Origin of the sequence: Streptomyces sp. NPDC012769 (assembly GCF_042901205.1) — a bacterium.
GTDB lineage: Bacteria > Actinomycetota > Actinomycetes > Streptomycetales > Streptomycetaceae > Streptomyces.
This window is the reverse complement of the sequence record NZ_JBIBCP010000006.1, coordinates 387,593-500,176: the sequence shown is the minus strand read 5'-3', so window position 1 is coordinate 500,176 and position 112,584 is coordinate 387,593. Positions and strand designations below refer to the sequence as shown.

Sequence of the window (112,584 nt, the reverse complement as noted above, 5' to 3'; positions counted from 1 at the left end):
CCGGCGCCTCCTGGACCGACATCGGCAAGAGCATGGGCGTCACCCGGCAGGCCGCCCAGAAGCGCTTCGTCCCCAAGGACGACAAGGAGGGCGACGCGGCGAAGACGGACCCGAACGCCGGCTTCAGCCGGTTCACCCCCCGGGCCCGGAACGTCGTGATGGCCGCGCAGAACGAGGCCTCCGCCGCCCGCAACGACAAGACGGTCCCCGCCCACCTGGCGCTCGGCCTGCTCGCCGAGCCCGAGGGGATCGCGGCCCGGTGGATCGGCAACCAGGGCGTCACCCCGGACCGGATCCGCGAGACGATCACCCCGACGCTGCCGCCGGCCGCCGACGAGGTGCCCGCGCTCATCCCGTACGACGCGGACGCCAAGAAGGTCCTGGAGCTCACCTTCCGCGAGGCGCTGCGCCTCGGCCACACCTGGGTGGGCACCGAGCACATCCTGCTCGCCCTGCTCGAGTTCGAGGACGGCCAGGGCCCGCTCACGGCCCTCGGCCTCGACAAGGCGCGGGCCGAGCGGGAGATCGCCGAGGCGATCGCCTCGCTGCGCATCGAGGAACCGGAGGCCGAGGCCGATCCGGAAGCCTGACGGAACGAGTGCGAGGGGGAGGGGCGCCTCGGCGCCCCTCCCCCTCAACCGTCCGTCACGACGGCCGTCCGCACGGCCCCGGCCATGGGCCTCAGGCGGTCCGGGCCCGGCGGGAGACGACCGCGCGCAGGACGCGGCCGCCCTCGGTGGACAGCTCGCGAGCCCTGCGCAGACCGGTCGGGCCGTGGGCGGCGGCCTCCAGGACCGCCTGCTGGCGGCGGAGCTCGCCCGCGTGGAGGGGTCCCGCCTCGGTCGCGTCGTACAGGCGGTGCACGGCGAGCGCGACCGCGGAGCAGCGCCCCGCCCAGTCCCGCAGCGGCTCTTCGGCCCACTCCGCGGGGACGCCGACGAGCATCGCGCGCACCATGGTGACGACGCCGCCGGCGTCCGCGTCCTCGCCGCCCGCGCCCGCCAGCTCGGTCTTCGCCTTGGCGACCGCGTCGGCCCAGGCCGCGCCCTCGCCGCGCGCGATCGCGGCCCACACCGGTCGCAGCGCCTCGGCGCGCTCAGGGGCGAGCAGCGGCAGACACCGGTCGAGGCAGGCGAGTCCGGCGGCCGCGAGGCCCCGCGCACCGGCACGGTCGATCAGTTCCTGCAGGCTCGTGCTCGTCACGGACGTCACGGACGCCTCCTCGCCAACGATGCGGACGCAGTACTTCCACTACTGCGCCACCCGGCGCTTTTTCGTCACTGCGCGGCCGGAATCATGCCAGTGGCCTTCGTGTGCTGCATAGAGGTCAGACGCCGCACGACGAGGATCGCGAGAACGGCGGCGGTGAGGTTCAGCAGGTCGCCCACGACGATCCAGTTCGCTCCGGCGACGAACGTGTCGACGTTCCGGGCGTCGTCGAAGATGCGGTAGCCGACCTCTCCGACGAAGGTCGCGGCGACGAAGCTCAGCCACCAGCCGTTGAGCAGGACGAACTCGCCCCGCCGGTCCGCCGCGTACGGCTCGGGGCGGCTCGCCCGCCAGATGTCCGCGGCCACGCCGCGCGGCACCCACAGCGAGACGATCGGGACGAACCAGCCGGCGATGGCCCAGGCCTTCGCCCGGCGCTGGAGGTCCGGCGCCCACACGTCGGCGTTCCGCCGCAGCCGGAAGAACCAGGTGACGAAGACGACGGCGGTGGCGAGAAGCAGAAGGCTCTGCGCGGTCCAGGCCATGGCCGTGTCCAGTTCGCCCTCGTACTCGTCCGGGTCCGGGTGGTCGGCCAGCGGTCCGGTCAGCAGCGCGCGCATCCGCAAGGTCGCGACGATGCTGAAGACGTCGGCGGCGACGGTGACGCCGAGCAGGACCACCACGGCCTGCGACAGGCCCTTGGGATTGCGGAGCATGGTGAGCGGATCCCCCCGGGGACGAAACGGCGTCGCCCCTCGCGGGGCGGGCCGGCGCGACCGCACGGCCGCAGCGGAGGGAACGTACGGCCCGCGGAGGGGCCGCGTCCACGGGGAAATCGCTCAGAGGACCTGAGTACGCCGACGGATTCCGGGTGCCCGCCGGGTCCCGGGGCTCAGCGCACCCGGCCCGCAAGCGCCCGGAACTCCGCCCAGCTCAGCGCCGGCTTCCGCGCGTCCCACAGCTTCTGGGCCGTCGCGGTGAGCGGCATGCGGATGCCGTCCGCGACCTGCGCCTGGGTCTGCGAGCCCGCCAGGTCGCACCAGACGGCGAACACGCCGCCCAGGATCTGCGGGTCGTAGCGGGCGGGCACGGCCGTGGTGCCGCGCACGACGAGCGGGGTCCACTCCTGGTAGATGCGGCGGCCGGTCGGATAGGTGAACTGGTTGGGCTGGCCGAGTACGTAGTAGAGGTACTCGTCGTTGTAGTTGATCATCTTCCGGCCGGCGCTCAGATACGAGACCGGCGTCCGGGCGCCGATCTCCTTGCCCGTCCAGTAGGCGACCTGGATGTCCCGGTCGGCGCTCACCACCCCGCCGGTGAAGAAGCCGTCGTTCCAGGCCCGCAGCTCCTTTCCGGTCAGCCGGACCACGGCCGCGCGGTCGTTGAGCCAGCCGGTCGCCAGGTCCTGGACCCGGCCGGAGGCGCCGTACTTCGCGGTGGCGGCGCGGGCGAGCTGCGGATAGGTCGCCTCGGGGTTCTGCGACATCAGCGCCACGTACTCGTCGGCGCCCAGGTGCCAGTAACCGCCGGGGAAGAGACCCGCGTACTCCCGCAACAGCTCGTCGACGATCTTCCCGGCGGCCGGCTTCGAGATGTCGACCGCCCCGCGCGGGGTCCTGCCGGTGGCGCTGACGAGCTGGAGGTCCGGGTGGGCGGCGATGACCGCGCCCAGGTGTCCGGGCGAGTCGATCTCGGGGACGACCGTGATGTGGAGGCTCGCGGCCAGGGCGACGATCCGGCGCACCTCGGCCTTGCTGAGGTGCTGCGCCGAGACGACCTCGGGGTGGCTGTCGGAGGCGATGCGGAAGCCCTGGTCGTCGGAGAAGTGCAGACCGAGCTGGTTGAGCTTCAGGTCGGCCATCTCGCGCACCCGGGCCTCGATCCAGCCGGCGGTGAAGTGCTTGCGGGCGATGTCGACCATCAGTCCGCGCTGCGGCTTCGCGGGGGCGTCGGTGACGACGCCCTCGGGCATCGTGCCGGTCGACCTGACGGACTGCTTGAGCGTCCGGGTGCCGTAGAAGACGCCGGCCTGGTCGGGTCCGGTGATGCGGACCCCGCCCCCTTGGACGGTGAGGGTGTACGACTCGGCCGCGCCCCGCCCGCCGAGGGCGAGGCTGACGTCACCCGGCCGGGCGGCCGCGGTGCCGCGGTACGGGACGCCCAGCTCCCCCGCGACCAGCCGGGCCTCGTCGGCGAGGGCCCGCTCGTCCTTCGCGGCGACGACGACACCGGTGTCCGGTCCGGGCTTCCAGCCGGGGCCGCGGGCCGCCGTGTGGTTCCGGACGGCCGGGATCACCTGGGGCGCGGTGGACAGCGGATAGGTCTTCGTCGGGGTCGGCGTCGGCGTGGGGCTCGGGGGCGGCGCCGCCGTGGTGGTGGTGACCGCGCCGGACGGGGAGCTCCCGGTGGGGGTGGGGACGTCCGGCGGAGCGGACGGAGAACCGTTGGAGCAGGCCGTCACGGTGACCAGCGCCACCGCGGCCGCCATCAGTGCGGGGCCCCGACGGGGCCCTCGTATGGAGTACCGCATCACTCGGAATCCTCCCTCATGGGATGAACAACGGCATCCCGGGGTTTTCCGTCACTTCCGTCCACCCCCTCGACGAAACCCACTCGTCCAGGTGAAATTCGCGCATCCGTCGGACACTTCCCCCGTCCCGCCGATAGCGTGGCGTCACATCCACCCCATGGGTTTTCGCCACCCCCTCACCGCCTTCTCACCGTCCTTCATTACTCTTCACCGCTCTTCACCGCTCCTCACCACCCGCTCGCTTCCGCCTGGCTCGCGCCCTTCGCCTCCGGAGTCCCCGCTGACCAGCGACACCCACGCCGCCCCCTGCCGGACCGCGCTCTCCCCCGCCATACCTGCCCAGCAGGGCACCGCCCGGCACCTCGGCGACCACTCCGGCCTCGTGCGCTTCAACGCGGCCCCGGCCTCCGTGGCCGAGAACCTGCTGCTCGACTGCTGCGGCAGCCGACGCTGGGCCGAACGGGTGGCGGCGCACCGGCCGTACCCGACCCTGGACGCGCTGCTGGCCGCCGCCGACGAGGCCGGTTACGACCTCTCGGGCGGCGATCTCGCCGAGGCCCTGTCCCGCGAGACGGCCGCGCTGCCGCACCCGGACGCGCCGCCGGCCGCCCGCACCGCGCTGCGGGCCGCCCTCGCCGCGTACGAGAGCCGCTTCGGTCACGCGTTCGTGATCAGCCTGGACGGCGTGCCGGCCGGTGAGCGGCTCGACCAGGTCCTCGCGGGCATCCGGTCACGTCTCGGCAACGAAAGGGAGGAGGAACGGGTGATCGCCGCCGAGGAGCTCCGCCGACTCGCCCGGACCCGGCTCACCCGTTCGATCACCGCCTGGTGAGTTCGCCCGTAATGCGGCGATTCGGGGGCGAAAGATAGCCCGTCCGTGCCTGTTTGATCACACCTATGGACCCCGCGCGAGCGAACCGACAAGTCGTCGCTACGATGACCGGGGCCGGTGGACCGTACCCGGCCGGGCCTGACCGACAGAGAAGCCGGCCGGCCCCGATCCCCGCTCCCGGAGGGTTTTTCCGTGCCGGCTGGAACGCTGTACCGCGGCCGGGAAGGAATGTGGTCCTGGGTGGCTCATCGAGTCACCGGCGTCCTCATCTTCTTCTTCCTGTTCGTACACGTGCTGGACACCGCTCTCGTCCGCGTCTCCCCCGAGGCGTACGACGAGGTCGTCGCGACCTACAAGACGCCGATCGTCGCTCTGCTGGAGTACGGCCTCGTCGCCGCCATCCTCTTCCACGCGCTGAACGGTCTCCGTGTCATCGCCGTGGACTTCTGGTCCAAGGGCCCGCGCTACCAGAAGCAGATGCTCTGGACCGTCGTGGGCATCTGGGTCGTGCTGATGGCGGGCTCCGTCTACCCCGTCCTCGGCCACGCCGCACGTGAACTGTTCGGGAGCTGACGCCAGACCATGTCTGCAAACAACTCAGTCGCTGACACCACTTCCGCGATCGGTCCCGTCGAGGGCGCTGCCTACGACGTGGACAACCCGGCCCCGTACATCGAGGCCCCCCGCAAGCGCACCGGCAAGACCCCGCGCGCGACCCGAGGCAACTTCGAGATGGCCGCGTGGCTCTTCATGCGCCTCTCGGGCATCGTCCTGGTCGTCCTGGTCCTCGGTCACCTGCTGATCCAGCTCTTCCTGGACGGCGGCGTCTCCAAGATCGGCTTCGCCTTCGTGGCCGGCCGCTGGGCGTCCCCGTTCTGGCAGGTCTGGGACCTGCTGATGCTGTGGCTCGCGATGCTGCACGGCGCCAACGGCCTCCGCACGGTCATCAACGACTACGCGGAGCGCGCCAACACGCGCCTGTGGCTCAAGGGCCTGCTGTACACCGCCACGGTGTTCACCATCCTTCTGGGCACGCTGGTGATCTTCACCTTCGACCCGAACATCCGCTAGGCACGGGGCTGAGGTAATCCACGTCATGAAGATCCACAAGTACGACACCGTCATCGTCGGCGCCGGCGGCGCCGGCATGCGCGCCGCCATCGAGGCGACGAAGCGCAGCCGCACCGCCGTCCTGACGAAGCTCTACCCCACCCGCTCCCACACGGGCGCCGCGCAGGGCGGCATGGCCGCCGCGCTGGCGAACGTGGAGGAGGACAACTGGGAGTGGCACACCTTCGACACGGTCAAGGGCGGTGACTACCTGGTCGACCAGGACGCCGCCGAGATCCTGGCGAAGGAGGCCATCGACGCCGTCCTCGACCTGGAGAAGATGGGTCTGCCGTTCAACCGGACCCCGAACGGCACCATCGACCAGCGCCGCTTCGGCGGTCACTCCCGCAACCACGGCGAGGCGCCGGTCCGCCGGTCCTGCTACGCCGCGGACCGCACCGGCCACATGATCCTCCAGACGCTGTACCAGAACTGCGTCAAGGAGGGCGTGGAGTTCTTCAACGAGTTCTACGTCCTGGACCAGCTGATCACCGAGGTCGACGGCATCAAGAAGTCCGCCGGTGTGGTCGCCTACGAGCTGGCCACCGGCGAGATCCACGTCTTCCAGGCGAAGGCCGTGATCTACGCGTCCGGCGGCACCGGCAAGTTCTTCAAGGTGACCTCCAACGCCCACACCCTGACCGGTGACGGCCAGGCCGCCTGCTACCGGCGCGGTCTGCCGCTGGAGGACATGGAGTTCTTCCAGTTCCACCCGACGGGCATCTGGCGCATGGGCATCCTGCTGACGGAGGGCGCCCGCGGCGAGGGCGGCATCCTCCGCAACAAGGACGGCGAGCGCTTCATGGAGAAGTACGCGCCGGTCATGAAGGACCTCGCGTCCCGTGACGTCGTCTCCCGCTCCATCTACACGGAGATCCGCGAGGGCCGCGGCTGCGGTCCCGAGGGCGACCACGTCTACCTGGACCTGACGCACCTCCCGCCGGAGCAGCTGGACGCCAAGCTCCCGGACATCACCGAGTTCGCCCGTACGTACCTCGGCATCGAGCCGTACACGGACCCGATCCCGATCCAGCCCACCGCGCACTACGCCATGGGCGGCATCCCGACCAACGTCGAGGGTGAGGTCCTGGCGGACAACACCACCGTCGTCCCGGGCCTGTACGCGGCCGGCGAGGTCGCCTGTGTCTCGGTGCACGGCGCCAACCGTCTCGGCACCAACTCGCTGCTCGACATCAACGTCTTCGGCAAGCGCTCCGGCATCGCCGCCGCCGAGTACTCCGCCAAGGCCGACTACGTCGAGCTGCCGGAGAACCCCGCCTCCTTCGTCGAGGAGCAGATCGAGCGTCTGCGCAACTCCACGGGCAACGAGCGGGTCGCCGACCTGCGCCGCGAGCTCCAGGAGACGATGGACGCCAACGTGATGGTGTTCCGTACGGAGCAGACCATCAAGACGGCCGTCGAGAAGATCGCCGAGCTGCGCGAGCGCTACAAGAACGTGTCCATCCAGGACAAGGGCAAGCGCTTCAACACCGACCTCCTGGAGGCCATCGAGCTGGGCAACCTGCTCGACCTGGCCGAGGTCATGGCCGTCTCGGCCCTGGCGCGCAAGGAGTCCCGCGGCGGTCACTACCGCGAGGACTACCCGAACCGCGACGACGTCAACTTCATGCGCCACACCATGGCGTACCGCGAGGTCGGCGAGGACGGCTCCGAGACCGTCCGTCTCGACTACAAGCCGGTCGTCCAGACCCGCTACCAGCCGATGGAGCGTAAGTACTGATGGCTACCCCCGTACTGGACAAGGTGGAGAAGGACTCCGCCGCGTCCCCCTACATCACGGTCACCTTCCGCATCCGCCGCTTCAACCCGGAGATCTCGGACGCGGCGGTCTGGGAGGACTTCCAGATCGAGATCGACCCGAAGGAGCGCGTGCTCGACGGTCTCCACAAGATCAAGTGGGACCTGGACGGCACGCTGACCTTCCGCCGCTCGTGCGCGCACGGCATCTGCGGCTCGGACGCGATGCGGATCAACGGCAAGAACAGGCTCGCCTGCAAGACGCTGATCAAGGACATCAACCCCGAGAAGCCGATCACCATCGAGGCCATCAAGGGCCTGACGGTGATGAAGGACCTCGTGGTCGACATGGAGCCGTTCTTCCAGGCCTACCGGGACGTCATGCCGTTCCTGGTGACCAAGGGCAACGAGCCGACCCGCGAGCGCCTGCAGTCCGCCGAGGACCGCGAGCGCTTCGACGACACCACCAAGTGCATCCTGTGCGCCGCGTGCACGTCGTCCTGCCCGGTCTTCTGGAACGACGGCCAGTACTTCGGCCCGGCCGCGATCGTGAACGCGCACCGCTTCATCTTCGACAGCCGTGACGAGGCGGGCGAGCAGCGCCTGGAGATCCTGAACGACAAGGACGGCGTGTGGCGTTGCCGCACGACGTTCAACTGCACGGACGCCTGCCCGCGTGGCATCGAGGTCACCAAGGCGATCCAGGAAGTCAAGCGCGCGCTGATCACCCGCCGCTTCTGACACCTGGTCACTGCGGGGAAGCCCGCTTCTGTACGCTGCGACGTGCAGAAGCGGGCTTTTTCGTGTGCGCACGCGCGTGTGTGGAGGACGGGGACTGATGAGCGAGCCGAACCCTTACAAGTCGGAGGACTCGGGAAGCTACGAGTGGGGCCCGGGCCATCAGGCCGGGACGCCCGGTTACGGCTATCCGCAGACGCCGCCCCCGCCGGCCTACCAGCCGACCCTGCCGGGCGGTGTCCCGGTCCCGCCGCAGCACGCTCCGGTCCCGCTCGGCGCGGCGGCGGGCGCGCCGCTGCTGGCCCTCGGTGACATCACCGTGGTCGGCGACCAGATCATCACGCCGGCCGGGCCGATGCCGCTCAAGGGCGCGGTGTGGAACGCGATGGACATGTCGCGGACGGAGGAGAAGATGCCCACGGTGGCGATCGTGCTGGCGATCGTCTTCTTCATCTTCTGCCTGCTCGGACTGCTGTTCCTGCTGATGAAGGAGAAGCAGACGACCGGATTCATCCAGATCACGGTGACCAGCGGCGGCCGGCACCACGCCACGATGATCCCGGCGACCGGCCCGGACACGATCCACTGGGTGATGGGCCAGCTCAACTACGCGCGCTCGCTCAGCATGTGAGGAGCGGCGGGCCCCGTGGCGCCCGCCGCTCCGGGGCTCCTTCCGGCGGCGGGGCTAGCCGTGCCAGGGCCCGGAGCCGGTGTCCCGTTCCGCGGCGAGCATGATCCGGCGGAGCATGTCGTTGAGGCTGTCGCGTTCCTCGGGGTCGAGGACGCCGAGGAGGCGTTCCTCCTCGTGGCCGAGGACGTCCATGGCGCCGAGCCAGGTCGCGCGTCCGGAGTCGGTGAGTTCGACGACGACCCGGCGCCGGTCGGTGGTGGAGGGGGTGCGGCGGACGAAGCCGCGCTTCTCCAGGGCGTCGAGGCGGCCGGTGACGGAGGCGGGCGCGAGGTCGAGGTCCTGGGCGAGTTCGGAGGGGGCGGCGCTGCCGCCGCGGCCGGCGAGCTTGTGGAGGGTGTCGAACTCGTGCCGTTCGAGGTCGAAGTCGACGAGCGACTGCTCGCGCACCCGGCGGAGGTGGACGGACAGCTTCTTCATGCGCGTGACCGCGCCCTCGACGACCGGGTCCAGGCCGGGCAGGACGGGCTGCCAGCGGGCCACGTGCTCGTCGGTCCAGTCGTGCGGGGACTCGCGAGGTTCCTCGGTGGGGGCCATGGGGCGATCGTACGTCGCCGGGGCGCCCTCACGGGGGAGGAGCGACCCCAAGTATTTCGTTGACGAATTATTCGGTATCGAAATAACCTGCGGCGCATGCCTGCCCTCACCACGCCCACCCCGCCCGTCCCCCATCCCCTGCGCACCCGCTCCTTCCGGCTGCTCTTCTTCGGGCGGTCGCTCTCCCTCCTGGGCGACTCCGTCATCCCGGCCGCCCTCGCCCTCGCGGTCCTGAAGGCGACCGGATCCACCTCGGCCCTGGCGCTGGTCCTGGCCTGCGCGATGGTGCCCAAGCTGCTTCTGCTGCCGCTGGGCGGCGTGGTCGGCGACCGGTTCGACGCCCGTACGGTCGCGCTGGCGGCGGACCTGGTCCGGTGCGTCACCCAACTCGTCGTGGGCGTCCAGCTCCTGGGCGGCGCCCCTTCGCTCGCGGTCATCGCCGCCGTCGAGGTGGCCGGCGGAGCGGCCGGCGCGTTCGCGGCGCCCACCGCCGCCCCGCTGGTCAAGGGCACCGTCCCGGCACAGGCGCTGCAGCGGGCCAACGCGGCGATGGCCGTCGCCCACAGCGCGACGCGGATCGGCGGGCCGGCCCTCGCCGGGACGCTGATCCTGACCGTGGGGCCGGGCTGGGCGTTCGTCCTGGACGCGGCGAGCTTCGCGGTCAGCGCCGCGCTGCTGTGCGCCGTACGGGTCGAGCGGGTGAGGATCCCGCACCGCTCGGTCCTCGCCGACCTCAAGGAGGGCTGGCTCGAGGTCCGCTCCCGTGACTGGTACTGGACCAGCCTGATCGGGCACAGCGCCTGGAACGGGGCCGCCGCCGTGCTGATGACGCTCGGTCCGGCGATCGCCCTGGACCGGCTGGGCGGCGACCTCGCCTGGGCGGTGTTCCTCCAGGTGGGCGCGGTCGGGCTGCTGCTCGGCTCCCTGGCCGCCGACCGGATCCACCCCGGCCGCCCGATCCTCGCGGCGAACCTCGGGCTCGCCACCTACGCGCTGCCGCTGCTGCTCCTGGCGGTCGGCGCGCCCGCGCCGGTGGTCATCGGCGCGTACGGGCTCGCCCAGGCCGGGCTCGGGTTCCTCACCCCGGTGTGGGAGACGGCGGTGCAGCGGGCCGTCCCGGCGCACGCGCTCGCCCGCGTCACCTCGTACGACTGGCTGCTCTCCTTCGCGGCGATGCCGCTGGGTTACGCCCTGGCCCCGCTCGCCGCCTCGGCGTGGGGGCCCGGGGTGCCGCTGGTCGTCGCGGCGGTGGCGGTCGCGGGCTGCTGCCTGGGGACGGCCCTCTTCCCGGGGGTGCGCGACTTCAGGGCCGGCTGAGCGGACCGAGGGGGCCGCGCGGGCCGAGGAAGTCGGCGAGCAGACGGGCGGTCTCCTCGGGGCGCTCCAGGGCGGGCAGATGGCCGGCCCAGTCGAGGGCGACCTCCCGGACGTCGGGGAGCAGGGCGGCGAGCCGGGTCGCGATGAACCGGAAGTCCGGCACGTCGTGGGCGCCGGAGACGACGAGGGCGGGGACGTCGATCGCGGCGAGACCGGCCTCGGTGAGGCCCGCGGGGGCGGCCTCGAACTCCTCGGGGGCGGCGAGCTGGAGCTCGAAGGCCCGGCGCTGCATCCGCCGGACGAGCTCGCGGGCGGGAGCGCCGGCGTCGGGCCCGAGCCAGAGGTCGACGTTGAGGTCGACGGCCGCGTCCAGGTCGTCGGCCTCGATCAGCTCCTCCTCACGCGTGAAGAAGGCCCGCAGTCCGTCGCTCGGCTCCAGCTCCACCGGCGCGGCGGCGCAGAGCAGCGCGAGGGCGGTGGCCCGTCCGGGGTGACGGGCGGCGAACTCCAGGGCGACCTCGCCACCGAAGGAGGAGCCGACGAGCGCGGCCCGTTCGACGCCGAGACCGTCGAGCAGGGCGGCCACGTCGTCGGCGTGGACGTGCGGGCCGTCGACGGGGGTGTCGCCGAAGCCGCGGAGGTCGCAGCGCACCACGCGGTGTCCGGCCTCGGCGAGAGCGTGGAACTGCCCCTCCCACATGCGCCGGTCGCAGACGCCGGAGTGGAGCAGCAGGACGGTCGATGCGCCGTCGCCGGCCACGTCGTGAGCAAGTGTCATGCCCCCGACCCTATGGGCCGCCCGCTGGCTCCCGCCAGGGCTTTCCGGCACCCGCTTGAACATGTTCAAAGGGAGGTCTACAGTCATCGACGTCAGCTTTGAACGCGTTCAAGGGAGCGTGAGGGCATGGACCTCACTGTCGTCGCCTACGTCGTCTACCTGCTCATCAGCGCCGGGCTCACCGTCTGGGTCGCCCGCACCCTCAGCCGCAACGGCAAGGTCTTCCTCGCCGACGTGCTGCACGGCAACGAGAAGCTCGCGGACGCCGTCAACCATCTGCTCGTCGTCGGCTTCTACCTCGTCAACTTCGGCTTCGTCGCGCTCTATCTGAGCCAGGACGACGCCGTCCTCGACGCCCGCCGGCTCTTCGAGGCCCTCTCGGTCAAGCTCGGGGTCGTGCTCCTCGTCCTCGGCGTGATGCACCTCGCCAACGTGTACGTCCTCAACCGGATCCGGCGCCGGGGCGTCATGGAGCGCGGACAGGTCCCGCCGGCGCCCCCGCAGGGCTGGGCCCCCGGCCGGGGCGGCCCCCAGGGCCCGAACCCCTGGGCCACCCCGGCCACCGGCGGCTGACGCCCCGGGCCGACGGGGACGGGACGGGCGGTGCGAGGCACCTGACCGGTCCGACTAGGCTCAGGGCCTGTGGAGGACGCGATGGAAGAGAAGCAGGACAGGCCCGCCAAGGCGCCGAAGAGCGAACAGACCCGTGCCCTCATCCTGGAGACCGCGCTCCGGCTGTTCAAGGAGCGCGGCTACGACAAGACGACGATGCGGGCCATCGCGCAGGAGGCCGGGGTCTCCGTCGGCAACGCCTACTACTACTTCTCCTCCAAGGAGCACCTCGTCCAGGGCTTCTACGACCGGATCGCCGAGGAGCACCAGGCGGCCGTCGCGCCCATCCTGGACAGCGGCGAGAAGGACCTGACGGCCCGGATCCGCGGGGTGCTCCTCGCCTGGCTCGACATCGCCGAGCCGTACCACGAGTTCGCCGCCCAGTTCTTCAAGAACGCCGCCGACCCGGACAGCCCGCTCAGCCCCTTCTCCCCCGAGTCGGAGGGCCCGCGGGAGGCGGCGATCGAGGTCCACCGGCGGGTGATCCGCGGGGCCTCGGTGAAGGTCGACCGCGAACTGGCCGAGCCGCTGCCGCGGTTGCTGTGGCTCCAGCAGATGGGTCTGGTGCTGTTCTGGGTGTACGACCGCTCCGAGGGCGCCGCCAACAGCCGGCGCCTGGTCGAGCGGCTGGCGCCGGTCACCGCCCGGGCCATCTCGCTCTCCCGCTTCCGGATCCTGCGCCCGCTGGTCACCGACGTCCACGACGTCCTGTCGGACTTCATGCCGACGGCGGCCGGGATGGCGGCCTCGGGCAAGCCCAAGCGGAGCACGCGCAAGTCCTGAGGGCCGGGTCGATCGACCCTAGATCCAGCTGAGCTCCCACAGGCGCCAGATGCCCGTGCCGTCCGAGAGGTACTGGGAGCCGGCCACGGCCTCCGTCGACAGCACGTAGTCCTTCTTCTGCCACAGCGGCACCAGCGGCACCTCCTTGGCGACCTCCGCCTGGATGGACTTGAAGTCGGCGGTCGCCCGCGCGCGGTCGCTGTACTGCTGCGTCGAGGCGATCAGCGAGTCGATCAGGGGGCTGGAGAACCCGTTGTGCAGGGTGTTGTCCTTGCCGACGAGCGGCGCGGTGAAGCTGTCGGAGTCCGGGAAGTCGGGCAGCCAGCCGACCGTGTAGGCGTCGAACCTGCCCGCCGCGTACATCTTCTGGAAGGCCTGCCATTCCACGGACCGGACCTCCACCTCGAACAGCCCGGTCTCCTCCAGCTGCCTCTTCAGCTCGGCGGCCTCGGCCGCGTAGGTGGCGTCCTCGCGGTGCCCCAGGGTGAACTTCACCGGGGTGTCGACGTCCGCGTCCTTCAGCAGCTTCTCGGCCCTGGCGGTGCTCGGCTCCGGATAGGTGTCGTAGAAGGCGGTGCTGTGGCCGAGGAAGCCCTGCGGGATCAGGGAGTACAACGGCTCGACGGTGCTCTTGTACGGGCCGGTGGTGATGGCGGGGCGGTCGATCACGGCGGCCACGGCCTGCCGGACCGCCTTCTTCGCCATCGCCGAGCCGGGCCGCACGTTGAAGTTGAGGTTGCGGGTCTCGGCACTGGCCGCCTCGGTGATCCGGGTGCCGTCCTGCGAGCCCTCCTCCATCGCGTTGATGAAGGCGGGCGGCATCTGCCGGTGCGTCACCTCGACCTGCTTCTTCTTCCAGGCCTCGGCGAGCTCCTCGGACTCCTTGAAGTACTTCACGACGACCGTGCGGCCGGCCTTGCCGATGGCGCCCCGGTAGCGGGGGTTGGGCTCCAGGCGGGCGCTGACGCCCGGCCGGTAGTCCTTGAGGACGTACGGCCCGGAGCCGTCGACCGCGTTGCCGGCGCGCAGCGCCCCGGCCGGGTACGTGGTGCGGTCCACGATCGAGCCGGCGCCGGTGGCGAGCTTCAGCGGGAAGGTGGCGTCCCGGCCGCTGAGCTGGAAGGTGACCTTCTGCCCGTCGGCCACGATCTTCTTCAGGGTCGGGAACAGCGGCTGCGGGCCGACGTCCGTCCTGATCGCCAGCATCCGCTCGAAGGAGTAACGGACGTCCTCGCCGGTGATCTTGCGGCCGCCGGCGAAGGTGAGGTCGTCGCGGAGCGTGCACTGGTACGTGGTCAGCCTCGTGCCGAGGAACCTGCAGCTCTCGGCGGCGTCCGGGACCGGAGTGGTGAAGCCGGGCTTGAAGGTCAGCAGCGACTGGTAGACGTTGCTGTACATCGCCCAGGAGCCGGCGTCGTAGGCACCGGCCGGGTCGAGCGAGGTCACCTCGTCCGTGGTGCCGACGGTGATGGCGTCGGTCCGCACGTCGTCGGAGGGCAGCAGCTGCCAGCCCCCGATTCCGGCGGCCAGTACGACCCCACAAGTGACCAGAACGCGCAGACGGACCGTCGACCGCATGAGACGTGCTTCCTTATGTCGCGTACCACCCCTGGCGCGCCGGGCTCCGCCCGGCCGCGATGGCGCCACCCAATCACACGACCTTCACTGGTGGAAGAGTAAACCTTCACACCGCACGCATATGTCCAGGGATAAGGGATTTCGGGTGACCGAACCGTACGTATCAGTCACCAAGCGCTCCGTCACGCCTGCTTCGACGCCAGCTCCACGACGGTGATGTCGGAGGGCGCGCCGACCCGGACCGGCGGTCCCCAGGCGCCCGCGCCGCGCGACACGTACAGCTGGGTGTCGCCGTAGCGTTCAAGCCCGGCGACGGTCGGATTGGCGAGCTCGGCGAGGTAGTTCCCGGGCCAGAGCTGACCGCCGTGGGTGTGTCCGGAGAGCTGGAGGTCGACGCCGTGCCGGACGGCGTCGTCGATGACGATCGGCTGGTGCGCGAGCAGCACGGCGGTGCGGGCCCGGTCCCGGTCGCCGAGCGCCTTCACGAAGTCGGGGCCCTGCCCCTCGCTCTCGCCCGCCACGTCGTCCACCCCGGCGAGGTCGAAACCGGCGCCGATCTCCACGCGGGCGTTGCGCAGCGGCCGCAGGCCGAGGTCGCGGACGTGGTCGACCCAGGCGTCGGCGCCCGAGAAGTACTCGTGGTTGCCCGTCACGAAGAAGGCGCCGTCCCGCGCCCGCAGCCGCGCGAGCGGCTCGGCGGCGGACCCGAGGTTCTCCACGGTGCCGTCGACCAGGTCGCCGACGACGGCGACGAGGTCGGGCTGGGTGGCGTTGATCGTGTCGACGATCCGCTGGGTGTGGGCGCGCCCGAGGATGGGCCCGATGTGGATGTCCGACACGACCGCGATGCGGTAGCGGTGCGCGCCGCGCGGCAGCTTGGCCAACGGAACGGTCACGCGCTTCACCCGCGGCCCGCGCAGCACGCCGTACGCCCCGTGACCGACGGTCCCGGCGGCAACGGCGGCGGCCGTGCCGGAGACGAGACGGTTGACGAAGAGCCGTCGGGAGAGGTCGGGCACCGCGGGCTCGTCGGCCGTCGCCACCGGGGCGTCCGTCGGTACGGGCGCGGGCACGGGCTCGTCCGTCACCACGGGCACCAGGGCGGGCGCGGCGGCCGGCGCGGCGGCGGGGACGGGTTCGGGCCGCCCGGCGGGGGCGACGGTGGGGGCGGCCAGGGCCGGGGCGGACTCGGCGGTCCTGGCGGCCTCGGCGCCGGCCGCGCGACGGGCCGCCCATCGCCGCAGCAGCGGCCGCAGCGGCTCCGTCACGACCAGGGCGAGCGTCACGTACAGCAGCAGCGCGAGCCAGAGGAAGCCCGGCCAGGCGACGATCTGCTGGAGGACGAAGGGGGCGCCGGCACGGCCGGAGACGAGCGCCGCCAGCGACAGCAGCGGCAGCACGATCGCCGCGGCCGTGCCGAGGCGGCGGGCCACGCCGCCGGGCGCCGTCACGTCACGCACCAGACGACGCCACACGTACCAGTGGACCGCGCCCAGAAGGGCGAGGACCACGACCAGCACCAGCAGGAAGACGACCACGCCCCACATACCCCTATCCGCGCTCGCGCCGAAGTGCGCGCACGCCACGCAACCCGATCACCCCGATGACCGTCCCCAGGACAAAGGACGTGATGGCCAGCAGCAGGTGAACCCAGAAGTAGGCCGTCGGATCGCCCGCGTCGTCGAAGGCGAGACCGCTCGCGTCGTTCCACAGGTTCTTGACGAAAGTGATCCAGATGAACCAGCTCCACGCCCCGAACGCGAGCAGGAACCAGGAGACCGGCCGACTGAGCTTCATGGTCCCAGTATCACCATCCGCCCCTCGGCCCCTGCCGACGGCCCCGCGGACGGCCCTGCCGACGGCCCTGCGGACGGGTGGACGAGCGGGGGCGAACCGCCCCGCGGGGTTCGGCGGCAGGTCGCGGCGAGGTACGTTCTCGACCGTGTCCGCTTCGAAGAAGACCGCGAAGACCGCCTTGACGGTCGCCGCCGCCGCGCTGCTGCCCCTCCTCGCCGTATCCCCCGCCCAGGCGGACGGCACGGACAAGCAGCCCAAGCCCCCCTCCGGGATGTCCTCCGTCGGCGGCAGGCTGCTCAGCCTCCCCGGCACCCAGGTGAGGCTCGGCGCCGGCGCCCCGGTGCTGCCGAAGGAGCTCAGCGCCCGCTCATGGATCGTCGCGGACGCGGAGAGCGGCCAGGTCCTCGCCGCGCACAACGCGCACTGGAAGCTCGCCCCGGCCTCCACGCTCAAGATGCTCTTCGCGGACACCCTGCTGCCGAAGTTCCCGAAGACGCAGAACTACACCGTGAAGCCCCAGGACCTGGCCGGCGTCGGCGCAGGCTCCAGCCTGGTCGGCATCAAGGAGAAGCAGACCTACAGCGTCCACGACCTGTGGCTGGGCGTCTTCCTGCGCTCGGGCAACGACGCCGTCCACGTCCTCACGGCGATGAACAACGGCAGGGCCAGGACCGTCGCGGACATGCAGGCGCGCGCCGAGGAGCTCCAGGCCCTGGACACCGTGGTGAAGTCCCCGGACGGCTACGACGAGCCGCACCAGGTCTCCTCCGCGTACGACCTCACGCTCATCGCCCGCAGCGGCATGCAGAATCCCGACTTCCGCGAGTACGCCGCCACTCCCCGCGCCAAGTTCCCCGGCGAGCTGAAGCCCGGCAAGGCGCGCGAGACCTTCGAGATCCAGAACACCAACCGGCTGCTCACCGGCGACCTCGGCGTCCCCGCCTACCAGGGCATCGCGGGCGTCAAGAACGGCAACACCACGCACGCCGGCGCGACCTTCACGGGCGTCGCCGAGCGCAACGGCCGGGTGCTGCTCGTCACGGTCATGAACCCCTCGTCGAAGGAGCAGCACGCCGTCTACAAGGAGACCGCGCGCCTGCTCGACTGGGGCTTCGCGGCGGCGGGCAAGGTGACGCCGGTCGGCGAGCTGGTGGCGCCGAAGTCGGCGCGCACGACGCCGGGAGCCGACTCGGGGACGGCGGGCGACGGCTCGACGCCCGCGCCCGGCAAGAACGCCCCGATCGGCACCGACCAGGCGGCCGTGGCGCAGGAGAAGTCGGGCGGCGCGGGCATCGCGCTGGCCGTGGCGGGCGGCATGCTCGTGCTGATCGCGGGCGCCGTGTTCCTGGTCAACCGGCGTTGGCCGCGGGCGGCTTCGGCCCGGACGGCCCCTCCGGTCGACGAGAGCGTGAATCCCTGACGTCCCGCTCCGTGTCGGGTGACTCGTCGTCGGCGTCCGCGGCGCGCGAGTCCTCGACACGGGAGTCCTCGACACGGGAGTCCTCGACACGGGAGTGCTTGGCGTCGGCGGCCGTCCAGGCCGCGCAGAACAGCAGCAGCTTCGCCATGAAGTTGATCCACAGGAGCAGGGCGACCGGCACGCCGAACGCCCCGTACATCGACTTCGCCGCGACGCCCTTCATATAGCCGCCGAGCAGCAGCTTGAGCAGTTCAAAGCCGACCGCGCCGAGCAGTGCCGCGACCACCAGGGCGCGGCGCCGCGGCTCGACACCGGGCAGCAGGGTCAGGACGTACGACAGGATCAGGAAGTCGGCGACGACCCCCACCAGGACGGCGGCGAGCTCCAGCAGGATCCCACCGGCGCCCTGATGGGAGACGCCGAGGCGTTCGGCGGACCAGCCGACGGCGGTGGAGCCGAGCCAGGACGCGGCCAGCGAGCCGAGCATGACCCCGCCGAGGCCGAGCAGCACGACCGCGTCCTTGCCCTTGCGCAGGATCGGGTTGCCCTCGTCGGCGTCGTCCAGGCCCCAGACCGCGCGCAGACACTCGCGCATCGAGCCGATCCAGCCGATGCCCGTGAACAGCAGCACGGCGCCGGCGACCAGACCGATGGTGCCGGCGTTGTCGACGAGGCCGCCGATGTCGAGCTGCTCGGAGATGCCGGGGACCTGGTCGGCGATCTTCTCCTCGATCCGGTGGAGCTGTTCGGGCGACAGCAGCGCGGCGCCGATCGCGGCGGCGACGGTGATCAGCGGGAAGAGCGACAGGAAGCTGATGAAGGTGAGCGCGGCGGCGAGCCGGGTCCAGTGGACCTCGTCGAGGGTCTCGTACGACCGCCAGGCATGGGTCCTCATGAGCCGGGAGACCCAGGGGCCGACGACGGGGAGCTTGGTCAGCCAGTCCATGTCGTACGCGTCTCTCCCTCGGGGGCGGTGGCGTCAGGCGGCATTCCGGAAGACAAGGGTCCGCGTACCCCAGAATCGCAGACAGGTCGCCAGGAACATGCCCACTCCGAGCCCTGACACCGTGTCGGCGCGGGCCGAGGTGAGCCCGAGGGCGTGGTGGGACACGGCGAGGCAGAGCAGCTGGACGGCGGCGCCCGCGAGGTTCACGGCGAAGAAGGCGACGTACTCGCGCAGGGCGACGGCGCGGCGCCGGTAGGTGCCGAGGGCGTTGCCGAGGTAGGCGACGGTGCAGCCGGCCAGGAAGGAGGCGACCTTGGCCGCGAGGGGATCCTGCCCGAGGGCGCCGCGCAGCCACAGGAAGACGCCGAGGTCGACGGCGTAGGCCACGGCCCCGACGGCGAGGAACCCGAGTACTTCGCGTCGCCGATCCGAGCCGCCGCGCCGCGTGTGCCACGCGCGCCGCGTGTGCCACGTGCGCCGCGTGGGCCGTGTGCGCCACGTGCGCCGTGTGCGCCACGTGCGCCGTGTGCGCCACGTGCGCCGGGCGTGCCCCGTGTGCCCCATGTCCCGGGGACGCCCGCTCACAGGTCCGCGACCGCCATGCCGTACATCGCCGCCCACACCAGGCCGATGACGGCGAGCGGGCGGTCGCGCAGGACGACGTCCTCGGGTTCGCCCGCCGTGCCCCGGTCGGCGAAGACGGCGTAGCGCAGCACGGCCAGGACGAAGGCGACGACGGAGAGCTGACGCCACGGCAGCAGCGAACCGGCGGCGACGCCGCCGCTCTCCAGGGCCCACAGGCAGTAGCCGAGGACGGCGACCCCGGCCGCCAGCTGCCAGACGAAGCGGAGGTACCCGGTCGTGTACTGGGTGAGCAGCGCCCGGGTCGCGCCCTGGGCGTCCTCCATCTGCACGGCCTCCGAATAGCGCTTGGCCGCGACCATGAAGAGCGCGCCGAAGCCGGTGGTGATGAGGAACCAGCGCGAGAGCGGGATGCCGAGCGCGATCCCGCCGATCATGGCCCGCATGAGGAAGCCGGTGGTGACGACGGCGAGGTCGACGACGAGGACGTGCTTGAGGCGGACGCAGTAGGCGAGCTGCATCACGAGGTACGCGGTCAGGAGCAGCGCCGTCATCGCGTTGCAGAGCAGGGCGCTCGCGACCGCCGCCCCGAGGCCGAGCACGGTGCCGGTGGCGTACGCGAGGGGTACGGGGACGAGGCCTGCGGCGACCGGGCGGTGCCGTTTCACGGGGTGGGCGCGGTCGGCCTCGGCGTCGCGGGCGTCGTTGACCAGGTAGACGGCGGAGGCGGCGGCCGTGAACAGGACGAAGACCAGGGCGAGTCGGGCCGCGCCCGGCCAGGAGGCGAGCCGGCCCGCGGCGACGGGCGCGGCGACGACGAGGACGTTCTTCACCCACTGGCGCGGCCGTGCGGTCCGCACGAGCCCGCGGGCGACGGCGAGGGCGGCGGGGCGCCCCGGCGCCCGGCGCGCGGTGGCGGGCGGGTCGAGGACGGCGACCCCGGTGGTGCGCTCAGCCACGGCGGCCTCCCGCCGGGGCCGGGGTCGGGACCGGGGCCCGCGTCCCGACCGCGAGGGGGGCGGCCGTACGGAGCCAGGCGCGGCCCGCCGTGGCGACGGCGGCGCCCAGCAGCGCGCCCGCGGCGACGTCGGTCGGGTAGTGGACGCCGACGACGAGGCGCGAGAGGCACATCGCGGCGGCGGCCGGGACGGCGACGCTCCGGGCCGGCGGGTGCAGGGCGGTGAAGGCGACGGCCGCCGCGGCGGCGGAGCCGGCGTGGGAGCTGGGGAAGGAGTAGCGGCCGGCGGTGCGGACCAGCGGCGCGTACTCCTCGGGGCACGGCCGGGGCCGTCGTACGACCCGCTTGACGGCCGAGCTCGCCAGGTGCGCGGCGCCGATCAGGGCGGTGCCGCGCAGCCAGCCGCCGCGGCGCGGCGGGTCCAGGGCGGCGGCGGTGAGTCCGGCCGCGAGCCAGAGCGCCGCGTGTTCGCCGCCGTGCGACAGCGCGCGGGCGGCGGCGGCCACGGCGGGGCGCCGGCCGCGGGCTCGCAGCGCGGCCAGGAGCCGGTGGTCGGCCACGGTCCAGTCCCGGTGTCGCATGAGTCTCGCCCGCCTCCCCGTGCTGCCGTCAACCACGGGCGACTCTGACGCCCTCAGGTGCCGTAGGGCTCGGGACGCTTTCCTGACACTCGTTTAATCACCCATTTCGACGAACCGCCCACCAATCCCGGCATAAGCGACAGTCACGGCGATACGGTCACCTCATGGCAGCCGACACACACGTCGACGGGGACTCCGGTACGGACTTCCACGGGGACTTCGACACCCTGACCGGCTGGGGCCGGACCGCTCCCACCCTCGCCCGCGTGATCCGCCCCCGCACGTACGAGGAGGCCGCCGCCGCTGTCCGCGCGTGCGGCGCCCGCGGGTCGATCGCCCGCGGCCTCGGCCGGGCCTACGGTGACGCCGCCCAGAACGCCGGCGGCGCCGTGCTCGACATGACCGCGCTCGCCCGGATCCGGGCCGTCGACGCCGAGGCCGGGCTCGTCGTCTGCGACGCGGGCGTCAGCCTGCACCACCTGATGGAGGTGCTGCTGCCGCTCGGCTGGTTCGTGCCCGTCACCCCCGGCACCCGGTACGTCACCGTCGGCGGGGCGCTCGGCGCCGACATCCACGGCAAGAACCACCACGTCTCCGGCTCCTTCTCGCGTCACGTCGTCTCCCTGGACCTGCTCACCGCCGACGGGCAGCTGCGCACGGTCGTCCCCGGCACGCCCCTCTTCGAGGCCACCGCCGGCGGCATGGGCCTGACCGGGGTGATCCTTTCGGTCACCCTCCGGCTGCTGCCCGTCGAGACCTCCCTGATGACCGTCGACACCGAACGCGCCACGGACCTCGACGACCTGATGGCCCGTCTCACCGCCACCGACCACCGCCACCGCTACTCCGTCGCCTGGATCGACCTGCTCGCGCGCGGCGCCGCGACCGGCCGCGCCGTCCTCACCCGCGGCGACCACACGCCGTACGACGCGCTGCCCGTGCGCGCCCGCCGGGCCCGCCGCGCGCCGCTCGCCTTCCGGCCTGGACAGCTGCCGGCCGCGCCCGCGTACGTCCCCGAGGGGATCGTCGGCCGCGCCGGCGTGAGCCTCTTCAACGAGCTCTGGTACCGCAAGGCGCCCCGCCGCTCCACCGGCCGGCTCCAGCGGCTCTCCTCGTTCTTCCACCCCCTCGACGGGGTCCCGCACTGGAACCGGGTCTACGGGCGCGGCGGCTTCGTGCAGTACCAGTTCGTCGTCGGGTACGGACAGGAGGAGACCCTGCGCCGGGTCGTACGGCGGATCGCGAGCCGCGGCTGCCCGTCCTTCCTCGCCGTGCTGAAGCGCTTCGGCGAGGCCGACCCCGGCTGGCTGTCCTTCCCGCTGCCCGGCTGGACCCTCGCCCTCGACATCCCGGCCTCCCTCAGCGGCCTCGGCGCCTTCCTGGACGAGCTGGACGAGGAGGTCGTCGCGGCCGGCGGCCGGGTGTACCTCGCCAAGGACTCACGGCTGCGGCCGGAGCTGCTCGCCGCGATGTACCCGCGGCTCGCCGACTTCCGCGAGCTGCGCGCCACCCTCGACCCGCGGTCCGTCTTCGTCTCGGACCTGGCCCGTCGACTCGCCCTCTGACCCACTCCCTGAAGGAGGCTGAACGCCATGAAGGACGCCTTCGGCGCCCCCCAGTCCCTGCTCGTTCTCGGCGGCACCTCCGAGATCGGCCTCGCCACGGCGCGCCGGCTGATCGCCCGCCGCACCCGCACGGTGTGGCTGGCCGGCCGCCCCTCCCCCGCCCTGACGGCCGCCGCGGACTCGCTGCGGGCGCTCGGCGCGGAGGTGCACACCGTGCCGTTCGACGCCCTGGACACCGGGTCCCACGAGGAACGGCTCGGCAAGCTCTTCACGGAGGGCGACATCGACATGGTGCTGCTCGCCTTCGGCGTCCTCGGCGACCAGGAGCGCGACGAGGCGGACCCGCTCGCCGCCGTCCGGGTCGCCCAGACCAACTACACGGGCGCCGTCTCGGCCAGCCTGGTGTGCGCCCAGGCCCTCCAGGCGCAGGGGCACGGCTCCCTCGTGGTGCTCTCGTCGGTGGCCGGCGAGCGGGCCCGGCGGGCCAACTTCATCTACGGCTCCTCGAAGGCGGGCCTGGACGCCTTCGCGCAGGGCCTCGGGGACGCCCTGCACGGCACCGGGGTGCACGTGATGGTGGTGCGGCCCGGCTTCGTCCGCTCGAAGATGACCGAGGGCCGCGCGGAGGCACCGCTCGCGACCACCCCGGAGGCGGTCGCGACGGCGATCGAGCTGGGGCTGCGGCGCCGCTCGGAGACGGTGTGGGTGCCGGGCGCGCTGCGGATGGTGATGTCGGCGCTGCGCCACGTGCCGCGGCCGCTCTTCCGGCGGCTGCCGGTGTGAACGGGCGGCGCCCGGGTTCAGACCGCCGGGTTCAGACCGCCGGGTACGTGGTCGGGGCGTCGACCGGGCTGCCGCCCTGCGCCGGGACGGCGGTGACGCCGCGCCCGCTGCCGAACTCGTAGTCGTAGAGCTTGCGCCACACCTGGTCCGCACCCTGCTCGTACAGCGCGAAGGAGCGGCAGATCCAGCCGGCCGCGTAGCCGGACAGCTCCTCGAAGGCGCGGTCCATCGCCTCGTCGGGGATGCCGTGCGCGACGGTGACGTGCGGGTGGTACGGGAACTGCAGCTCGCGCGGGACCGGGCCGGCCTCGTCGCGGATGCGCTGCTGGAGCCGGTCGCAGCCGGAGGCGCCGTCGACGAGCTTCACGAAGACCACAGGGGACAGCGGCCGGAACGTTCCGGTGCCTTCCAGGCGCATCGCGAAGGGGTCGCTGACCGCGGCGATCGCGGCGAGGTGCGCCTCGATCTCGGGCAGCCGCTCCTGGGCCACCTCGGTCGGCGGGAGCAGCGTGACGTGCGTGGGAATGCCGTGCGCGGCGGGATCCCCGAAGCCCGCGCGCCGCTCCTGGAGCAGGCTGCCGTGAGGCTCCGGGACCGCGATCGAGACGCCGATCGTTACGGTCCCCACTCGTTCTCCTCCGTCGTCCGTCGAAACGTGGGTGTGGTGCAGCCGCCAGTGTGCGGCCTGCACCACCTTTTCGGCCAGGGTCCTTGGACTCAGTGCTTGGCGGGCAGGAAGCCCACCCTCTCGTACGTCTGTGCCAGCGTCTCCGCGGCGACCGCCCGGGCCTTCTCCGCGCCCTTGGCCAGGACCGAGTCCAGCGTCTCCGGGTCGTCCAGGTATTCCTGGGTGCGGGTCCGGAACGGCGTGACGAAGTCCACCATGACCTCGGCCAGGTCGGTCTTGAGGGCGCCGTACATCTTGCCCTCGTAGCTCTTCTCCAGGTCGGCGACCGACGTCTCGGTGAGCACGGACATGATCGTCAGCAGGTTGGAGACGCCGGCCTTGTTCTCCGGGTCGAAGCGGATGACCGTGTCGGTGTCGGTGACGGCGCTCTTGACCTTCTTCGCGGTCGCCTTCGGCTCGTCGAGCAGGTTGATCAGACCCTTGGGGGTGGACGCCGACTTGCTCATCTTGATCGTCGGGTCCTGGAGGTCGTAGATCTTCCCGGTCTCCTTGACGATGTACGGCGCGGGGATCGTGAAGGTCTCGCCGAAGCGGCCGTTGAACCGCTCCGCGAGGTCGCGGGTCAGCTCGATGTGCTGCCGCTGGTCCTCGCCGACCGGCACCTGGTCGGCCTGGTAGAGCAGGATGTCCGCGACCTGGAGGATCGGGTACGTGAACAGGCCGACGGTGGCGCGGTCGGCGCCCTGCTTGGCGGACTTGTCCTTGAACTGGGTCATGCGGGAGGCCTCGCCGAAGCCGGTGAGGCAGTTCATGACCCACCCGAGCTGCGCGTGCTCGGGGACGTGGCTCTGGACGAACAGCGTGCAGCGGTCCGGGTCGAGACCGGAGGCGAGCAGCTGGGCGGCGGCGAGCCGGGTGTTGGCACGGAGCTCGGCCGGGTCCTGCGGGACCGTGATGGCGTGCAGGTCGACGACCATGTAGAAGGCGTCGTGGGTCTCCTGCAGCGCGACGTACTGACGGATCGCACCGAGGTAGTTGCCGAGGTGGAACGAGCCAGCCGTGGGCTGGATTCCGGAGAGCGCGCGAGGACGATCAGAGGCCATGCTCATCATTCTCTCAGGTGTGGGAACCGATCCCGGACTGCCGGTGTATCAGAGGTGTGAGGACGCGGGAGGGGACCCGGGACGGCACCCGGGACGAGACGCGGGACGGGACCCTGGAGGGGGGCGTCGTCGAGGACGAGGCCGTGGTGATCGCGCGTGTGCGCGCCGGGGAGGCGGAGGCGTACGCGGAGCTGGTCCGCGCGCACACGGGTGTGGCGCTGCGGGCGGCGGTGGCCTGCGGGGCGGGTGCGGAGGCGGAGGACGTGGTGCAGCAGGCCTTCTTCAAGGCGTACCGCTCGCTGGGGCGCTTCAAGGAGGGGGCCTCGTTCCGGCCCTGGCTGCTGAGCATCGTGGCCAATGAGACGAGGAACACACTGCGCTCGGCGGGCCGGCAGCGGGCGGTGGCGGGCCGGGAGGCGGAGCTGCTCGCGGGCGAGCCGCTGATACCGGAGGGCGCGGACCCGGCGGTGGCGGCCGAGGAGCGGGAGCGGCGGCGGCAGCTGCTGTCGGCGCTGGACGGCCTTGCCGAGGAGCACCGCCTGGTGGTGGTCCACCGCTATCTGCTGGAGATGGACGAGGGCGAGACGGCCCAGGCGCTGGGCTGGCCACGGGGCACGGTGAAGTCCCGGCTGAGCCGGGCGCTGAAGAAGCTGGGAGCGAGGCTTCCGCGGGGAGGGGGTGACGGGCATGGGTGACGAGGGGCTGCCGGAGGAGCTGCGGGAGCTGGGGCGTCGGCTGCGGGTGCCGGACGTGGACGGCGAGACGATGGCCGAGCGGGTGCTGGCCCAGCTGCTCGCCGAGCGCGTGCCGCCGCCCGCCCCGCCCCCGCGCCGCTTCGCCCGGCTGCGGGACCGCTGGAAGCGGCTGCTCGCCGTGCTGTCCGGGGTGCTGGTGGTGCTGGTGCTGACGCCGCCGGTGCGGGCCGGGGTGGTCGACTGGCTGGGCTTCGGCGGGGTCGACGTGCGGTACGAGCCGGGTGCTTCGCCCGCGCCGGGCGCGCCGGTGCCGGGCTGTCCGGAGGGGGCCGCCGGGGTGGGCCTCGCGGAGGCCGGGCGCAGGGCCGGGTTCGTGCCGGGGGTGCCGGCGGCGCTCGGCGCGCCGGACGCGGCGGCCGTGACGGGTGCGCCGCCGCGCGCGGTGGTCGGCCTGTGCTGGCGGACCGGGCAGGGGCGCACGGTGCGGCTCGACGTGTTCCCGGGGCGGCTGGACCTGGGGTTCGCGAAGACGGTGCGGACTCCTCCGGAGTGGGTGGCGCTGCCGGGCGGGACGGAGGCGTACTGGTTCGCCCGGCCGCATCTGCTGACCTTCCCGATGACGGACGCGGCCGGCGGGAGCTGGACCCCTTCGACCCGCACGGCGGGTCCCACGCTGCTGTGGACCGGGAGCGGAGGAGCCCTGACCTTCCGGCTGGAGGGGATCACGGACCGCGCGGAGGCGATACGGATCGCGGGCTCGGTGCCGTAGGGGGTGCTCGCCCCGGGGTCGCCTGCCCGGCCCGGTACGCCGGTCGCCGCGAGTTTCCGGACGAGGGGGCGCGCCGTAGGGCAGGTTTCCCCGTCCGTCATCCGAGCGACGATAAGAAAAGGGAGCCACACCCGCCCCTGCCGCAGGACGAACGGAGATCCCGTGTCGAGGACGCAAGACGAGCTCGCTGCCGCGGACGCGCACAGCGCCCACAACTACCACCCGCTGCCCGTGGTGGTCGCCACCGCCGAGGGGGCGTGGATGACCGATGTCGAGGGGCGCCGCTTCCTCGACATGCTCGCCGGGTATTCGGCGCTGAACTTCGGCCATGGCAACCGGCGTCTCATCGACGCCGCCCGGGAGCAGCTGGAGCGGGTGACGCTCACCTCGCGCGCCTTCCAGCACGACCGGTTCGCCGAGTTCTGCGCCCGCCTGGCCGAGTTGTGCGGCAAGGAGATGGTGCTGCCGATGAACACGGGCGCGGAGGCCGTGGAGACGGCGGTCAAGACCGCCCGCAAGTGGGGGTACGAGGTGAAGGGCGTGCCGGACGGGCACGCGAAGATCGTGGTGGCGGCGAACAACTTCCACGGCCGGACCACGACGATCGTGAGCTTCTCCACGGACCACGAGGCGAGGGACCGCTTCGGCCCGTACACGCCGGGGTTCGAGATCGTGCCGTACGGGGATCTGACCGCGCTGGAGACGGCGGTCACGGAGAACACGGTGGCGGTGCTCCTCGAACCGATCCAGGGCGAGGCGGGGGTGCTGGTCCCGCCGGCCGGTTATCTGCGCGGGGTGCGGGAGCTGACGACCCGGCGGAACGTGCTGTTCATGGCGGACGAGATCCAGTCGGGCCTGGGCCGCACGGGGAAGACCTTCGCGTGCGAGCACGAGGGTGTGGTGCCGGACGTCTACATCCTGGGCAAGGCGCTCGGCGGCGGTGTGGTGCCGGTGTCGGCGGTGGTCGCGGACGCGGACGTCCTCGGGGTGTTCCGGCCGGGCGAGCACGGGTCGACGTTCGGCGGCAATCCGCTGGCCTGCGCGGTGGGCCTAGAGGTGATCGCGATGCTGCGCACCGGCGAGTACCAGCAGCGGGCGACCGAGCTGGGCGAGCACCTGCACGCGGAGCTGGGGCTGCTGGTGGGCGGCGGCGCGGTGGAGGCGGTGCGCGGGCGGGGCCTGTGGGCGGGTGTGGACATCGTCCCCGCGAAGGGCACGGGCCGGGAGATCTCGGAGAAGCTGATGGCCCGGGGGGTGCTGGTGAAGGACACCCACGGCTCGACGATCCGTATCGCTCCGCCGCTGGTGATCGGCAAGGAGGACCTGGACTGGGGCCTGGAGCAACTGCGCGCGGTGCTCTCGGCCTGAGCCGTCGGCCGACTCCGACCGGACGCCGGGCATGGATGCCGGGCGTCCGGTTCGGGCCCAACTCCCGCCATTGACACCACAGTTGGTCTAGGCCAATGTTGCGGCCATGTCGAGACCCCGTCTGCGTCGCGCCCTGCGCGGCGCGCTCGCCGCCCTCGTCCCCGTCGCGCTGCTCGGCGCGCTCTCCGGCTCCGCGCAGGCAGCGCCGAGCGGGCCCCTCACCGACACGGCCGGCACCACCGGCACCACCGCCGCCACGGCGTGGCCGGAGCCCCTCCCGGTCGTCTCCCGCGTCGAGACGACCGACCCCGTCTTCTTCCTCACCATCGACGACGGCTGGCACCACGATCCCGCCGCCGCCAGGCTGCTGATCGACCGCCGGGTCCCCGCCTCGCTGTTCCTGCTGCCGGGCGCCTACGCGTACGACTCCGGCTACTTCCACACCCTGCTCGATCAGGGCCCCTCCCGCGTCGAGAACCACACGGTCGACCACCCCGACCTCACGACCCTCGACGCCGCCGGGCAGAAGGCGCAGGTGTGCGGGGCGCGCGAGGCGCATCTGGCCGAGTTCGGCGACGGCCCGCGGCTGCTGCGCCCGCCCTACGGCGCGTACGACGGGGCGACCCGCACGACCGCCCGCGCCTGCGGGGCCAAGGCGCTGGTGACCTGGACGTACGACCTCACGACCTGGGGTACGGACCCGGTGCCGATGCCCCGGCTCAAGGCGGGCGACATCGTCCTGCTGCACTTCAACGGCACCGTCGAGCAGGACCTCCGGCGCGTCCTGGACGCGGCCGCCGCGGCGGGACTGAAGCCGGCCCCGCTGCGGGACTACGTCCCGGAGTAGCCGCCGAAGGCGTCGGAGCAGCCGGGGGCGTCAGAGGGGTCAGAGGATGACGTGCGGGAGGAAGCGGGCGTACTCGTCCGTGACCGGGCCCGCCGACTCCCGGATGCCGAGCCCCGCGGCCTCGTCCCCGACGGTCCACGCGCCGAGCACGACCCGGTTGCCGTCGAAGTCGGGCAGCGGGGCCAGCTCCTGGTAGCAGCAGGGCTCCTCGCGCCGTAGCGGCTCGGCGCCCGGCTCATGGAGGGTGACGCCGGCGCCCTCGCGGCCCAGCAGCGGTTTGGTCACATAGCCGGGGCCGTCGGCGGCGGCGAGCTCGCGCGGCCCGTCGAGGTAGGCGGGCAGCAGGTTGGGGTGGCCCGGGTGGAGCTCCCACAGGATCGCGAGGAGCGCCTTGTTGGACAGCAGCATCTTCCAGGCGGGCTCGATCCAGCAGGTGGTGCCGGTGCCGCCGCCGTTGTCGAGCGTGTCGAGGACGTACGGGCCGAAGCGGTCCGTGGTGAGCCACTCCCACGGATAGAGCTTGAAACAGGCCCGGATGAATTTCAGCCGGTCGTCCACGAAACGGCCGGAGATCCGGTCCCAGCCGATCCGCTCGACGGAGAGCGCCTCGGTGTCGAGACCCGCCTGCTGGGCGGTCTCGCGCAGATAGGCGACGGTCATCAGGTCCTCGCCGAGCTCGTCACCCTCGGAGTGGACGAAGTGGACCGGGCTGCCGGGCGGCAGCAGGTGCGCCTGGCGCTTCCAGGCGTCGACGAGCCGTTCGTGGAGGGAGTTCCACTGGTCGGCGCCCGGGAAGCGTTCCTCCATCCAGAACCACTGGGGGCTCGCCGCCTCCACCAGGGAGGTGGGGGTGTCGGCGTTGTACTCCAGCATCTTGGCCGGGCCCGTACCGTCGTAACGGAGGTCGAAGCGTCCGTAGAGGGTGGGGAGTTCGGCACGCCGCCGCCAGGCCTCGGCGACCCGGGCGACGATCCGCGGATCGGTGATGCCGAGCTCGGCGAAACGATCCTTCTCGACGATGTGGGCCGCCGCCGCCAGACACATGGCGTGCAGCTCCTCGACGACCTCCTCCAGCGCCTCGACCTCGGGCAGGCTGAAGGAGTAGTAGGCGCTCTCGTCCCAGTAGGGGCGCAGCGAGCCGTCGGGGTAGCGGGTCAGCGGATAGATCAGCCCCTGCTCCTCGACCGTCTGCTGCCAGCCGGGGCGGGGCTCGATGGTGTGGCGCTCCATGGAGGGGATCAGCCGCCGGAGGAGGAGGATCCGCCGCCGAAGCCGCCGCTGTCGACGGCGGACTTGTCGAAGCTGCCGCCGCCGGCCCGGCCGCCGCTGACCGAGCCGCCGTAGTAGTAGCGGCCGCTGGAGGACGAGCCGTCGCTGCTGCCGCCGGACTCGCACTTGTAGTCCGGCAGCTCCTTGTAGGTCACGGGGTCGACGCAGCGCCGGTCCGGTTCCGAGCCACACGCGGTCAGCGTGGCCGCGAGCACGCCCACTCCTCCGAGCACCACCGTGCCGGACCTCAGTCTGCGCATGTCCCGTTCTCCCCTGTCCGTCCGGCGACGCCGCCGCGCCTGGTTGCGATCGCACAGTGTAGGCCCGGCGTGAGCGCCCGCCCGCTCCCCGTCGCACTAGAGTCCCTTTCGTGCTTCTTGGGATGGTGTGCGCACTGGCGTCGGCCCTCTGCTTCGGCGCCGCGTCGGTGCTCCAGGCACTCGGCGCCCGCGCCGCCGAGCCCGGCACGGGCGGCGGGGTCGACGTCGCCCTGATGTGGCGGGCGCTGCGGCAGTGGCGGTACGTCGCCGGGCTCGGCATGGACGGACTCGGCTTCCTGTTCCAGATCGTCGCGCTGCGGACGCTGCCGATCTACGCGGTGGGGGCGGCGCTCGCGGCCAGTCTCGCCGTCACGGCGGTCATCGCCTCGCGGGTGATGGGGATGCGGCTCAGCCGGATCGAGTGGGCGGCGGTCGCGGTGGTGTGCCTCGGGCTCGCGATGCTGGCGCTCGCCTCCGGCAAGGAGGGCCACGAGGAGGTCGGCCCCGCGCTGGAGTGGGGGCTGCTGGCGGCGGCCTTCGGCGTGCTGCTCGCCGGCGCGGCGGCCGGGCGCCTCCCGGCACGGCCCCGCGCGCTGACCCTCGGGCTCGCGGCCGGCTTCGGCTTCGGCGTGGTCGAGGTCGCGGTCCGCCTGATCGACTCGACCGACCTGGCCGACCCGGCCCTCTACGCCGTCCTCCTCGGGAGCGTCGCGGCCTACCTGCTCTACACCTCCGCCCTCCACGGCGGCTCGGTGACCACGGCGACGGCGGGCCTCGTCCTCGGCGAGACGATCGGCCCCGCGCTGGCCGGCATCGCCTGGCTGGGCGACCGCACCCGCCCCGGCCTCGGCTGGCTCGCCCTCCTCGGCTTCGCCATCGCCGTCACCGCCTCCCTCACCCTGGCCCGCTTCGGCGAGGCCCCGACCCCGGACCGCGCCGGGGCGGACCTGGGCCGCTAGCCGGGCGCCGCGCGGGCCCCGCCCGGTCCGTCAGGGCAGGACGCGGCAGAGGGACTCCAGTGCCCCCGACCACGCGCTGTCCGGTGGGGTCGCGTAGCCGACGACGAGGGCGTCCCGGGAGGGCGGTGCGCTGGGGTGGCGGAAGCGGTTGACGCCCTGGAGGGCGAGGCCCTGGAAGGCGGCGGCGCGGGTGACGGACGCCTCGGTGCCGGCGGGGAGTTCGAGGACCGCGTGGAGCCCGGCCGCGATGCCGCTGATCCGCGTCTCGGGCGAGCGGGCGGCGACCGCCGCGACCAGCTGGTCACGGCGGCGCCGGTAGCGCAGCCGCATCGCCCGGACGTGCCGGTCGTACGCCCCCGAGGCGAGGAACTCCGCGAAGGTCAGCTGGTCCGTGGCGCTCGACATCCAGTCGATCGCCCCCTTCGCCGCCGCGACCTCGTCGGCCAGGTGCTCCGGCAGCACCATCCACGCCAGCCGCAGCCCCGGCGCGAGGGACTTGCTGGCGGTGCCCAGGTAGACCACCCGCTCGGGGTCGAGGCCCTGGAGCGCGCCGACCGGCTGGCGGTCGTAGCGGAACTCCCCGTCGTAGTCGTCCTCCAGGATCACTCCGTCCGCCGCCCGCGCCCAGTCGACGGCCGCCGCCCGCCGGTCGGGCAGGAGCGCGCCGCCCAGCGGGAACTGGTGCGCCGGGGTCATCAGGACCGCTCCCACCGCGCTCAGCTCGCCCGTGCCCAACTCCTCGGTGCGGGTGCCGTGTTCGTCGAGCGGGAGGGCCGGCGTCCGGATGCCCGCGCGGCTCAGCAGGTCCCAGTGGATGGAGAGGCCGTACGACTCGACGGCCACCTCCCGCACCCCGCGCGCCCACAGCACCTGCCCCATGAGCATCAGCCCGTGCACGAAGCCCGAGCAGACCACGATCCGTTCCGGCGTCGCGTGGACGCCCCGCGCCCTGGCCAGGTACTCGGCGAGCACGGTGCGCAGTTCGATCCGGCCGCGCGGGTCGCCGTAGCCGAAGGCCTCGTGCGGCGCGGCCATGAGCGCCTTGCGGGAGGCCTTGAGCCATTCGGCGCGCGGGAAGGAGGCGAGGTCCGGGGTGCCGGGCCGCAGGTTGTACGCGGGCTTCCCGGCCGTGGGCGGCGCGGCGGGGGCCCGGCCCGGCACCGTGGGCCGACGCGGGGCGGACCGGGGCGCCACCCGTGTCCCCGAGCCCTGACGGGCCGTGAGCCACCCCTCGGCGACCAGCTCCGCGTACGCGTCGGCGACGGTGTTGCGGGCCATGCCCAGGTCGGCGGCGAGGGAACGGGAGGACGGCAGCCGGACGCCCGCCGCGAGCCGCCCGCTGCGCACGGCCTCCCGCAGCGCGTCCATGAGCCCGTTGCGCAGGCCCTTCCCGGACAGCTCCAGATGCAGGTCGGCGCCGAAAGTGGCCCAGTCATCCGCCATGGAAGTGGACCATACCCGGGCACCACCCCGCTCGTACGGTGAGGGACATGACGATCACCACGCAGGAGCACCAGCAGACCGCCTACGCCCATGAGCACCCGCCCCGGCTCGCCTTCGCCGAGAAGCACCCGGAGTTCTACAAGGCCATGGTCGGCCTGGAGATCGCCGCGTCGAGGCACGTCGACCCGACCCTCTACGAGCTGATCAAGCTCCGCGCCTCGCAGATCAACAACTGCGCCTTCTGCCTGGACATGCACACCAAGGACGCGCTCGCGGGCGGCGAGACCGTGCAGCGGATCGTCCAGCTGTCCGCCTGGCGTGAGTCGCGGCACTTCTACACCGAGCGCGAGCTGGCCGCGCTCGCCCTGACGGAGGCGGTCACCGTCCTCACCGACGGCTTCGTGCCCGACGAGGTCTACGAGGAGGCCGCGCGGCACTTCGACGAGACGGAGCTCGCGCACGTCATCGGCGCCATCACGGTCATCAACTCCTGGAACCGGATCGCCGTGACCAGCCGGTTCGTCCCGGGCCACTACACGCCGGGGACGTACAAGCGATGAGCGCCGTGCCGACGGGCGGCGCCGGGGCCCTGCGCGCCCTGCACCTCGCCCGGCCCGCGGACCGGCCGCTGGTGCTGCCCGGCCCGTGGGACGCGGCCTCCGCGCGGGCCTTCGAACAGGCCGGGTTCCCGGCCCTGGCCACCCCGAGCGCGGGCATCGCCGCCGCGCTGGGCCACGAGGACGGGGCGACCCCGGCCGCCGAGATGTTCGCCGCCGTCGCGCGGATCGCCCGGGCCGTCTCCGTACCGGTGACCGCCGATGTCGAGGACGGCTACGGCCTCTCCCCGAAGGAGCTGGTGCACCGGGTCCTGGAGACCGGCGCGGTCGGGGTGAACCTGGAGGACTCCGACCGTACGAAGGGACTCAAGGAGCCCGCCGAGCAGGCCGACTTCCTCGCGGCGGTACGGGCGGAGGCCGGCCCGGAGCTCTTCGTCAACGCCCGCGTCGACACCTATCTGCACGAGGACACCACGGCCGCGGCGGTCGAGCGGGCCCTGCTGTACGAGGCGGCCGGGGCCGACTGCGTCTATCCGATCAAGGCCCCGGTCGAGGACCTGCCCGAGCTCCGGGCCGGGATCGCCGGGCCGCTCAACTTCCTCGTCCGGCCCGGGGACCCGTCGTTCGCGGAGCTCGGCCGGCTCGGCGCGACCCGGATCACCTTCGGGCCGGGCCTGCTGCTCCGTACCCTCGCGGGCGTCACCGCGCTCGCGGAGGAGCTCCTCCGCGAGGCGTGAGGCATCGTTCCTTCGAAGTGACGCCTCGGGAACGGTTTTTCGAAGCGGTAGGCGCGCGCTTGTCGGGCACCACGTGCGCTTCCGGGCAACGCGCGGCGCCCCCGGCCGAGGGCCGGGGGCGCCGTACGTCACGGGACGGGGAGTCGGACTCAGATGAGGCCGAGCTCGCGCACCGCGTCGCGCTCCTCGGAGAGCTCCTTGACCGAGGCGTCGATGCGGGCGCGGGAGAACTCGTTGATGTCCAGGCCCTGGACGATCTCGTACTTGCCGTCCTTGCAGACGACCGGGAAGGAGGAGATCAGGCCCTCCGGGACGCCGTAGGAGCCGTCCGACGGGATGCCCATGGAGGTCCAGTCGCCCTCACGGGTGCCGTTGACCCAGGTGTGGACGTGGTCGATGGCGGCGTTGGCGGCCGAGGCGGCGGAGGACGCGCCACGGGCCTCGATGATCGCGGCGCCGCGCTTGGCGACGGTCGGGATGAAGGTGTCGGCCAGCCACGCCTCGTCGTTCACGACCTCGGCGGCGTTCTTGCCGGCGATCTCCGCGTGGAAGATGTCCGGGTACTGGGTGGCGGAGTGGTTGCCCCAGATGGTGAGGCGCTTGATGTCCTCGACGGAGGCGCCGGTCTTCCGGGCCAGCTGCGACAGGGCGCGGTTGTGGTCCAGGCGGGTCATCGCGGTGAAGCGCTCGGCCGGGACGTCCGGGGCGTGCTGCTGGGCGATGAGGGCGTTGGTGTTGGCCGGGTTGCCGACGACGAGGACCTTGATGTCGTCCGCGGCGTGGGCGTTGATGGCCTGGCCCTGCGGCTTGAAGATGCCGCCGTTGGCCTGGAGCAGGTCGCCGCGCTCCATGCCCGCGGTGCGCGGACGGGCGCCGACGAGCAGCGCGACATTGGCGCCCTCGAAGCCCTTGTTCGGGTCGTCGAAGATGTCGATGCCCTTGAGCAGCGGGAAGGCGCAGTCGTCGAGCTCCATGGCGGTGCCCTCGGCGGCCTTGACGCCCTGCGGGATCTCGAGGAGGCGCAGCTTGACCGGCACGTCCGCGCCGAGCAGGTGGCCGGAGGCGATGCGGAAGAGCAGCGCGTAGCCGATCTGGCCGGCCGCGCCGGTCACGGTGACATTCACGGGAGTGCGGGTCATGGCGATCTCCGTAAGACAGCTGGCGGGTGGGGGTCCCTGCCCCGGGTGCGGGATGCCTCTTCTGATCGATCGGTGTCTCGACGTGAAGAGATATCCAGCGGTCAGGCTATCCGACCCGGGACCCGCCCAATCCCCGCCCCCTTGTGGGACGGCTCACTGCCACCCGGCTACCGGACAGGGAGGTACCGGAATGGTCACCTCCGTGCCACAGCGCTCCGGCAGCCCTTGAACCACCCTTGGCACGTACATGACCCTTGATCGCAGGGCGCCCGTCCTCCCTCGGGGGAGAGGACGGGCGCCCCGTTCACGTCCGTACGGCCTACGTCACCGTGAGGTGGAGGACGTCCTCCAGGAACGGGATCCGCAGCCAGGGCGCGGGCTGCACCATGAGCGCGAGCAGCACGATCAGGGCGCCCATCACCCCGTACGTGATCATGTCGGTGAACCGCGAGCGCACCGCCAGCATGCCGACCGAGGGCAGGGCCCGGCGCAGCACCGCGCCCGTCAGGAGCGCGACCCCGACCAGCAGGGTGCCGACCCGGAACGACTGCGGGAACAGGTCGGTGCCGACGACGAGCAGGCCCAGCGCGGCCATCCCGAGCACGGTGAGCAGCGGCCACTGGCGGGCGGGCGCCGGGGCGTCACCGGGCGCCGCCCGCCCGCCGCCCTCGGGCCGGGCGGTCGTGGTGGTCAGCGTCGCCCGGGGGTGCCGACGCGGCACGGCCGCGTCGACGGGCCCGGCGGCGGCCCCGGTGGCGGGGCCGGACCCGGCGCCGGGGCGGGGAGCCTCGGAGCCGTCCGTACCGCCCGTACCGCTCCGCTCCGGCGGCACCTCGGAGGGGGACACGGTCAGCGGATCCCGGCCGCGCGCTCCGCGGCCTCGACGACGTTCACCAGGAGCTGGGCGCGGGTCATCGGGCCGACGCCGCCGGGGTTCGGCGAGATCCAGCCGGCGACCTCGGCGACACCCGGGTGCACATCGCCGACGATCTTGCCCTCGTCGTTGCGGGAGACGCCGACGTCGAGCACGGCCGCGCCCGGCTTCACGTCCTCCGGCTTGATCAGGTGCGGCACGCCGGCCGCCGCGACGATGATGTCCGCGCGCCGCAGGTGCGCCGCGAGGTCCTTGGTGCCGGTGTGGCACTGGGTCACCGTGGCGTTCTCGGAGCGGCGGGTCAGCAGCAGCGGCATCGGGCGCCCGATGGTGACACCGCGGCCGACGACCACGACCTCCGCGCCCTTGATCTCCACGCCGTGCCGGCGCAGGAGCGTGATGACGCCGTTCGGGGTGCAGGGCAGCGGGGCGGGCTCGTTGAGGACCAGCCGGCCGAGGTTCATGGGGTGCAGACCGTCGGCGTCCTTGGCCGGGTCCATCAGCTCCAGGATGCGGTTCTCGTCGATGCCCTTGGGCAGCGGCAGCTGCACGATGTAGCCCGTGCAGGCCGGGTCCTCGTTGAGCTCCCGCACGACCGCCTCGATCTCCTCCTGGGTGGCGGAGGCGGGCAGCTCGCGCTGGATGGAGGCGATGCCGACCTGGGCGCAGTCGCGGTGCTTGCCCGCGACGTACTTCTGGCTGCCCGGGTCGTCGCCGACCAGGACGGTGCCGAGGCCGGGCGTCACACCCTTCTCCTTCAGGGCCGCCACACGGGCGGTCAGGTCGGACTTGATCGCGGCCGCGGTGGCCTTGCCATCGAGAATCTGGGCGCTCATGCGGCCATCCTCCCGGATGACCCCTGCCGGTTTCCAATTCGGAGGCCGAGATTGCACTTGCACAACCGCCATGCGTATCGACTGGACAAGCGGTCGACACTTTGACCACGATGATCTGCGCAGTGCCGCGGGCAGTGCTGGGGGGACAGACCGCTCTTCTATGTTCGCTGGCTTTCCTCGGTGCGGGCCGCGTCGTCCCCGCAAGACCCGACGGAGGAAACCCCACATGAGCTTCGGCGACCCGAACAACCCCTACGGCCAGCAGCCCCAGGGCGGTCAGCCCGGCTACGGCCAGCCGCAGGGCGGTCAGCCCGGCTACGGCCAGCCCCAGGGCGGTCAGCCCGGCTACGGCTACCCGCAGCAGGCCCCGCAGGGCGTGCCGCAGCAGTACGGCTACCCGCAGGCGCCGCCGGTCCAGCAGCCGTACGGCGGCGGCTACCCGCAGGCCCCGATGGGCTACGGCGCCCAGCCGCCGCTGGCGCACTGGGGCTGGCGCGTGCTGTCCCGCCTGATCGACACGGCCGTCATCGTCGGCCCGTACTACCTGCTGATCATCATCGGTGTCGTGATCTCCGACGGCAGCGGCGAGGGTCTGGCCGCCGTCCTCAGCCTGATCGGCTTCGTCTACCTGGTCGGCATGTTCTTCTTCCAGGTCTACAAGGAGGGCGCCACCGGCCAGACGATCGGCAAGAAGGCCGTCGGCACGCGCACCCTCAAGGAGGCGACCGGCGCGCCGCTCGGCTTCGGCATGGCCTTCGTGCGCCAGCTGGCGCACTTCATCGACGGCATCGCCTGCTACCTGGGCTACCTGTGGCCCATCTGGGACGCCAAGAAGCAGACCTTCTCCGACAAGATCTGCAACACGGTCGTCGTCAAGGAGAACCGCTGACCGCGGTGGTGTGACGGACGTACGCGGTACGCGGGCGGGCCCCCGGTTCGAGGAGAACCGGGGGCCCGCCCGCGTACGCGCCTACGCGTTCCATCGGCTGACGGCTGTCACCGCCGCTTGAGCACCACGAACTGTCCGGCCTGCGCCGACACCTCGTACCGCGCCTCCGGGTGGAGCTGCGAGGCCAGGCCCACCGGGTCGGTGACCGGCTGGGACCAGCCGGAGGCGAGGTCCAGGGCCAGGTAGTCGGGGCTGACGCCCTGCGCCCCGCCGACCCAGTAGACCGTGTGGTCCCCGGTCAGGTGGGCCATGAGCGTCACGTTGGTCTCCACGCTGGTGCCCTCCGGCACCGCGGCCACCGCCCGCCGCGCGTCCAGGGTGCGGGCGTCGGTGCGGTACGTCTCGGAGCGCAGCAGCTCGCGCAGCGGCATGTCCAGGGCGTGGACGAGCGCGATCGCCGTGACGACGGGGACGACGACCTTCCCGTACGCCACGAGCCAGGGGCGCGGCGAACGGCGGACGGCGCGGACCGCGTCGACCAGGGCGAGGAAGACCACCGGCATGAGGATCGCGCTGTAGTGCCAGAGCATGCCCCAGTGGTTGGGGTCGTGGGAGAGGAAGCGCCAGCCGAGCGTCGGCAGCACGAGCAGCATCAGCGGGGAGCGCAGGCACAGGAAACCGGTGATGCCGACGAGGAAGAGGACCATCTCCCACTTCTCGCCGTGCGCGAAGGCGCCCAGGACGGAGTCGAGGAAGGACACCTCGGCGCCGTCACCGGTCTTCTCGATCTTGGCCCAGTAGTCGTACTGGCCGACCCGGCTCGCGGCCGGGATGAGGACCAGCACGGTCAGCGCGAAGAACGCCGCGCCGAACCCGGCGAGGGCGGCGCCGAGCCGCTTCTGCCCCTTGACGACGAGGACAGCGCCGACCATGGCGACGGTCAGCCCCATGTCCTCCTTGACCAGCACGAGCGGCACGGACCAGGCGACGGCCGCGTTCCAGCGGCCGAGGAGCAGGGCCCGGCAGGTCAGGGCGAGCAGCGGGACGGCGAAGGCGATCTCGTGGAAGTCGGACTTGACCGCCTCCTGGAGCCCCCAGGAGAGCCCGTACGCCACGGTGAGGCCGATCCCGGCCGCCCGGCTGCCGAGCACCTGGTGGGCGGTGCGGCCGACGACGACGGCGGAGGCGGCGAACAGCGCGGCCTGGGCGAGGAGCAGGACGAGCGGGGAGGACCACACCCAGTAGAGCGGCGCGAGCAGCGCCGTCACCGGGCTGAAGTGGTCCCCGAGTATGAGGAAGCCGGGGCCCTTGATGTCGACGATCGGGGCGCGCAGCTCGGCGTAGGCCCGGACGGACTGCTCGAAGATCCCCAGGTCCCAGGAGGGCGTGCGGAAGCGCTCGTACTGGACCCATGAGTAGAGGAAGTACAGCCCGCCGAGGACGGTCGCGATCAGCGCGTACGGGAGGAGGGGTACGGATCCGGACGCGGGGGCGTCCTCGCCGCGCGGCCGCGGAACGGCCTCGGGAGCGGAGGGCTCCACCGCGGAACCGTTGTGCACATCCAACACCGTGCCCCCATGGACCAGCCGTCGACAAAGAGCAACCCATTAGAGCAGAGACCACCCGACCGGCGGAATCGACGACCGCGCGACGACGGAGGGCCCGCCGGCACGCGTCTCGTACCGGCGGGCCCTCCGTCGTACCCCTGGATCGAGGGGAGTGATCAGTGGAAGAAGTGGCGCGTACCCGTGAAGTACATCGTCACGCCCGCCTTCTTCGCGGCCTCCACCACCAGCTCGTCGCGCACCGAACCGCCCGGCTGCACGACCGCCTTCACGCCGGCGGCGGTCAGGATCTCCAGGCCGTCGGGGAAGGGGAAGAACGCGTCGGAGGCGGCGTACGAGCCGCGGGCCCGCTCCTCGCCGGCCCGCTCGACCGCCAGCTTCGCGGAGTCGACGCGGTTGACCTGGCCCATGCCGACGCCGACCGAGGCGCCGTCCTTGGCGAGGAGGATCGCGTTGGACTTGACCGCGCGGCAGGCCTTCCAGGCGAAGGACAGCTCGGCCAGCTCTTCGGCCGAGAGGGCCTCGCCCGTCGCGAGGGTCCAGTTCGCCGGGTCGTCGCCGTCGGCCTGGAGGCGGTCGGTGACCTGGAGGAGGGCGCCGCCGTCGATGGGCTTGACCTCGACCGGGTTGGCCGGGGCGCCCTCGGCGCGCAGCACGCGGATGTTCTTCTTCTTGGCGAGGACCTCGACGGCGCCGTCCTCGTAGCCGGGGGCGACGATGACCTCGGTGAAGATCTCGGCGACCTGCTCGGCCATCTCGACCGACACCGGGCGGTTCACGGCGATGACGCCGCCGAACGCGGACAGCGGGTCGCAGGCGTGCGCCTTGCGGTGGGCCTCGGCGACATCGGCGCCGACCGCGATGCCGCACGGGTTGGCGTGCTTGATGATCGCGACGCACGGCTCGTCGTGGTCGTACGCGGCCCGGCGCGCGGCGTCGGTGTCCGTGTAGTTGTTGTACGACATCTCCTTGCCGTGCAGCTGCTCGGCCTCGGCGAGGCCGCCCGTGCCGTCGACGTAGAGCGCGGCGCCCTGGTGCGGGTTCTCGCCGTAGCGCAGGACGTTGCCGCGGGCGTAGGTGGCGCCCAGGAAGTCGGGGAAGCCGCTGTCGTCGGCCGCCGCGTAGTCGTCGGCGAACCAGGAGGCGACCGCCACGTCGTACGCGGCGGTGTGCTGGAAGGCCTCGCCGGCCAGCCGCTTGCGGGCGGCCAGGTCGAAGCCTCCGGCCTTGACCGCGGTGAGGACGTCGGCGTACCGCTCGGGGCTGGTGACGATGGCCACGGACGGGTGGTTCTTGGCGGCGGCGCGGACCATGGACGGGCCGCCGATGTCGATCTGCTCGACGCATTCGTCGGGGGTGGCGCCGGAGGCGACGGTCTCCCGGAACGGGTAGAGGTTCACGACGACCAGGTCGAAGGGCTCGACGCCCAGCTCGGCCAGCTGCGCGCGGTGCGACTCCAGGCGCAGGTCGGCGAGGATGCCGGCGTGCACGCGCGGGTGCAGGGTCTTGACGCGGCCGTCCAGGCACTCGGGGAAGCCGGTCAGCTCCTCGACCTTGGTGACCGGAACGCCGGCCGCGGCGATCTTCGACGCGGTGGAGCCGGTGGAGACGAGCTCGACCCCGGCCTCGTGCAGACCGCGGGCCAGCTCCTCGAGCCCCGTCTTGTCGTAGACGCTGACCAGCGCGCGGCGGATGGGCTTAACGGTGTCCGTGTTCACCGACATGAACCTTTCGTCCCTCAATGCTGTAGCCGTTGCGGGCGAGGCGCCCCACGACCTCGACGAGCAGCGAGCGCTCGACTTCCTTGATGCGCTCGTGGAGCGCGGCTTCATCGTCCTCGTCCCGCACCTCGACCACGCCCTGGGCGATGATCGGGCCGGTGTCGACACCGTCGTCGACGAAGTGGACGGTGCATCCGGTGACCTTCGCCCCGTAGGCGAGCGCGTCGCGCACGCCGTGGGCACCGGGAAAACTGGGGAGCAGCGCCGGGTGGGTGTTGACGACCCGGCCGCCGAAGCGGGCGAGGAACTCCTTGCCGACGATCTTCATGAAGCCGGCCGAGACGACGAGGTCCGGCTCGTACGCGGCGGTGGCCTCGGCCAGGGCGCGGTCCCACAGCTCGCGCGTCGCGTAGTCCTTGACGCGGCAGACGAAGGTGGGCAGCCCGGCCCGCTCGGCCCGTTCGAGGCCGGCGATGCCGTCGCGGTCGGCTCCGACGGCGACGATCTCGGCGCCGTACCCCGGGTCGGCGGCGATCGCGTCGAGCAGGGCCTGGAGGTTCGTGCCGGAGCCGGAGACCAGGACGACGAGGCGGGCGGCAGCCACTGAGGTCACTCTTTCCGTGGTGTTTGTGCGGTCGTACGAACGAATCGCGTCCCTCGATACGGGGAACCCTACGAAGGGGCCGACCGTCAGCAACGATACCGGCACTCCGGACGGCCCCCACGGGACGGGGGCGGGACCGGGCGGTAGCGTCTGGGTCCGACGACACTCCACACCCGCGCACGACAGACAGAGGGAAGACGTCCAGCACATGCCGGATCGCCAGTCCACGAACGACAACAACCCGTTCGCACCGCCCCCGGAGGGGCAGCCGGACCAGCCGTGGCAGCCGCGGCGTCCAGACGGCCAGGAGGGGCACGAGGGCCAGGAAGGGCAGGAGGGGCAGGGGAACGGTTCCGGGTCCGAGTCGGGTCCGGGCTGGAGCAGCAGCCAGCCCGGACGTTCCTCCGACGGCTTCGGCCGCCGTCCCGAGCGGCCCTCGGGCGGCGGTCAGGGCGGGCCCGAGGGCGGCCAGGGGCCGGGGCTCCGCTGGGACCCGACCGACCCGGCGCAGCGGCGCGCGCGATACGCGGTGCTCTCGGGCATGTGGGCCTTCTTCTTCGCGATCTTCGACATCCCGGAGCTGGCGCTGCTGCTCGGCGCGCTCGGTCTGTACTGGGCGATCAGCGGGCTGCGCGCCAAGGCGAAGGCCCCGGCGGGGCCGCAGTCGCAGGGGCAGGCGGCGGGGCAGGGGCCGGGGCAGGCCATGGGGCAGGCGGCCCCGGTGGCGGGTGCGGCCCGTTCCCAGCGGACGGCGGCGATCAGCGGCCTGGTCGCGTCCGCGGTGGCGCTGCTGATCGTGGCCAGCGGCTTCGCGATGCACCTGGTGTACCGGGACTTCTACGAGTGCCGGGCCGACGCCCTGACCAAGCAGAGCCAGCTGGCCTGCAACGACCTGCTGCCGAAGCCGCTGCAGGACACCTTCGGGGTGCGCGAGTAGCTCAGTTATCCGCGGGCGGGGGCGGGGGCGGCGGTACGGGCGGTTCCGCCGACGGCTCCCACGCGGCGGGCAGGAAGCCGTAGGACTCGTCGGACGCGTCGTCGTCCAGCGGGTCCAGGCGGTCCGGACGACCCAGCGGGTCGAGCGCCTCCAGGGCGTCGAGGGCGGCGAGCGCGCCCGCGGTGCCGGGGAGTTCGTCCGGGGAACCCGCCCCCTGACGGTTCTTCCCGGCCCCGGATCCCGGACCCGAGGCGGAGCCCGGACCCGACGCGGAGCCCGGACCCGACGCGGCGGGGGCCGGCACGGCTGCGGACGCGGCTGCGGACTGGGGCGCCGCCGCGGCGGCCACCCGCTCCGCCGCCCGGTTCGCCGTACGTCGCAGGCCGCGGCGCCCCCAGGCCCGTACCGCGAGCGCCGTCGGCACGCCGAGGGCCATGCACCACAGCACCGCCGCCGCGCCCGTCCGCCACCACACCGGGCCGAAGGCCGCGAGCCGGCCCGAGCCCAGCGGGCCGCCGGCCGCCGCCGCGAGGAGCGCGACGGCCGCCCCGCAGGCCCATGCCGCGCCGAGCGCGGTCAGCACCGTCTCCCGGCCCGTCCACACGCGGGCCGACCTGCCCACCCGGCGCCCGAGCACCAGGGCCGCGACGGCCGGGACCGCGGCCACCGTCCAGTGCAGCCACCGGCCTGGGCCCTCACCCGAGAGCGCGGCGAGCAGCGGGAAGTCGGGCACGGCCGGGGTACCGGTGAAGCCGAGCGGGCTGACCAGGGCACCCGTACCGAGCGAGAAGCCCGGGCCGAGCCCGTAGGCGACGCTCCAGACGACGGCGTTCGGCAGCAGCGCGAGCACCAGCAAGGCCAGGGCCGCCCGGCCGGACCATTCGCCCGCGAGGCCGTGGAAGGAGGCCTGGGCGGCGCCGACGCGCCACAGCAGCGAGGCCGCCGTGAGCACCGCGCCGCCGCCGAGCAGGCCGAACAGCGCGAGCCCGGCGGCGCGCAGGGCCACCGCGCTCTGCTCGCGGCCCGGCAGCGGCCGGCCGCGGGCCGTCCAGGCTCCCGCGCCGGCGGCGGCGAGGACGGTGGCGGGTGTCCAGGCACCGGCGGTGATCAGGTCCGCGGGCAGCGTCCCGGCCTCCGTGTAGACCACGACCACGGCCGCGACCAGCAGATATCCCCCGGCGACGGCGGCCACGGCACCGGCTGCCGACGGCGCCGGTCCGCCGTCGTCCGGGTCGAGGGTGTCCCGGGCCGCCCGGTGCGCGAGCCACAGCGGGAGGACGCTGAGCAGCAGCGGAGTGATGCCGAGGGGCGCCGGGACGCCCGAGACGGTGTCGGTGCGGATGAGGTCCGTGCCATGGGCGAGCAGCCACAGGCCCGCCGCGACGTGCAGGGCGCCGCCGGGGCCGCTGTCGGGGAACGGGGACGCGATCCAGGCGGCGATCACGAGGACGGAGAGCGCGCCGAGCCCGAGACCGGCCGCGACCCCGCCGCGCACGAAGGCGGTGGCCAGGGCCGCGGAACGGCGACCCCGGGCGGCGGCCTCGGGCACCAGCGGCGGGCGCTGCTCGGTCACGTAGGTCACGGGGCCATGCTGCCAGCGACACGCGGTTTGCCCTCGTAACAGGCGAATGACCGTTGTGTCGCTCAATATACGTTTATGTACTTTTCCGCCCAGAGCTGCGCCGCGGGAGGTCGACGCCGATGAGTCCGACGAGTCCGTCCGTCTCGCTCCCCTCTCCCAAGGAGAGGCGCCGGCTGCGTGAGGCGCTCTCCCTGAGCGAGGAGCAGGTCGCGGAGGCCATGGGAGTCACCCGCGCCACCGTCCGCTCCTGGGAGACCGGCCGCAGTGCACCGAGGGGTCGCAAGCGGGAGGCGTACGCCAAGCTGCTCGGCGTCTACGAGGAGCCGGCGGCCCCGCGCACGGAGAAGCCCGCCCGCCCGGCACCCGCCGCCACCCGGCCCCGCCAGGCCGCGAAGGGCACCGCCCGGCCGCCGAAGGCGCCATCCGTGGCGTCCGTGGCGTCGAGCGCGCCCGGGGTGTCCGGGGCGTCGTCCGGGGTGTCCGAGAGGCCTGCGGTGAAGGCCGCCGCGGCGCCTGCTGCTCCGGCGCGGGGAGACGACGACCCGACCACCGGGGCCGGCGAAGCCACCGCGCCCGCCGAGGGCGTCGAGGGCGCCGAGGGCGCGGAGGGCGTCGAGGGCGCGGAGGGCGTCGAGCCCGCTGAGGTCGAAGAGTCGCCCGCGGATGCGGCCCGGCCCGGGCTCACCCCGGAGGAGGCCTTCGACGCGCTGTACGCGTACGCCGCCCCCGGACTCGTCCACCAGACCTATCTGCTCACCGGCCGCCGCCGGCTCTCCCGGGAGTCCGTCGAGCACGCCTTCCACCACGCCTGGCAGCACTGGCCGGAGGTCGCCGTCGACCGCGATCCGGTGGGCTGGGTGCGCGCGGCGGCCTACGAGTACGCGCTCTCCCCCTGGCACCGCTTCCGGCGCCGCCACCGGCACCCCGACTCCCCGCCGACCGAGGCCAACCGGCGGGCCCTCCTCGACGCGCTCCTGGAGCTGCCGCCCCCGTACCGCCGTACCGTCCTGCTCTACGACGGCCTCGGCCTGGACCTGCCGGAGACGGCCGCCGAGACCGAGGCGAGCACCCCGGCCGCCGGCAACCGGCTGCTGCACGCCCGCGCGGCCATCGCGCGGCGGGTGCCCGAACTCGCGGATCCCGAGGCCCTGCACCGCCGGCTGAGCGCGCTCGTCGCGGAGGCGCCGACGGCGACGCTGGCCCCGGCGCGCAGCGTGCGGAGCGGCAGCGAGCGGCGTACCCGGCTGTTCACCCGGTCGGTGATCGGGGTGACGGCGGGGCTGATCGGCATCACGGCCTTCACGGCGGCGACCGCGCCGACCCGCTACATCCCGGTCAACGTGCCGGGCCAGGTCGTCGACGGCGTCCCGGTGCGCGGCGGCCCGCAGAAGCTGCGCCCGGAGGACAAGGAACTCCGCGACCGGCTGCGCTCCGCCCCGCACCCCGGCCCGGAGCGGCTGGTCCCGCGACCCGAATAGCAGCGCGCATGCGAGTGGGCCCCGCCCCCGCCCGGTTTCCCGGGAGGGGGCGGGGCCCACTCACGTACGGCCGTCACAGCCGTGGCGGCCTGTCAGGCTGCTGTGCGATTCAGCCCGTGTCCGATCGCGTCAGCCCGCGAGGATGGCGCGCGCCAGCTTGGCGGTCTCGGTCGGGGTCTTGCCGACCTTGACACCGGCGGCCTCGAGGGCCTCCTTCTTCGCCTGGGCGGTGCCGGAGGAGCCGGAGACGATGGCGCCGGCGTGGCCCATGGTCTTGCCCTCGGGCGCGGTGAAGCCCGCGACGTAGCCGACGACCGGCTTGGTGACGTTGGCCTTGATGAACTCGGCCGCACGCTCCTCGGCGTCGCCGCCGATCTCGCCGATCATGACGATCAGCTCGGTCTCCGGGTCGGCCTCGAAGGCCGCCAGGCAGTCGATGTGCGTGGTGCCGATGACCGGGTCGCCACCGATGCCGACGGCGGAGGAGAAGCCGATGTCACGGAGCTCGTACATCATCTGGTACGTCAGCGTGCCGGACTTCGAGACCAGGCCGATGCGGCCCGGCTTGGTGATGTCGCCCGGGATGATGCCGGCGTTGGACTGGCCCGGGGTGATGAGACCGGGGCAGTTCGGGCCGATGAGGCGGGTCTTGTTGCCCTTCTCCACGGCGTACGCGTAGAACGCGGCGGAGTCGTGGACGGCGATGCCCTCGGTGATGACGACGGCGAGCGGGATCTCGGCGTCGATCGCCTCGACCACGGCGGCCTTGGCGAAGGCCGGCGGGACGAAGAGGACCGAGACGTTGGCGCCGGTCTCCTTCATCGCCTCGGCGACGGTGCCGAAGACCGGGATCTCGGTGCCGTCGAAGTCGACGGTCGTGCCGGCCTTGCGCGGGTTCACGCCGCCGACGATGTTGGTGCCGTCACCCAGCATGAGCTTGGTGTGCTTCATGCCCGTGGCACCGGTCATGCCCTGGACGATGACCTTGCTGTCCTTGTTGAGGAAGATAGCCATGGCTGTTCTGTCCCTCTTCCCTTACTTCGCAGCCGCGAGCTCGGCGGCCTTGTCGGCCGCGCCGTCCATGGTGTCCACGCGCTGCACCAGCGGGTGGTTGGCGTCCGACAGGATCTTGCGACCCAGCTCCGCGTTGTTGCCGTCGAGGCGCACGACCAGCGGCTTGGTGACCTCGTCGCCACGGGAGGCGAGGAGCTCCAGAGCCTGCACGATGCCGTTGGCGACCTCGTCGCAGGCGGTGATGCCGCCGAAGACGTTGACGAACACGGACTTGACGTCCGGGTCGCCGAGGATGATCTCCAGGCCGTTCGCCATGACCTCGGCGGAGGCGCCGCCGCCGATGTCGAGGAAGTTGGCGGGCTTCACGCCGCCGTGGTTCTCACCGGCGTACGCGACGACGTCCAGGGTCGACATGACCAGGCCGGCGCCGTTGCCGATGATGCCGACCTCGCCGTCGAGCTTGACGTAGTTGAGGCCCTTGGCCTTGGCGGCAGCCTCGAGCGGGTTGGCTGCGGCCTTGTCCTCGAGCGCCTCGTGCTCGGGCTGACGGAAGTCGGCGTTGGCGTCCAGGGACACCTTGCCGTCGAGGGCGATGACGTCGCCGGAGGCGACCTTCGCCAGCGGGTTGACCTCGACGAGGAGGGCGTCCTCGGCGACGAAGGTCTTCCACAGGGTCACGAGGATCTCGGCGACCTTCTCGGCCACCTCGGCCGGGAACTTCGCCTGGGCGACGATCTCGCGGGCCTTCTCGATGTCCACGCCGTTGTTGGCGTCGACCGGCACCTTCGCCAGCTTCTCGGGGGTCGTCGCGGCGACCTCCTCGATGTCCATGCCACCGGCGACGGAGGCCATGGCGAGGAAGGTGCGGTTGGTGCGGTCGAGGAGGTACGAGACGTAGTACTCCTCGAGGATCTCCGGAGCGGTCTCCGCGATCATCACCTTGTGGACCGTGTGGCCCTTGATGTCCATGCCCAGGATGTCCGTCGCGCGGGCGACGGCCTCGTCCGGGGTGGCGGCGAGCTTCACGCCGCCGGCCTTGCCACGGCCGCCGACCTTCACCTGCGCCTTGACGACCGACTTGCCGCCAAGCCGCTCGGTGGCCTCGCGCGCCGCCTCAGGCGTGTCGATGACTTCACCGGCCAGCACCGGTACACCGTGCTTGGCGAAGAGGTCCCTCGCCTGGTACTCGAACAGGTCCACGCGCGTCCCTTTTCTAGATGATCGCGGTTCGTTGTCTGCGTGGGCGTGCCGCGAAGGGCAACGTGACTGCGCTGTCACTAGGGAGGCGTACACGGTGTCCGTGGACGCGGCATGTCCGTCTCGCAGGTTATCCCCGTGGGCCGTGGGTCCCTAAATCGCAGGTCACAACGGAGCGGTGATACGGGTCACAGATCGTAGGGGTGGCGGGGCGTTCCGTAGGCCCGGGGTCGTCGGCCACCGGCACCCTCGCGGCAGGCCGCACGCGGGCGTTCGCCCCCTCACGGCGCGCCGTGTCGTGAGGTGAGGGCCGCCGGGGCCGGATTGTGATATGGGCCTCAGTGACACGCGGGGCACCCGTCCGGGCGGCGTCCGGGCGGCGCCCGGCGACGGATTCCGTACGGGTCCGGTGGCCGAAGTCGTGCGGATTCCGCATGCGGGCGGTTGCGCGGGCGGGCGGTTCCGCGGGTAGGCGGATTCCGGCGTGCGGGCGCCTCGTCAGGCGGCGGGTATCGGCAGTGGGCGCTTCTCGAGGGCGGCGGCCATCACCTCGGGGAAGAGGTCGGGGGTGCAGGCGAAGGCGGGGGCGCCGAGGGCCGCGAGGGCGGCGGCGTGCTCCCGGTCGTAGGCGGGCGCGCCTTCGTCGGAGAGGGCCAGCAGGGCGACGAACTGCACGCCCGAGGCCTTCATCGCCGCGACCCGCTTGAGCATCTCGTCGCGGATGCCGCCCTCGTAGAGGTCGCTGATGAGGACGACGACGGTGTCGGCGGGGCGGGTGATCCTCGACTGGCAGTAGGCGAGCGCGCGGTTGATGTCGGTGCCGCCGCCGAGCTGGGTGCCGAAGAGGACGTCGACCGGGTCGTCGAGCTGGTCGGTGAGGTCGACGACGGCGGTGTCGAAGACGACCAGCCGGGTGGCGATCGCCCGCATGGAGGCGAGGACGGCGCCGAAGACGGAGGCGTAGACGACGGAGGCGGCCATGGAGCCCGACTGGTCGATGCAGAGGACGACCTCCTTCTTGACCGCCTGGGAGGCCCGGCCGTAGCCGATGAGCCGCTGCGGGACGACCGTGCCGTACTCCGGCAGGTAGTGCGCGAGGTTGGCGCGGATCGTGCGGTCCCAGTCGATGTCCCGGTGGCGGGGGCGGCTGATGCGGGCCGAGCGGTCCAGGGCGCCGGTGAGGGTGGCGCGGGTGCGGGTGGCGAGCCGCCTCTCCAGGTCGTCGACGACCTTGCGGACCACGGCCCGCGCGGTCTCCTTGGTGGTCTCCGGCATCGCCTTGTTGAGCGACAGCAGGGTGCCGACGAGGTGGACGTCCGCCTCGACGGCCTCCAGCATCTCGGGCTCCAGGAGCAGGGTGGAGAGCCCGAGCCGGTCGATCGCGTCGCGCTGCATGACCTGGACGACGGTGCTGGGGAAGTATCTGCGGATGTCACCGAGCCAGCGGGCGACGGAGGGCGCGGAGCCCCCGAGACCGGCCGATCGGTCGCGCCCGCGGGGCGCCTTGTCGTACAGGGCGGCGAGGGCGCCGTCCATGGCGGCGTCGGTGCCGGTGAGGGCGCGGCCGGTGCCGTCGGCCTCGCCGCCGCCGAGGACCAGCCGCCAGCGGCGCAGCCGCTCGTCGTCGGCGGTCGGGTGCGTGGGGATGGTGGCGGTGGTGCTCATACGGGTGCCTCCGTGCCGAGGATGAGGTGGAGCAGGGGCAGGACGGCGTCGGCGCGCCGCTCGTCGAGGTCTGTCGCGAAGCCCGGTACGTCGACGGTGGCGGAGGAGCCGCCGGCGGCGGGCCCGCGGGCTACGAGCTCGCCGAGGGTGCGGCGCACACCGGTCTCGTAGGCGGCGAAGGTCCGCCGCAGCAGGGGCAGCACGTCGGTGAACGCCTCGGCCGGTACGGCGCCCAGCCAGTCGTCGACCAGGCCGAGCAGCCGCTCGTCGTGGACGAGCAGCAGTCCGCCTCCGGAGGCGCCGCCGACGAACCCCTCGATCCAGGCGGCGGCGTCGGCGGGCGGAGTGCCGGGCGACAGCGCGAGCCCCATCAGCCGGGCGGCCTCGCCCTCGGCGAACCGCCCCTCGTCCAGCAACAGCCGCGCGGCCCGCCCCCGCAGCACCCCGGGCACCCGGTCCCGCTCGACCAGCCGCTGGAGCACCCCGGCCCACCGCCCGGCCAGGCCACCCCCCGGGCCGGAGGCGGGGCGGGCGTCGTCGTCGGGCCGGGCGGTTCCGTCCTCGGGGTGGCGGGAGTCCGGGAGGAGGCCGATGGCCGTGTGGACGCCGTCGATCCGGTCACGCATGTCGGCGGCGGCGTCAGTGTCGAGCCCGGTGCAGGCGGGCGGCAGGCCGACGCAGATGCGTTCGGCGAGGCCGGCGGCGACCTCGGCCAGGGCGGTGGTGTCGGTGGCGCGCACGTCGCCGTAGCGCAGCGAGCGGGCGAGGGCGGGCAGGGCCTGGGCGAGGTGGGCGACGTCCGCGTCGAGGGCGGCCCGGTCGGCGAGCGCGTGCAGCACGGCGGGCAGGGCGTCGCCGAGGCCGGCCAGCAGGCACTGCTCGGCGAGGGCGGTGACGGTCGCGAGGTCGTCCGCGGCGGCGGCCTGCGAGGCGGCCTTGGCCGTGGCCGCGGCCTCGACGGTGGTGCCCCAGACACCCGCCTCGGCGACCTGCACATGGAGCTCGGGCTCCCAGCGCAGCCGCCAGCTCTCCCGGAAGGTGCCGGTGGAGCCGCGGCCCGAGACCGGGCCGCCCCAGCCGACCCCGAGCAGCCGGAGCCGGTGGAGCAGCCGGCTGCGGGCCGCGTCGTTGTCCTTGCGCAGGTCGAGTTCGAGCTCGCGCTCGTTCGCCTCGGGCTTGAGCCGCAGTCCGCGCTGGAGCCGTTCGAGGTCGCGCTGGAGCGGTACGGCGGGGGCGCCGGGCGGGACGGTCCCGAGGACGTCGCCGACGACGAGCCGGTCGCGGACCAGGTCGAGGGGCACGTCGGAGCCGTCGCCCATGACCGCCCGGACGGCGTCGGTGGTCTCGCCGAGGCCGGGCAGCGGCCGGCCCCGCAGCACGGCGAGGGTGTCGGCGAGCCGTACGGCCTCGATGACATGGGCGGAGGAGACGGGCAGGTCCTCGTCCCTGAGGAGCCCGGCGACCCTGGTCATCCACCGCTCGACGGGCCGGTCGGGGGCGGTGAACAGGTGCGCGTACCAGCCGGGGGCGTCGATGCCCGCGCCGTAGCCGGAGCGGCGGGCGAGGCGCCGGTGGGTCCAGGGCACCCAGGTCAGCTCGGTCTTGACCTTGGGCAGCCCCTTGAGCAGGGCGCGGTCGGCGGTGACCCTGCTCCCGCGGCGCAGGGCGGGCACGTGCCAGGCGCCGCAGACGACGGCCACATCGTCGCCGAACTCCTTCTGCGCCGCCCGCAGCTGGATCCGCATGTACGCCTCGCGCACCAGGTCGCGGGGGTGGCCCCCGTGCCCGTACGCCTCGCGCAGCGCGCCCATGGCGTCGGCGAGGGCCTCGAAGGGGGCGAACGGGTCGGCGGCGCCGCGCAGTTCGACGACGTCCTCCCACCAGCGCTCGGCGTCGTCGTACCCGGCGGCCCCGGCGAGCTCGGCGATGGGGTCCACGCGCAGTCCCCGGTCGGCGACCTCGTCCTCGTCGCCCCAGGTGGGGTCGGTGGCGGCGAGGGTGTGGGCGGCGGGCAGGTCGACGAAGCGGACCTCGGCGCCGTGCGCGAGGGCCCAGCGGATGGCGACCCACTCGGGCGAGAACTCGGCCATGGGCCAGAACGCGGCCCGCCCCGGGTCGTCGACGGCGTGGGCCAGCAGGGCGACGGGCGGCCGCATCTCCTCGTCGGCGGCGAGCGCGACCAGCGCGTCCGCTTCCGGAGGCCCCTCGATGAGCACGGCCTTGGGCCGTCCCGCCTCCAGGGCGGCGGCCACGGCCCGGGCGGACCCCGGCCCATGGTGCCGCACGCCGAGCACCAGCGGCCCGGCGGCCGGTGCGGGCCCGGGGGCGGATGGAGAGGCGGGGGCGGGCGTGGGGCGGGCGGCTCCGGCGGCGCGGGCGCGGGTGGTCGGGTCGCCGGTGGGCCGCGTCACGCGCTCACCTCGCGGCAGGCGCGGTAGAAGTCCTTCCAGCCGTCTCTCTCGCGGACCACCGTCTCCAGATACTCCTGCCAGATCACCCGGTCGGCCGCCGGGTCGCGGACCACCGCGCCGAGCAGCCCGGCGGCGACGTCGGCGGAGCGCAGCACGCCGTCCCCGAAGTGGGCGGCGAGGGCGAGCCCGCCGGTGACGACGGAGATCGCCTCGGCCGTCGACAGCGTCCCGGACGGCGACTTGAGCTTGGTGCGGCCGTCGGTGGTCACGCCGTCGCGCAGCTCGCGGAAGACGGTGACGACCCGGCGGATCTCGTCCACGCCCTCCGGCACGGCCGGCAGGTCGAGCGAGCGCCCGATCTGGTCGACGCGCCGCGCGACGATGTCCACCTCGGCGTCCGGGGTGGCCGGCAGCGGCAGCACGACGGTGTTGAAGCGGCGGCGCAGCGCGCTGGAGAGCTCGTTGACCCCGCGGTCGCGGTCGTTGGCCGTGGCGATGAGGTTGAAGCCGCCGACGGCCTGCACCTCCTCTCCCAGCTCCGGGATCGGCAGGGTCTTCTCGGACAGGATCGTGATGAGGGTGTCCTGCACGTCGGCGGGAATGCGGGTCAGCTCCTCGACCCGGGCCGTCATGCCCTGCGCCATGGCCCGCATGACGGGGCTGGGCACGAGGGCGGCGCGGCTGGGGCCGTGGGCGAGCAGCTGCGCGTAGTTCCAGCCGTAGCGGATGGCCTCCTCGGGGGTGCCGGCGGTGCCCTGGACGAGGAGCGTGGAGTCGCCGCTGACAGCGGCGGCCAGGTGCTCGGAGACCCAGGTCTTGGCGGTGCCGGGCACGCCGAGCAGGAGCAGGGCGCGGTCGGTGGCGAGCGTGGTGACGGCGACCTCGACGATGCGGCGCGGGCCGACGTACTTCGGTGTGATCACCGTGCCGTCGGGCAGCGTGCCGCCGAGCAGATAGGTGGCGACGGCCCAGGGCGAGAGGCGCCAGCGGGCGGGACGCGGCCGGTCGTCCGCGGCGGCGAGCGCGGTGAGTTCATGGGCGAAGGCGTCCTCGGCGTGCGGCCGCAGGGCCGTGCCGCGGGAGCCGTCGGTCGTGCCGGCCGTGGTGGTCGCCGTGGTGTTTTCGGGCAGGGTCATGGGTCCCCCTCCAGATCGTTCGACCTGCTGTGCGATCCACGGTGCACCATGCCACTGACAATCGGCTCGGGGCGGGGGAAACCGCAGGTGGGGGCCGTTGTCAGTGGCGGCCCGTACGGTCGTTCGCATGACTGAGCAGGGGGTGCGCTGGACGGCGGATCAGGTGCTGGCACTGGCTCCTGACGACGCGTCGCGCAAGGCGGGAAGCAGGCTGGGTTCGCCCGGGCCGTGGTCCGGGACGGGGTGCGGCGACCGGGAGGCCGTGTGGGGTCTGTGCAAGGGCAGCGGGAAGACGCCGTATCGGACGGTCGTCGACACCGCGGGCCCGGCGTACGCGTGCAGTTGCCCGAGCCGGAAGTTCCCGTGCAAGCACGCGCTGGGCCTGTTGTTGCTGTGGGCCGGCGGCGGGGTGCCGGACGCCGGGGCCGAGGCGCCGGACTGGGCGGAGACGTGGCTCGCGGGGCGGCGCGCGCGGGCCGAGAGCGCGCGGGCCGGGACGGATTCCGGCCCGGCGGACCCCGAGGCGGCGCGTCGCCGCGCCGCGCGGAGGGCGGCGCGGATCACCGCGGGGGCGGAGGAGTTGGAGCGGCGGCTCGCCGATCTGCTGCGCGGCGGGCTCGCCTCCGCCGAGACGGCGGGGTACGGCCTGTGGGAGGAGACGGCGGCCCGCATGGTCGACGCGCAGGCCCCCGGTCTCGCGGGCCGGGTGCGCGAGTTGGGCGCGATAGCGGGTTCGGGCCCCGGCTGGCCGGTCCGCCTCCTGGAGGAGTGCGCGCTGACCCATCTCCTCGACCGCGCCTGGCTGTCCGCCGACCGGCTGCCCGGACCGCTGGCGGCGACCGTGCGGAGCCGGGTCGGCCTGTCGGCCCCGCCGGAGGGTCCTGTGCTGCGCGACCGGTGGCTGGTGCTCGCCCAGTACGACGCGGGGGACAGCCGTCTGACGACCCGCCGCATCTGGCTCCACGGCCGGACCAGCGGCCGCACGGCCCTCCTGCTCTCCTTCGGCGCGGCCGGCCGCGCCCCTGAACTGGCCCTGCCGGTCGGCGTCGAGCTGGACGCCGCACTGCGGCCGTACGAGGGCGGCGGCGGCCTGCGGGCGGAACTGGTCGACCGGTTCGGCCTCTCCCCCTCGACCACCCCGCCCCCCGGCACCTCCCTCGCCGAGGCCCTCACCGCCTACGGCCTGGCCCTGAACGAGGATCCCTGGCTGGCCGCCTGGCCGGTCACCCTCTCCGCCGTCGTCCCGGCCCGCGCGGACTACGGCTGGCAACTGGCGGACGGGAGCGGCGCGGAGGCGGTGCCGACGGGCGGCGCGGACCCCGGGGGGACGGGGTCGACGGCCGCGAGCCCCACGGACACGGCCGCCGCGGCCGAGGACAGCGAAGGCGGCCCGGGCGACGGGGCCGCGGTCCCGGGGCGCGCGGGCACGGCGGGCACGGCGGGCACGGCTGCCGACGACGGGCCGGGGCTCGGGCTCGGGCTCGGGCGGGAGGCCATACCGCTGAGCCGGGCCGCGCAGGGGCAGCCCGGCCTGTGGCGGCTCGTCGCCCTGTCGGGCGGGGCGCCGCTCACGGTGTTCGGGGAGGTGGGGCACGAGGGGTTCACCCCGCTGGCCGCCTGGGCGCCGGACGCGCCCGGCGAGACGGTGCCGCTCGTCTGACCCGTCGCCGACCACTCGACACACACGTCTGGAGGAGTCCATGGACGCCTGGGAAGAGCTCGTCACGTCGGCGCTGCTGGGCACCGACCGGAAGCCGCCCACGGGGAGCGCCGGGGACGCGGCGGCCGTCGCGCTGCTCGACGCGGCCGCGGTACACACCGTACGGCGCAGGGCGGGGCTGCGGCCCGGCCCCGCGGCGGCGCCGCTGGAGGCCGCGCCGGAGGACGACCGCAGGCCGCTGCCCGAGGCGGCCGGACGCCGGCTGGGCCAGCTCCTCGCGGGCCGGGCCGCGCCCGCGCCGTCCGGGGGGCGGCGCGGGGCGGCACCCGACCTGACCGAGCTGCTGCCCCAGTGGCTGGCCGCAGCCAACGAACACGGCTACCGCGCCCCGGCCGCCGCGCTGCCCGCCCTTCTGGACGCGGCCCGGGCCAGGACGGATCTGCGGCCCCAGGCTCTGGCCTTCGCCGGGCCACGCGGGCTGTGGCTGGCCCGGCTCAACCCGGAGTGGAAGTTCGCGCTGCGCGGGGCGGGCGCGGGCGGCGCGCTGCCCGACCCCGGGGACCGGGACGCGGTCCTGGCCCTGTGGGAGGAGGGCCTGTTCGCGGAGCGGGTCGCGCTGCTCTCGGCCGTACGGGCCGAGGACCCGGCCCGCGGCCGGGAGCTGCTCGCCTCGACCTGGGGCACGGAGCGCGCCGAGGACCGGCTGATGTTCCTGGACTCTCTGCGGGCCGGGCTCGGCCCGGCCGACGAGGAGTTCCTGGAGGCGGCGCTGTCCGACCGCAGCCGCAATGTGCGGGCGACGGCCGCCGAGCTGCTCTCCGCGCTGCCGGGCTCCGCGCTCGCCGCGCGGATGGCCGAGCGGGCCGCGTCGTGCGTCTCCCTCGACCGTACGAGGGGGGCGGAGCGGATCGTCGTGGAGGCGCCGCACGAGTGCGACGCCGGGATGCGGCACGACGGCGTGGCGCCCACCCCTCCCACCGGGCGCGGCGAGCGTTCCTGGTGGCTGGGCCAGATCGTCGAAGCGGCGTCGCTGGACTGCTGGCCGACGCGGTTCGGGGGCCGCGGGCCGGAGGAGATCGTCGCGCTGCCGGTCGCGGACGACTGGCGGGGCGAGCTGCACGCGGCCTGGTGCCGGGCGGCGGTGCGCCAGCGGAACGCGGACTGGTCACGGGCGCTGCTGGGCTCCCCCGCGGCCCCGCAGGCCACCGGCCCCGGCACGTCCTCGCTGGCGGAGCGGGCGCAGTTGCTGTCCACGCTTCCGACGGAGGAGCGGGCGGTGTGGGTGGCGTCGTTCATAGCGGCGCACGGCCTGTCGGAGGCGTTCCAGCTGCTCGGCGTCTGCGCGGTGCCGTGGGCGGAGCCGCTGGGCGGGGCGGTCGTCGACGCGCTGGACATCGCCCGCGACGCGGGCAGCTACCCCTGGAGCTTCAGCGGGGTGATGGGCCTGGCCGAGCGCTGCCTGTCCCCGTCCACCGCTCCGCAGCTGGCCGCGCTCACCGCTCTTCCCGCCGAAGCGGAGGACGCCTCCCCCGGCGCCGGCGGCTACTGGTCGGAGGCGTTCCAGCGCCTGGTCTCCACCCTGGAACTGCGCGCCTCGATGCACGCGGAACTGACCGCGCCGCCGACCTCGCCGCCGGCCGATCCCCCGCCCGCGCCCTGACCCCACCCGCTGCGGCCTCGGGGCCGGGCCAGGGCAGGGCCTCGGGCACGACGACGGGGCGGCCCTGGGTCCGTGACCCGGGGCCGCCCCGTCGGTGTCGTGGTTCCGGCTCGCTGGAAAGGTCGTCGTCAGGCGGCCACGCGCACGTTGGCGTTCACCCAGTCCACGATCGACGCGGTCGTCGCGCCCGGGGTGAAGATCTCCGCCACGCCCTTCTCCTTCAGCGGCGCGATGTCCGCGTCCGGGATGATGCCGCCGCCGAAGACCTTGATGTCCTCCGCGTCGCGCTCCTTCAGGAGCTCGAGCACCTTCACGAACAGCGTGTTGTGAGCGCCGGAGAGGATCGAGAGGCCGATCGCGTCGGCGTCCTCCTGGATCGCGGTGTCCACGATCTGCTCGGGCGTCTGGTGGAGGCCCGTGTAGATGACCTCCATACCGGCATCGCGCAGCGCCCGCGCGATCACCTTGGCCCCGCGATCGTGGCCGTCGAGACCCGGCTTGGCGACCACCACGCGGATCGGACCGGTCACACCCATCACTGCCTCCACATGCGACCCCCGCGCTGATTGCCGGGGAGGTGAACGAACGTTATCGCCAGCATCCCGCACCCGACCGTTTCGCGGTGGGCAGCGAGGGGGAAATCACACGTGGGACATTGTTCGCTCCGCTGAGGAGCCGCCACGGGGTCGCCGTACCACCGCGCCGCCACCCGCACGGCACGGAAGTGCGGCGCAGCTCCGTACGGGACGGGACGGAGGCCGCGATGGCGCTCACCCCCACCGCACTCACCCGCAACATCTCCGGACGCTTCACCCTCCGGATCGCCGACCGGATCGCCGACCGCATGAAGGCGACAGCCCTGGATCTCGCGATCCTCGCCGGTCACCTGGTGCTCTATCCCTCCGGCCTCGTCGCGGAGCGCCGCGGCCCGGCGGACCCCGGGGCCGCCTCCACCACCCGTCCCGTCGTCCTCCTGCACGGCTTCGTCGACAACCGTTCCGTCTTCGTCATGCTGCGCCGCGCCCTGGCCCGGCACGGCCGTGACCGTGTCGAGTCGCTCAACTACTCCCCGCTCACCTGCGACCTCCGCACCGCCGCCGAGCTCCTCGGACGCCGGGTGGAGGAGTTGCTCGCCCGGACCGGGCACCGCGAGGTCGACCTGGTGGGCCACAGTCTGGGCGGTCTCATCGGCCGCTATTACGTACAGCGCCTCGGCGGTGACACACGGGTGCGCACGCTCGTCATGCTGGGCACCCCGCACGCGGGCACGACGTTCGTGCCGCTGGCCGACGCCCATCCGCTCGTGCGCCAGATGCGGCCCGGTTCGGAGGTGCTGCGGGAGCTCGCGGGGCCGGCGCCCGGCTGCCGTACCCGGTTCGTGAGCTTCTGGAGCGATCTGGACCAGGTGATGGTGCCGGTGGAGACGGCCCGGCTCGACCACCCCGATCTGCTCGTGCACAACGTGCGGGTCAGCGGCGTCGGGCATCTCGCCCTGCCGGTGCATCCGACGGTCGCCGTCGGCATCCTGGCCGCCCTCGACGACAGCGGGCCGGCGGCGGAGGCGGAGAGCGGGCCGGAGGGTTCCGCTTCGGTGGCCTGACGGGTCACCAGAGGGCCTCCTTTCTTCGAACGTTCTTCGAACACAGAGCCAAAGCTCTCTCCTCAAGTCGCCGAAAGGCGGCCGATTGCCCGTTTCCTGGCGGCTCGAAACCCGCCGAAGATTGTCGGGCGCGCATACCGCCGGGTACAGTCACGCCACTGCTTGACCCCCTGCTGCCGAGGCGAGAGAGAAGTTGGTGAACGACCAGCACCCCCACGCCGGGTACGTCACGGACGCCACCCAGACCACGGGCAGCTTCGCCGTCGACCCACTGTTCGGCACCTACGACGCCGGATACGACGCAGGCCAGGGCGGTTACGCGGACCACTCGGCGCAGTCCGGTCAGCACGGGTACAGCGGTTACACCGACTACAGCGGCCAGTGGGACACCGGCTCCCACGCCTCGTACACCGCGACCGGCCAGTGGGACGCCACCGCCTGGACCGAGGCGCAGCAGACCGGCCAGTACGAGGCGGCGGCCTTCGCCTCGTACGACACCACCGGCCAGTGGACGACGCCGGGCTTCGAGACCGGGACGTACGACGCCACCGCCTGGAACCAGGCCACGCCCGAGCCGGTCGTCCCGCACCAGTACACCCCGGAGCACTCCCCCGAGCAGAGCTCCGAGTTCGCCTTCGAGTCGCCCGCCTACGCGTATGACCCGGCCTCGTACGAGACGGCCGCCTACGAGACGGTCACCTACGACACGCAGGCCCACTCGCAGGCGGCCTACGACACGACCGCGACGTACGACGCGACGGCGACGTACGACACCACCTCGTACGCGCAGCAGGAGCAGGACTTCGAGGCCTTCCACGGCGCCGAGACCATGGTCGCCCTGGAGCTCGACGCCGAGCTCGGCGCGGATCTCGACGCCGTCGACCCCGGCCACGACATCACCCCCGATGTCACTCCCGAGGTCCCCGCCGCCGCGGGCCCGGCCGCCCGCCCCGTGCGCCGTTCCGGCGGTGGCGGCAGCCGTGGCCGACGCCGTACGCCCGCCAAGCGGTCCGCGCTGCTGACCGTCGCCGTACCGTCGGCCTGTGTCATGGGTGTCGCCGGAATCGCCGCCGCCTCCGTCAGCGGACTCACCGACTCCGGTGCGGACACCAAGGACGACACCACGTCCCTGGCGGCCGCCGACCCGGCCTCCGTCAAGCAGGTCGCCGCCAACAGCAAGCTGGACACGCAGCTCGCCGCGCTCAGCGCCGACGCCCGCGACTTCGGCGACCGGGCCAGCCGCACCCAGGAGCGCATCGACCTGAAGCTGCGCCAGGAGGCGGAGAAGAAGAAGCGCGAGGAGGAGGCCGCCCGCAAGGAGGCCCTCCGCCCCAAGTTCTGGCTGCCGGTGAAGCTCCACCAGCTCAGCGCCCGCTACGGCCAGTCCGGCGTCAACTGGATGTCCGTGCACACCGGCATCGACTTCCCCGTCCAGTACGGCACGCCCGTGATGGCCGCGACCGACGGCACCGTCCGCACGCAGTGGAACAGCGCCTACGGCAACATGGCGATCGTGACCTCCCCGGACGGCACCGAGACCTGGTACTGCCACCTCAGCAGCACCAAGATCCGCTCCGGCAAGGTCAAGGCCGGTGACGTCATCGCGTACTCCGGCAACTCCGGCAACTCCACCGGCCCGCACCTCCACTTCGAGGTCCGGCCGAACGGCGGCGCGGCGATCGACCCGCTGAGCTGGCTGCGCAGCCACGGTCTCGACCCGACCGACTGATCCGTCGTACGCGTCGTACGTACGAGGAAGGGGCCCCCGCCGACACCCGGCCGGGGCCCCTTTCCCGTACGCCTGCCTCTTACAGCTTCTCGACCGGCGCGTACCGCAGCAGCAGCCGCTTCGGCTTCTCGTCGCCGAAGTCGATCGTGGCCTGCGCGTCCGCGCCGACGCCCGTCACCGCCATGACCGTGCCGAGACCGAACTGGTCGTGCGTGACCCGGTCGCCGACCTGGAGCGCGATCACCGGCTTGTCGTTGGTGCGCCGGGTGGCGAAGCCCGAGGGGCCGGAGCGGGAGCGCGAGGAGGACAGCGAGGACGTGATCCCCGAGGTCGGTCCGGCGGGCTTGGCCATCGGGCCGGTCCGCTTCCACTCCAGATACGTGGCCGGGATCTCCTCCAGGAAGCGCGACGCCGGGTTGTACGAGGGCTGGCCCCAAGCGCTGCGCATCGCGGAGCGGGTCAGATAGAGGCGCTCGCGGGCGCGCGTGATGCCCACATAGGCGAGGCGGCGCTCCTCCTCCAGCTCCTTGGTCTGACCGAGGGCGCGCATGTGCGGGAAGACGCCGTCCTCCATGCCGGTGAGGAAGACCACCGGGAACTCCAGGCCCTTGGCGGTGTGGAGGGTCATCAGGGTGATGACCCCGGAGCCCTCCTCGTCCTCGTCGGGGATCTGGTCGGAGTCGGCGACGAGGGCGACCTGCTCCAGGAACTCGGCGAGCGATCCGCCCTCTTCACCGCGCTCCTGCTCGAACTCCAGGGCCACGGCGGCGAGTTCCTGGAGGTTCTCGATGCGGGTCTCGTCCTGCGGGTCGGTGGAGGCCTGGAGCTCGGCCAGGTAACCGGTCCGCTCGAGCACGGCCTCCAGGACGACGGCCGGTCCGGCGCCCGAGTCGACGATGGTGCGCAGCTCCTCCATGAGCGTGTTGAAGCGCTTGACGGCGTTGGCGGAGCGGGCCGCCATGCCGTACGCCTCGTCGACGCGCTTGAGCGCCTGCGGGAAGGTGATCCTCTCGCGCAGCGCGAGGGCGTCGATCATCGCCTCGGCGCGCTCGCCGATGCCGCGCTTGGGAACGTTGAGGATGCGGCGCAGCGGCACGTTGTCCTCGGGGTTGGCGAGGACGCGCAGGTAGGCCAGGACGTCGCGGACCTCCTTGCGCTCGTAGAAGCGCACGCCGCCGACGACCTTGTAGGGCAGTCCGACGCGGATGAAGATCTCTTCGAAGACGCGGGACTGGGCGTTGGTTCGGTAGAAGACGGCGACGTCGCCGGCCTTCGCGTCGCCCGCGTCCGTGAGCCGGTCGATCTCGTCGGCGACGAACTGGGCCTCGTCGTGCTCGGTGTCGGCGACGTATCCGGTGATCTGCGCGCCGGCGCCCGCGTTGGTCCACAGGTTCTTGGGGCGGCGGGACTCGTTGCGCTCGATGACCGCGTTGGCGGCGGACAGGATCGTCTGGGTGGAGCGGTAGTTCTGCTCCAGCAGGATCGTGGTGGCGTCCGGGTAGTCCTCCTCGAACTGGAGGATGTTGCGGATGGTCGCGCCGCGGAAGGCGTAGATCGACTGGTCCGCGTCACCGACGACGCACAGCTCGGCGGGCTCCAGGTCCTCGTAGCCGGTGCCGACCAGTTCCCGTACGAGGGTGTACTGGGCGTGGTTGGTGTCCTGGTACTCGTCGACGAGGACGTGGCGGAAGCGGCGGCGGTAGTGCTCGGCGACGTCGGGGAACGCCTGGAGCAGGTGGACCGTCGTCATGATGATGTCGTCGAAGTCCAGGGCGTTGGCCTCGCGCAGCCGCGCCTGGTACATCCGGTAGGCCTCGGCGAGGGTCTTCTCGAAGCCGTCGGCGGCCTGGTCGGCGAAGGACTCCTCGTCGATCAGCTCGTTCTTCAGGTTGGAGATCTTGGCGCTGAAGGACTTCGGCGGGAACTTCTTCGGGTCGAGCTCCAGGTCGCGGCAGACCAGGGCCATCAGACGCTTGGAGTCGGCGGCGTCGTAGATCGAGAAGGAGGACGTGAAGCCAAGCTTCTTGCTCTCCCGGCGCAGGATGCGGACGCAGGCGCTGTGGAAGGTCATGACCCACATGGCGTTGGCGCGCGGGCCGACGAGCTGCTCGACGCGCTCCTTCATCTCGCCGGCGGCCTTGTTGGTGAAGGTGATCGCCAGTATCTGGCCGGGGTGGACGTGCCGGGTGGCCAGGAGGTGGGCGATGCGGTGGGTGAGCACCCGGGTCTTGCCCGAGCCGGCGCCGGCGACGATGAGCAGGGGTGAGCCGGTGTGGACGACGGCGGCGCGCTGCTGCTCGTTCAGCCCGTCCAGGAGCGCGGCGGGGTCCACGACGGGGCGGTGGGCGCCGTCGCGGTAGTACGCGTCCCGGGGGGCCGGGGGCGCGTCGAAGTGGTCCCCGAAGAGGCCGTGCGGAACCTCCTCCGCGGCCGGGGCGCCGTGCTCGTCCTCGGGCAGGGGCGGAGGCTCCTCCGAGGAGTGGTTCTGGAGGCTCGCCAGGAAGCTGTCGTCAAAGAGGCTGTTGCTCATCGCCTCACGAGTCTAGGACGCCGGACTGACAGTCCGCTCCCGTCTCCCGAAGTGACCGGATTCTCACGGAAGGTGACCCTCCGGTTCAGGTCACGGAAATGTATCGGGCATATCGCGCATCGGCCTTCCCAGCCGTCCCACGGCTCGCTAGCGTGCTCGCCCAAGCGGCCCGTCCCCTACCCCTCCCCACCGTCGGCGAACCACGCCGAGCGGGCGGCCCACGCCGAGCCCGGCCCGCTCCCCACGGCCCCGTCGCTCCCGCGGCCCCGTCGTGGTGCCCTTCGGCGTCCAGGAAGGAGATGCCGGCCTTGGCGTCCCACCGCAAGCCGCGCACCACCCGCCCCCACGCCACCGCCTTCGGCGTCACGACGGCCGCACTCGCCTCCGTCACGCTTCTCTCCGGGCAGAGCGCGCTGGCCGCGCCCACCGCCCCGGCGGCTCCGACGGCCCCGACCGCTCCCGCCAAGCCGTCGGTCGAGGAGATCCGGAGGAAGGTCGACGAGCTGTACCGGCAGGCCGGCGCGGCGACGCAGGAGTACAACCGGGCCAAGGAGGCGACCGACCGGCAGCGCGGCAGGGTCGACCGGATCCTGGACGACGTGGCCCGCCGTACGGAGGCCATCAACGCCTCGCGCCGCGCGCTCGGCTCGTACGCGGCGGCGCAGTACCGCACCGGAGCGGTCGGCCCGACCGCCACCCTGATCTTCGCGGACAGCCCGCAGGACTACTTCGACCAGACCCATCTCATGGACCGGCTCTCCCAGCGGCAGCACACGGCGATCGCGCGGTACGAGGCGGAGCGCGCCGCCGCGGCGAAGCTGCGGGCCGAGGCCGCCCGGAGCCTGGTGGAGCTCACCGACGCGCAGAAGGCGCTGCGGACGAGCAAGCAGAGCGTGCAGCGGAAGCTGGCCGAGGCGCGGACGCTGCTGGCGAGGCTGACGGCGGAGGAGAAGGCGCGGCTCGCGGAGCTGGAGCGCCGGCGGGAGGCCGAGGCCCGCCGCAGGGCGGAGGAGCGGGCGAAGGCGGAGGCGGCCGCGCGGGCTGCGGCCGAGGCCGAGCGCGAGCGGCGGGAGGGGACCCGGCCGACGCCCTCGCCGACGCCGGCCACACCGCCGTCCTCCGGCTCCTCGTACGAGGCGAAGGCCGCGGAGGCGATCGCCTTCGCCCGCGCCCAGATCGGCAGGCCGTACGTCTGGGGCGCGACCGGCCCGAGCTCCTACGACTGCTCCGGCCTCACCCAGGCCGCGTGGCGGGCGGCGGGCGTCGACCTGCCGCGTACGACGTGGGACCAGGTGAAGGTCGGCACGCGGGTCGCCACGGACGACCTGCTCCCGGGCGATCTCGTCTTCTTCTACGACGACATCAGCCACGTCGGGATCTACATCGGGGGCGGCAAGATGATCCACGCGCCGAAGCCCGGGGCGTACGTGCGCGAGGAATCGATCTTCTCCATGCCGATCTACGGCAGCGTGCGTCCGGCCTGAGGCTCGGACCCGTGGCGGTGCGTCAGACCCAGAGGGTGGCGATGAAGATGTTCGCCACGGTCAGGCCGCCGACGGCGCCGAAGAGGCCCTTGTCGACCCTCTCCTCGTCGCGCTTGACGTAGACGAGGCCCAGGATCACCACGAGGACGGCGAGCTTGATGCCGATCTTGAGGTTGTTCACCGTCTGGTCGTCGGCCTGGTTGAGCCCCACGAGGGCCACACCGGTGACCAGCATGGTCAGGGCGCCGTGCAGCATCGCCGGGGTGAAGCGGGCCGTACCGGCCCCCATCGCCTTCATCTGGGTGAGGAATCCGCCGAGCAGGGAGGCGATTCCGATGATGTGCAGGGCGACGAAGACATGAATGAGTACGTCCATGGGGCGGAGCCTAACCGGGGCCATAGCACCGGCCTCGGGGCGGGTCCACCTTGTCCGGCGCTTCGGTCAGGCGACCGCAGGAAGCGCCGTCCGAGCACGACCCTGCCCGAAAGGGAACGGACCGAGAACGTCAACTGACGCCAATAGCGGTCAACTCCCCGCAGCCGGTCGGCGGCCAGGTTTAGCGTCCTCCCCCAGGTGACCGGCTCCCCACCACCGCCGTCCTCGGCGGCTGTCGGTCACCCCCGCCGAGAAAAACCGGTGGCGGCCCGTCTCCCCTGTGCGGGCCGCCGCCGGCCCCGGCGGGCAGCGTCCCCCACAGGGAGAGGATGTGACCCGCCCTCGTGGCAGCGCACCGCAAGCCCAAGCACTCTCCTCTCGGCGGCACTCTCGGCGGCCAGGCCGCCCGCACCGCGGCCACCCTGGCCCTGGCCTCCGCCGCCACCGCGACCGTCTTCGAGGGAGCCGGGCACGCCACGCCCCGTCCGACGCCCGCGCAGGTGAGGACCCAGGTCGACCGGCTCTACGAGGAGGCCGAGGTCGCGACCGAGAAGTACAACGGGGCGAAGGAGCGGGCCGACCGGGCGCGGGCCGCCTTCGACCGGCTGCGCGACGAGGCCGCCCGCAGGACCGACCGGCTCAACCGCTCCCGCGAGACCCTGGGCGCGTTCGCGGCCGCGCAGTACCGCTCGGGTGGGCTCGACCCGGCGATCCAGCTCGCGCTCACCTCCGACCCCGACCAGTACCTGGAGCGGGCCGCGCGCGCCGAGAAGGCCGGGGACCGGCAGGCCGCGGCCATCGCCGCCGTACGGCGTGAGCTGACGGCCGTACGGCAGCTGCGCGGCGAGTCGGAGGGCCGGCTGCGGGAACTGAAGGCCCACGAGGCGGAGCTGCGGCGGCAGAAGACGGCCGTGCAGGGCAAGCTGGACGCCGCCCGGACGCTGCTCGCCCGGCTCACCGCCGAGGAGCGGGCGCGCTACGAGGCCGCCGTGGCGGCCGGCGGTCACGGCACGGGCACCGGGGGCGCGGCCACGGCCCGGGCCGACCGGACCTCCGCGGTCCGCGGACCGATCGCGGCGCCCACCGCCCGCGCGGCCGAGGCGATCGCCTTCGCACGGGCGCAGCTCGGCAAGCCGTACGTGTGGGGCGCGACCGGTCCGTCCGGCTACGACTGCTCGGGGCTCACCCAGGCCGCCTGGCGCGCCGCCGGGGTCTCCCTGCCGCGCACCACCTACACCCAGATCAACGCGGGCCGCCGGGTCCCGCGCTCCGAACTCGCCCCGGGCGACCTGGTCTTCTTCTACTCCGGCATCAGCCACGTCGGCCTCTACATCGGCGGCGGGCAGATGATCCACGCTCCCCGCCCGGGCGCCCCGATCCGGGTCGCCCCGATCGACGAGATGCCCTTCGCGGGCGCCACCCGAGTCGGCTGACGCGGCGACGGCGCCGACCGCACCAGGCGGTGACTACACCAGGCGGCGGGCGGTCGCCCAGCGGGTCAGCTCGTGCCGGTTGGAGAGCTGGAGCTTGCGCAGCACCGCCGAGACATGGGACTCGACCGTCTTCACCGAGATGTAGAGCTGCTTGGCGATCTCCTTGTACGCGTAACCCCGGGCGATCAGGCGCAGCACCTCCCGCTCCCGCTGGGTGAGCCGGTCCAGGTCCTCGTCGACGGGCGGTGCGTCCGTCGAGGCGAAGGCGTCCAGGACGAACCCGGCCAGGCGGGGCGAGAAGACGGCGTCGCCCTCCTGGACCCGGAAGATCGAGTCGACCAGATCGGTGCCGGTGATCGTCTTGGTGACATAGCCGCGGGCGCCGCCGCGGATCACCCCGATCACGTCCTCGGCCGCGTCGGAGACAGACAGGGCCAGGAAGCGGACCGGGTGCTCGGTCGCCGCCATCAGGCTCGCGCAACGCCGCAGCACCTCGACACCGCCGCCGCCGGGCAGGTGGACGTCGAGCAGGACGACCTCGGGGCGGGTCGCGGTGATCACCGTGACCGCCTGCTCCACGTCGGCCGCCTCGCCGACCACCTCGACACCGGTCACGTCGGTCCGGCCGATCTCGGCCTGCACCCCCGTGCGGAACATGCGGTGGTCGTCGACGAGCACCACGCGCACCCGGCGCTCCGTGCCCTGCGCCGCCGCCCCGCTCCCGGTCACGGTCTCGTCGCTCATCCGTCCGCCCTCTCCATCTCCAGCTCCACTTCGGTGCCCCCGCCCGGCACGGATCTGAGCCGCGCCGATCCGCCGTTGCGCTGCATCCGGCCGATGATCGATTCTCGTACGCCCATCCGGTCCCCGGGCACCGCGTCCAGGTCGAATCCGGGCCCGCGGTCCTTGACGGAGACGAAGACCGTCCGGCCCTCCACCTCCGCGAAGACCTGGACCGGCCCGCCCTCGCCACCGTACTTGGCGGCGTTGACCATCGCCTCGCGCGCGGCCTGCATCTGCGCGCCCAGCTTCTCGTCGAGCGGGCAGTCGCCGACGACCACGACCTCCAGCGGGACGCCGTGCTTGTCCTCGACCTCCGCCGCGGCCCGCTTGACCGCGTCGGCGAGGGTGGTGGGCTCCTCGTCCTCCTCCTTGCCGGTGCCCTCCGGCCGATACAGCCAGTTGCGCAGCTCCCGCTCCTGGGCGCGGGCCAGCCGGCGGACCTCGCCGGGGTCCTCGGCGTTGCGCTGGATCAGCGTGAGCGTGTGCAGCACGGAGTCGTGGACGTGGGCGGCGACCTCGGCGCGCTCCTGGGCGCGGATGCGCAGCGTGCGCTCCTCGCTCAGGTCCTGGGACATCCGGACCAGCCAGGGCCCGGCGAGCAGGGCGATCCCGGTGAGCACCGCGACGGCGGCGGTCAGCGCCGTGCCCAGCTGGGTGACCGAGCCACGGACCACGAGGAAGACGGCGAGGCCGGTGCCGACCAGGGCGACGCCCACGAGCCCGCGGACCAGTTGGAGGACGCGCCGGCGCCGGTCGGGATCGGTCCAGCTGGCCCGGCGGGCGTTGTCCGCCTGCCGCCAGACGAGGACGACGCCGACGCCGATCAGCAGGGACGGCCAGATGTAGCGACCGGCCTGCTTGTCGACGTTGAGATTGCCGATGAAGGCGGTGATCCCGAGCGCGAGCGCGATCAGGGCGAAGACCTGGCCGCGGTCGGGCTTGCGGAGGCGTCTTCGACCGTCCGGGGTGGTCTCGAACACCGGCCGGGGAGCGGAGCGGCCGCCGACACCGAGCGGGACGACGATCCAGAACACCGCGTACAGCAGCGCGCCGAGTCCGTCCGCGAGCATGAGGGCGACGAAGAACGCGCGGACCCAGATGACGGGCAGGCCGAGGTGTCCGGCGAGGCCGCGCGCGACACCGCCGAGCCACCGGCCGTCGGCGCTGCGATAGAGCCTGCGCACGGGCGGTTCGTCGATGTCGGTGACACGAGCGGCTGCGGACATGCACCGATCGTCACACGTTCGGCCGCCCTCGGACATCAGGGTCGGCCCGGATATCGACCCTGGAACCGTCTCGGGGTACCGCGGCCTCGGAAGATCAGGGTCAAGGCAGGGTCGGTCCCGGTGCCGCGGAGGGTCACGGGCGGTCACCATGGACGCATGACGAGTTCGACGCCTTCGCACCACGAGGCCCCGCCGCCGGCGGAGGCCCCGCCCGCCTCGCCGCTGCGGCGCTCGCGCGGGCAGAAGGTCGTGGCCGGCGTGTGCGGCGGTCTCGGCCGGCACTTCGACCTCGACCCGGTGATCTTCCGCATCGCGCTCGGCGTGCTCGCGGTGACCGGCGGCGTCGGGCTGATCTTCTACGGCTTCGCGTGGCTGCTGATACCGCTCGCGGACGAGGAGGAGAACGAGGGCCGCAGGCTGCTGACCGGCCGGGTGTCGGGCTCCTCGCTGACGGCGGTGCTGATGGCGCTCGTGGGCTGCGGGATCTTCCTGTCGATGCTGCACAACGGGGGGACGCTGGCGTTCGCGCTCATGCTGTCGCTCGCAGTGAGCGGTGCGGCGGTCTGGTCGCAGCGGCGGCAGGCGGTCGTGGCGACCGCCGAGGAGGGCGGCCGGATAGACCCGGCCGCCGCGCTCGCGGTCGCCGAGGCCCCGCCGGAGACCAAGGCGCCGCCGCTGGTGGAGTTCCCGTCGTGGTGGCGTGACCCCATAGTCAAGGACGGCTCGACCGGGAAGGTGGCCATCGGCTATCTGTGGGGGCCACACGGGATTCTCGACGAGGACGGGAAGATCGACGGCGTGGTGCCGACGCCGGGCAGCCAGTGGGGCCCGGACCCCGCCGCCGCGGCGGGCCGCCCGACCCCGTCGACCCGGGTGCAGCGCCCGGGCCCGCCGTCCATCGGCGGCCTGGTGTTCCTGCTGGCCCTGATCGCGGGTGGGCTCGGCACCGGCCTGTCGTGGGAGGGGCATCCGCTGGGGACGAGCCTGCAGATCGGTCTGGCCGCCGCGCTCGCGGTGTTCGGGCTCGGTCTGGTCGTCAGCAGCTTCCTCGGCAGGACCGGTTTCGGCACGGTCTTCCTGATGCTCGTGACCGCGGGTCTGCTCGCCGTGGCGTCGGTGCTGCCCAAGGAGATCTCCACGGCCTGGGCGCGCGAGACCTGGCGCCCGGCCGCGATCTCGGCCGTGCAACCGCGCTACGAGCTGGGCAGCGGGATCGGCACGCTCGACCTGTCGGCTCTCGCCGTGCCGGCGGGGACGACGGTGGTGACCCGGGTGGAGGTCGGCGCGGGGAAGCTGAAGGTGGTCGTGCCCCGCGACGCGACGGTGAAGCTGCGGGCCCAGGTGGGGCTCGGCGATCTGCGGCTGCCCCCGGACAACCCTCCGGCGGCCCCGTCGGCCGCGCCGATCGTGACGCCGCCGGCCGCCCCGACCGTGGCCCCGCCCGTCGCCCCTTCCGGCGTTCCGTCCGCCGGGTCGGCGCCCTCGGGACCGCGTGCCGTGCCGCCGGTGGTGCCGCCCACGCCGTCCGCCGCGACGCCGTCGCCGGGCGACATCGACATCGCGCCGGACCTCGACGAGAGCCGTACGCTCGCCCCGCCGCCGGGCGTCACCCCGGGCGGCACGCTCGACCTCTTCCTGGAGGTCGGTATCGGACAGGTGGAGGTCGTCCGTGCTGGTGCATGAGTTCCGCCCCGGTCGGCTGATCCTGGGCTCGGCCGCCCTGGCGCTCGCGGGTCTCTACGCGGGGGACGCGGCGGACGCCTGGTCGGTCGCCTGGTACGTGGTGATCCCGGTGCTGTGCGGGGCGCTCGGTCTGGCGGCCGTCGCCTCCTGGACCGCCTATCGGATACGCCGGCGGTCGGCGAGGAGAGCGTCCAGCGACAGCATGGGGGCACCGGCGAGCAGCAGCGGCAGCCAGGCCATGAGATAGGCGAGGTCGTTGCCGAGGTAGTACGGGTTCACCTGCCAGCTGACGGTCAGCCACAGACTCAGCGAGATCAGTGCCCCGCCGAGCGCGGCCACCCGGGCGAAGAGTCCGAAGAGGGTGCCGAGGCCGACGGCCAGCTCGCCGAGGGCGATGGCGTAGCCGAAGCCGACGGGGCTCTTGAGCGACAGGTCCACGAGGGCGGGGAGGGCCGAGGTGTCACGGACGCCCCGCATGACCTCGCCGATCGACTCGGGGCCGGTCTCGGCGAGGAAGGCGGGGTCGGTGAGCTTGTCGAGCCCGGCGTAGATGAAGGTGACGCCGAGGAAGAGCCTCAGCGGAAGCAGCGCGTAGCGGGAGGCGATCGCCTTCCACCCGTCCGGGCTGTCGGAGTCGGAGCCGGTCCCGGTGCCGGCGCCTCGGGAGCCGGCTCCCGGGCCCGGGCCCGGGCGGTGATCGCCGGAGCCGGTGCCGTAGCCGCCGGACCCGTGGCCGCTGGGGCCTTGGCCGCCGGGGCCGGGGCTGTCGGGGCCGTGGCTGTGGGCCCCGTAGTCGCCGGACCGATGGCCTCTCTGCCCCTGGCTGCCGGTCCCGTGATCACCGGGGCCCTGGCTGCCGGACCCGGGGTCCCCGGGGCCGCGGTCGCTCGTTCCGTCCGTCCGTCCCGTCATCGCCGGCCGCCTCTCCACGCGCGCCCCGTAGCCCTGTCCGGGGGTCCCGAGGTTCGATTCTCCTCGCATTCCCCGGGACAGGACATCCCCTGGCCCGGGCCCGGGGACGGATCACCGGCACGGGTCAGTCGAGGACGTCGATCAGGACCCGGTTGGTCTCGACCCCGGCGGCCGTCACCACGGACACCTCCAGCCGGCCCGGTTCCACGTCGGCCGGGAGGGGGACGGTCAGGGCGGTGTCGGTCGGGTTGGCGAAGCCGCCGGGGACCGGGACGAGCGGCACATGGGCGTGGACGGGGCCGATCCGGACGACGAGCCGGGTGAGCGGGTCGGGCGCGCTCGCTCCCGCCGGGACGAAGCCGGTGCCGCGGATCTCGATGTCGTCGCCGGTGCGGATCGGGGCGTCGAGGTCGCCCGCCTCGCGGGCCCGGACCACGGAGAAGATCTTGGGACGGCCGCCCTCGACGCACTTGCCGAAGAGGTAGCCGGTGACGGAGACGGCGACGAGCAGCACCAGCGCCCAGGGCAGGTCGGGCAGCCGGTCGGGCTCGCGGCCGAGGCGGACCGCGGTAAGCACGAGGACGGCTGCCGAGACGAGGACGTACTGGGCGTCGGTGAGGGAGGCGCGGCCGTCGTCGTCGCACAGCAGGTCGGCGGGGCGGGGCCGGTCGGCGCGGACCTTCTGCAGGCGGCGGCCGGCGACCCGCAGGGCCACGACGAGCCGGGCGGCGACGACGGTCCAGCCGACCAGGGCGAGCACGGCGAGCAGTCCGGCGCCCCGGCCCAGGCCCAGGTCCACATGGGGCGCGCCGGTGGCCAGGCGCAGGGCGAGGAGGAGCAGCACGTAGACGGAGAGGAGGAGCCAGGCGGCGGCGACGGCGCGGGAGGTGGAGAGCCGGTTGTCCTCGCCCAGGAGCGGGGCGACGACCCCGCCGTGGTGGCGGTGGAGCAGCGCCGCGGCGGTCAGGGCGGCGGCGAGCAGCACGGCGGCCCCCAGGGCGGCCGTGCGGGCGCCGGTCCAGCCGGTGCCGAGGGCCGTGAGCGCCTGGCCGAGGAGCAGGGCGAGGACGGCGCCCCACACGACGGCGAGCGTGCCGCGGTGGATCCGGCCGAACCGGGCGCCGCCGGCCTCGCGGCCGCGCGCGGCGACGGTGCGGGCGGACTGAGCGAGTTCGTCGGAGACCCACTGCCGTGAGGCGACCGGAGAGTGGGCGAGCGCGGCCGGCACGCCGTGTCCGGCGGCGAGCTCGTCGCGCAGGGCGAGGAAGGCGGCGACGGCCCGCCGGTGGCCGGAGCCTTCGCAGTGCGGGCAGCCGCCGTCCTCCGCGAAGCCCGCCCCGACCGCACCGACGCCCCCGCCTGCCCCGAGCGACCCGAGCGCCCCGCACTGTCTCGCCTCTTGCACCGCCACGGCGCCGCCCACTTCCCGGTCGGTCGACTCGTCCTCGTCAACTCACTGTTGATTCCTGGGAATTGTGCCGCACCGACCGCTCCGCCCGAGCGCATTGCACACCTCGCGCGGGAGTGATTGAAGAGTCATCACATTGACGTAAGGACAGCCAAGTCCCCCACCAGGACGGTCTTCTACGACAGGAGTTCGGGCTCCTCGCGGCTGATCCGCCGCCACAGGGGCTGATAGTTGATCCAGGCCACCAGGTCGCTGCCGAGCTGTTCGCGGGTGGCGACGGCGTCGCGGTGGTCGATCAGCACCGGCTTGCCCGCGGCCCGCGCGGTCAGCTGCACCTGGGCGCAGCGCTCCATGGCGATGAACCACCAGGCGGCCGCGTCCACGGAGGATCCGACCGTGAGCAGCCCGTGGTTGCGCAGCACGATCCCCTTGGAGGTGCCGAGGGCGACCGCGATCCGCCGGCCCTCCTCGGGGTCGACGGTGACCCCGGTGTAGGCGTCGTAGAGGATGTGGTCCTGGTAGAAGGCGCAGGCGTCCTGGGTGATCGGGTCGATCATCTCGCCGAGCGCGGCGAGCGCCCGCCCGTGCGTGGTGTGGGTGTGGGCGACGGCCACGACGTCGGGCCGGGCGCGGTGCACCTCGGCGTGCACGGTGAAGGCGGCCTGGTTGACGTGATGGGTGCCGTGGACGACCTGGCCGTCGCCGTTGACGAGGATCAGATCGCTCGCGGTGAGCTCGGCGAAGGGTGCGCCGAAGGGGTTCACCCAGAAGCAGTCGGGATGCTCCGGGTCGCGGGCGGTGATGTGCCCGGACACCCCTTCCTCGTATCCGGACCGTCCGAAGATCCGCAGCGCGGCGGCGAGCCGCTGCCTGCGGTGCCTGCGCTCCTCTGCGGCCGTCGCGTGGACGGGCGGCATGGCGAAGTGGAGCTGCTCGACGGGGACGGGGGCCGGGAGGGACGCCGGTATCTCGGTCATGCGCGGGAAGGTAACGCCCGGTTTCCCAAGTCACCAGAGCCCGTACGGACCAAAGGGCCCCCGCCCCGCACCCCCGTACGGACCAAAGGACCCCGCACCGCACCCCGTACCGCCCCGCCGCCCGGCCCCCGCTGCCTGGCCCCACCCCACCCCCCTACGGCGAAGCCGCCGCCCCGTGGACAGACGACGGGGCGGCGGCTTCACTCGCGTACGGCGGGGCCGGGTGGGATCACTCCCACTCGATGGTGCCCGGCGGCTTGCTGGTCACGTCGAGGACGACGCGGTTGACGTCGGCGACCTCGTTGGTGATGCGGGTCGAGATGCGGGCCAGCACCTCGTACGGCAGTCGCGACCAGTCGGCGGTCATGGCGTCCTCGGAGGACACCGGGCGCAGCACGATCGGGTGGCCGTAGGTGCGGCCGTCGCCCTGGACGCCGACGGAGCGGACGTCGGCGAGCAGCACGACCGGGCACTGCCAGATCTCGCGGTCGAGACCGGCGTCGGTCAGCTCCTCGCGGGCGATGGCGTCGGCCTCGCGCAGCAGGTCCAGGCGCTCCTTGGTGACCTCGCCGACGATGCGGATGCCGAGGCCGGGGCCGGGGAACGGCTGGCGCTGGACGATCTCCTCGGGCAGGCCGAGCTCCTGGCCGACCATGCGGACCTCGTCCTTGAAGAGCTGGCGCAGCGGCTCGACGAGCTCGAACTCCAGGTCCTCGGGGAGGCCGCCCACGTTGTGGTGCGACTTGATGTTGGCGGTGCCGGTGCCGCCGCCGGACTCGACGATGTCCGGGTAGAGCGTGCCCTGGACGAGGAAGGCGACCTCCTCGCCGTCGGCGGCGCCTTCGGCGACGATCTCGGCCTGCGCCTGCTCGAAGACGCGGATGAACTCACGGCCGATGATCTTGCGCTTGGTCTCCGGGTCGGAGACCCCGGCCAGGGCGGTGAGGAAGCGCTCCTGGGCGTCGACGACCTTCAGCTGGACGCCGGTGGCGGCCACGAAGTCCTTCTCGACCTGCTCGGTCTCGCCCTTGCGCATCAGGCCGTGGTCGACGTAGACGCAGGTCAGCTGCGAGCCGATGGCCTTCTGCACGAGCGCGGCCGCCACGGCGGAGTCGACGCCGCCGGACAGACCGCAGATGGCGCGCTTGGTGCCGACCTGGGCGCGGATGGCCGCGACCTGCTCCTCGATGACGTTGCCGGTGGTCCAGGTGGGCTGGAGGCCGGCGCCGCGGTAGAGGAAGTGCTCCAGGATCTGCTGGCCGTGCGTGGAGTGCAGCACCTCGGGGTGGTACTGGACGCCGTACAGCTTCTTCTCGTCGTTCTCGAAGGCGGCGACCGGCACGACGTCCGTGGACGCGGTGACGGTGAAGCCCTCGGGGGCGGCGGAGCAGGCGTCGCCGTGCGACATCCACACGGACTGCTCGACCGGGGTGCCCTCGAAGAGGGTGGAGCCGGCCTTGCTGACATGGAGGGGGGTACGGCCGTACTCGCGGGCTCCGGTGTTGTCGACGGTGCCACCGAGGGTGGTCGCCATCAGCTGGAAGCCGTAGCACATGCCGAAGACGGGGACACCGGCCTCGAAGATCTCGCGGTCGAGGCGCGGGGCGCCCTCCGCGTACACGGAGGACGGGCCGCCGGAGAGGATGATCGCCTTCGGGTTCTTGGCCAGCATCTCGGCCACCGGCATGGTGGACGGGACGATCTCGCTGTAGACCCGGGCCTCACGGACTCGGCGGGCGATGAGCTGGGCGTACTGGGCGCCGAAGTCGACAACGAGGACTACGTCCGGGTTGGTGACGTCGGGCGCGGCAGCGGGGGGCGCTGATGACACTACGGCGGCCTTCCGGCGGTAGGAGGGGGTCCCCCGAAGGGGGGCTATTTGTCGATTCTACCGGCGGACGGGTGACGCTTTTCGTCTCACCATCCGAACCAGGGTGGCCTTCGTCTCACCATCCGGGCCCGGCTTGCCCCCGGACGGACGGAGGGGTCCATACTGTGCGCCATGCGCAAGCTCCCGACCTTCCTCTTTACCTATGGCAACCGGCCCGCCGGCTGCCACGGTCGTGCTGCTTGAGCAACTGACAAGCGACTTCCCAGGCGCCCCGGGCCGACAAGGCCCGGGGCGTTCTGCTTGTCCCGGGCGCTGTCGCCCCGGGGTTCCCGACCCGACACGAGGAGCCCCACCGTGACCACCTCCACCTCCACCACCCCCACCGAGAAGACCGGCGCCCGCACCGACGAGGCGGCCGCGCTCATCGGCGACGCCCGCGAGCGCATCGACGCGCTCGACGACCGGATCATCGGCCTGATCCAGGAGCGGATGGCCGTCTCCGCCGTCATCCAGGAGGCCCGCATCTCCTCCGGCGGCCGCCGGGTGAACCTGGCGCGCGAGATGGAGGTGCTCGGCCACTACCGGGACGCGCTGGGCAAGCCGGGCACGGCGCTCGCGATGACGATGCTGGAGCTGTGCCGGGGCCGCATCTGACCGTCCAGTACGGACCGGCCGCATCCGACCGCCCCGTACGGTCCGGCCGTAACTGACCGTCCCGCACGGGCCCCGGCGCGTGTGAGTGCTGTCCCGCACCCGAGTTCGGTCGCACCCTCACCCGTACGGCGCGTGACCGGGCCCGGCGCCGCTTCGTTGGTCGTGATGTCCGTGCCAGCCAGGGGCGGGCCCGAAAAAGACCACGCGTGGCTTCGCTGGGGCGTGTGACGTACCTCCGGTACGTCGTGGGACCTCGCCCCAGCGCGCGTGACCGGACGGCAGGGGACAGCAGCCCGGTCACCCAGAAAGGGCGGTCGGTCCCGGGGACGCCCGGGACCGACCGCAACCGGCCGAACGACCCGAGATCCACCGTCCCGCTCCCCACACCCCTCCTGCTCCCCCACTCCCCACCCCACCCGCGCGGCGCCCCACCCCCCGGCGCCGCCGCCCCCGGCACCGCGGCAGCCCTGACGCCGGTGCCCTTCCAGGGGCCTCGCGCCCGCGACCGGAATCGCGGCGCGGGGCCCCTGTGCCGTGCGCATCGAATCTCGCGCTCGATACGTGACGCGCGTCACACGAAGATTCCGTGCCGGGGCTACAACCAATGCCCCAGGTCACCGGTCATCTATGCAGCACCACCCAGAAACTGGAGGGGCGCTGCACTCGGAGGGGGGTGCAGCGCCCTTTCCGTTGTCCACGACCTTTTCCGGAATCCCCGGCATCCCCGGGATCCCCACGGATCCGCTACGCCGGCTCCGGCTTCTTCGGCGGCACGGCCGGAATCCCCAGGAACGGCAGCCTCAGGGCACCGAAGGCCTCGGCCGGGACGGCGGGCGACTTCGGCTCGACCGGTGCCAGCCGCACATAGGCCTCGCTCTGGCGCGGGCGCGGGTCCTCCTCGCCCTTGTTGGGCCAGAAGGACATCGCCCGCTCCGCCTGCGCCGTGATCGTCAGGGACGGGTTGACGCCCAGATTGGCGGAGACCGCGGCGCCGTCCACGACGGAGATCCCCGGGTGGCCGTAGAGACGGTGGTACGGGTCGATGACGCCCGACTCGGCGTCCGCGCCGATCGGACAGCCGCCCAGGAAGTGGGCGGTGAGCGGGGTGCCCATGAGTTCGCCGATGTTGGACCCGGCGAAGCCGTTGATCTCCTCGGCCATCAGCGAGGCGGCGCGGGTCGCGGCCTCGATCTGGGTCGGGTTGGGGGCGCCGTGGCCCTGGCGGGCGGTGAGCAGGCCCTTCCCGAGGCCGTCGGGCTTGCGGTAGGTGGTGAGGGAGTTGTCCAGGGACTGCATGACCAGGCCGATGATGGTCCGCTCCGACCACCGGCGGTTGGACAGCGAGCGCAGGGCGAGCGCGGGGTGCTTGACCATCTCCAGGAGCCACTTGCGGACCCGGTGGGCGCCGTAGGGCACCTGGAGGACGGTCAGACCGCCCATCGAGTTGGAGCCCTTGCCGTAGCGCACCGGCTCGATGTGGGTGTTGGCGTCGGGGTGGATCGACGAGGTGATCGCGACGCCCCGGGTGAAGTCGACCCGGTCCTTGCCGTGCTTCCTGCGGTAGCGGCGGTCGGTGGTCTGCGAGCCGACCAGTGCCTCCGAGTTGGTACGGGTCAGCTCGCCGAGCCGGGAGGAGATCCGGGGCAGCAGACCGGTGTCCTTCATCCGGTGCAGCAGGGTCTGCGTGCCGTACGTACCGGCCGCGATCACCACCCGGGGGGCGGTGAAGGTCCGGCCCGCGCCCTTCCTGCGGTTGTCGGTCGGGAGGGTCCTGACCGCGTAGCCGCCGCGCGAGTCCTCGGTGACGGCGACGACGGAGGTCATGGGGTGGACGACCGCGCCGGCCTTCTCGGCGAGGTAGAGGTAGTTCTCGTTGAGGGTGTTCTTGGCGCCGTGCCTGCAGCCGGTCATGCACTCGCCGCACTCGGTGCAGGCCCTGCGGGCCGGGCCCGCGCCCCCGAAGTACGGGTCGGCGACCTCACCGCCCGGCTTCACCCTGGACGCGCCCGCCCCTTCCCCGCCGACGGCGTCCTTGCCGTCACCGAAGAAGACGCCGACCGGCGCCATGTGGAAGGTGTCGCCGATGCCCATCGCCTGGGCGGTGGCCTTCAGATGCACGTCGGAGGGGGTCATCGTCGGGTTGAGCCGCACGCCCAGCATCCGCTTTGCCTGGTCGTAGTAGGGGGCGAGCTCCTCGCGCCAGTCGGTGATGTCCTTCCACTGCGGGTCCTGGAAGAACGGGTCGAGCGGCTCGTAGAGGGTGTTGGCGTAGTTGAGCGAGCCGCCGCCGACCCCGGCGCCCGCGAGGACCATGACGTTGCCGAGCAGGTGGATGCGCTGGAGGCCGTAGAGGCCGAGGGCGGGGGCCCACAGGAAGTTCTTCAGGTCCCAGGAGTTCTTGGGCAGGGTGGCGCGGGTGAAGCGCCGCCCGGCCTCCAGGACGCCGACCCGGTAGCCCTTCTCGGTCAGGCGCAGGGCCGTGACCGAGCCGCCGAAGCCGGAGCCGACGACGATGACGTCGTAGTCGTACGCCGAGTCCAGGTCGTCGTCGTCCTGATTCCGGGCAGGGGGTACCGCGGTCATGGCTCTCCTCGAACGAAACCGGTGTGAAGGGGTGGAGCTGTCAGCGCAGGCGCAGGGCCTTCATCACCTTCAGGGACGTGCTCATGAAGGCGGCGTACTTCTCGTCGTCCATCCCGAAGGAGGGGGCGAGCGGGATCAGCCGCTGCTGGGCGACGGTCTGGGCCTCGGTGAACTTGAGGATGCCCTCGGAGCCGTGGCGCCGGCCGAGGCCGGAGTCCTTCATGCCGCCCATCGGGGCCTGGACGCTGCCGTACGCGGGCGCGTAGCCCTCGTTGATGTTGACGGTGCCGGTGCGCAGCCGGGCGGCGATGGCGTGGCCGCGGCGGGAGTCGGTGGTCCAGACGGAGGCGTTGAGGCCGTAGGGGGTGGCGTTGGTCAGCTCGACGACCTCGTCCTCGTCCTCGAAGCGGTAGAGGGAGACGACCGGGCCGAAGGTCTCCTCGGTGCAGACGGCCATCGGGGCCTCGACGCCTTCGAGGATGGTCGGCTCGTAGAAGAGCGGGCCGATGTCGGGGCGGGCGACGCCGCCGGCGATCAGCCTGGCGCCCTTGGCGACGGCCTCCTCGACGTGTCGGGTGACGGTCTCCAGCTGCCGCTCGCCGACGAGGGAGCCCATGTCGGCGCCGTAGGCGAGGGAGTTGCCCAGGCGCATGGCCTTGGTGCGGGCGGCGAAGCGGGCGATGAACTCGTCGGCGACCGACTCGTGGACGTACAGCCGCTCGATGGAGATGCACAGCTGGCCGGCGGAGGAGAAGCAGGCGCGGACGGCGCCGGCGGCGGCCTTCTCGATGTCGGCGTCTTCGAGCACCAGCATGGCGTTCTTGCCGCCGAGTTCGAGCGTGACGCCGACGAGGCGGGCGGCGGCGCCCTGGGCGACCTCGCGGCCGGTGCGGGTGGAGCCGGTGAAGGAGACGTAGTCGGCGTGGCGGACGACCTCGGGGCCGACGACCGGGCCCTCGCCGAGGACGACCTGGAAGACCTCGGCGGGCAGACCGGCCTCGATCAGCAGGTCGCGGGCCCACAGGGCGGTGAGGGCGGTCTCGGTGTCCGGCTTCATCACGACCGCGTTGCCGGAGACGAAGGCGGGCAGGGCGTCGCCGACCGACAGCTCCAGCGGGTAGTTCCAGGGCGCGATCTGTCCGACGACCCCGCGCGGCTGGCGCAGCTCGGTGACCTTGGTGAGGGTCGGGACGACACCCGTGTGGCGCTTGGGGCGCAGATACGAGGGCGCCTTGCGGCCGTAGTGGCGGGCGGCGACGGCGACCGCCTGCACCTCCTCGTGGGCGTGCAGGCGGGCCTTGCCGGTCTCCAGCTGGATGAGGTCGAGGACCTCGCCCTGGCGCTGGAGGACCAGGTCGTGGAAGCGCAGCAGTACGGCCGCGCGGGCCCTGACGGGGGTCGCGGCCCAGACGCCCTGGGCGGCACGGGCGCGGGCGAAGGCGGCGGCGACGTCCTCGGGGGTGGACTCGGGCAGGTCCGCCAGCTTGTCCCCGGTGAAGGGGGTGTGGTTGGCGGTACGGCCGGAGCCCACGACCCCGCGGGTGAGCCGGGCGACCAGATCGGGCGTGACCACGTCGGCGGCCGTGCGCGCCCCTGCGGGCGCGGGCGCGACGGGGTTGGTGCCGAGGGTGCCGGTGGTGGCCGCGGCGGCGGCCCGGTCCGTGGTGGGGAGTGCCCGCGAGTCCGTCATGAGGGCGAGGGTAGGCCGCAATCCCGCCTTTGGGTACCCGTCAGTAACGCGTTTTCACCCGGGGAACACAATCGCGCCAGCGATCACTGGCACATAAGCCCTGATCAGGGACTTACGGTGTCTCCGGGAGCCCTCCAGTACTTCTTCACGATGTCGAACTGCTCACGCGTGCGCTCCCAGCTCTCCTCCGGCGAGGCCATGTACAGGGCGTACTCGGTGCCGTCGTCGCCGTAGTACACCTGGTCGATCGCGTGGCGTGGCCCCGGGAAGGTCTGCTTCTCGATCCAGGTGAACTCCCAGACGCAGGAATTGACCTGATCGCGGAAGGTGTTCTGGGTCAGCCGGATCCGCTCGTACCGGGCCCGCTTCTTCACGATCTTCTCGAGGTCGAGCATGTGCATGTACGGGTTCTCGAAGTCGGGCGAGGGGTCGATGCTGATCCGGATGCGGTGGCGGCCGTTGTCGGGCGTGTAGTCGATCTGGTCGCCGTCCGCCTGGCGCTTCCAGCCGTCCGGTACGACCAGGCTGAAGCCCTCCGGGTCCTCGACCCGGTGCCAGCCGGCCGGGATGCCGCCCTTGGCCGGGTCCACGGCCGGATCCTTGCCCGCGCCCTGGGTGGTGGACGGGTCCGCGCCACCCCGGTCGCCCTTGTCGCCGCCCATGTGGGTCATGGCGGCGAACACCGCCCCGCCCGCGAGGAGCCCCGCGACCACGGCCGCGAGCACCGCGGCGCGCCAGCGACCACGGCCCTGTGCGGGGGCCGGGGCCGGAGTCTGTGCGGGACGGCCGCCGGGGGCGGTGGTGCCGGCGGCGGACGCCGCCGGGGACGCCGGATCCGCCGGGCCGTCGGTGGTGGCGGCGGCCGGGCGGGTGGCGGGGGCCGCCGGGTCGTCGTGCGGTCGGGGCAGCGGCGTCGTCACCGACGAGGCGGCGGCGGTCAGCTCCTCGGGACCCACCCGCCGCGTCGGCACGTACGCCTGTGCGGCCTGCGGCGTCCGCCCCTCCATCGCGTCGAGCAGCATCCGCTCGGCCTCGTCCGCGCGCGGGCGCTGGTCCGGGTCCTTGCGCAGCAGCGCGACGATGACCGGGGCGAGCGCGCCGGCCTTCTCGGGAAACGGCGGTTCCTCGGTGACCACCGCCTGCATGGTGCTGATCGGCGAGCCGCGACGGAACGGCGAGCCGCCCTCCACCGCCGTGTACAGGGTGGCGCCGAGCGACCACAGGTCCGACGCCGGGCCCGGGTCCCCGCCGCGCACCCGCTCGGGCGCCAGATAGTCGATGGAGCCGACGAGTTCGCCGGTGCGGGTGATCGAGGAGTCGCCCTCGATGGCGGCGATCCCGAAGTCGGTGATGAGGACCCGCCCGTCGCGGGCGAGCAGGACGTTGCCGGGCTTCACGTCCCGGTGCAGCACCCCGGCGGCGTGCGCCGCGCGCAGGGCGCCGAGGACGTGCAGACCGATCCGGGCCGCCTCGCGCGACTCGATCGTGCCGGAACCGGACTCCTTCGCCGCGTCCGCGAGCGAGGGCCCGTCCACGTACTGCATGACGATCCACGGACGGTCGTCGTGCTCCAGCACGTCGTGCACCGTGACCACGCCGGGATGGGTGATCCGCGCCGCCGCGCGGGCCTCCTTCTGCGTCCGGGCGTGCAGGACCAGCCGGTCGGCCTCGGCCACGAACCGTCCCGCCGTCAACTCCTTGACGGCCACCACCCGGTGCAGCACCTCGTCGTGGGCGCGCCAGACCTTGCCCATGCCGCCGCGCCCGATGGACTCGCCCAGCCGGTAACGCCCGGCGAGCAGCAGCCCGGTGCCGGTGCTCTCAGAATGTTCCACGTGCCCCCGCCTGTTTGCTTCGGAGGCAAGGTTACGGAGGGGGGCACGGCCCACGGAACCTCGGGGCGCGCTTTGGGAACAACCTGTGACCGGCCGCCGGTTCGGGGCCGCGCCACGGGTCGGCGAGAGCGCGGCGGACCGGGACGCCGGACGGGGCCGGCGAAGGCGCGGCGGACCGGACGGCACGCCGGGTCAGCGGGTCACCCGGTACGCCTTCACCGCCTGGTCGTAGACCTCGGAGACCTTGTCCCGCTCGTCCTCCGGGCCGATGACCAGGACGACGTGGTAGCGACCGCCCTCGATCAGCGCCAGGTTGCGGACGAACACCTCGCGTCCGGTGCTGTCCTGCCAGGTGAACTGGCCCACGGCCATCGCCTGTCGGCCCACGTCGATCCGGCGCAGGCCGGAGGCGCTGGACCAGGACGAGTCCCGCCAGGGCTGGAGTTCCCGCTCCCTGCTGCGCTGGTACGCCATGGGGTCGGCGCCGTTCGCCTGCACGGTGTCCCGGCCGGGGACGACGATCAGCGTGAAGTCGCCGCCCGTGTACCGCACCTGACCGGCGTCGTTGATCGGGCTGCGCCGCCAGTCGCGCGGCACGCCGACCTGGAAGCCCTCCGGGTCCTTGCGGAGCACGTAACCGGCCGGGAGCGCGGGCGCCGAAGGGTCCGCCGCGGGCGGGGTATTGGCCGGCTGCTGCGTGGTGGGCCGGGACGAGGGCCCCTCGCCGGCGGGCGGGGCGGAGCTCGTCGCCGGAGCACCGGACGTCACCGGCGGCACGGCCTTGCCGCCGCCCCCCTCGCCCTCCTCGCCTTCCTTGGGCAGGAACCACACGGCGTAGGCGATCGCCCCGCCGAGCAGCAACAGGATGAGCAGCAGCAACATGCACCCCAGGGCGCGCGGGGAGCCCGAGGTGCGCCCGGGAGCGCGGGGCGCTCGCGGGGCGCGCTGCGGGATCTCCTCGTGCACGTCCGGGGTGTCGGCGTACGCCGTGTGCGTCCCGTACGCCGTGGGCGCCGCGTACGACGGTTCCCGCGGGGCGCGCGGGGCGCGGAGGGCGCGCGGGTCACGGCGGTCGCGCGCCTTGCCGGCTCGTCCCTGGCGGTGGCGGCCGCCCGAGGCTCCGCCGCGACGGCGCCGCACCAGCTCGCCGCGGCGGCGCACGATGGGCAGCCGGGTGGCGTCCGGGGACGGCAGCGGTACGACACCGATCCCGGCCTCCGGCTCGGGCGCCGAACGCACCAGGGAACGCAGCCAGCCGCTCAGCTCCTCGACGTCGGGGCGCTCGGTGGGGTCCTGACGCAGCAGCGACTCCACGATCGGCCGCAGCGGGCCGCACTCCTCGGCGAACGCGGGCGGCTCGGCGCAGACCAGCTGGACCAGCTCGGCGGCGTTGTCCTCGGGGTACGGGGCGTGGCCCTGGACGGCCCGGTAGAGCAGCGCGCCCAGCGCCCACAGGTCGGTGGCGGGGCCGATGGGCGGGGCCAGCCGCCAGTGCTCGTGGACCGGGCCCGCCTGCTCGGGCGCCCAGCGCTCGGTGACGGCGCCGACGACCGCGATCCGGGTCTGGCGGGCCCGCTCGGCGGCGAGCCGCGTCACCGGCCCCCGATACGCGTCACCGGAGCCCGATCCCGAGCCTGAGCCGGTGCCGGTCGGGGCTGCGGTCGCGGGCAGCGGTTCGCGGCTCGCCGCCCGGTATCCGGCGGGGAGCGCGGGTAGGGCCGGGCCGGTGCTCCCGCCGCCGCCCGCCGGGACGGAACGCCCGCCGTCGCGGGCGGCGTGCGGGCCGTCGCTCCAGGTGCCGGCGAGGTAGGCGCGCGGCGGCGTCCCGTAGGGGCCGCCCGTCCCGTTCTCGTCGTCGTCCTCGTCGTCGAGGTCGTCGGCGTCGTCCTCGTCGCCCACCCGGGACCACCACTGGGGCTCGGGAGGCGTGGGCGGGCCGCCCGACGGCGGCGCGGGCTCGGCGGGCTCCCCGGGCTCGGCGGGCAGGGCGGGGCGGGGGGCCGGGAGGGCGCCGGTCTCACCGATCCGGGCGGCGGCGCGGGCACCTGCCCGATAGGCGGCGATGGCCCCGGCGCGGGCGGCCCGCACGTCCGCGACGGGCGGCACGGCGGGGGTGGGCACGACCGGCGCGGCGGACAGCTCGGGCCGGCCGCCGCCGTACGGGGTGCCTCCGTCGGGCCCGTACCCGGAGCCGTACGTCGAGGCGGGACCGTCCGTCTCGTCCTCGCCCGGCTCGTCCTCCTCGGAGCGCGACTCGTCGACGTGGGCCTCGTGGCGCGCGGGCGCCCGGGACGCGGGCACCCGCCTCATCGACGCGTCACCTCGCGGCGCGATAGCACCCCGGCCGTAGGGCTCCGGCGCGTACGCCTCGGGCTCGTAGGGGGTGGATTCGTGGGGCGCGGGCTCGTAGGGGGCGGGCTCGTAGGGTTCCAGCTCGTGGATCTCCGCGCCGTACGGCTCGGCCTCCTCGTACCCCTCGCCCTCGGCGTACTCCTCGTGCTCCTCGTACGCTTCGTACGCTTCGTACGCCTCGTGCTCTGCGGACTCCTCGTACTCCCCGTGCCCCGCGGACTCCTCGTACGCCTCGGTCTCGTAGACCTCCTGGTCGATCCCCGGCACCCCGTACGGGGACTCCTCCTCGCTCGGCACCGGGGCGTAGCCGCAGAGGGCCTCCTCGGCGGCGCCGGCCGCGAGGCCGGTGAGGACGACGCGGCCGTCGTCGCAGACCAGGACGGTGCGCGCGGTGACGTTCCGGTGGGTCCAGCCGTGCGCGTGCAGGGTGCGCAGGGCGGTGAGCAGTTCGGCGCCGATCTCGGCGGCCCGGTAGGGGGTCAGGGGCCCCTCGGCGAGGATCTCGGAGAGCGGCGTGGCCGCGACGAACTCGCTCACTATCCACAGCGAACCGGCCTCGGCGAACACGTCGAAGACCTGGTCGAGGCGCGGGTGGTCGGGGATCCGCGCGGCGGCCTGGGCGGCTTCGACGGCGCGGCGGACCGTCGGCTCGGCCGGTCTGCGGGTGGCGCGCCCGGGAGCCGCGTACGGCTCGTCGTCGAGGAGTTCGGCGTCGACGACCTCGGGCAGCGGAACCTGACGGATCCGCACTTCCTGGCCGCTGTAGGTGTCGAAGGCGCGCGTCTCGACGTGGTCGTACGCGTCCGCCGGGGGCAGGGGCAGCCGATAGCGGTCCGCCAGCACCCTTCCCGCGTAGTCGTCCACGACGCCTCCCCACGCGCCTGCCGTCCCCCGTGCCCCGTCCTCGCGGACGGGGCCTCTCACGATACGTGCGCCCGTCAGTCCTTGGGGCTGAACGTGGCGAACGCGGTCTCGCGGAGCGTCTTGCACTCCGCCGCGTCCCATGCGTCGGCCCGGCAGCTGACCATGATCGAATAGCCGTGGTCGGCGTCGACCTTGAAGCCCCGGTTGAGCACCCGGACGCGCATGCCGTTCTGGGTGCGCTCGAACTCCCAGTCGGCGACGGTCGGATAGCCCTTGTAGGCGACCGGGCGGATGCCGATGTGCTTGTAGCCGTTGCTCGACATGGCGACCGCGGTCATGGCGGCGCGCCAGGCGGCGGCCGCGTCGTCCTTCGGGCTGTCGTTGAAGTCGACCTGGACGCGCGGGAACCCGCTGCCGCCGGCGTGGAAGATGCCGCCCGAGTTCTGGCCCGCTATCGCGGCGAGCTTGAAGGAGGCGGGCATCGCCATCCGGAAGTGGAAGCGGTCGTTGGTCACCATCACATAGCCGGGCGGCAGCTGGGGGCCGCCGCCGGCCTGGTCGCCGCCGGGCGTGCCGGAGGGCGTGGTGCCGCTCTGGCCGCCGCTGTTGGCGGCCGGTGTGCCGCCGCTGCCCTGCTGGGCGGGGTCGCTCGGGGTCTTGTCGGTGCCGTCGTCGGTCCGGCCGTCGGTGCCGCCGGAACTGGCGCCGGCCGAGGCCGTGGTGCCGCCGGAGCTGCCGCCCTTGCCCTGGTCGGTGCCCTCGTTGCCGCCGCCGAGGGCGACGTACAGGATCGTGCCGAGCAGGGCGATGACCACGACCGCCGCGATGATCACCAGGGTGCGGCGCGGGACGACATCGGTGAGCGAGGCACGGGCCTGCCCGGGCCGGTCCGGTGTCCCGGCACCGGGCCTGCGGTCGGTCTCGCTTCTCGAGGTCGCCGCGGCGGCGGCGTTGCGCACGGACTTCAGGGCGCCCCGGAGCCGCTCGGCGGTCGCCTCGCCGGCCTTCTCGCGGGCGGGCTTCTCCTCCTTGCCGGAGGCAGGCGGACGCTCGGGGAGCGGGGGCAGCGGGACGACCCTCGTCGCCTCGGGCGAGGGCTCCGGCGGTGCCTCCGGCGCGTCGAGGACCGCGCGCAGCAGCACCCGCGCGCCCGCGTCGTCGAGCCGCTGGTCGGGGTCCTTGGCGAGGAGGCCGTAGATGACCTTCTCCAGCTCCGGTCCGGCGTTCTTCGGCGGGTCGACCGGCTCGGTCATCACGGCGGTGAGCGTGGCGATGGCCGAGCCCTTGTCGTAGGGCGGGCTGCCCTCGACGGCGGCGTACAGGAGTCCGCCGAGCGACCAGAGGTCGGCGGCCGGGCCGGGCTTGTGGCCGCGGGCCCGCTCGGGCGAGATGTACGAGGGGGCGCCGACGAGCATGCCGGTGGAGGTGATCGAGGGGTCGCCCTCGACCTGGGCGATGCCGAAGTCGGTGAGGACGACCCGGCCGTCCTCGGCGATCAGCACGTTGGACGGCTTCACGTCGCGGTGGAGGATGCCCTCGCGGTGCGCGGAGCGCAGCACGTCGAGGATGGCGAGGCCGACCTCGGCGGCGCGGCGCGGGGTGAGCGTGCCGTCCTCGCGGACGGCGTCGGCCAGCGACTTGCCCTCGATGAGCTCCATGACGATCCACGGGCGGTCGTCCTCGTCGACCACGTCGTAGACGGTCACGGCGCCGTTGTTGCGGATCCGGGCGATGGCCTTGGCCTCGCGGAGGGTCCGGGTGATGAGGCGTCGCTTCTCGTCGTCGTCGATGCTGTTGGGGAAGCGGAGCTCCTTGACGGCGACGGTCCGGCCCAGCGTCTCGTCGACCGCGCGCCACACCGTGCCCATGCCGCCGCGGCCGAGCACCACGCCGAGGCGGTAGCGCCCGGCGAGCAGCCGTCCCTGGGCGGACGGGGTGTCAGCGCGGCCGGTCGGGGCGCCCGTTCCGGTCGCGACGGCGCCGAAGCCCGCGGCCGGCGCGGCCCCGTCGGTCGACCCGCTGCCGCCGGCGGCCTTGCCCGCGCCCTTCGCGGCCCCGGGCACCTGGTCCTGAACGCCCCGCCCGGCCGCACCCGCGCCACCGGTCCGGTCCTTGCCCAGGACCGTGGTCGACGGACCCTCCGACTCCGTGTCCCGGCCCCGCCCGGCCGCACCCGCGCCAGGGGTCCGGCCCTTCGCCAGGACCGCCGTGGTCGGGGTGTCAGGAGTCTTGTCCTGAGCGCCCTGACCGGTGTCCCGCGTGCTCCGCGGCGACACGGCCTCCTGCTTGGCGAGGGCGTCGGCCCCGCCACCGGCAGGCTCCGGCGCCGCGGTGGCGTCCCGCCCGCCGGCCGGCGCACGACCCGCCTCCGGCGAGGGGCCGGCATCGCCCACCGGTGAGGTCGACGGCACGTCCGTCCCACTGGCCGGCCGCTCGGCCTCCGGCGACTTCGCCGCTCTCGGTACCTTCGGCGTCTCCGGTGTCTTCGGCACCGCCGAATCCGCCGAATCCGCCGAGTCCACCGGCTTCTTGTCCCGCTCCGCGCGCGCGGCCGGAACCGCGCCCCGGTCGCCGTCGGTGGCGGCGCCCGCGGCGGCGTCCCGCCGGGGGTCCTGCCCCGTGTCCCGCGACTGCTCCGCCTCCGACATGCGTCCCCTCTGCGATCCCTGTTTGTCGCCCGCGTCCGGAGCTCCCGCGCAATGCGGCAACCCGCCCTGGAAGAGAGCTCATTGTCCCTCACTCCGGGACCACTGCCTCCCCCGGGTCCGCACTCCGAGCACCTTTCCCACCCGTGAAGGGTGCCCCCACCCTGTCAGATCGGCACGATGTCCGGCGCTCCCAGCCGTGCCGCGTCCGCCGTCAGGTCGTCGGGCTGGCGCTGGGACTCGCGTTCCGCCTCGACGCGCTTCTCGTAGTGCTCGACCTCCTTGTCGATCTGGCCGGCGTCCCAGCCGAGGACCGGAGCCATGAGTTCGGCGCACTCGCGGGCGCTGAGCACGCCCCGGTCGAAGGTCTCGATGGAGATGCGGGTGCGCCGGGTGAGGACGTCGTCCAGGTGGCGCGCGCCCTCGTGGGAGGCGGCGTAGACGATCTCGGCCCGCAGATAGTCCTCGGCGGCCGGCAGGGGCGCGCCGAGCGACGGGTCGGCGGCGACGAGGTCGAGCAGCTCCTCCGTCAGGGAGCCGTAGCGGTTGAGCAGATGCTCGACCCGGGCCACGTGGAGGCCGGTGCGGGCGGCGATTCCGGCGCGGGCGTTCCACAGGGCCTTGTAGCCCTCGGCGCCGAGGAGCGGGGTGTCCTCGGTGACGCAGGCGGCGACCCGCTTGTCGAGGGCGTGGACGGCCTCGTCGACGGCGTCCTTGGCCATGACCCGGTAGGTCGTGTACTTGCCGCCGGCGACGACGACCAGGCCGGGCACCGGGTGGGCGACGGTGTGCTCGCGGGAGAGCTTGCTGGTGGCGTCGGACTCACCGGCGAGCAGGGGACGCAGGCCCGCGTAGACGCCCTGGACGTCGTCGCGCGTGAGCGGGGTCGCGAGGACGCCGTTCACGTGCTCCAGGAGATAGTCGATGTCGGCGCTGGAGGCGGCCGGGTGGGCCTTGTCGAGGTCCCATTCGGTGTCGGTGGTGCCGATGATCCAGTGGCGGCCCCAGGGGATGACGAAGAGGACGGACTTCTCGGTGCGCAGGATGAGGCCGGTGGTGGAGTGGATGCGGTCCTTGGGCACGACCAGGTGGATGCCCTTGGAGGCGCGGACGTGGAACTGGCCGCGCTCTCCGATGAGTGCCTGGGTGTCGTCGGTCCACACGCCGGTGGCGTTGACGATCTGACGGGCCCTGATCTCGTACTCCCCGCCGGTCTCGACGTCCTGGACGCGGGCGCCGACCACCCGTTCGCCCTCGCGCAGGAAGCCGACGACCCGGGCCCGGCTGGCGACCTGCGCCCCGTAGCTCGCGGCGGTGCGGACGAGGGTGGTGACGAAGCGGGCGTCGTCCATCTGGGCGTCGTAGTACTGCAGGGCGCCGACGAGGGCGTCCTTCCTGAGGCAGGGGGCGACGCGCAGGGCGCGACGGCGGCTGAGGTGGCGGTGCACCGGCAGGCCGCGTCCGTGGCCCGAGGAGACCGACATCCCGTCGTACAGAGCGACGCCGGAGCCCGCGTACAGCCGCTCCCAGCCCTTGTGCCGGAGGGGATAGAGGAAGGGGACGGGCCTGACCAGGTGGGGAGCGAGCCGTTCGAGGAGCAGGCCGCGCTCCTTGAGGGCCTCACGGACGAGCGCGAAGTCGAGCATCTCCAGATAGCGCAGACCGCCGTGGATCAGCTTGCTCGACCGGCTGGAGGTGCCGGACGCCCAGTCACGGGCCTCGACGAGACCGGTGGAGAGGCCTCTGGTGACGGAGTCGAGGGCAGTGCCCGCGCCGACGACTCCCGCGCCGACGACCAGTACGTCCAGTTCGCGCTCGGCCATCGCCGCGAGCGCCTCGGCGCGCTCGGCGGGTCCCAGTGTCGCTGTCCTCACGGCTGCTGCCTCCCGTCGTCCCCCGTGTGTCGGCACGGCCGGCGCACCCGCCCCCGTACGCGGCCGGGACCGCCGACCGCCCGACGCGTGTGGTCCGGCTCACAGTCCTGATTCTGTCCCGCCCCTCCGACTTCAGCCACCGCCCCGACCCCAGCCTGTGGATAACACTCGGCGACCTTCGACCCCGCAATGCCGCATATCGGTCATATTTACGCTTAGTCTGACATTGCGTAAGCCCCCTTCGGTCCACAGGGCTTGCGCACCACGTCCCCTCCGGCTACTGGGAAGGACGGCCCACCCCCATGCCCGCTGATCTCGCCGTCATCGGCCTCGGCCACCACGGACTCCCGCTCGCCCAGGCAGCCACCGCCGCCGGCATCGCCACCGTCGGCTACGACACCGATCCCCGCCCCGTCGCCGAGCTCGCCGCCGGACGTCCCCCCGTCGACGGCTCCCTCACCGCCGCCGAGATCCGCCGGATGCTCTCCGCCGGCTTCCGGCCCGCCCTCGATCCCGCCGAGCTCGGGCGCGTCCGCACGGCCGTCATCTGCGCGCCCACACCGGCGGGAGCGGACGGCGCCCTCGACCTCACCGCCGTCACCGACGCCGCCCGCGCCCTCGCCGCGCGACTGCGCCCCCACACCACCGTCCTCCTGGAGTCCCCGGTACCGCCGGGCACCACCGAGGGACCGCTGCGCGACCTCCTCGAGAGCGGCTCGGGACTGCGCGCCGGACGCGACTTCCACCTCGCCTACTCCCCCGGCCGCCTCGACCCCGTCCGCCGGGCGCACGGCGGCGTCCGCGGCGCCCACGGCCTCGCCGGAACGCCCAAGGTGATCGGCGGGCTTACCTCCGCCTGCACCGAGTCCGCCGCCGCCTTCTACGGACGCCTCACCGACAAGGTGGTCCGCGCGCGCGGACCGCGCGAGGCCGAGACGGTCCAGCTCCTGGAGACCAACTTCCGGCACGTCAACATCGCCCTCGTCAACGAGATGGCGGTGCTCTGCCACGAGATCGGCGTCGACCTCTGGGACGTCATCCGCTGCGCCGAGACCAAGCCCTTCGGCTTCCAGGCCTTCCGCCCCGGACCCGGCGTCGGCGGCCACGGCGTGCCCGTCGACCGGCTGGGCGGCCACCGCCCCCTGCGGCTGGTGGAACTCGCCGGCCAGGTCAACGAGCGCATGCCGCAGTACGTGGTCCAGCGCAGCGCCACGCTCCTCAACGAGCACGGCAAGTCCGCCCGCGGCGCCCGGGTCCTGCTGCTCGGCATCACCTACAAGCCCGACCTCGCCGACCGCCAGGGCTCACCCGCCGACGAGATCGCCCGCCGGCTGATGGACCTGGGCGCCCAGGTCAGCTTCCACGACCCGTACGTCCCCGACTGGCGCGTCCGCGACCTGCCCGTGCCCCGGGCCGACTCCCTCTACGAGGCCGCCGCCCAGGCCGATCTGACGATCCTGCTCCAGCACCACCGCACCTACGACCTCCAGGGCCTCTCGGTGAAGGCCCAGCTCCTCCTCGACACCCGCGGCGCCACCCCGGCCGGAGCCGCCCACCGCCTCTGAGGACGGCGGAGGGGCCCCGCACCACCCGGCGCGGGGCCCCTCCATCACATCCGTACGGTCAGCGCCGCATCGTCACGGTCAGCGCTTGTGCTGCGCGTCGGCGACCGTGACCTCGACGCGCTGGAACTCCTTGAGCTCGCTGTAGCCCGTGGTGGCCATCGCGCGGCGCAGGGCGCCGAAGAAGTTCATCGAGCCGTCGGGGGTGTGCGACGGGCCGGCGAGGATCTCCTCGGTGGTGCCGACGATGCCGAGGTCGACGAGCTTGCCGCGCGGCACGTCCTCGTGGACGGCCTCCATGCCCCAGTGGTGGCCCTTGCCGGGCGCGTCCGTGGCACGGGCCAGCGGGGAGCCGATCATCACCGCGTCGGCGCCGCAGGCGATCGCCTTCGGCAGGTCGCCGGACCAGCCGACGCCGCCGTCGGCGATGACGTGCACGTAACGGCCGCCGGACTCGTCCATGTAGTCGCGGCGGGCCGCGGCCACGTCGGCGACCGCGGTGGCCATCGGGACCTGGATGCCGAGCACGTTGCGCGTGGTGTGCGCGGCGCCGCCGCCGAAGCCGACCAGGACACCCGCGGCGCCGGTGCGCATCAGGTGCAGGGCCGCGGTGTAGGTGGCGCAGCCGCCGACGATGACCGGGACGTCGAGCTCGTAGATGAACTGCTTGAGGTTCAGCGGCTCGGCCGCGCCGGAGACGTGCTCGGCGGAGACGGTCGTGCCGCGGATGACGAAGATGTCCACGCCGGCGTCGACCACGGCCTTGGAGAACTGCGCGGTCCGCTGCGGGGAGAGCGCGGCGGCGGTGACCACACCCGAGTCGCGCACCTCCTTGATGCGCTGCCCGATCAGCTCCTCCTTGATCGGAGCGGCGTAGATCTCCTGCAGACGGCGGGTCGCGGTGGCCTCGTCGAGCTCGGCGATCTCGTCGAGCAGCGGCTGCGGGTCCTCGTAGCGGGTCCACAGGCCCTCGAGGTTCAGCACGCCGAGGCCGCCCAGCTCGCCGATCCGGATGGCGGTCTGCGGCGAGACGACGGAGTCCATGGGGGCGGCCAGGAAGGGCAGCTCGAAGCGGTAGGCGTCGATCTGCCAGGCGATCGAGACCTCCTTCGGGTCCCGGGTGCGCCGGCTCGGTACGACGGCGATGTCGTCGAACGCGTACGCCCTGCGGCCGCGCTTGCCGCGCCCGATCTCGATCTCAGTCACGTTGTGTGGCCTTTCCCTCTGTGTCTGCGCCTACCAGTATCCCCGACCCACGCCGAAGGGGCGGCTCCGGCCACATGCCGGAACCGCCCCCACGGGTCGCGCTGCGTGACCGGAAGCTACTTCCGGCTGTAGTTCGGCGCCTCGACGGTCATCTGGATGTCGTGCGGGTGGCTCTCCTTGAGACCCGCCGAGGTGATCCGGACGAACCGGCCCTTGGACTCCATCTCCTCGATGGTGGCGGCGCCCACGTAGCCCATGGTCTGGCGCAGACCGCCGACGAGCTGGTGCACCACGGAGGAGAGCGGGCCGCGGTAGGGCACCTGGCCCTCGATGCCCTCGGGCACGAGCTTGTCGTCGGAGGTGATGTCGGCCTGGAAGTAGCGGTCCTTCGAGTAGGACTTGCCCTGGCCGCGGGACTGCATGGCGCCGAGCGAGCCCATGCCGCGGTACGACTTGAACTGCTTGCCGTTGATGAACATCAGCTCGCCGGGCGACTCCTCGCAGCCGGCGAGGAGGCTGCCGAGCATCACGGTGTCGGCGCCGGCGGCCAGCGCCTTGCCGATGTCGCCGGAGTACTGCAGGCCGCCGTCGCCGATCAGCGGGACGCCGGCGGCGCGGGCCGCGAGGGAGGCCTCGTAGATGGCGGTGACCTGCGGGACGCCGATGCCGGCGACCACACGGGTGGTGCAGATGGAGCCCGGGCCGACGCCGACCTTGATGCCGTCGACACCGGCGTCGATCATGGCCTGCGCGCCGTCACGCGTGGCGACGTTGCCGCCGATCACATCGACGTTCACGCTCGACTTGATCTTCGCCATCCAGCCGAGGGCGTTGCTGTTGTGGCCGTGCGAGGTGTCGACGATCAGGAAGTCCACGCCGACCGCGGCGAGCGCCTGGGCGCGCTCCAGGGCCTCCGGGCTGGCTCCGACGGCGGCACCGACGAGCAGTCGGCCCTCGGCGTCCTTGGCGGCGTTCGGGTACTTCTCCGCCTTGACGAAGTCCTTGACGGTGATGAGGCCCTTGAGCACGCCCTCGTCGTCGACCAGCGGCAGCTTCTCGATCTTGTGGCGGCGCAGCAGCTCCATGGCGTCGACGCCGGAGATGCCGACCTTGCCGGTGACCAGCGGCATCGGCGTCATGACCTCGCGGACCTGACGGCTGCGGTCGGTCTCGAAGGCCATGTCGCGGTTGGTCACGATGCCGAGCAGCTTGCCGGCCGGGTTGGTGACCGGGACGCCGCTGATGCGGAACTTGGCGCACAGCGCGTCCGCCTCGGCGAGGGTCGCCTCCGGGTGCACCGTGATCGGGTCCGTGACCATGCCGGACTCGGAGCGCTTGACCAGGTCGACCTGGTTGACCTGGTCCTCGACGGAGAGGTTGCGGTGCAGCACGCCGACGCCGCCGAGACGGGCCATCGCGATCGCCATACGGGATTCGGTCACCTTGTCCATCGCCGCCGAGAGCAGCGGGATGTTGACCCGTACGTTGCGGGAGATACGGGACGAGGTGTCGACCGCGTTGGGAAGCACCTCGGAGGCGCCCGGCAGCAGCAGCACATCGTCGTAGGTAAGCCCGAGTGTCGCGAATTTCTCGGGCACTCCGTCGACGTTGGTCATGACACCTTCCCCAATGGCCTTGATCGGTGCGGATGTCCATGCTAACGGGCCGCGACGGTGTCTCATTCCACGACCAAGATCACCGGGAAGCTTTGGACGTTCGTACGTGTACGTGAGGGACAGTCGCCCCGCACAACCCTTACTACTCGGCAGCGTCTCCCGGCCGACGCCCACTCCTCGGCCTGCGCCTCCCGGGTCGACGCCTACTGCTCGGCCAGTGCCCGCAGCCGGCTCAGCGCGCGGTGCTGTGCCACCCGCACCGCTCCCGGGGACATGCCGAGCATCTGGCCGGTCTCCTCGGCGGTCAGTCCGACGGCCACCCGCAGCACGAGCAGCTCCCGCTGGTTCTCCGGGAGGTTGGCGAGCAGCTTCTTGGCCCATTCGGCGTCGTCGCTGAGCAGCGCGCGCTCCTCGGGGCCGAGCGAGTCGTCGGGACGCTCGGGCATCTCGTCGGAGGGCACGGCCGTCGATCCCGGGTGCCGCATGGCGGCCCGCTGGAGGTCGGCGACCTTGTGGCCGGCGATGGCGAAGACGAAGGCCTCGAAGGGCCTGCCGGTGTCCCGGTAGCGCGGCAGCGCCATGAGGACGGCGACGCAGACCTCCTGGGCGAGGTCCTCCACGAAGTGGCGGGCGTCACCGGGCAGCCGGTTCAGTCGCGTACGGCAATAGCGCAGGGCGAGCGGGTGCACGCGCGCGAGGAGGTCGTGCGTGGCCTGCGCGTCCCCCTCGACGGCACGGTGAACGAGTGCACCGATCTCCCCCGGCCCGGCGGGCACGGGTGACCCCACGGTCTCGTCGTCGCGCATCGCTCCATGGTGCCTCGACGCCCGCTCGTCCGCGGCACCGCGTCCGTAGTTGTGCACCGAAGCGTTATGAGCAGGTGCGCCGGGACTCATCTCCTGCGCCCTCCCCTTCCGCTCGATTCCGGCTCGCTCGTTCGTCTCGTCCCCGAGGAACTCCACGCCTTCAAGGATGCGGCATTCCGCGGGGAAGTGACACAAGCCCACCCCGTCCGCCCCGTGGCGGACGGGGATGCGGCCGAAGGCCGCAGGTCAGCGGACCAGGCCCCAGCGGAATCCGAGGGCGACGGCGTGCGCCCGATCGGAGGCACCCAGCTTCTTGAAGAGACGGCGTGCGTGGGTCTTGACCGTGTCCTCGGAGAGGAAGAGCTCGCGCCCGATCTCCGCGTTGGACCGGCCGTGGCTCATGCCCTCGAGGACCTGGATCTCACGGGCGGTGAGGGTGGGGGCGGCGCCCATCTCGGCCGAGCGCAGCCGGCGCGGGGCGAGCCTCCAGGTCGGGTCGGCGAGCGCCTGGGTGACGGTGGCCCGCAGCTCGGCGCGCGAGGCGTCCTTGTGCAGATAGCCACGGGCACCGGCGGCGACCGCGAGCGCGACGCCGTCCAGGTCCTCGGCGACGGTGAGCATGATGATGCGGGCGCCCGGATCCGCCGAGAGCAGTCGGCGGACGGTCTCCACGCCGCCCAGGCCGGGCATGCGCACGTCCATCAGGATCAGGTCCGAGCGGTCGGCGCCCCAGCGGCGGAGTACTTCCTCGCCGTTGGCCGCGGTGGTCACGCGCTCGACGCCGGGCACGGTCGCGACCGCGCGGCGGAGCGCCTCTCGGGCAAGCGGGGAGTCGTCGCAGACGAGCACGGATGTCATGCCTGACCTCCGCGGCCCTCGCAGCTGATGCGCGTCACCTTGAGCCTCCAGGGCTGGTACGAATCGTCACCTGTGCGGTTGACGCCCTCGGACACCTGCCCGAGCGCTTGTTCCTTCAACCGCCTCCGCACTCTCAACGATGGTCACTCGAAAGAGTTACGGGTCGGACGGCCGCCTTCGGCACTCTACGTAAGGGACCGTACGCGGAGGAGAGCGTCGCAGGTCATCCGTCCTTCGCCCCGAAGCTATGCCCCATTTAGCGGGTTTTCTTCCCTTTTCGCGGTGTCTGTGGCTAGATTCGCAATGAGTCATATTTACATCTACTCAGTCAGTAGTTGTACGGTCGGATCGAACTCGCGGGAGCGGGTACCCGAGACCCACGGAGGGGCGCATCGACCCCCTCCGCAAGCCATCAACCCGCAGCCATCCACCCGCCCACCTATCCGTTCGACACGGTTTCAAGGGGACAAGCGCAATGGCAGATTTCTCCCGCCTTCCCGGACCCAACGCCGATCTGTGGGACTGGCAGCTCCTCGCCGCCTGCCGAGGGGTCGACAGCTCCCTGTTCTTCCACCCCGAGGGAGAGCGCGGCGCGGCACGGAGTGCGCGCGAGAACTCGGCTAAAGAGGTCTGCATGCGGTGCCCGGTGCGCGCGGAGTGCGCGGCGCACGCGCTCGCCGTACGGGAGCCCTACGGCGTCTGGGGCGGCCTCACCGAGGACGAACGCGAGGAGCTCATGGGCCGGGCGCGCAACCGCCTGGTCACCACGACGGCGGCGACCGCCGCGACGGCCTCCGGGGCCGCGACACGGGCCTCGGCCGCGAGCTCGGCAGGCGTGGCCCACGCATGAAGGAACGTTTCTGCCCCTGATTCGGGGGAATACGAGCCGCTCACCCGGAACCTGACGGGACGACACACCGGACCGACCCCCACCCGGCCCGGCGGACTGACCCCGTACGCCCCTCACCCGGCCGGCGGGCCGATCCCGTACGACCGCCACCCGGACGGCCCGACCCCGGGTCACCGGTACGGGCCCGTCCGGCCGCGCACTCGTCGCCCGCACGGCGGCGGGGCCGTCACCCGGACGGACGTGGGCCGCTCACTCCGACGGCCCGCACACCCTCACGCGAACGGCCCCGCGCCGTCCACCCGTACGGCGCAGGCCACTGGGCCGTACGGGAACGGAAGTCCACCCGTACGGCCGGTGGGCGGACCACCCGCACGGCGGCGTCCCGGCGTCACCCGAACGCCGCGGGGGCGTGTCCCGCCGGTCAGGCCGGCCGCGCGGTCCGGGCGCGCCCCGCGGCGCGGACGAGCTCGTCCAGGGTGGCCGCGACGGCCGGGACCTGGGCCAGGTCCGGAAGGGTCAGCGCCACGATCTCCCGCTCCACGGCGGGTTCCACCGTCACGGTGACGGCTCCCTTCGGCCGAACGGACTCGATGGCCAGCTGCGGCAGGACGGCGACGCCCAGGCCCGCGCCCACCAGGCCCACCACGGCCGGATAGTCGTCGGTGGCGAAGTCGATCCGGGGGGTGAAGCCGGCCCGCTCGCAGACGTCCACCAGCTGGCGGCGACAGCGCGGGCAGCCCGCGATCCACGGGTCCTCGGCCAGTTCGCCGATGGTGACCGACTCGGCGCCGGCGAGCCGGTGCCCCTCCGGGACGAGCCCCACGAGCCGGTCGGCGAGCAGCGGGCGGACCACCAGGTCGTCCCAGCTGTCCGGCCCCACCCCGTAGCGGAAGGCGAGCGCCACGTCGCAGTCGCCCTCGCGGAGCATCTCCACCGAACGCGGCGGCTCGGCCTCCACCAGGGACACCCGGGTCCCGGGGTGGGCGGCGCGCAGGGCGGCCAGGGCGGTGGGGACGAGGGTGGAGCTGCCGCTGGGGAAGGACACCAGCCGGACCCGGCCGGCCCGCAGGCCCGCGATGGCGGCGACCTCCTCCTCGGCGGCCGTGAGCCCGGCGAGGATGCCGGCGGCGTGCCGGACCAGGGCCTCGCCGGCCTGGGTGAGCCGCATCTCGCGCCCGGTGCGGACGAGGAGCGGGGTGCCGGCGGAGGTTTCGAGCGCTTTCATCTGCTGGCTCACCGCGGGCTGGGTGCAGCCGAGTTCGCGCGCGGCGGCGGAGAAGGAGCCGGTGGCGGCGACGGCGCGCAGGACGCGGAGGTGGCGGGCCTCGATCATTCTTCGAGCATAAGCGCATCTTGGATGTCGGGGCGAATTCCATCGGAGAACTTTGAGGAGCTGAGGAAAAGCCCTGGTTAGGGTGCCTCCATGGAACTGCTGAGCGTGAACGTGGGCCGGGCCGAGGCCGTGGAGTACACCAACGCCCCCTCGGGCCGGACGGGCATCGACAAGCGCCCGGTCGAGGGACCGGTGCGGATCGCGGCGCCGGGCCCCGAGGGCGCGAGCGGCGTCGCCGGGGACGCCGTGTGCGACCTCCGCTTCCACGGCGGCGCCGACCGCGCCGCCTACGCCTTCGCCCGCGAGGACCTGGACCGGTGGGAGCAGGAGCTCGGCCGCGCCCTCGCCCCCGGCTCGTTCGGCGAGAACCTCACGACCCGCGGCCTCGACGTCAACGGCGCCCTGGTCGGCGAGCGCTGGCGGATCGGCGACGAGGTCGTCCTGGAGGTGACCGGCGGCCGCATCCCGTGCCGTACGTTCGCCGGCTTCGTCGAGGAGAGCGGCTGGGTCCGTCGCTTCAACGCGTCCGCGGCCGGGCCCGGCGCGATGCTCCGCGTGATCGCCCCCGGCGAGATACGGGCCGGCGACCCCATCGAGGTCGTCCACCGGCCGTCCCACGACGTCACGGTCGCCCGCCTGCACCAGGCGGCGACGACCGACCGCACGCTGCTGCCGGGGACGCTGGTGGCGGCGGAGTGGATGGAGTCCGGACTGCTCGACCTCGCGCGCGCCTACACGGAGAAGTACGGGCGGTAGCGCGCCGCGGAGGGGCGGAGCCGGCCGGGGCCGGGCCGCCGGATTTCCCACACACGGCGTTCACACACCGCGGGTTAACGTGCGCCCATGACGACTGCACTGATTACGGGCGCGACCGCGGGCATCGGCGCCGCCTTCGCACGGCGGCTCGCCGCGGACGGACACGATGTCGTGCTGGTGGCGCGCGACGTGAAGCGCCTGCGGGAGCAGGCGACCGAACTGCACGACCGGCACGGGATCGAGGCGGAGGTGCTCGCCGCCGACCTGTCGGAGGAGGCGGGGATCGCGGCCGTGGAGGCGCGGCTCTCCGACCCCAGGCGGCCGGTCGATCTCCTGGTGAACAACGCGGGGTTCGGCAACAAGGGCCGGTTCCTCGAGGTGTCCATGGCCGACGAGCTGAAGATGCTGAAGGTGCACTGCGAGGCGGTGCTGCGGCTGACCTCGGCGGCGGCGGACTCGATGCGGTCGCGGGGCCGGGGCGGGGTGGTGAACGTCGCCTCGGTGGCCGCGTTCGTGCCGCGCGGCACCTACGGGGCGTCGAAGGCGTGGGTCGTGCAGTTCACCCAGGGCGCGGCGCGGGACCTCGCGGGGAGCGGGGTGCGGCTGATGGCGCTGTGCCCCGGGTTCGTGCGGACGGAGTTCCACCAGCGGGCGGGGATGGGGACGGACAACATCCCGGGCTGGATGTGGCTGGACGCGGACAAGCTGGTGTCCGCGGCGCTCGCCGATCTGTCCCGGGGGCGGACGCTGTCCGTCCCCGATCCCCGTTACAAGGCGCTGATGGGTGTGGTGAAGCTGGCCCCGCGCGGTCTGCTGGGCGGGGTCTCCTCCCGGGCGGGCCGCAAGTACGGGCCGAAGTAGGCGCGCCGCGGCGGCCCTCGGGCCCCGGCGGCCCTTGCGTCCGGCGGCCCCTGGGCGCGGGCCTGCCGTACTCAGTCGGACATGAGTACGGACGCTCTGCCCGCCGGGCGGGCGGACCGGGACCCTCGGCTCATGGATCACAAGCCCCTGAAACTCGTTCCGCTCCTGGCGACGACTCTCGTGTCGGTCGCGGCCTGGGCCGCGTGGCTGGGCTGGGACCGGCATCGTGACGTGCATCCGGACGGCTCGGTGAGCGGCCCGTACGAGGTGTGGCAGGTCGTCGGACTGGTCCTGACCCTGCTGGCGCCGGTGTCGTGGGCGGCGTACCGGCGTCATGTCCCGGGTGCCGTGCTCGGTGCCACGGTGGGGCTGACGGCCGCCGCCTTCTACGACTGGTCGGACGACGGCAGCGGTCTCTTCGTGATCGGTGTGGGCATGGTCATGGTGGGGACGGCGGCGGCGACCTTCGCCGTCGCCGCCCTGGTCGCCGCGGTGACCCGGCGCGGCGGTCGGTTCGGCGGCCGGTCCGCGCCGGGGCCCTCGTAGAGGGCGAGGCGTGCGGTGGTGCCGTCCTGCCAGGTCACCTCCAGGGTGCGGGGACCGGTGACGTGGACCCGCGCCAGGTCGGACACGGTGGCGGGGCCGGGTTCGGCGGTGAGCGAGACGAGGGCCACGAAGAGGGCCTCGGGTCCGCTCGTGGTGCCGTGCACCGCCGGGGTACGGGTGGGGCCGGGGCCCTGGAGCGTGGCGCCGGTGGGCAGTTCGGTGGTTGCGGACTCGTAGCCGTGCACGGGGTGGAGCTGGGAGACGGGTCCGTCGGCGTGCGTGGCCCAGCCGGTCTGCCGTACGGGGGTCCCCTCCGGGGCGCCGAGGACGAGATGGGCGCGGAGCTCGGCGCGGCCGTGGACGAGGGTGGCGGACAGGACGCGGACGCCGGGCAGCGGGCGGTGGGCGGAGGCGGCCCGGCCGGGTCCGGTGCCGAGCGGGGTGGCGGGGCCCCGGGTGGTGGCGGTGCCGTCGGGCCTGAGCAGCGCGAAGTGGTTGTCGGCCGGGTCGGGGGCGGTGGTGGGTCCCGTACGGGTGGAGTAGGCCTGCCGGGCGTAGCCGGGGTCGTCCTCGCCCTGTTCGGCGCTGCCGACGTGGTTGCTGCCGTGGTTGTGGAGGCGGACGAGTCCGTCGGCGGCGGTGGTCTGGACGAGCAGTCCGGTGGGGCCGAGGGCCCTTGCGGTGTCGGCGCGTTCGGCGGGCAGGGGCTCCTCGGTGGCGGTCCACACGGAGTGGTCGGCGGGCAGCAGCAGACCGAGGAAGCCCTTGGCCGCCCAGTAGGGGGAGCCGGGACCGGAGTAGCTCTGGACGACCGGCTCGTAGGGGCCGTGCCAGCCGAGGGTGAGCAGCCCGGTCGCGTCGGTGGCGCCGCGGTCGAGGAAGTACCGCAGGGTTCCTGAGGCGAGCCGGCGGGTGGCGCCGGGGGTGAGCGGGGTGTGCCCGGTGAGGGCGCCGAGCCAGGGGGCCGCGGCGGCGGCGAAGCGGTAGGTCAGGGAGCGCCCGTACGGGACGGGGGCGCCGTTGCCGTCGAAGAGGTGGACGTGGTCGTCGAGCTGGGCGCGCAGGCGGGGGCCGTACCGGTCGAGGAGGTCACGGTCGCCGGCGAGGTGGGCGTGGAGGACCGGGTAGAAGTGCAGGGCCCAGGCGTTGTAGTGGTCGAAGGCGCGGTTGTCGCCGTCGCTGTACCAGCCGTCGCCGAGGTACCACTGCTCCACGCGGTCGAGGGAGCGTTCGACGGTGGCGGCGGCGCGGTCGGTCTCGATGCCGGCGTCCTGGAGGAAACCGGCGACGGTGAGGCCGAAGAGCCACCAGTTGTTGTCCACGGGGGACGGGGCGAGGGCGGGCAGCAGCCAGTCGACGGCCCGCTGCCGGACGCGGTCGTCGAGCCGGTCCCACAGGCGGGTGCGGGTCAGGCGCAGGGCGAGGGCGACCGAGGCGGACTCGACGACCGCCTGGCGGGTGTCGGTCGTGCGGGGCCAGTCCTCGGGGCCGGCGCCGCCGGGCCGCTCCGTGCCGGCGGCGAGCCCTTCGGCGTAGCGGTCGAGGTGGCCGTGCGGGTCGTCGCCGTGGGCGGCCCGCAGCGCGGCGAGCAGGAAGGTCCGGGCGTAGCCCTCCAGGGCGTCGGAGCGGACGCCGGACCAGCTGGGGCGCGGCCCGGGGAGGCCGATCAGTCCCTTACGGGGTGAGGCGTGGGGGCGGACGGCGAGGAGGAGCCGGTCGGCCGTGCGCTCCCAGTGGGCCCGGGTCCATCCGGTGTACGGGCTGAGCTCACGGTCCTCGGGCTCACGGCCCCGCGTCCGCTGCTCCTCGGGCTCACGGTCCTCGGGTGGCGTGGGCATGATGTCCTCCCTGGGCCCGGGTTCCCATGGCTCCGCCCGGAATCCTGAAGACGCTTCGATCGAACGTCAAGAGGAAGCGGAGCGAATGATCGAAACTTCCGCCATTCGATCATTCAGCCGCCCGGCCTGGTCTAAGGTCGGGAGACCACCGTCACCGCAAGGGGGAACCGCGCCGTGCGCGAGAGTGCTGCCGAACGACACGACCGACTGCTGGCCCTGGTGCGCGAGCGCGGCACGGCCCGCGTCTCCGACCTGGCCGGCCTGCTCGGGGTCTCCCCCGTCACCGCCCGCCGGGACGTCGAGGCGCTGGCCACCCGGGGGCTGCTCGACCGGGTGCACGGCCAGGTCTCCTGGCCCCGCGGCCAGGGCGCGCCCGCTCCCGGGGGCGGGCCGGGCGGCCTGGTGCTGGGACTGCTCGCGCCCTCCGCCACGTACTACTTCGCCGAGGTCATCCGGGGTGCGCACGAGGCCGCGGCCAAGGCCGGCGCCCGGCTGGTCCTGCGGATCTCCGACTACCGCCCCGAGGAGGACCGGGCCCGCACCGAGGGCCTGATCGCGGCGGGCGCCGAGGGCGTGCTCGTGGCGCCCGGCTGGCGGGGCCCGGAGGACCGGCTCGGGTACGGGGACTGGCTGGCCGAACTGCCGGTGCCGGCCGTGCTCCTGGAGCGCAGGGCCGACCCGGGCACCCCGCTCGACGGCCTCGACCGGGTGTCGTCGGACCACGCGCACGGGGTGCTGCTCGCGCTGCGCCACCTGATCGGGCTCGGCCACGCGACCCCGCTCCTGGTGGCGCGCGGGGACAGCCCGACGGCGCTCGCGGTGCGCGCCGGGTACGCCGAGGCACTGGCCGCGCTGGGCCTGAAGGAGCCGCGGGCGGTCATCGACTCCGTACCGGCGGAGAGCGACCCGGAGGGCTTCGAGCGGGCGGTGCGGGCGCTGCACGAGGCGGTGGTCGCGGGGCGCGCGAGCGCGGCCCTGGTCCACAACGACGTGGACGCGATCCAGATCGTGCAGCGGCTCGCCGAGCTGGGGGTGCGGGTGCCGGAGGACCTGGCCCTCATCGCGTACGACGACGAGGTCGCGGCGCTCGCCGACATCCCGCTGACGGCGGTCGCCCCGCCGAAGCGCCAGGTGGGCCGGCACGCCACGGAACTGCTGGTGGAGCGGCTGGTCGAGCAGGGCGCCGCGACGGCGGGGGCCGGTGAGGACGAGCCCGCGCGGCGCCACCTGAGCCTGCTGCCCCGGCTGCGGGTGCGGGCCTCGTGCGGGGCGCGGACCCCGTGATCCCGTTCTGATCTTTTTTCGATCAATCAATCTTTCGCTCTTGACTTCGCTCACGAAGCGGCTCAGGATCACGGCCAACCCCGTCCACGCCGCCGTACAGGAGCCGTGCCGTGAGCCGTAGTTGGAGCAGCAGGAGCAGAACCACCCGCGTCATAGCCGGCGTCGCCACCGCCCTCGCCGTCCTCACGGCCTGCGGCGGCGGTGACGACACCGCCGGAGCCACCGGCAAGGGCACCGCGGACCAGCCCGTGACCATCACCTTCTGGGGCTGGGCCAAGGGCTCGAAGGACGTGGTCGACGCCTTCAACGCCTCCCACAAGAACATCCGGGTGAAGTTCGAGGAGATCCCCTCCGGCACCGCCGGCGGCTACGCCAAGATCTCCAACGCCGTGAAGGCCGGAAACGCCCCCGACCTGGTGTCCATCGAATACGCCTCGCTGCCCGAGTTCGTCGCCTCCGGCGCCCTCCAGGACATCGGCGGCGAGTTCACCGAGCAGGACCGCGCCAAGCTGCTGCCCCAGGCGGTGGAGCTGACCACCCTCGGCGGCAAGAGCTGGGCGGTCCCCTTCGACGCCGCCCCGCAGGCCTTCTACTACCGCAAGGACCTCTTCGCGAAGTACGGGGTCACCGTCCCCAAGACCTGGGACGAGTTCCGGTCGGCGGCCGAGAAGGTGAAGAAGGCCGACGCCAGGACCCGTATCGCCACCTTCTTCCCCGACGACCCGACCACCTTCGAGGCCATGGCCTGGCAGGCCGGCGCCCAGTGGTTCAAGGCCGAGAACGACACCTGGAAGATCGACACCACCGACCCGGCCACCACCAAGGTCGCCGGCTACTGGCAGGGCCTCCTCGACGCCGACCTCGTCCACAAGAACGCCTCCTTCAGCCCCGAGTGGACCGGCTCCCTCAAGAACGGCACCACCATCGGCTACCTCGGCGCCTCCTGGGGCGCGGGCGTCCTCAAGGGCACCCTGCCCGAGCAGAGCGGCAAGTGGGCCGTCGCCCCCATGCCGAACTGGGGAAGCCCCGCCAGCGGCATGCTCGGCGGCACCTCCTTCGCCGTCACCAAGGACAGCGGCAAGAAGGCCGCCGCGGTCGAGTTCGCCGAGTGGATGTCCACCACCGAGGCCGGGGTGAAGGCCCGCATCGCCTCCGGCACCTCCAGCGCCTTCCCCGCCGCCACCGCCCTGCGCCCGGTCGCCAAGCGGGTCTTCGACGCGAGCTACTACGGCGGCCAGGACATCTACGCCCTGTTCGAGCAGGCCGGCGCCTCCATCGACGCCAACTGGGCCTGGGGGCCGACCACCGGCACCACCAACACCACCATCAAGGACCACTTCGGCAAGATCGCCAAGGGCGGCCCCGGCATCACCGACGCCATCAGGGCCGGCCACGACGCGACCGTCGCCGAGCTCACCAAGCGCGGTCTGAAGGTCGAGGGCTGACAGCGATGAAGGCCCGCACCCGCGCGGCGGCGACCCTGCTGACCCCGTTCTTCCTGCTCTTCACCGCGGTGATGGTGGTGCCGATCGGCTACGCGGTCTGGCTCAGCCTCTTCACCGAGAAGCAGTCGGGACTCGGCTTCGGCGGCGCCGAGACCGTCTTCAGCGGACTCGACAACTACACCGCGGCGCTGGGTGATCCGGCCTTCCTCGAGGGCTTCGGCGTGCTGCTCGGATACTGCCTGCTCTACATTCCGCTGCTGCTCGCCGGGGCCCTCGGCCTCGCCCTGCTGCTCGACTCGGCCCTCGCCCGCGCCCGCCGCTTCTTCCAGCTCGCGCTCTTCCTGCCGCACGCCGTACCCGGCATCATCGCCGCGCTGATCTGGGTCTACCTCTACACCCCGCAGCTCAGCCCGGTCGTCCAGGCCATGGAGGCCGGCGGAATCGGCTTCGACTTCTTCTCGCCCGAGGGCTCCCTCCCCTCCGTCGTCAACATCGCGCTGTGGGAGTGGCTCGGCTACAACATGGTGATCTTCTACGCGGCCCTCCAGGCCATCGACCGCTCCGTCCTCGAAGCCGCCACCGTCGACGGCGCCGGCTCCTGGCGGATCGCGTTCAGCATCAAGGTCCCCCTGATCAGGGCCTCGCTCGCGATGGTCGGCCTCTTCACCGTCATCGGCTCGCTCCAGCTCTTCACCGAGCCGCTCATCCTCAACAAGGGCACCGGATCCGCCGTCACCTCGACCTGGACGCCCAACATGTACGCGTACACCGCCGCGTTCGACCGCAACGACTACGGACTGGCCGCGGCCGCGTCCGTCCTGCTCGCCCTCACGGCCGCGCTGCTGTCCTTCGCCGTCACCCGTCTCACCGGCCGGAAGGGGAAGCGCGCATGAGCACCCGACGCCCCACGAACGCCTGGCTGTCGAAGACCGCCGTCAACGGCGCCCTCGTCCTCGCCGTCGTCTACATGCTCTTCCCCCTCGTGTGGCTGCTCACCGCCGCCACCAAGGACGCCGGCGGACTCCTCGCCGGAAACGCCTTCTCCTTCGAGGGCTTCGACCTCGGCGGCAACCTCCGCCGCCTCGCCGACTACAACGACGGCGTCTACTTCCACTGGTACCTCAACAGCCTGCTCTACGCGGGCCTCGGCGCCCTCGCCTGCTCGCTGATCAGCGTCGCCGCCGGATACGCCTTCGACAAGTACGACTTCCGGGGCAAGGAGAAGCTCTTCGGCGTCGTCCTGCTCGGCGTGCTCGTCCCCACCACCGCGCTCGCCCTGCCGATGTACCTCCTCGCCAGCGAGGTCGGCATCGTCAACACCTACTGGGCCGTGCTCGTCCCCGTCCTCGTCAACCCCTTCGGCGTCTACCTCGCCCGGGTCTTCAGCTCCGGCTACATCCCCGACGAGGCCCTGGAGGCCGCCCGTATCGACGGAGCCGGCGAGCTGCGCACCTTCTGGTCCATCGGCCTGCGCATGGTGATGCCCGGCTTCGTGACCGTCTTCCTCTTCCAGTTCACCGCCATCTGGAACAACTTCTTCCTCCCCCTGGTGATGCTCTCGGACCAGAAGCTCTTCCCGCTGAGCCTCGGCCTCTACGCGTGGAACAGCAACGCCCACGCCGAACCCGACTACTACCCCCTCGTCGTCACCGGTTCCCTGCTCGCGGTCGTCCCCCTCGTCGTCGCCTTCGTCTCCCTCCAGCGCCACTGGAAGGCGGGTCTGACCGCCGGCAGCGTCAAGTGAGGAACACAGATCCCACGATGCACCCGACCACTGACAACGGCCCCCTTCCCGGCCCCCGCCCGCGGCTCCTCCTCGCGATGGGCCCCGGCGTCGCCGAACGCCTGCTCACCGACGCCCACCGCGCCCGCCTCGCCACGCTCACCCGCACCGACCCGCACCTGGTCGCCCACGACCTCGCCGCTCCCGCCCCCGAGGTCGCCGCCGCGCTCGCCGAGGCCGAACTCCTCCTCACCTGCTGGGGCGCCACCCCGCTCACCGCCGAGGTGCTGAAGCGCGCCCCGCGCCTCGAGGCCGTCGTCCACGCCGCCGGTTCGGTCAAGCACCACATCACCGACGCCTGCTGGGAGCGCGGCATCACCGTCACCTCGGCCGCCGCCGCCAACGCCCTGCCCGTCGCCGAATACACCCTCGCCGCGATCCTCTTCGCCGGCAAACAGGTCCTCCGCTCCGCGCAGCGCTACGCCGAGCTCCGCACCGGCCACGACTGGCTCGGCGAGTCCGCCGGCTGGGGCAACTACCGCAGGACCGTCGGCATCGTCGGCGCCTCCCGGATCGGCCGCCGGGTGCTCGAACTGCTCCGCCCCTTCGACCTCGACGTCCTGCTCCACGACCCGTACGTGACGCGGGCCGAGGCCCGCGCGCTCGGCGCGGAGTCCGTCGGCCTGGACGAGCTGTGCGCCCGCAGCACCGTCGTCTCCGTCCACGCGCCCCAGCTCCCCGCCACGTACCGCATGATCGACGCGGCCCGGATCGCCGCGATGCCCGACGGGGCGACCCTGATCAACACCGCCCGCGGCTCCCTCGTCGACGAGGAGGCCCTCCTCCCCCACCTGGTGGCGGGCCGGCTGCACGCCGTCCTGGACGTGACGGACCCGGAGCTCCCGCCGCCCGGCTCCCCCCTCTACACCCTCCCGAACGTCCTGCTCACCCCGCACGTGGCCGGCTCGCTGGGCAACGAGCTGCACCGGATGGCCGACCGCGCCCTGGAGGAGGTGGCGCGCTACGGGCGGGGCGAGCCGTTCACGGAGGAGGTCAGGGCCGCGGACCTGGACCGGTCGGCGTGACCGCTCCCCGTGAGGGCGGCGCGCCTAGACTGGAGGGGTCCGAGCGGGTCCGGGAGACGTCTCCGGGAGGCGCCATGACCTTCGTACAAATCATCGACTGCAAGACCAGCCGGGTCGACGACCTGAACGCGCTGATGGGCCGCTGGGTCGAGCAGACCAAGGGCAAACGCACCGCCACCCACAGCATCGTCGGCAAGGACCGCTCCGACGCCTCCCATGTGGTGGAGATCGTCGAATTCCCCTCCTACGACGTGGCCATGCGCAACTCGCAGCTCCCCGAGACCGACCGGATCTTCCGTGAGATGGTCGCGCTCTGCGACGAGATGCCGACCTTCACCGACCTGGACGTCGTACGGGACGAGGCGCTGTACAAGAGCAATGCCCGGCGCCTTCTGGAGATGATCGCGGGCGAGCCGGAGCTGGCGCTGCTCGACGAGGTGATCGCCGAGGGGTACCACGACCACGATCCGACCAACGAGCAGGACGTCATCGGCATGGACGCGGTCCGGCGCGAGGTGGAGATGTGGCGGGGCGGCTTCGACTTCTCCTTCACCGTCGACGACCAGATCGCCGAGGGCGACCGGGTGTGCACCCGCTGGACCTGGCGGGGCAGCCACACCGGCGACTTCATGGGGCTGCAGCCCACCGGCATGGAGGTCGAGATGACCGGCACGGTCATCCACCGCTTCCGGGAGGACGGGAAGATCGCCGAGGGCTGGTGGCAGTACGACCTGCTCGGGCTGATGGGGCAGCTGGGGGCCGTGGAGGCCTGAACCGGTCACGGGCCCCGAAGCGGAAAAGGGCGAGGCCCGGTGCTCCCGCGACGGGAGCACCGGGCCTCGTGACGCTCAGGCGTCGATCCCGGAGGACGAGCCTCAGTGGGAGTGGCCGTGACCGTGGCCGTGGCCGTGGTCCGCCGGCTCCTCTTCCTTCTTCTCCACCACGAGGGTCTCGGTGGTGAGGAGCAGGGAGGCGATCGAGGCGGCGTTCTCCAGGGCGGAGCGCGTCACCTTCACCGGGTCGATGACGCCGGCCTTGACCAGGTCGCCGTACTCGCCGGTGGCGGCGTTGAAGCCCTGGCCCTTGTCGAGCTCCGCCACCTTCGCGGTGATGACGTAGCCCTCGAGGCCGGCGTTCTCGGCGATCCAGCGCAGCGGCTCGACGGCGGCGCGGCGGACGACCGCGACACCGGTGGCCTCGTCGCCGGTCTTGTCGAGGTTGCCCTCGAGGACCTTGACGGCGTGGACCAGCGCGGAGCCACCACCGGAGACGATGCCCTCCTCGACCGCGGCGCGGGTCGCGGAGATGGCGTCCTCCAGACGGTGCTTCTTCTCCTTCAGCTCCACCTCGGTGGCGGCGCCGACCTTGATCACGCACACGCCGCCGGCCAGCTTCGCGAGGCGCTCCTGGAGCTTCTCGCGGTCCCAGTCGGAGTCCGTGGCCTCGATCTCGGCCTTGATCTGGTTGACGCGGCCGAGGACGTCCTCGGAGGAGCCGGCGCCGTCCACGATCGTGGTGTCGTCCTTGGTGACGGTCACGCGGCGGGCGCTGCCCAGCACGTCCAGACCGGCCTGGTCGAGCTTGAGGCCGACCTCCTCGGAGATGACGGTGGCACCGGTGAGGGTGGCCATGTCCTGGAGCATCGCCTTGCGGCGGTCACCGAAGCCGGGCGCCTTGACGGCGACGGCGTTGAAGGTGCCGCGGATCTTGTTGACGACGAGGGTGGAGAGGGCCTCGCCCTCGACGTCCTCGGCGATGATCAGCAGCGGCTTGGAGCCACCGGCCTGGATGACCTTCTCGAGCAGCGGCAGGAGGTCCTGGATGGAGGAGATCTTGCCCTGGTTGATCAGGATGTACGGGTCGTCGAGGACGGCCTCCATACGCTCCTGGTCGGTCACCATGTACGGGGAGAGGTAGCCCTTGTCGAAGGCCATGCCCTCGGTGAAGTCGAGCTCCAGGCCGAAGGTGTTGGACTCCTCGACGGTGATGACACCGTCCTTGCCGACCTTGTCCATCGCCTCGGCGATGAGCTCGCCGACCTGCTGGTCCTGCGCGGAGAGCGCGGCGACGGCGGCGATGTCGGACTTGTCGTCGATCGGGCGCGCGGTGGCGAGCAGCTCGTCCGAGACGGCCTTCACGGCGGCGTCGATGCCCTTCTTCAGGGCGGCCGGGGAGGCACCGGCGGCGACGTTGCGCAGACCCTCGCGGACCAGGGCCTGGGCGAGCACGGTGGCGGTGGTGGTGCCGTCACCCGCGATGTCGTTGGTCTTGGTCGCCACCTCCTTCACCAGCTGGGCGCCGAGGTTCTCGTACGGGTCCTCGATCTCGACCTCACGGGCGATCGTGACACCGTCGTTGGTGATGGTGGGGGCGCCGAACTTCTTGTCGATGACGACGTTGCGGCCCTTGGGGCCGATCGTCACCTTCACCGTGTCGGCCAGCTTGTTGACGCCGCGCTCAAGGGCGCGACGGGCGTCCTCGTCGAACTTCAGGATCTTCGCCATGGGAGCGATTCAGCCCTCTCGGAAATCGTTGAAAAAACTGCGCCCCTGGACGCCCGCGGAGAAGCCAGGGGGTCAGGGGCGCAGTTCAAAGCATCTGTGCAGGTGCCTTGGGGTGACTTACTTCTCGATGATCGCGAGCACGTCGCGAGCCGAGAGGACGAGGAACTCCTCGCCGTTGTACTTCACCTCGGTGCCGCCGTACTTGCTGTACAGCACGACGTCGCCGACCTTCACGTCGAGCGGAAGGCGCTCGCCGTTCTCGAAGCGGCCCGGACCCACGGCGAGGACGGCGCCCTCCTGGGGCTTCTCCTTCGCGGTGTCCGGAATGACCAGGCCAGAGGCGGTGGTCTGCTCCGCGTCGAGCGGCTGAACCACGATGCGGTCCTCGAGCGGCTTGATGGCAACCTTGGAGCTGGTGGTCGTCACGATCCGACCTCCCCCTTCGGAGATCTCACGGGGTTAACTGTCTGAGGTGGCGACCAGGTGGATCCGTCGTCGCGGGTGCCGGACCTGCCCGTCGCTGTGTTGGCACTCTCCTGTGGGGAGTGCCAGAGCCGAGACTATGACCGCGATTAGCACTCGGTCAAGCGGAGTGCCAATTCACGACCCCGTGGCGCGAACGGGCAGGTCGGATTCCTTCCGATCGAGGGGAACGCTCGGCCGGTTCTGGTGGTTCCGTACGAGCGGGGTCACCTTCTCCGCCGCCTTGCGGCCCAGCCGTTCGAGGGGGTCGACCGAGGACGCGCAGCCCGGCAGGGCGAGCAGCGCGCCGGTCAGGGCCAGGGTCAGGGCGGCGGTCCGCCGGCGCGCCCGGCCGATACGCGGCCCCCGGGTCATACGTAGTCCTCGAGCTTCGCCACCGCGTATCCCTTGGCCGTGACCGTCTTCATCACCCGTCGGATCATGTCCGGCATGCTGCCCTTCCAGTCCCCCTTGCCCCGGAAGTGGGTGAGGATGATGTCGCCGGGGTGCAGGTCCCGGTCCCACTCGCGCCACTCCATGTGGTCGGGGAAGGCCTCGGACGCCCACAGCGGGACGGCCTTGACGCCGCACGACTTCGCCGCGCGCAGGGTGTCCTCGTTGTAGTTGCCGTACGGCGGGCGGAACAGCGGGGGCCGCTTGCCGAACCGCTTCTCGATGACGTCCTGCATGCCGCAGATCTGCCGCTTCTGGTCCGCGTAGTCGAGGCCGGGCAGGTAGGGGTGGGTCAGGGTGTGGTTGTGCAGGGCCACCCCGGCGTCCTGCATCTTCTTGAAGTAGCCGTAGTCCTCCTTGACGAGGTAGTCGCTGAGGAAGGCGCTGTACGGGATCCTCAGCTCGCTCATCATCCGCAGCAGCTCGGGGTCCTTCTCCGCGCCGTCGTCGATCGTCAGGAAGACGATCTTCTGCTTGGTCGGCACGGTGGTGAAGACCGGCGGCAGGTTCTCCCCGTCGGTCTCGAAGCCCTTGCGGGTGGTGATCCTCGGCTTCACCCTGGGCGGCTCGGGCGCTTCGAGCGGCGGCTGCGCCAGACCCCACTTCTTGGCGGCGGCCACGCGGGCGGCGCGCGCCTTGCGGACCCGTTCCACGTACGCGTGGAGCGCACCGGCCGCGCCCTGTGCCTCCGCGCGCGGCTGCTGGCCGGCGGCCGGCCTGGCCGGTCCGGATGCCGGCCGTTCCTCGGCGCCCTGGTCGGCACAGGCCGAGCCGAGCGCGGCGACGAGCAGGGCGATCCCGACCACCCGCACGCCTCGCGTGGACCGACCGGAGCGAGGAGAGAGCCGGGAAGAGGGGCGGGAATGTTCCTTTTGTCGTACTAGCTGCATGGCGCCGCATCCTGTCAGCGGCTCGCCCCTCCGGGGCGCCGACACCACCGACGGCCGCCCACCGTCCCCCGGGCGGCCCACACCCCCGCCGACCACCACAATGGGACGGGTGACCGACCTCGCCGCCTTCACCGCCCTGCTCGCCCCCGAGGGGCAGGCCCTGCTCGACGCCCTGCGCGACTACGACCCCGCCCGGGAACTGGCGGTCGCCTCCCGGCTGCGCCGCGACCACCCCGCCGAACTGGTCTCGGCGGCACTCGGGCAGGCCCGGCTGCGGCAGCGGGCGGCGGCGAAGTTCGGCGCCGAGGACGCGTACCGGATGTACTTCACGCCCAACGGCGTCGAGCAGTCCACGAGGGCGAGCGTCGGCACCTACCGCGCGCACCGCCTCAAGGCGCTCGGTGTCGGCAGCGTCGCCGACCTCTGCTCCGGCATCGGCGGCGACGCCCTCGCGCTCGCCCGCGCCGGGATCTCCGTCCTCGCCGTGGACCGCGACCCGCTGACCGCCGAGGTCGCCCGCGCCAACGCCGAGGCGCTCGGCCTCGCCGACCTGATCGAGGTTCGCTGCGCCGACGTCACCGAGATCGACACCAGCCCGTACGACGCCGTCTTCGTCGACCCGGCGCGGCGGGGCGGCAATCCAGGAGGGGCCGCGCGCAGCGCGTCGGTGAGGGGCGGTGGTCGGGCGACGGGTGGGCGGATCTTCGACCCCGAGGCCTACTCGCCGCCGCTGTCCTGGGCGGTCGAGGCGGCCCGCAAGGCCCCGCACGCGGCCCTGAAGATCGCCCCGGGCATCCCGCACGAGGCGGTGCCCGAGGAGGCCGAGGCGGAGTGGATCTCGGACGGCGGGGACGTGAAGGAGGCGGTCCTCTGGTTCGGCACCGAGCCCGGCGCCCGGCGCGCCACCCTGCTGCCCGGCGGCGCGACGCTCACCGGCGGCACGCTCCCCGACCCGGGGGTCCGGCCCGTCGGCCGCTACCTCTACGAACCGGACGGCGCCGTCATCCGCGCCCACCTGGTCGCCGAGGTGGCGCGGGACCTGGACGGCGGGCTGATCGACGAGACCATCGCCTACGTCACCGCCGACACCCTCACCCCGACCCCGTACGCCACCGCCTACGAGATCACCGACGAACTCCCCTTCAACCTCAAGAAGTTGAAGGCCCTGCTGCGCGAACGCGAGGTCGGCACCCTGACCGTCAAGAAGCGCGGCTCGGCCGTCGAACCCGAGGAGATCCGCCGCCGGGTCAAGCCGAAGGGCCCCAACTCCGCGACGGTGCTGCTCACTCGGGTCGCGGGGGCTCCGACGATGCTGATCGGGGGTCCTGCCGGCGGGTGACCGGGCCGGTGACCCGGAGCGCCAGGCGGAGGTGGGTGACGGCCTTCGTGAGGCCGATCAGGCCGTTGATCCAGAAGATGAGCGCGACGCCCATGCCGTACGCGACGAGGCCGTAGCCGCCGTCCAGGCCCTGGATGCCCTCCCGGTTCGCCCCGGCCGGGACGGCGAAGCCCAGCCACAGGCCGATGCCGCACATCACGGTGGACAGCAGCATCCAGCAGGCGCTCAGGACCGGCGCCCGCAGCCGGGCGTCCGTGGCCCCGTGCCGGTCCAGGAGCGCCCACAGGACGAGCCGCTCGCGCACGATCCGGTCCTGCCGCACGGACCGCGCGGTCAGCCACACCGCCGGCGCGAGCACGCCGAGGCCGAGCGCGGCCGTGATCATCCCGAGGAGCATCGTGATCGGGTCGAGGATCGGGCCGCCGAGCGAGGTGAGCAGCACGCCGACCATTCCCCAGCCGAGCTGGAGCATCAGGAACCAGCCCAGGAAGAGCGCGAGCCGCCCCCCGCCGAGCAGCCTTCGCCCCAACGCGTCGAGCGCCGCCGCCCGGTCGGTGAGCCGCGCCGCCCGGTCGGGCCAGTCCTGGATCTCG

General features: G+C 73.0%; 97 protein-coding genes (2 of these 97 only partly in view). 42 read left to right on the top strand and 55 right to left on the bottom strand.

Translation table 11 applies throughout. The features are described 5' to 3' along the window. Positions 1–590, top strand: the 3' portion of a protein-coding gene (locus ACFY7C_RS30930) for a Clp protease N-terminal domain-containing protein (RefSeq protein WP_389656746.1). 175 nt of this gene lie to the left of the window's left edge; the window shows 590 of its 765 coding nt (coding positions 176–765); the start codon falls outside the window, past its left edge; the stop codon is at positions 588–590. Positions 591–681: 91 nt separating this feature from the next. Here ACFY7C_RS30930 and ACFY7C_RS30925 read toward each other — a convergent pair whose 3' ends face one another. The 3 genes from ACFY7C_RS30925 to ACFY7C_RS30915 all read right to left on the bottom strand — a co-directional run bounded on the left by ACFY7C_RS30925 (position 682) and on the right by ACFY7C_RS30915 (position 3,739). Further along, positions 682–1,212, bottom strand: a complete 531-nt coding sequence (locus ACFY7C_RS30925; RefSeq protein ID WP_389656743.1) for a hypothetical protein — start codon at positions 1,210–1,212, stop codon at positions 682–684. 65 nt (positions 1,213–1,277) lie between these two features. After that, positions 1,278–1,925: a DUF4328 domain-containing protein gene (locus tag ACFY7C_RS30920; protein WP_389656740.1), complete on the bottom strand. Its 648-nt coding sequence runs from the start codon at positions 1,923–1,925 to the stop codon at positions 1,278–1,280. A gap of 176 nt (positions 1,926–2,101) precedes the next feature. Beyond that, positions 2,102–3,739 carry a glycoside hydrolase family 20 protein gene (locus tag ACFY7C_RS30915; RefSeq protein WP_389656737.1) on the bottom strand — a complete coding sequence of 546 codons (1,638 nt, stop codon included), beginning with the start codon at positions 3,737–3,739 and terminating at the stop codon, positions 2,102–2,104. Between the two features lie 157 nt (positions 3,740–3,896). On the opposite strand from ACFY7C_RS30915, the gene ACFY7C_RS30910 reads away from it, so the two are divergent. The 6 genes from ACFY7C_RS30910 to ACFY7C_RS30885 all read left to right on the top strand — a co-directional run bounded on the left by ACFY7C_RS30910 (position 3,897) and on the right by ACFY7C_RS30885 (position 8,808). Continuing rightward, positions 3,897–4,571 carry a 2-oxo-4-hydroxy-4-carboxy-5-ureidoimidazoline decarboxylase gene (locus ACFY7C_RS30910; protein WP_389656734.1) on the top strand — a complete coding sequence of 225 codons (675 nt, stop codon included), beginning with the start codon at positions 3,897–3,899 and terminating at the stop codon, positions 4,569–4,571. Between the two features lie 192 nt (positions 4,572–4,763). Then, positions 4,764–5,144, top strand: coding sequence for a succinate dehydrogenase, cytochrome b556 subunit (gene sdhC / locus ACFY7C_RS30905; protein ID WP_388866141.1), 381 nt, complete (start codon positions 4,764–4,766; stop codon positions 5,142–5,144). 9 nt (positions 5,145–5,153) lie between these two features. Beyond that, on the top strand, positions 5,154–5,642 hold the full coding sequence (locus ACFY7C_RS30900) for a succinate dehydrogenase hydrophobic membrane anchor subunit (RefSeq protein WP_389656731.1): 489 nt from the start codon (positions 5,154–5,156) through the stop codon (positions 5,640–5,642). Between the two features lie 25 nt (positions 5,643–5,667). Further along, positions 5,668–7,422 carry a succinate dehydrogenase flavoprotein subunit gene (sdhA, locus tag ACFY7C_RS30895; protein ID WP_389656728.1) on the top strand — a complete coding sequence of 585 codons (1,755 nt, stop codon included), beginning with the start codon at positions 5,668–5,670 and terminating at the stop codon, positions 7,420–7,422. Next, on the top strand, positions 7,422–8,180 hold the full coding sequence (locus ACFY7C_RS30890) for a succinate dehydrogenase iron-sulfur subunit (RefSeq protein ID WP_352079839.1): 759 nt from the start codon (positions 7,422–7,424) through the stop codon (positions 8,178–8,180). Before sdhA ends, ACFY7C_RS30890 begins: the two co-directional genes overlap by 1 nt. 97 nt (positions 8,181–8,277) lie before the next feature. After that, positions 8,278–8,808, top strand: coding sequence for a hypothetical protein (locus tag ACFY7C_RS30885; protein ID WP_389656725.1), 531 nt, complete (start codon positions 8,278–8,280; stop codon positions 8,806–8,808). A gap of 54 nt (positions 8,809–8,862) precedes the next feature. On the opposite strand, the gene ACFY7C_RS30880 is transcribed toward ACFY7C_RS30885, so the two are convergent. Beyond that, the gene (locus tag ACFY7C_RS30880) at positions 8,863–9,402 is read right to left on the bottom strand and encodes a MarR family winged helix-turn-helix transcriptional regulator (protein ID WP_389656722.1); all 540 of its coding nucleotides are present in this window, start codon (positions 9,400–9,402) and stop codon (positions 8,863–8,865) included. A gap of 96 nt (positions 9,403–9,498) precedes the next feature. Here ACFY7C_RS30880 and ACFY7C_RS30875 point away from each other — a divergent pair, with 96 nt between their 5' ends. Next, positions 9,499–10,719 carry an MFS transporter gene (locus ACFY7C_RS30875; RefSeq protein ID WP_389656719.1) on the top strand — a complete coding sequence of 407 codons (1,221 nt, stop codon included), beginning with the start codon at positions 9,499–9,501 and terminating at the stop codon, positions 10,717–10,719. On the opposite strand, the gene ACFY7C_RS30870 is transcribed toward ACFY7C_RS30875, so the two are convergent. After that, complete coding sequence (locus ACFY7C_RS30870; protein WP_389656716.1) at positions 10,706–11,497, bottom strand: alpha/beta fold hydrolase; 792 nt, start codon at positions 11,495–11,497, stop codon at positions 10,706–10,708. The genes ACFY7C_RS30875 and ACFY7C_RS30870 overlap by 14 nt on opposite strands. Before the next feature lie 126 nt (positions 11,498–11,623). On the opposite strand from ACFY7C_RS30870, the gene ACFY7C_RS30865 reads away from it, so the two are divergent. Beyond that, complete coding sequence (locus tag ACFY7C_RS30865; RefSeq protein WP_389656712.1) at positions 11,624–12,070, top strand: hypothetical protein; 447 nt, start codon at positions 11,624–11,626, stop codon at positions 12,068–12,070. Positions 12,071–12,151: 81 nt separating this feature from the next. Then, complete coding sequence (locus ACFY7C_RS30860) at positions 12,152–12,892, top strand: TetR family transcriptional regulator (protein ID WP_389656708.1); 741 nt, start codon at positions 12,152–12,154, stop codon at positions 12,890–12,892. An 18-nt stretch (positions 12,893–12,910) separates the two neighbouring features. Here ACFY7C_RS30860 and ACFY7C_RS30855 read toward each other — a convergent pair whose 3' ends face one another. The 3 genes from ACFY7C_RS30855 to ACFY7C_RS30845 form a co-directional block, all read right to left on the bottom strand. Then, a complete protein-coding gene (locus ACFY7C_RS30855) occupies positions 12,911–14,470 on the bottom strand; it encodes an ABC transporter substrate-binding protein (RefSeq protein ID WP_389656705.1) in 1,560 nt (519 codons plus the stop codon). Positions 14,471–14,652: 182 nt separating this feature from the next. Then, positions 14,653–16,017, bottom strand: a complete 1,365-nt coding sequence (locus tag ACFY7C_RS30850; protein ID WP_389656703.1) for a metallophosphoesterase — start codon at positions 16,015–16,017, stop codon at positions 14,653–14,655. 4 nt (positions 16,018–16,021) lie between these two features. Next, positions 16,022–16,267 (bottom strand): SCO4848 family membrane protein, encoded by a 246-nt coding sequence (locus tag ACFY7C_RS30845; protein WP_389656700.1) that lies wholly within the window; start codon positions 16,265–16,267, stop codon positions 16,022–16,024. Positions 16,268–16,412: 145 nt separating this feature from the next. Between ACFY7C_RS30845 and ACFY7C_RS30840 the strand changes: the two genes are divergently transcribed. Beyond that, positions 16,413–17,687: a D-alanyl-D-alanine carboxypeptidase family protein gene (locus ACFY7C_RS30840; RefSeq protein WP_389656697.1), complete on the top strand. Its 1,275-nt coding sequence runs from the start codon at positions 16,413–16,415 to the stop codon at positions 17,685–17,687. Here ACFY7C_RS30840 and ACFY7C_RS30835 read toward each other — a convergent pair. From ACFY7C_RS30835 to ACFY7C_RS30820, 4 genes are all read right to left on the bottom strand, one after another. Continuing rightward, positions 17,617–18,633 (bottom strand): YihY/virulence factor BrkB family protein, encoded by a 1,017-nt coding sequence (locus ACFY7C_RS30835; RefSeq protein ID WP_389656694.1) that lies wholly within the window; start codon positions 18,631–18,633, stop codon positions 17,617–17,619. The two genes, ACFY7C_RS30840 and ACFY7C_RS30835, sit on opposite strands and share 71 nt — an antisense overlap. 33 nt (positions 18,634–18,666) lie before the next feature. Further along, complete coding sequence (locus ACFY7C_RS30830) at positions 18,667–19,020, bottom strand: GtrA family protein (protein WP_389656691.1); 354 nt, start codon at positions 19,018–19,020, stop codon at positions 18,667–18,669. Between the two features lie 194 nt (positions 19,021–19,214). Then, positions 19,215–20,174, bottom strand: coding sequence for a decaprenyl-phosphate phosphoribosyltransferase (locus ACFY7C_RS30825; RefSeq protein WP_389656688.1), 960 nt, complete (start codon positions 20,172–20,174; stop codon positions 19,215–19,217). Next, a complete protein-coding gene (locus tag ACFY7C_RS30820; protein ID WP_389656685.1) occupies positions 20,167–20,754 on the bottom strand; it encodes a phosphatase PAP2 family protein in 588 nt (195 codons plus the stop codon). Before ACFY7C_RS30820 ends, ACFY7C_RS30825 begins: the two co-directional genes overlap by 8 nt. A gap of 164 nt (positions 20,755–20,918) precedes the next feature. Between ACFY7C_RS30820 and ACFY7C_RS30815 the strand changes: the two genes are divergently transcribed. Further along, positions 20,919–22,319, top strand: a complete 1,401-nt coding sequence (locus ACFY7C_RS30815; RefSeq protein ID WP_389656682.1) for an FAD-binding protein — start codon at positions 20,919–20,921, stop codon at positions 22,317–22,319. A 27-nt stretch (positions 22,320–22,346) separates the two neighbouring features. Further along, positions 22,347–23,102: a decaprenylphospho-beta-D-erythro-pentofuranosid-2-ulose 2-reductase gene (locus ACFY7C_RS30810; protein ID WP_389656679.1), complete on the top strand. Its 756-nt coding sequence runs from the start codon at positions 22,347–22,349 to the stop codon at positions 23,100–23,102. 31 nt (positions 23,103–23,133) lie between these two features. Here ACFY7C_RS30810 and ACFY7C_RS30805 read toward each other — a convergent pair whose 3' ends face one another. Next, positions 23,134–23,730 carry a 2'-5' RNA ligase family protein gene (locus ACFY7C_RS30805; protein ID WP_389656677.1) on the bottom strand — a complete coding sequence of 199 codons (597 nt, stop codon included), beginning with the start codon at positions 23,728–23,730 and terminating at the stop codon, positions 23,134–23,136. A gap of 89 nt (positions 23,731–23,819) precedes the next feature. Beyond that, positions 23,820–24,833: a tryptophan--tRNA ligase gene (gene trpS / locus ACFY7C_RS30800; RefSeq protein ID WP_389656674.1), complete on the bottom strand. Its 1,014-nt coding sequence runs from the start codon at positions 24,831–24,833 to the stop codon at positions 23,820–23,822. Between the two features lie 146 nt (positions 24,834–24,979). Here trpS and ACFY7C_RS30795 point away from each other — a divergent pair, with 146 nt between their 5' ends. The 4 genes from ACFY7C_RS30795 to ACFY7C_RS30780 all read left to right on the top strand — a co-directional run bounded on the left by ACFY7C_RS30795 (position 24,980) and on the right by ACFY7C_RS30780 (position 28,512). Continuing rightward, positions 24,980–25,528 (top strand): RNA polymerase sigma factor, encoded by a 549-nt coding sequence (locus ACFY7C_RS30795; RefSeq protein WP_389656956.1) that lies wholly within the window; start codon positions 24,980–24,982, stop codon positions 25,526–25,528. Then, positions 25,521–26,297: a hypothetical protein gene (locus tag ACFY7C_RS30790; RefSeq protein WP_389656671.1), complete on the top strand. Its 777-nt coding sequence runs from the start codon at positions 25,521–25,523 to the stop codon at positions 26,295–26,297. Before ACFY7C_RS30795 ends, ACFY7C_RS30790 begins: the two co-directional genes overlap by 8 nt. Before the next feature lie 162 nt (positions 26,298–26,459). Further along, on the top strand, positions 26,460–27,665 hold the full coding sequence (gene rocD, locus ACFY7C_RS30785; RefSeq protein ID WP_389656668.1) for an ornithine--oxo-acid transaminase: 1,206 nt from the start codon (positions 26,460–26,462) through the stop codon (positions 27,663–27,665). Positions 27,666–27,771: 106 nt separating this feature from the next. Next, positions 27,772–28,512 carry a polysaccharide deacetylase family protein gene (locus ACFY7C_RS30780; protein ID WP_389656665.1) on the top strand — a complete coding sequence of 247 codons (741 nt, stop codon included), beginning with the start codon at positions 27,772–27,774 and terminating at the stop codon, positions 28,510–28,512. Positions 28,513–28,551: 39 nt separating this feature from the next. Here ACFY7C_RS30780 and ACFY7C_RS30775 read toward each other — a convergent pair whose 3' ends face one another. Continuing rightward, entirely contained in the window at positions 28,552–29,742 is a 1,191-nt protein-coding gene (locus ACFY7C_RS30775; RefSeq protein WP_389656662.1) for a glutathionylspermidine synthase family protein, read from the bottom strand. An 8-nt stretch (positions 29,743–29,750) separates the two neighbouring features. Beyond that, positions 29,751–30,041 carry a hypothetical protein gene (locus ACFY7C_RS30770; protein ID WP_389656659.1) on the bottom strand — a complete coding sequence of 97 codons (291 nt, stop codon included), beginning with the start codon at positions 30,039–30,041 and terminating at the stop codon, positions 29,751–29,753. Between the two features lie 122 nt (positions 30,042–30,163). Here ACFY7C_RS30770 and ACFY7C_RS30765 point away from each other — a divergent pair, with 122 nt between their 5' ends. Continuing rightward, entirely contained in the window at positions 30,164–31,000 is an 837-nt protein-coding gene (locus tag ACFY7C_RS30765; protein WP_389656953.1) for a hypothetical protein, read from the top strand. A gap of 30 nt (positions 31,001–31,030) precedes the next feature. On the opposite strand, the gene ACFY7C_RS30760 is transcribed toward ACFY7C_RS30765, so the two are convergent. Continuing rightward, positions 31,031–32,443 (bottom strand): PLP-dependent aminotransferase family protein, encoded by a 1,413-nt coding sequence (locus ACFY7C_RS30760; protein ID WP_389656656.1) that lies wholly within the window; start codon positions 32,441–32,443, stop codon positions 31,031–31,033. A gap of 47 nt (positions 32,444–32,490) precedes the next feature. Between ACFY7C_RS30760 and ACFY7C_RS30755 the strand changes: the two genes are divergently transcribed. After that, positions 32,491–33,003, top strand: a complete 513-nt coding sequence (locus tag ACFY7C_RS30755) for a carboxymuconolactone decarboxylase family protein (protein WP_389656652.1) — start codon at positions 32,491–32,493, stop codon at positions 33,001–33,003. Continuing rightward, on the top strand, positions 33,000–33,737 hold the full coding sequence (locus tag ACFY7C_RS30750; protein ID WP_389656649.1) for an isocitrate lyase/phosphoenolpyruvate mutase family protein: 738 nt from the start codon (positions 33,000–33,002) through the stop codon (positions 33,735–33,737). The genes ACFY7C_RS30755 and ACFY7C_RS30750 overlap by 4 nt, the downstream gene beginning before the upstream one ends. 149 nt (positions 33,738–33,886) lie before the next feature. On the opposite strand, the gene ACFY7C_RS30745 is transcribed toward ACFY7C_RS30750, so the two are convergent. The 3 genes from ACFY7C_RS30745 to ACFY7C_RS30735 all read right to left on the bottom strand — a co-directional run bounded on the left by ACFY7C_RS30745 (position 33,887) and on the right by ACFY7C_RS30735 (position 36,586). Continuing rightward, a complete protein-coding gene (locus ACFY7C_RS30745; protein WP_389656646.1) occupies positions 33,887–34,876 on the bottom strand; it encodes a malate dehydrogenase in 990 nt (329 codons plus the stop codon). Between the two features lie 319 nt (positions 34,877–35,195). After that, the gene (locus ACFY7C_RS30740; protein WP_389656642.1) at positions 35,196–35,723 is read right to left on the bottom strand and encodes a DUF3017 domain-containing protein; all 528 of its coding nucleotides are present in this window, start codon (positions 35,721–35,723) and stop codon (positions 35,196–35,198) included. A 2-nt stretch (positions 35,724–35,725) separates the two neighbouring features. Further along, the gene (locus tag ACFY7C_RS30735) at positions 35,726–36,586 is read right to left on the bottom strand and encodes a bifunctional methylenetetrahydrofolate dehydrogenase/methenyltetrahydrofolate cyclohydrolase (RefSeq protein WP_356698248.1); all 861 of its coding nucleotides are present in this window, start codon (positions 36,584–36,586) and stop codon (positions 35,726–35,728) included. A gap of 226 nt (positions 36,587–36,812) precedes the next feature. Between ACFY7C_RS30735 and ACFY7C_RS30730 the strand changes: the two genes are divergently transcribed. Next, entirely contained in the window at positions 36,813–37,475 is a 663-nt protein-coding gene (locus tag ACFY7C_RS30730; protein WP_389656639.1) for an RDD family protein, read from the top strand. Between the two features lie 107 nt (positions 37,476–37,582). Here the strand turns inward: ACFY7C_RS30730 and ACFY7C_RS30725 are convergent, their stop codons facing one another. The 3 genes from ACFY7C_RS30725 to purN form a co-directional block, all read right to left on the bottom strand. Next, a complete protein-coding gene (locus tag ACFY7C_RS30725; protein ID WP_389656636.1) occupies positions 37,583–39,043 on the bottom strand; it encodes a DUF2079 domain-containing protein in 1,461 nt (486 codons plus the stop codon). Positions 39,044–39,198: 155 nt separating this feature from the next. Then, positions 39,199–40,764 carry a bifunctional phosphoribosylaminoimidazolecarboxamide formyltransferase/IMP cyclohydrolase gene (purH, locus tag ACFY7C_RS30720; protein ID WP_389656633.1) on the bottom strand — a complete coding sequence of 522 codons (1,566 nt, stop codon included), beginning with the start codon at positions 40,762–40,764 and terminating at the stop codon, positions 39,199–39,201. After that, complete coding sequence (gene purN / locus ACFY7C_RS30715) at positions 40,739–41,365, bottom strand: phosphoribosylglycinamide formyltransferase (RefSeq protein WP_389656630.1); 627 nt, start codon at positions 41,363–41,365, stop codon at positions 40,739–40,741. The genes purH and purN overlap by 26 nt, the downstream gene beginning before the upstream one ends. A gap of 208 nt (positions 41,366–41,573) precedes the next feature. Here purN and ACFY7C_RS30710 point away from each other — a divergent pair, with 208 nt between their 5' ends. Continuing rightward, entirely contained in the window at positions 41,574–42,302 is a 729-nt protein-coding gene (locus tag ACFY7C_RS30710) for a hypothetical protein (protein WP_389656627.1), read from the top strand. Position 42,303: 1 nt separating this feature from the next. Here ACFY7C_RS30710 and ACFY7C_RS30705 read toward each other — a convergent pair whose 3' ends face one another. Further along, positions 42,304–43,884, bottom strand: coding sequence for a DUF6350 family protein (locus tag ACFY7C_RS30705; protein ID WP_389656624.1), 1,581 nt, complete (start codon positions 43,882–43,884; stop codon positions 42,304–42,306). A 119-nt stretch (positions 43,885–44,003) separates the two neighbouring features. Between ACFY7C_RS30705 and ACFY7C_RS30700 the strand changes: the two genes are divergently transcribed. After that, entirely contained in the window at positions 44,004–45,362 is a 1,359-nt protein-coding gene (locus ACFY7C_RS30700) for a sigma factor-like helix-turn-helix DNA-binding protein (RefSeq protein WP_389656621.1), read from the top strand. 129 nt (positions 45,363–45,491) lie between these two features. On the opposite strand, the gene sucD is transcribed toward ACFY7C_RS30700, so the two are convergent. The 5 genes from sucD to ACFY7C_RS30675 all read right to left on the bottom strand — a co-directional run bounded on the left by sucD (position 45,492) and on the right by ACFY7C_RS30675 (position 52,785). Beyond that, positions 45,492–46,376: a succinate--CoA ligase subunit alpha gene (gene sucD / locus ACFY7C_RS30695; protein ID WP_389656618.1), complete on the bottom strand. Its 885-nt coding sequence runs from the start codon at positions 46,374–46,376 to the stop codon at positions 45,492–45,494. 21 nt (positions 46,377–46,397) lie between these two features. Beyond that, complete coding sequence (gene sucC, locus ACFY7C_RS30690) at positions 46,398–47,576, bottom strand: ADP-forming succinate--CoA ligase subunit beta (protein WP_389656616.1); 1,179 nt, start codon at positions 47,574–47,576, stop codon at positions 46,398–46,400. Between the two features lie 495 nt (positions 47,577–48,071). Next, complete coding sequence (locus ACFY7C_RS30685; protein ID WP_389656613.1) at positions 48,072–49,238, bottom strand: VWA domain-containing protein; 1,167 nt, start codon at positions 49,236–49,238, stop codon at positions 48,072–48,074. Then, positions 49,235–51,649, bottom strand: a complete 2,415-nt coding sequence (locus ACFY7C_RS30680; RefSeq protein ID WP_389656610.1) for a DUF5682 family protein — start codon at positions 51,647–51,649, stop codon at positions 49,235–49,237. Before ACFY7C_RS30680 ends, ACFY7C_RS30685 begins: the two co-directional genes overlap by 4 nt. Then, complete coding sequence (locus tag ACFY7C_RS30675) at positions 51,646–52,785, bottom strand: AAA family ATPase (RefSeq protein WP_389656607.1); 1,140 nt, start codon at positions 52,783–52,785, stop codon at positions 51,646–51,648. The genes ACFY7C_RS30680 and ACFY7C_RS30675 overlap by 4 nt, the downstream gene beginning before the upstream one ends. Positions 52,786–52,912: 127 nt before the next feature. Here ACFY7C_RS30675 and ACFY7C_RS30670 point away from each other — a divergent pair, with 127 nt between their 5' ends. Beyond that, entirely contained in the window at positions 52,913–54,445 is a 1,533-nt protein-coding gene (locus ACFY7C_RS30670) for an SWIM zinc finger family protein (RefSeq protein WP_389656604.1), read from the top strand. Positions 54,446–54,485: 40 nt separating this feature from the next. Further along, entirely contained in the window at positions 54,486–56,105 is a 1,620-nt protein-coding gene (locus tag ACFY7C_RS30665; protein WP_389656601.1) for a DUF5691 domain-containing protein, read from the top strand. A 128-nt stretch (positions 56,106–56,233) separates the two neighbouring features. On the opposite strand, the gene ACFY7C_RS30660 is transcribed toward ACFY7C_RS30665, so the two are convergent. Continuing rightward, positions 56,234–56,641 carry a cobalamin B12-binding domain-containing protein gene (locus ACFY7C_RS30660; protein WP_158989561.1) on the bottom strand — a complete coding sequence of 136 codons (408 nt, stop codon included), beginning with the start codon at positions 56,639–56,641 and terminating at the stop codon, positions 56,234–56,236. 227 nt (positions 56,642–56,868) lie between these two features. On the opposite strand from ACFY7C_RS30660, the gene ACFY7C_RS30655 reads away from it, so the two are divergent. Then, positions 56,869–57,705 carry an esterase/lipase family protein gene (locus tag ACFY7C_RS30655; RefSeq protein WP_389656597.1) on the top strand — a complete coding sequence of 279 codons (837 nt, stop codon included), beginning with the start codon at positions 56,869–56,871 and terminating at the stop codon, positions 57,703–57,705. Between the two features lie 196 nt (positions 57,706–57,901). Further along, complete coding sequence (locus ACFY7C_RS30650) at positions 57,902–59,434, top strand: M23 family metallopeptidase (RefSeq protein ID WP_389656594.1); 1,533 nt, start codon at positions 57,902–57,904, stop codon at positions 59,432–59,434. 79 nt (positions 59,435–59,513) lie between these two features. Here the strand turns inward: ACFY7C_RS30650 and pcrA are convergent, their stop codons facing one another. Then, complete coding sequence (gene pcrA, locus ACFY7C_RS30645; protein WP_389656591.1) at positions 59,514–61,964, bottom strand: DNA helicase PcrA; 2,451 nt, start codon at positions 61,962–61,964, stop codon at positions 59,514–59,516. Between the two features lie 299 nt (positions 61,965–62,263). Here pcrA and ACFY7C_RS30640 point away from each other — a divergent pair, with 299 nt between their 5' ends. Then, positions 62,264–63,448 carry an NlpC/P60 family protein gene (locus ACFY7C_RS30640; protein ID WP_389656588.1) on the top strand — a complete coding sequence of 395 codons (1,185 nt, stop codon included), beginning with the start codon at positions 62,264–62,266 and terminating at the stop codon, positions 63,446–63,448. 22 nt (positions 63,449–63,470) lie between these two features. Here the strand turns inward: ACFY7C_RS30640 and ACFY7C_RS30635 are convergent, their stop codons facing one another. Next, positions 63,471–63,824: a hypothetical protein gene (locus tag ACFY7C_RS30635; RefSeq protein ID WP_389656585.1), complete on the bottom strand. Its 354-nt coding sequence runs from the start codon at positions 63,822–63,824 to the stop codon at positions 63,471–63,473. Between the two features lie 344 nt (positions 63,825–64,168). Here ACFY7C_RS30635 and ACFY7C_RS30630 point away from each other — a divergent pair, with 344 nt between their 5' ends. Continuing rightward, positions 64,169–65,257 carry an NlpC/P60 family protein gene (locus ACFY7C_RS30630; protein WP_389656582.1) on the top strand — a complete coding sequence of 363 codons (1,089 nt, stop codon included), beginning with the start codon at positions 64,169–64,171 and terminating at the stop codon, positions 65,255–65,257. Between the two features lie 33 nt (positions 65,258–65,290). On the opposite strand, the gene ACFY7C_RS30625 is transcribed toward ACFY7C_RS30630, so the two are convergent. Continuing rightward, positions 65,291–66,001: a LuxR C-terminal-related transcriptional regulator gene (locus ACFY7C_RS30625; protein WP_389656579.1), complete on the bottom strand. Its 711-nt coding sequence runs from the start codon at positions 65,999–66,001 to the stop codon at positions 65,291–65,293. Then, positions 65,998–67,266, bottom strand: coding sequence for a PspC domain-containing protein (locus ACFY7C_RS30620; protein WP_389656576.1), 1,269 nt, complete (start codon positions 67,264–67,266; stop codon positions 65,998–66,000). Before ACFY7C_RS30620 ends, ACFY7C_RS30625 begins: the two co-directional genes overlap by 4 nt. Positions 67,267–67,422: 156 nt before the next feature. On the opposite strand from ACFY7C_RS30620, the gene ACFY7C_RS30615 reads away from it, so the two are divergent. After that, a complete protein-coding gene (locus ACFY7C_RS30615; protein ID WP_389656573.1) occupies positions 67,423–68,949 on the top strand; it encodes a PspC domain-containing protein in 1,527 nt (508 codons plus the stop codon). A gap of 156 nt (positions 68,950–69,105) precedes the next feature. On the opposite strand, the gene ACFY7C_RS30610 is transcribed toward ACFY7C_RS30615, so the two are convergent. From ACFY7C_RS30610 to guaA, 4 genes are all read right to left on the bottom strand, one after another. After that, entirely contained in the window at positions 69,106–69,555 is a 450-nt protein-coding gene (locus ACFY7C_RS30610; protein ID WP_389656950.1) for a DoxX family protein, read from the bottom strand. Positions 69,556–69,985: 430 nt separating this feature from the next. Beyond that, positions 69,986–71,272 (bottom strand): hypothetical protein, encoded by a 1,287-nt coding sequence (locus tag ACFY7C_RS30605; RefSeq protein WP_389656570.1) that lies wholly within the window; start codon positions 71,270–71,272, stop codon positions 69,986–69,988. Between the two features lie 173 nt (positions 71,273–71,445). Next, entirely contained in the window at positions 71,446–72,246 is an 801-nt protein-coding gene (locus ACFY7C_RS30600; protein ID WP_389656567.1) for a class II aldolase/adducin family protein, read from the bottom strand. Between the two features lie 229 nt (positions 72,247–72,475). Next, positions 72,476–74,077: a glutamine-hydrolyzing GMP synthase gene (gene guaA / locus ACFY7C_RS30595; protein WP_389656563.1), complete on the bottom strand. Its 1,602-nt coding sequence runs from the start codon at positions 74,075–74,077 to the stop codon at positions 72,476–72,478. Positions 74,078–74,431: 354 nt separating this feature from the next. On the opposite strand from guaA, the gene ACFY7C_RS30590 reads away from it, so the two are divergent. After that, positions 74,432–74,731: a chorismate mutase gene (locus ACFY7C_RS30590; protein WP_389656559.1), complete on the top strand. Its 300-nt coding sequence runs from the start codon at positions 74,432–74,434 to the stop codon at positions 74,729–74,731. A 744-nt stretch (positions 74,732–75,475) separates the two neighbouring features. Here ACFY7C_RS30590 and ACFY7C_RS30585 read toward each other — a convergent pair. The 6 genes from ACFY7C_RS30585 to ACFY7C_RS30560 all read right to left on the bottom strand — a co-directional run bounded on the left by ACFY7C_RS30585 (position 75,476) and on the right by ACFY7C_RS30560 (position 88,574). After that, a complete protein-coding gene (locus ACFY7C_RS30585) occupies positions 75,476–77,314 on the bottom strand; it encodes a GMC oxidoreductase (protein WP_389656556.1) in 1,839 nt (612 codons plus the stop codon). Positions 77,315–77,354: 40 nt separating this feature from the next. After that, entirely contained in the window at positions 77,355–79,004 is a 1,650-nt protein-coding gene (locus ACFY7C_RS30580) for a succinic semialdehyde dehydrogenase (RefSeq protein ID WP_389656553.1), read from the bottom strand. A 104-nt stretch (positions 79,005–79,108) separates the two neighbouring features. Next, positions 79,109–80,839, bottom strand: coding sequence for a serine/threonine-protein kinase (locus tag ACFY7C_RS30575; protein WP_389656550.1), 1,731 nt, complete (start codon positions 80,837–80,839; stop codon positions 79,109–79,111). Positions 80,840–81,031: 192 nt separating this feature from the next. Continuing rightward, on the bottom strand, positions 81,032–84,055 hold the full coding sequence (locus ACFY7C_RS30570; protein ID WP_389656547.1) for a protein kinase: 3,024 nt from the start codon (positions 84,053–84,055) through the stop codon (positions 81,032–81,034). A gap of 74 nt (positions 84,056–84,129) precedes the next feature. Then, a complete protein-coding gene (locus tag ACFY7C_RS30565; RefSeq protein WP_389656544.1) occupies positions 84,130–86,703 on the bottom strand; it encodes a protein kinase in 2,574 nt (857 codons plus the stop codon). A 164-nt stretch (positions 86,704–86,867) separates the two neighbouring features. Beyond that, the gene (locus ACFY7C_RS30560) at positions 86,868–88,574 is read right to left on the bottom strand and encodes a glycerol-3-phosphate dehydrogenase/oxidase (RefSeq protein ID WP_389656541.1); all 1,707 of its coding nucleotides are present in this window, start codon (positions 88,572–88,574) and stop codon (positions 86,868–86,870) included. Positions 88,575–88,876: 302 nt separating this feature from the next. Between ACFY7C_RS30560 and ACFY7C_RS30555 the strand changes: the two genes are divergently transcribed. Continuing rightward, positions 88,877–90,139 (top strand): nucleotide sugar dehydrogenase, encoded by a 1,263-nt coding sequence (locus tag ACFY7C_RS30555; protein WP_389656538.1) that lies wholly within the window; start codon positions 88,877–88,879, stop codon positions 90,137–90,139. Positions 90,140–90,217: 78 nt separating this feature from the next. Here the strand turns inward: ACFY7C_RS30555 and ACFY7C_RS30550 are convergent, their stop codons facing one another. The 4 genes from ACFY7C_RS30550 to ACFY7C_RS30535 form a co-directional block, all read right to left on the bottom strand. Beyond that, positions 90,218–91,342, bottom strand: coding sequence for a GuaB3 family IMP dehydrogenase-related protein (locus ACFY7C_RS30550; protein ID WP_309054002.1), 1,125 nt, complete (start codon positions 91,340–91,342; stop codon positions 90,218–90,220). A 116-nt stretch (positions 91,343–91,458) separates the two neighbouring features. Further along, positions 91,459–92,958 (bottom strand): IMP dehydrogenase, encoded by a 1,500-nt coding sequence (guaB, locus tag ACFY7C_RS30545; protein WP_389656535.1) that lies wholly within the window; start codon positions 92,956–92,958, stop codon positions 91,459–91,461. A 203-nt stretch (positions 92,959–93,161) separates the two neighbouring features. Then, positions 93,162–93,764, bottom strand: a complete 603-nt coding sequence (locus tag ACFY7C_RS30540; protein WP_356691012.1) for a sigma-70 family RNA polymerase sigma factor — start codon at positions 93,762–93,764, stop codon at positions 93,162–93,164. Positions 93,765–94,010: 246 nt separating this feature from the next. After that, positions 94,011–94,622: a response regulator transcription factor gene (locus ACFY7C_RS30535; protein ID WP_003948568.1), complete on the bottom strand. Its 612-nt coding sequence runs from the start codon at positions 94,620–94,622 to the stop codon at positions 94,011–94,013. A gap of 475 nt (positions 94,623–95,097) precedes the next feature. Between ACFY7C_RS30535 and ACFY7C_RS30530 the strand changes: the two genes are divergently transcribed. Further along, on the top strand, positions 95,098–95,472 hold the full coding sequence (locus ACFY7C_RS30530; protein WP_389656532.1) for a WhiB family transcriptional regulator: 375 nt from the start codon (positions 95,098–95,100) through the stop codon (positions 95,470–95,472). A 421-nt stretch (positions 95,473–95,893) separates the two neighbouring features. Here ACFY7C_RS30530 and ACFY7C_RS30525 read toward each other — a convergent pair whose 3' ends face one another. After that, a complete protein-coding gene (locus tag ACFY7C_RS30525) occupies positions 95,894–96,805 on the bottom strand; it encodes a LysR family transcriptional regulator (protein ID WP_389656529.1) in 912 nt (303 codons plus the stop codon). A 90-nt stretch (positions 96,806–96,895) separates the two neighbouring features. Here ACFY7C_RS30525 and ACFY7C_RS30520 point away from each other — a divergent pair, with 90 nt between their 5' ends. Beyond that, positions 96,896–97,561, top strand: a complete 666-nt coding sequence (locus ACFY7C_RS30520; protein ID WP_389656526.1) for an MOSC domain-containing protein — start codon at positions 96,896–96,898, stop codon at positions 97,559–97,561. A gap of 87 nt (positions 97,562–97,648) precedes the next feature. Beyond that, positions 97,649–98,422, top strand: a complete 774-nt coding sequence (locus tag ACFY7C_RS30515; RefSeq protein WP_389656523.1) for an SDR family NAD(P)-dependent oxidoreductase — start codon at positions 97,649–97,651, stop codon at positions 98,420–98,422. 386 nt (positions 98,423–98,808) lie between these two features. Here the strand turns inward: ACFY7C_RS30515 and ACFY7C_RS30510 are convergent, their stop codons facing one another. Beyond that, on the bottom strand, positions 98,809–100,806 hold the full coding sequence (locus ACFY7C_RS30510; protein WP_389656520.1) for a DUF2264 domain-containing protein: 1,998 nt from the start codon (positions 100,804–100,806) through the stop codon (positions 98,809–98,811). Between the two features lie 174 nt (positions 100,807–100,980). On the opposite strand from ACFY7C_RS30510, the gene ACFY7C_RS30505 reads away from it, so the two are divergent. From ACFY7C_RS30505 to ACFY7C_RS30480, 6 genes are all read left to right on the top strand, one after another. Then, positions 100,981–102,090, top strand: coding sequence for a substrate-binding domain-containing protein (locus tag ACFY7C_RS30505; RefSeq protein ID WP_389656517.1), 1,110 nt, complete (start codon positions 100,981–100,983; stop codon positions 102,088–102,090). Positions 102,091–102,200: 110 nt separating this feature from the next. Continuing rightward, positions 102,201–103,535, top strand: coding sequence for an ABC transporter substrate-binding protein (locus tag ACFY7C_RS30500; RefSeq protein WP_389656514.1), 1,335 nt, complete (start codon positions 102,201–102,203; stop codon positions 103,533–103,535). Positions 103,536–103,540: 5 nt separating this feature from the next. Further along, positions 103,541–104,428 (top strand): carbohydrate ABC transporter permease, encoded by an 888-nt coding sequence (locus ACFY7C_RS30495; RefSeq protein ID WP_389656511.1) that lies wholly within the window; start codon positions 103,541–103,543, stop codon positions 104,426–104,428. Continuing rightward, positions 104,425–105,279: a carbohydrate ABC transporter permease gene (locus ACFY7C_RS30490; protein ID WP_389656508.1), complete on the top strand. Its 855-nt coding sequence runs from the start codon at positions 104,425–104,427 to the stop codon at positions 105,277–105,279. The genes ACFY7C_RS30495 and ACFY7C_RS30490 overlap by 4 nt, the downstream gene beginning before the upstream one ends. 17 nt (positions 105,280–105,296) lie before the next feature. Next, positions 105,297–106,343: a hydroxyacid dehydrogenase gene (locus ACFY7C_RS30485; protein WP_389656505.1), complete on the top strand. Its 1,047-nt coding sequence runs from the start codon at positions 105,297–105,299 to the stop codon at positions 106,341–106,343. A 74-nt stretch (positions 106,344–106,417) separates the two neighbouring features. Further along, positions 106,418–107,116, top strand: a complete 699-nt coding sequence (locus ACFY7C_RS30480) for an ester cyclase (protein WP_389656502.1) — start codon at positions 106,418–106,420, stop codon at positions 107,114–107,116. Positions 107,117–107,218: 102 nt separating this feature from the next. On the opposite strand, the gene groL is transcribed toward ACFY7C_RS30480, so the two are convergent. The 4 genes from groL to ACFY7C_RS30460 all read right to left on the bottom strand — a co-directional run bounded on the left by groL (position 107,219) and on the right by ACFY7C_RS30460 (position 110,652). Continuing rightward, positions 107,219–108,847, bottom strand: a complete 1,629-nt coding sequence (gene groL / locus ACFY7C_RS30475; RefSeq protein WP_389656499.1) for a chaperonin GroEL — start codon at positions 108,845–108,847, stop codon at positions 107,219–107,221. Between the two features lie 117 nt (positions 108,848–108,964). Next, positions 108,965–109,273 (bottom strand): co-chaperone GroES, encoded by a 309-nt coding sequence (gene groES, locus ACFY7C_RS30470; protein ID WP_057584642.1) that lies wholly within the window; start codon positions 109,271–109,273, stop codon positions 108,965–108,967. 174 nt (positions 109,274–109,447) lie between these two features. Next, complete coding sequence (locus ACFY7C_RS30465) at positions 109,448–109,684, bottom strand: hypothetical protein (protein ID WP_389656497.1); 237 nt, start codon at positions 109,682–109,684, stop codon at positions 109,448–109,450. Beyond that, complete coding sequence (locus ACFY7C_RS30460; protein WP_389656494.1) at positions 109,681–110,652, bottom strand: polysaccharide deacetylase family protein; 972 nt, start codon at positions 110,650–110,652, stop codon at positions 109,681–109,683. The genes ACFY7C_RS30465 and ACFY7C_RS30460 overlap by 4 nt, the downstream gene beginning before the upstream one ends. 100 nt (positions 110,653–110,752) lie before the next feature. Between ACFY7C_RS30460 and ACFY7C_RS30455 the strand changes: the two genes are divergently transcribed. Beyond that, entirely contained in the window at positions 110,753–111,991 is a 1,239-nt protein-coding gene (locus tag ACFY7C_RS30455) for a methyltransferase domain-containing protein (RefSeq protein WP_389656946.1), read from the top strand. Here ACFY7C_RS30455 and ACFY7C_RS30450 read toward each other — a convergent pair. Beyond that, on the bottom strand, positions 111,936–112,584 hold the 3' portion of the coding sequence (locus ACFY7C_RS30450) for a hypothetical protein (RefSeq protein WP_389656491.1). The gene runs 41 nt beyond the window's last position; 649 of the gene's 690 nt are visible here — the last part of the coding sequence; its start codon lies off the right edge, out of view; the stop codon is at positions 111,936–111,938. The two genes, ACFY7C_RS30455 and ACFY7C_RS30450, sit on opposite strands and share 56 nt — an antisense overlap.

Coding starts and splice junctions, on each gene's coding strand:
- ACFY7C_RS30920 (WP_389656740.1), bottom strand. CDS start 1,925: ATGCTCCGCAATCCCAAGGGCCTGTCGCAGGCCGTGGTGGTCCTGCTC.
- ACFY7C_RS30915 (WP_389656737.1), bottom strand. CDS start 3,739: ATGCGGTACTCCATACGAGGGCCCCGTCGGGGCCCCGCACTGATGGCG.
- ACFY7C_RS30910 (WP_389656734.1), top strand. CDS start 3,897: ATGGGTTTTCGCCACCCCCTCACCGCCTTCTCACCGTCCTTCATTACT.
- ACFY7C_RS30900 (WP_389656731.1), top strand. CDS start 5,154: ATGTCTGCAAACAACTCAGTCGCTGACACCACTTCCGCGATCGGTCCC.
- sdhA (WP_389656728.1), top strand. CDS start 5,668: ATGAAGATCCACAAGTACGACACCGTCATCGTCGGCGCCGGCGGCGCC.
- ACFY7C_RS30890 (WP_352079839.1), top strand. CDS start 7,422: ATGGCTACCCCCGTACTGGACAAGGTGGAGAAGGACTCCGCCGCGTCC.
- ACFY7C_RS30885 (WP_389656725.1), top strand. CDS start 8,278: ATGAGCGAGCCGAACCCTTACAAGTCGGAGGACTCGGGAAGCTACGAG.
- ACFY7C_RS30880 (WP_389656722.1), bottom strand. CDS start 9,402: ATGGCCCCCACCGAGGAACCTCGCGAGTCCCCGCACGACTGGACCGAC.
- ACFY7C_RS30875 (WP_389656719.1), top strand. CDS start 9,499: ATGCCTGCCCTCACCACGCCCACCCCGCCCGTCCCCCATCCCCTGCGC.
- ACFY7C_RS30870 (WP_389656716.1), bottom strand. CDS start 11,497: ATGACACTTGCTCACGACGTGGCCGGCGACGGCGCATCGACCGTCCTG.
- ACFY7C_RS30865 (WP_389656712.1), top strand. CDS start 11,624: ATGGACCTCACTGTCGTCGCCTACGTCGTCTACCTGCTCATCAGCGCC.
- ACFY7C_RS30860 (WP_389656708.1), top strand. CDS start 12,152: ATGGAAGAGAAGCAGGACAGGCCCGCCAAGGCGCCGAAGAGCGAACAG.
- ACFY7C_RS30855 (WP_389656705.1), bottom strand. CDS start 14,470: ATGCGGTCGACGGTCCGTCTGCGCGTTCTGGTCACTTGTGGGGTCGTA.
- ACFY7C_RS30850 (WP_389656703.1), bottom strand. CDS start 16,017: ATGTGGGGCGTGGTCGTCTTCCTGCTGGTGCTGGTCGTGGTCCTCGCC.
- ACFY7C_RS30845 (WP_389656700.1), bottom strand. CDS start 16,267: ATGAAGCTCAGTCGGCCGGTCTCCTGGTTCCTGCTCGCGTTCGGGGCG.
- ACFY7C_RS30835 (WP_389656694.1), bottom strand. CDS start 18,633: ATGGACTGGCTGACCAAGCTCCCCGTCGTCGGCCCCTGGGTCTCCCGG.
- ACFY7C_RS30820 (WP_389656685.1), bottom strand. CDS start 20,754: ATGCGACACCGGGACTGGACCGTGGCCGACCACCGGCTCCTGGCCGCG.
- ACFY7C_RS30815 (WP_389656682.1), top strand. CDS start 20,919: ATGGCAGCCGACACACACGTCGACGGGGACTCCGGTACGGACTTCCAC.
- ACFY7C_RS30810 (WP_389656679.1), top strand. CDS start 22,347: ATGAAGGACGCCTTCGGCGCCCCCCAGTCCCTGCTCGTTCTCGGCGGC.
- trpS (WP_389656674.1), bottom strand. CDS start 24,833: ATGGCCTCTGATCGTCCTCGCGCGCTCTCCGGAATCCAGCCCACGGCT.
- ACFY7C_RS30790 (WP_389656671.1), top strand. CDS start 25,521: ATGGGTGACGAGGGGCTGCCGGAGGAGCTGCGGGAGCTGGGGCGTCGG.
- ACFY7C_RS30780 (WP_389656665.1), top strand. CDS start 27,772: ATGTCGAGACCCCGTCTGCGTCGCGCCCTGCGCGGCGCGCTCGCCGCC.
- ACFY7C_RS30775 (WP_389656662.1), bottom strand. CDS start 29,742: ATGGAGCGCCACACCATCGAGCCCCGCCCCGGCTGGCAGCAGACGGTC.
- ACFY7C_RS30770 (WP_389656659.1), bottom strand. CDS start 30,041: ATGCGCAGACTGAGGTCCGGCACGGTGGTGCTCGGAGGAGTGGGCGTG.
- ACFY7C_RS30765 (WP_389656953.1), top strand. CDS start 30,164: ATGGTGTGCGCACTGGCGTCGGCCCTCTGCTTCGGCGCCGCGTCGGTG.
- ACFY7C_RS30760 (WP_389656656.1), bottom strand. CDS start 32,443: ATGGCGGATGACTGGGCCACTTTCGGCGCCGACCTGCATCTGGAGCTG.
- ACFY7C_RS30755 (WP_389656652.1), top strand. CDS start 32,491: ATGACGATCACCACGCAGGAGCACCAGCAGACCGCCTACGCCCATGAG.
- ACFY7C_RS30750 (WP_389656649.1), top strand. CDS start 33,000: ATGAGCGCCGTGCCGACGGGCGGCGCCGGGGCCCTGCGCGCCCTGCAC.
- ACFY7C_RS30745 (WP_389656646.1), bottom strand. CDS start 34,876: ATGACCCGCACTCCCGTGAATGTCACCGTGACCGGCGCGGCCGGCCAG.
- ACFY7C_RS30735 (WP_356698248.1), bottom strand. CDS start 36,586: ATGAGCGCCCAGATTCTCGATGGCAAGGCCACCGCGGCCGCGATCAAG.
- ACFY7C_RS30730 (WP_389656639.1), top strand. CDS start 36,813: ATGAGCTTCGGCGACCCGAACAACCCCTACGGCCAGCAGCCCCAGGGC.
- purH (WP_389656633.1), bottom strand. CDS start 40,764: ATGTCGGTGAACACGGACACCGTTAAGCCCATCCGCCGCGCGCTGGTC.
- ACFY7C_RS30710 (WP_389656627.1), top strand. CDS start 41,574: ATGCCGGATCGCCAGTCCACGAACGACAACAACCCGTTCGCACCGCCC.
- ACFY7C_RS30700 (WP_389656621.1), top strand. CDS start 44,004: ATGAGTCCGACGAGTCCGTCCGTCTCGCTCCCCTCTCCCAAGGAGAGG.
- sucD (WP_389656618.1), bottom strand. CDS start 46,376: ATGGCTATCTTCCTCAACAAGGACAGCAAGGTCATCGTCCAGGGCATG.
- ACFY7C_RS30685 (WP_389656613.1), bottom strand. CDS start 49,238: ATGAGCACCACCGCCACCATCCCCACGCACCCGACCGCCGACGACGAG.
- ACFY7C_RS30675 (WP_389656607.1), bottom strand. CDS start 52,785: ATGACCCTGCCCGAAAACACCACGGCGACCACCACGGCCGGCACGACC.
- ACFY7C_RS30670 (WP_389656604.1), top strand. CDS start 52,913: ATGACTGAGCAGGGGGTGCGCTGGACGGCGGATCAGGTGCTGGCACTG.
- ACFY7C_RS30665 (WP_389656601.1), top strand. CDS start 54,486: ATGGACGCCTGGGAAGAGCTCGTCACGTCGGCGCTGCTGGGCACCGAC.
- ACFY7C_RS30660 (WP_158989561.1), bottom strand. CDS start 56,641: ATGGGTGTGACCGGTCCGATCCGCGTGGTGGTCGCCAAGCCGGGTCTC.
- ACFY7C_RS30655 (WP_389656597.1), top strand. CDS start 56,869: ATGGCGCTCACCCCCACCGCACTCACCCGCAACATCTCCGGACGCTTC.
- pcrA (WP_389656591.1), bottom strand. CDS start 61,964: ATGAGCAACAGCCTCTTTGACGACAGCTTCCTGGCGAGCCTCCAGAAC.
- ACFY7C_RS30640 (WP_389656588.1), top strand. CDS start 62,264: ATGCCGGCCTTGGCGTCCCACCGCAAGCCGCGCACCACCCGCCCCCAC.
- ACFY7C_RS30635 (WP_389656585.1), bottom strand. CDS start 63,824: ATGGACGTACTCATTCATGTCTTCGTCGCCCTGCACATCATCGGAATC.
- ACFY7C_RS30625 (WP_389656579.1), bottom strand. CDS start 66,001: ATGAGCGACGAGACCGTGACCGGGAGCGGGGCGGCGGCGCAGGGCACG.
- ACFY7C_RS30620 (WP_389656576.1), bottom strand. CDS start 67,266: ATGTCCGCAGCCGCTCGTGTCACCGACATCGACGAACCGCCCGTGCGC.
- ACFY7C_RS30615 (WP_389656573.1), top strand. CDS start 67,423: ATGACGAGTTCGACGCCTTCGCACCACGAGGCCCCGCCGCCGGCGGAG.
- ACFY7C_RS30600 (WP_389656567.1), bottom strand. CDS start 72,246: ATGACCGAGATACCGGCGTCCCTCCCGGCCCCCGTCCCCGTCGAGCAG.
- ACFY7C_RS30585 (WP_389656556.1), bottom strand. CDS start 77,314: ATGACCGCGGTACCCCCTGCCCGGAATCAGGACGACGACGACCTGGAC.
- ACFY7C_RS30580 (WP_389656553.1), bottom strand. CDS start 79,004: ATGACGGACTCGCGGGCACTCCCCACCACGGACCGGGCCGCCGCCGCG.
- ACFY7C_RS30565 (WP_389656544.1), bottom strand. CDS start 86,703: ATGTCGGAGGCGGAGCAGTCGCGGGACACGGGGCAGGACCCCCGGCGG.
- ACFY7C_RS30555 (WP_389656538.1), top strand. CDS start 88,877: ATGCCCGCTGATCTCGCCGTCATCGGCCTCGGCCACCACGGACTCCCG.
- guaB (WP_389656535.1), bottom strand. CDS start 92,958: ATGACCAACGTCGACGGAGTGCCCGAGAAATTCGCGACACTCGGGCTT.
- ACFY7C_RS30540 (WP_356691012.1), bottom strand. CDS start 93,764: ATGCGCGACGACGAGACCGTGGGGTCACCCGTGCCCGCCGGGCCGGGG.
- ACFY7C_RS30535 (WP_003948568.1), bottom strand. CDS start 94,622: ATGACATCCGTGCTCGTCTGCGACGACTCCCCGCTTGCCCGAGAGGCG.
- ACFY7C_RS30530 (WP_389656532.1), top strand. CDS start 95,098: ATGGCAGATTTCTCCCGCCTTCCCGGACCCAACGCCGATCTGTGGGAC.
- ACFY7C_RS30525 (WP_389656529.1), bottom strand. CDS start 96,805: ATGATCGAGGCCCGCCACCTCCGCGTCCTGCGCGCCGTCGCCGCCACC.
- ACFY7C_RS30520 (WP_389656526.1), top strand. CDS start 96,896: ATGGAACTGCTGAGCGTGAACGTGGGCCGGGCCGAGGCCGTGGAGTAC.
- ACFY7C_RS30515 (WP_389656523.1), top strand. CDS start 97,649: ATGACGACTGCACTGATTACGGGCGCGACCGCGGGCATCGGCGCCGCC.
- ACFY7C_RS30510 (WP_389656520.1), bottom strand. CDS start 100,806: ATGCCCACGCCACCCGAGGACCGTGAGCCCGAGGAGCAGCGGACGCGG.
- ACFY7C_RS30495 (WP_389656511.1), top strand. CDS start 103,541: ATGAAGGCCCGCACCCGCGCGGCGGCGACCCTGCTGACCCCGTTCTTC.
- ACFY7C_RS30490 (WP_389656508.1), top strand. CDS start 104,425: ATGAGCACCCGACGCCCCACGAACGCCTGGCTGTCGAAGACCGCCGTC.
- ACFY7C_RS30485 (WP_389656505.1), top strand. CDS start 105,297: ATGCACCCGACCACTGACAACGGCCCCCTTCCCGGCCCCCGCCCGCGG.
- ACFY7C_RS30480 (WP_389656502.1), top strand. CDS start 106,418: ATGACCTTCGTACAAATCATCGACTGCAAGACCAGCCGGGTCGACGAC.
- groL (WP_389656499.1), bottom strand. CDS start 108,847: ATGGCGAAGATCCTGAAGTTCGACGAGGACGCCCGTCGCGCCCTTGAG.
- ACFY7C_RS30465 (WP_389656497.1), bottom strand. CDS start 109,684: ATGACCCGGGGGCCGCGTATCGGCCGGGCGCGCCGGCGGACCGCCGCC.
- ACFY7C_RS30460 (WP_389656494.1), bottom strand. CDS start 110,652: ATGCAGCTAGTACGACAAAAGGAACATTCCCGCCCCTCTTCCCGGCTC.
- ACFY7C_RS30455 (WP_389656946.1), top strand. CDS start 110,753: ATGGGACGGGTGACCGACCTCGCCGCCTTCACCGCCCTGCTCGCCCCC.